Annotated in this window: 130 protein-coding genes, 1 tRNA gene and 2 pseudogenes (2 of these 133 only partly in view); 47 read left to right on the forward strand and 86 right to left on the reverse strand. The window is 36.6% G+C overall.

Going from position 1 to position 112,399, the window contains the following annotated elements; all coding sequences use genetic code 11:
* The 12 genes and pseudogenes from glyS to CDOM16190_RS00335 form a co-directional block, all read right to left on the reverse strand.
* A protein-coding gene (gene glyS, locus CDOM16190_RS00285) for a glycine--tRNA ligase subunit beta (protein ID WP_170018390.1) crosses the window boundary here: on the reverse strand, window positions 1–304 show its beginning. The gene continues 1,724 nt to the left of window position 1, outside the view; the window shows 304 of its 2,028 coding nt (coding positions 1–304); the start codon lies at window positions 302–304; the stop codon falls past the left edge of the window.
* Window positions 305–334: 30 nt separating this feature from the next.
* Window positions 335–457, reverse strand: coding sequence for a hypothetical protein (locus tag CDOM16190_RS10790; protein WP_257792998.1), 123 nt, complete (start codon window positions 455–457; stop codon window positions 335–337).
* The gene (locus tag CDOM16190_RS00290) at window positions 454–1,758 is read right to left on the reverse strand and encodes an endonuclease/exonuclease/phosphatase family protein (RefSeq protein WP_170018391.1); all 1,305 of its coding nucleotides are present in this window, start codon (window positions 1,756–1,758) and stop codon (window positions 454–456) included. Before CDOM16190_RS00290 ends, CDOM16190_RS10790 begins: the two co-directional genes overlap by 4 nt.
* A 9-nt stretch (window positions 1,759–1,767) precedes the next feature.
* On the reverse strand, window positions 1,768–2,235 hold the full coding sequence (locus tag CDOM16190_RS00295) for a tRNA (cytidine(34)-2'-O)-methyltransferase (RefSeq protein ID WP_170018392.1): 468 nt from the start codon (window positions 2,233–2,235) through the stop codon (window positions 1,768–1,770).
* Complete coding sequence (gene purU / locus CDOM16190_RS00300) at window positions 2,235–3,068, reverse strand: formyltetrahydrofolate deformylase (protein WP_170018393.1); 834 nt, start codon at window positions 3,066–3,068, stop codon at window positions 2,235–2,237. Before purU ends, CDOM16190_RS00295 begins: the two co-directional genes overlap by 1 nt.
* Before the next feature lie 61 nt (window positions 3,069–3,129).
* Window positions 3,130–4,242: a tRNA nucleotidyltransferase/poly(A) polymerase-related protein gene (locus CDOM16190_RS00305; protein ID WP_170018394.1), complete on the reverse strand. Its 1,113-nt coding sequence runs from the start codon at window positions 4,240–4,242 to the stop codon at window positions 3,130–3,132.
* Window positions 4,205–4,372: pseudogene (locus tag CDOM16190_RS10930) on the reverse strand (CiaD-like domain-containing protein); the annotation flags it as partial. The pseudogene CDOM16190_RS10930 and the gene CDOM16190_RS00305, both read right to left, overlap by 38 nt.
* A 137-nt stretch (window positions 4,373–4,509) precedes the next feature.
* Complete coding sequence (locus CDOM16190_RS00315; RefSeq protein WP_169974993.1) at window positions 4,510–4,755, reverse strand: hypothetical protein; 246 nt, start codon at window positions 4,753–4,755, stop codon at window positions 4,510–4,512.
* Window positions 4,752–5,825: a 3-isopropylmalate dehydrogenase gene (leuB, locus tag CDOM16190_RS00320; protein WP_170018396.1), complete on the reverse strand. Its 1,074-nt coding sequence runs from the start codon at window positions 5,823–5,825 to the stop codon at window positions 4,752–4,754. The genes CDOM16190_RS00315 and leuB overlap by 4 nt, the downstream gene beginning before the upstream one ends.
* Window position 5,826: 1 nt before the next feature.
* Window positions 5,827–6,303: a 3-isopropylmalate dehydratase small subunit gene (locus tag CDOM16190_RS00325; protein ID WP_170018397.1), complete on the reverse strand. Its 477-nt coding sequence runs from the start codon at window positions 6,301–6,303 to the stop codon at window positions 5,827–5,829.
* A 127-nt stretch (window positions 6,304–6,430) separates the two neighbouring features.
* Window positions 6,431–6,607 carry a YgaP family membrane protein gene (locus CDOM16190_RS00330; protein WP_211437371.1) on the reverse strand — a complete coding sequence of 59 codons (177 nt, stop codon included), beginning with the start codon at window positions 6,605–6,607 and terminating at the stop codon, window positions 6,431–6,433.
* Window positions 6,608–6,699: 92 nt separating this feature from the next.
* Window positions 6,700–7,347: a Crp/Fnr family transcriptional regulator gene (locus CDOM16190_RS00335; RefSeq protein WP_170018399.1), complete on the reverse strand. Its 648-nt coding sequence runs from the start codon at window positions 7,345–7,347 to the stop codon at window positions 6,700–6,702.
* A 167-nt stretch (window positions 7,348–7,514) separates the two neighbouring features.
* Here CDOM16190_RS00335 and CDOM16190_RS00340 point away from each other — a divergent pair, with 167 nt between their 5' ends.
* Entirely contained in the window at window positions 7,515–8,480 is a 966-nt protein-coding gene (locus CDOM16190_RS00340; protein ID WP_170018400.1) for an SLAC1 anion channel family protein, read from the forward strand.
* 1 nt (window position 8,481) lies between these two features.
* On the opposite strand, the gene CDOM16190_RS00345 is transcribed toward CDOM16190_RS00340, so the two are convergent.
* The 6 genes from CDOM16190_RS00345 to CDOM16190_RS00370 form a co-directional block, all read right to left on the reverse strand.
* Window positions 8,482–9,078, reverse strand: a complete 597-nt coding sequence (locus CDOM16190_RS00345; protein ID WP_170018401.1) for a LysE family translocator — start codon at window positions 9,076–9,078, stop codon at window positions 8,482–8,484.
* A 106-nt stretch (window positions 9,079–9,184) separates the two neighbouring features.
* A complete protein-coding gene (locus CDOM16190_RS00350; RefSeq protein WP_170018402.1) occupies window positions 9,185–10,231 on the reverse strand; it encodes a type II asparaginase in 1,047 nt (348 codons plus the stop codon).
* A 127-nt stretch (window positions 10,232–10,358) separates the two neighbouring features.
* Window positions 10,359–10,715 (reverse strand): branched-chain amino acid transporter permease, encoded by a 357-nt coding sequence (locus tag CDOM16190_RS00355; RefSeq protein WP_170018403.1) that lies wholly within the window; start codon window positions 10,713–10,715, stop codon window positions 10,359–10,361.
* Window positions 10,712–11,374 carry an AzlC family ABC transporter permease gene (locus CDOM16190_RS00360; protein WP_170018404.1) on the reverse strand — a complete coding sequence of 221 codons (663 nt, stop codon included), beginning with the start codon at window positions 11,372–11,374 and terminating at the stop codon, window positions 10,712–10,714. Before CDOM16190_RS00360 ends, CDOM16190_RS00355 begins: the two co-directional genes overlap by 4 nt.
* A 148-nt stretch (window positions 11,375–11,522) precedes the next feature.
* Window positions 11,523–12,311: a flagellar basal-body rod protein FlgG gene (gene flgG / locus CDOM16190_RS00365; protein WP_170018405.1), complete on the reverse strand. Its 789-nt coding sequence runs from the start codon at window positions 12,309–12,311 to the stop codon at window positions 11,523–11,525.
* 82 nt (window positions 12,312–12,393) lie between these two features.
* Entirely contained in the window at window positions 12,394–13,206 is an 813-nt protein-coding gene (locus CDOM16190_RS00370; protein ID WP_170018406.1) for a flagellar hook-basal body protein, read from the reverse strand.
* Window positions 13,207–13,345: 139 nt separating this feature from the next.
* On the opposite strand from CDOM16190_RS00370, the gene rpoD reads away from it, so the two are divergent.
* The 6 genes and pseudogenes from rpoD (at window position 13,346) to CDOM16190_RS00395 (ending at window position 18,943) form a co-directional block, all read left to right on the forward strand.
* A complete protein-coding gene (gene rpoD / locus CDOM16190_RS00375) occupies window positions 13,346–15,202 on the forward strand; it encodes an RNA polymerase sigma factor RpoD (protein ID WP_170018407.1) in 1,857 nt (618 codons plus the stop codon).
* A 259-nt stretch (window positions 15,203–15,461) separates the two neighbouring features.
* On the forward strand, window positions 15,462–16,499 hold the full coding sequence (locus tag CDOM16190_RS00380; protein WP_170018408.1) for an ABC transporter substrate-binding protein: 1,038 nt from the start codon (window positions 15,462–15,464) through the stop codon (window positions 16,497–16,499).
* Window positions 16,500–16,588: 89 nt separating this feature from the next.
* Window positions 16,589–17,476: pseudogene (locus CDOM16190_RS00385) on the forward strand (FecCD family ABC transporter permease); the annotation flags it as partial.
* On the forward strand, window positions 17,460–17,810 hold the full coding sequence (locus CDOM16190_RS10615) for an ATP-binding cassette domain-containing protein (RefSeq protein ID WP_249934078.1): 351 nt from the start codon (window positions 17,460–17,462) through the stop codon (window positions 17,808–17,810). The pseudogene CDOM16190_RS00385 and the gene CDOM16190_RS10615, both read left to right, overlap by 17 nt.
* Entirely contained in the window at window positions 17,811–18,221 is a 411-nt protein-coding gene (locus CDOM16190_RS10620) for an AAA family ATPase (RefSeq protein ID WP_349644368.1), read from the forward strand.
* Window positions 18,222–18,346: 125 nt separating this feature from the next.
* Window positions 18,347–18,943, forward strand: a complete 597-nt coding sequence (locus CDOM16190_RS00395) for a hypothetical protein (RefSeq protein WP_170018409.1) — start codon at window positions 18,347–18,349, stop codon at window positions 18,941–18,943.
* Window positions 18,944–18,960: 17 nt separating this feature from the next.
* Here the strand turns inward: CDOM16190_RS00395 and ppk2 are convergent, their stop codons facing one another.
* A complete protein-coding gene (gene ppk2, locus CDOM16190_RS00400) occupies window positions 18,961–19,782 on the reverse strand; it encodes a polyphosphate kinase 2 (protein ID WP_170018410.1) in 822 nt (273 codons plus the stop codon).
* 143 nt (window positions 19,783–19,925) lie between these two features.
* On the opposite strand from ppk2, the gene dsbD reads away from it, so the two are divergent.
* Together dsbD and CDOM16190_RS00410 are read left to right on the forward strand one after the other, a co-directional pair.
* Window positions 19,926–21,698: a protein-disulfide reductase DsbD gene (dsbD, locus tag CDOM16190_RS00405; RefSeq protein WP_170018411.1), complete on the forward strand. Its 1,773-nt coding sequence runs from the start codon at window positions 19,926–19,928 to the stop codon at window positions 21,696–21,698.
* A gap of 47 nt (window positions 21,699–21,745) precedes the next feature.
* A tRNA-Gln gene (locus CDOM16190_RS00410) sits at window positions 21,746–21,819 on the forward strand.
* 23 nt (window positions 21,820–21,842) lie between these two features.
* Here the strand turns inward: CDOM16190_RS00410 and CDOM16190_RS00415 are convergent.
* The 8 genes from CDOM16190_RS00415 to CDOM16190_RS00450 all read right to left on the reverse strand — a co-directional run bounded on the left by CDOM16190_RS00415 (window position 21,843) and on the right by CDOM16190_RS00450 (window position 28,428).
* Window positions 21,843–22,193, reverse strand: a complete 351-nt coding sequence (locus tag CDOM16190_RS00415) for a nitrous oxide-stimulated promoter family protein (protein ID WP_170018412.1) — start codon at window positions 22,191–22,193, stop codon at window positions 21,843–21,845.
* A 68-nt stretch (window positions 22,194–22,261) separates the two neighbouring features.
* Window positions 22,262–22,972, reverse strand: coding sequence for a 3-deoxy-manno-octulosonate cytidylyltransferase (gene kdsB / locus CDOM16190_RS00420; protein WP_170018413.1), 711 nt, complete (start codon window positions 22,970–22,972; stop codon window positions 22,262–22,264).
* Complete coding sequence (gene thrC, locus CDOM16190_RS00425) at window positions 22,969–24,435, reverse strand: threonine synthase (RefSeq protein ID WP_170018414.1); 1,467 nt, start codon at window positions 24,433–24,435, stop codon at window positions 22,969–22,971. Before thrC ends, kdsB begins: the two co-directional genes overlap by 4 nt.
* The gene (gene cutA, locus CDOM16190_RS00430; RefSeq protein WP_170018415.1) at window positions 24,432–24,740 is read right to left on the reverse strand and encodes a divalent-cation tolerance protein CutA; all 309 of its coding nucleotides are present in this window, start codon (window positions 24,738–24,740) and stop codon (window positions 24,432–24,434) included. The genes thrC and cutA overlap by 4 nt, the downstream gene beginning before the upstream one ends.
* The gene (gene argB / locus CDOM16190_RS00435) at window positions 24,737–25,579 is read right to left on the reverse strand and encodes an acetylglutamate kinase (protein ID WP_170018416.1); all 843 of its coding nucleotides are present in this window, start codon (window positions 25,577–25,579) and stop codon (window positions 24,737–24,739) included. Before argB ends, cutA begins: the two co-directional genes overlap by 4 nt.
* A 36-nt stretch (window positions 25,580–25,615) precedes the next feature.
* Window positions 25,616–26,527 (reverse strand): tetraacyldisaccharide 4'-kinase, encoded by a 912-nt coding sequence (locus tag CDOM16190_RS00440; protein WP_170018417.1) that lies wholly within the window; start codon window positions 26,525–26,527, stop codon window positions 25,616–25,618.
* A complete protein-coding gene (locus tag CDOM16190_RS00445; RefSeq protein WP_170018418.1) occupies window positions 26,520–27,653 on the reverse strand; it encodes a DegT/DnrJ/EryC1/StrS family aminotransferase in 1,134 nt (377 codons plus the stop codon). The genes CDOM16190_RS00440 and CDOM16190_RS00445 overlap by 8 nt, the downstream gene beginning before the upstream one ends.
* Window positions 27,654–27,663: 10 nt before the next feature.
* Entirely contained in the window at window positions 27,664–28,428 is a 765-nt protein-coding gene (locus tag CDOM16190_RS00450; protein WP_170018419.1) for an NAD+ synthase, read from the reverse strand.
* A gap of 124 nt (window positions 28,429–28,552) precedes the next feature.
* Here CDOM16190_RS00450 and CDOM16190_RS00455 point away from each other — a divergent pair, with 124 nt between their 5' ends.
* Window positions 28,553–29,173, forward strand: a complete 621-nt coding sequence (locus tag CDOM16190_RS00455; protein ID WP_169974945.1) for an MBL fold metallo-hydrolase — start codon at window positions 28,553–28,555, stop codon at window positions 29,171–29,173.
* A 46-nt stretch (window positions 29,174–29,219) separates the two neighbouring features.
* On the opposite strand, the gene CDOM16190_RS00460 is transcribed toward CDOM16190_RS00455, so the two are convergent.
* The 7 genes from CDOM16190_RS00460 to CDOM16190_RS00490 are packed head-to-tail and all read right to left on the reverse strand — an operon-like array spanning window position 29,220 to window position 34,692.
* Window positions 29,220–29,753, reverse strand: coding sequence for a PaaI family thioesterase (locus tag CDOM16190_RS00460; RefSeq protein WP_170018420.1), 534 nt, complete (start codon window positions 29,751–29,753; stop codon window positions 29,220–29,222).
* A gap of 8 nt (window positions 29,754–29,761) precedes the next feature.
* Window positions 29,762–30,658, reverse strand: coding sequence for a tRNA 5-methoxyuridine(34)/uridine 5-oxyacetic acid(34) synthase CmoB (cmoB, locus tag CDOM16190_RS00465; protein ID WP_170018421.1), 897 nt, complete (start codon window positions 30,656–30,658; stop codon window positions 29,762–29,764).
* Complete coding sequence (locus tag CDOM16190_RS00470; protein WP_170018422.1) at window positions 30,659–30,829, reverse strand: hypothetical protein; 171 nt, start codon at window positions 30,827–30,829, stop codon at window positions 30,659–30,661.
* Window positions 30,830–30,857: 28 nt separating this feature from the next.
* The gene (locus CDOM16190_RS00475; protein ID WP_170018658.1) at window positions 30,858–31,085 is read right to left on the reverse strand and encodes a hypothetical protein; all 228 of its coding nucleotides are present in this window, start codon (window positions 31,083–31,085) and stop codon (window positions 30,858–30,860) included.
* A gap of 2 nt (window positions 31,086–31,087) precedes the next feature.
* A complete protein-coding gene (locus tag CDOM16190_RS00480; RefSeq protein ID WP_170018423.1) occupies window positions 31,088–32,116 on the reverse strand; it encodes a DHH family phosphoesterase in 1,029 nt (342 codons plus the stop codon).
* A gap of 9 nt (window positions 32,117–32,125) precedes the next feature.
* A complete protein-coding gene (gene flhA, locus CDOM16190_RS00485; RefSeq protein ID WP_170018424.1) occupies window positions 32,126–34,285 on the reverse strand; it encodes a flagellar biosynthesis protein FlhA in 2,160 nt (719 codons plus the stop codon).
* Between the two features lie 2 nt (window positions 34,286–34,287).
* Window positions 34,288–34,692 carry an Rrf2 family transcriptional regulator gene (locus tag CDOM16190_RS00490; protein WP_170018425.1) on the reverse strand — a complete coding sequence of 135 codons (405 nt, stop codon included), beginning with the start codon at window positions 34,690–34,692 and terminating at the stop codon, window positions 34,288–34,290.
* Window positions 34,693–34,835: 143 nt separating this feature from the next.
* Between CDOM16190_RS00490 and rpsO the strand changes: the two genes are divergently transcribed.
* Window positions 34,836–35,108, forward strand: a complete 273-nt coding sequence (gene rpsO / locus CDOM16190_RS00495; RefSeq protein WP_170018426.1) for a 30S ribosomal protein S15 — start codon at window positions 34,836–34,838, stop codon at window positions 35,106–35,108.
* 43 nt (window positions 35,109–35,151) lie between these two features.
* On the opposite strand, the gene CDOM16190_RS00500 is transcribed toward rpsO, so the two are convergent.
* Entirely contained in the window at window positions 35,152–35,346 is a 195-nt protein-coding gene (locus CDOM16190_RS00500) for a hypothetical protein (RefSeq protein WP_170018427.1), read from the reverse strand.
* Window positions 35,339–35,593, reverse strand: coding sequence for a helix-turn-helix domain-containing protein (locus CDOM16190_RS00505; protein ID WP_169974929.1), 255 nt, complete (start codon window positions 35,591–35,593; stop codon window positions 35,339–35,341). The genes CDOM16190_RS00500 and CDOM16190_RS00505 overlap by 8 nt, the downstream gene beginning before the upstream one ends.
* A 284-nt stretch (window positions 35,594–35,877) precedes the next feature.
* Between CDOM16190_RS00505 and CDOM16190_RS00510 the strand changes: the two genes are divergently transcribed.
* From CDOM16190_RS00510 to dnaK, 3 genes are read left to right on the forward strand one after another with little or no spacing between them, the layout of a single operon-like run.
* Window positions 35,878–36,666: an HrcA family transcriptional regulator gene (locus tag CDOM16190_RS00510; protein ID WP_170018428.1), complete on the forward strand. Its 789-nt coding sequence runs from the start codon at window positions 35,878–35,880 to the stop codon at window positions 36,664–36,666.
* Complete coding sequence (gene grpE / locus CDOM16190_RS00515; RefSeq protein WP_170018429.1) at window positions 36,663–37,187, forward strand: nucleotide exchange factor GrpE; 525 nt, start codon at window positions 36,663–36,665, stop codon at window positions 37,185–37,187. Before CDOM16190_RS00510 ends, grpE begins: the two co-directional genes overlap by 4 nt.
* A gap of 35 nt (window positions 37,188–37,222) precedes the next feature.
* Entirely contained in the window at window positions 37,223–39,109 is a 1,887-nt protein-coding gene (gene dnaK, locus CDOM16190_RS00520; RefSeq protein WP_170018430.1) for a molecular chaperone DnaK, read from the forward strand.
* A gap of 48 nt (window positions 39,110–39,157) precedes the next feature.
* Here the strand turns inward: dnaK and CDOM16190_RS00525 are convergent, their stop codons facing one another.
* From CDOM16190_RS00525 to CDOM16190_RS00560, 8 genes are all read right to left on the reverse strand, one after another.
* Window positions 39,158–39,559 carry a DUF4156 domain-containing protein gene (locus CDOM16190_RS00525; protein ID WP_170018431.1) on the reverse strand — a complete coding sequence of 134 codons (402 nt, stop codon included), beginning with the start codon at window positions 39,557–39,559 and terminating at the stop codon, window positions 39,158–39,160.
* Between the two features lie 140 nt (window positions 39,560–39,699).
* A complete protein-coding gene (locus CDOM16190_RS00530; RefSeq protein WP_170018432.1) occupies window positions 39,700–40,452 on the reverse strand; it encodes a flagellin in 753 nt (250 codons plus the stop codon).
* Between the two features lie 50 nt (window positions 40,453–40,502).
* Window positions 40,503–41,810: a histidinol dehydrogenase gene (gene hisD / locus CDOM16190_RS00535; RefSeq protein WP_170018433.1), complete on the reverse strand. Its 1,308-nt coding sequence runs from the start codon at window positions 41,808–41,810 to the stop codon at window positions 40,503–40,505.
* Window positions 41,807–42,607, reverse strand: a complete 801-nt coding sequence (locus CDOM16190_RS00540; protein ID WP_170018659.1) for a 1-aminocyclopropane-1-carboxylate deaminase — start codon at window positions 42,605–42,607, stop codon at window positions 41,807–41,809. Before CDOM16190_RS00540 ends, hisD begins: the two co-directional genes overlap by 4 nt.
* 40 nt (window positions 42,608–42,647) lie before the next feature.
* Window positions 42,648–43,715, reverse strand: a complete 1,068-nt coding sequence (locus CDOM16190_RS00545) for an OmpA family protein (RefSeq protein WP_170018434.1) — start codon at window positions 43,713–43,715, stop codon at window positions 42,648–42,650.
* On the reverse strand, window positions 43,699–45,027 hold the full coding sequence (locus CDOM16190_RS00550; protein WP_170018435.1) for a MotA/TolQ/ExbB proton channel family protein: 1,329 nt from the start codon (window positions 45,025–45,027) through the stop codon (window positions 43,699–43,701). The genes CDOM16190_RS00545 and CDOM16190_RS00550 overlap by 17 nt, the downstream gene beginning before the upstream one ends.
* A gap of 8 nt (window positions 45,028–45,035) precedes the next feature.
* Window positions 45,036–46,100: a class II fructose-bisphosphate aldolase gene (fbaA, locus tag CDOM16190_RS00555; protein WP_169974911.1), complete on the reverse strand. Its 1,065-nt coding sequence runs from the start codon at window positions 46,098–46,100 to the stop codon at window positions 45,036–45,038.
* A 17-nt stretch (window positions 46,101–46,117) separates the two neighbouring features.
* Window positions 46,118–46,930: a peptidylprolyl isomerase gene (locus CDOM16190_RS00560; RefSeq protein ID WP_170018660.1), complete on the reverse strand. Its 813-nt coding sequence runs from the start codon at window positions 46,928–46,930 to the stop codon at window positions 46,118–46,120.
* Window positions 46,931–47,036: 106 nt separating this feature from the next.
* On the opposite strand from CDOM16190_RS00560, the gene nth reads away from it, so the two are divergent.
* Window positions 47,037–47,669: an endonuclease III gene (nth, locus tag CDOM16190_RS00565; protein ID WP_170018436.1), complete on the forward strand. Its 633-nt coding sequence runs from the start codon at window positions 47,037–47,039 to the stop codon at window positions 47,667–47,669.
* Window positions 47,670–47,741: 72 nt separating this feature from the next.
* Here nth and CDOM16190_RS00570 read toward each other — a convergent pair whose 3' ends face one another.
* The 14 genes from CDOM16190_RS00570 to CDOM16190_RS00635 all read right to left on the reverse strand — a co-directional run bounded on the left by CDOM16190_RS00570 (window position 47,742) and on the right by CDOM16190_RS00635 (window position 59,418).
* A complete protein-coding gene (locus tag CDOM16190_RS00570; RefSeq protein WP_170018437.1) occupies window positions 47,742–49,019 on the reverse strand; it encodes a M20/M25/M40 family metallo-hydrolase in 1,278 nt (425 codons plus the stop codon).
* Window positions 49,020–49,021: 2 nt separating this feature from the next.
* Complete coding sequence (locus tag CDOM16190_RS00575) at window positions 49,022–49,294, reverse strand: heavy-metal-associated domain-containing protein (protein ID WP_170018438.1); 273 nt, start codon at window positions 49,292–49,294, stop codon at window positions 49,022–49,024.
* Entirely contained in the window at window positions 49,287–49,601 is a 315-nt protein-coding gene (locus tag CDOM16190_RS00580) for an aryl sulfotransferase (protein ID WP_349644364.1), read from the reverse strand. Before CDOM16190_RS00580 ends, CDOM16190_RS00575 begins: the two co-directional genes overlap by 8 nt.
* A gap of 5 nt (window positions 49,602–49,606) precedes the next feature.
* On the reverse strand, window positions 49,607–50,698 hold the full coding sequence (locus CDOM16190_RS00585) for a transglutaminase family protein (RefSeq protein WP_170018440.1): 1,092 nt from the start codon (window positions 50,696–50,698) through the stop codon (window positions 49,607–49,609).
* Between the two features lie 88 nt (window positions 50,699–50,786).
* A complete protein-coding gene (gene cmoA / locus CDOM16190_RS00590) occupies window positions 50,787–51,491 on the reverse strand; it encodes a carboxy-S-adenosyl-L-methionine synthase CmoA (RefSeq protein WP_170018441.1) in 705 nt (234 codons plus the stop codon).
* On the reverse strand, window positions 51,488–52,372 hold the full coding sequence (locus CDOM16190_RS00595; RefSeq protein WP_169942348.1) for a bifunctional riboflavin kinase/FAD synthetase: 885 nt from the start codon (window positions 52,370–52,372) through the stop codon (window positions 51,488–51,490). Before CDOM16190_RS00595 ends, cmoA begins: the two co-directional genes overlap by 4 nt.
* Window positions 52,338–53,063 carry a 23S rRNA (cytidine-2'-O)-methyltransferase TlyA gene (gene tlyA, locus CDOM16190_RS00600; RefSeq protein ID WP_170018442.1) on the reverse strand — a complete coding sequence of 242 codons (726 nt, stop codon included), beginning with the start codon at window positions 53,061–53,063 and terminating at the stop codon, window positions 52,338–52,340. Before tlyA ends, CDOM16190_RS00595 begins: the two co-directional genes overlap by 35 nt.
* Window positions 53,064–53,093: 30 nt before the next feature.
* Window positions 53,094–55,031, reverse strand: coding sequence for an NAD-dependent DNA ligase LigA (gene ligA / locus CDOM16190_RS00605; RefSeq protein WP_170018443.1), 1,938 nt, complete (start codon window positions 55,029–55,031; stop codon window positions 53,094–53,096).
* Window positions 55,024–56,172, reverse strand: coding sequence for a dihydropteroate synthase (folP, locus tag CDOM16190_RS00610; protein ID WP_170018444.1), 1,149 nt, complete (start codon window positions 56,170–56,172; stop codon window positions 55,024–55,026). The genes ligA and folP overlap by 8 nt, the downstream gene beginning before the upstream one ends.
* A complete protein-coding gene (locus tag CDOM16190_RS00615; protein ID WP_170018445.1) occupies window positions 56,169–56,789 on the reverse strand; it encodes a DNA polymerase III subunit delta' in 621 nt (206 codons plus the stop codon). The genes folP and CDOM16190_RS00615 overlap by 4 nt, the downstream gene beginning before the upstream one ends.
* A gap of 5 nt (window positions 56,790–56,794) precedes the next feature.
* A complete protein-coding gene (locus CDOM16190_RS00620) occupies window positions 56,795–57,337 on the reverse strand; it encodes a HobA family DNA replication regulator (RefSeq protein ID WP_169974888.1) in 543 nt (180 codons plus the stop codon).
* On the reverse strand, window positions 57,334–58,533 hold the full coding sequence (locus CDOM16190_RS00625) for an aspartate kinase (RefSeq protein WP_170018446.1): 1,200 nt from the start codon (window positions 58,531–58,533) through the stop codon (window positions 57,334–57,336). The genes CDOM16190_RS00620 and CDOM16190_RS00625 overlap by 4 nt, the downstream gene beginning before the upstream one ends.
* Window positions 58,533–59,000 (reverse strand): RNA pyrophosphohydrolase, encoded by a 468-nt coding sequence (locus CDOM16190_RS00630; protein ID WP_170018447.1) that lies wholly within the window; start codon window positions 58,998–59,000, stop codon window positions 58,533–58,535. The genes CDOM16190_RS00625 and CDOM16190_RS00630 overlap by 1 nt, the downstream gene beginning before the upstream one ends.
* A 235-nt stretch (window positions 59,001–59,235) precedes the next feature.
* Window positions 59,236–59,418, reverse strand: coding sequence for a hypothetical protein (locus CDOM16190_RS00635; RefSeq protein ID WP_170018448.1), 183 nt, complete (start codon window positions 59,416–59,418; stop codon window positions 59,236–59,238).
* A 44-nt stretch (window positions 59,419–59,462) separates the two neighbouring features.
* On the opposite strand from CDOM16190_RS00635, the gene CDOM16190_RS00640 reads away from it, so the two are divergent.
* The 6 genes from CDOM16190_RS00640 (at window position 59,463) to CDOM16190_RS00665 (ending at window position 64,422) form a co-directional block, all read left to right on the forward strand.
* Window positions 59,463–59,660: a hypothetical protein gene (locus CDOM16190_RS00640; protein WP_170018449.1), complete on the forward strand. Its 198-nt coding sequence runs from the start codon at window positions 59,463–59,465 to the stop codon at window positions 59,658–59,660.
* Window positions 59,661–60,038: 378 nt separating this feature from the next.
* Entirely contained in the window at window positions 60,039–61,091 is a 1,053-nt protein-coding gene (gene hemW, locus CDOM16190_RS00645) for a radical SAM family heme chaperone HemW (protein WP_170018450.1), read from the forward strand.
* Between the two features lie 65 nt (window positions 61,092–61,156).
* Entirely contained in the window at window positions 61,157–61,570 is a 414-nt protein-coding gene (gene tatB, locus CDOM16190_RS00650) for a Sec-independent protein translocase protein TatB (RefSeq protein WP_170018451.1), read from the forward strand.
* On the forward strand, window positions 61,570–62,373 hold the full coding sequence (tatC, locus tag CDOM16190_RS00655; protein ID WP_170018452.1) for a twin-arginine translocase subunit TatC: 804 nt from the start codon (window positions 61,570–61,572) through the stop codon (window positions 62,371–62,373). The genes tatB and tatC overlap by 1 nt, the downstream gene beginning before the upstream one ends.
* On the forward strand, window positions 62,363–63,385 hold the full coding sequence (gene queA / locus CDOM16190_RS00660; RefSeq protein ID WP_170018661.1) for a tRNA preQ1(34) S-adenosylmethionine ribosyltransferase-isomerase QueA: 1,023 nt from the start codon (window positions 62,363–62,365) through the stop codon (window positions 63,383–63,385). Before tatC ends, queA begins: the two co-directional genes overlap by 11 nt.
* A gap of 8 nt (window positions 63,386–63,393) precedes the next feature.
* Window positions 63,394–64,422, forward strand: a complete 1,029-nt coding sequence (locus tag CDOM16190_RS00665) for a hypothetical protein (RefSeq protein ID WP_169974876.1) — start codon at window positions 63,394–63,396, stop codon at window positions 64,420–64,422.
* Window positions 64,423–64,429: 7 nt separating this feature from the next.
* Here CDOM16190_RS00665 and ruvX read toward each other — a convergent pair whose 3' ends face one another.
* From ruvX to ilvC, 4 genes are read right to left on the reverse strand one after another with little or no spacing between them, the layout of a single operon-like run.
* Window positions 64,430–64,804, reverse strand: coding sequence for a Holliday junction resolvase RuvX (ruvX, locus tag CDOM16190_RS00670; protein ID WP_170018453.1), 375 nt, complete (start codon window positions 64,802–64,804; stop codon window positions 64,430–64,432).
* Window positions 64,801–65,565 (reverse strand): DNA-processing protein DprA, encoded by a 765-nt coding sequence (locus CDOM16190_RS00675; protein ID WP_169974872.1) that lies wholly within the window; start codon window positions 65,563–65,565, stop codon window positions 64,801–64,803. Before CDOM16190_RS00675 ends, ruvX begins: the two co-directional genes overlap by 4 nt.
* Complete coding sequence (locus CDOM16190_RS00680; RefSeq protein ID WP_349644365.1) at window positions 65,562–66,767, reverse strand: divergent polysaccharide deacetylase family protein; 1,206 nt, start codon at window positions 66,765–66,767, stop codon at window positions 65,562–65,564. The genes CDOM16190_RS00675 and CDOM16190_RS00680 overlap by 4 nt, the downstream gene beginning before the upstream one ends.
* Window positions 66,768–67,790 (reverse strand): ketol-acid reductoisomerase, encoded by a 1,023-nt coding sequence (ilvC, locus tag CDOM16190_RS00685; RefSeq protein WP_170018454.1) that lies wholly within the window; start codon window positions 67,788–67,790, stop codon window positions 66,768–66,770.
* 150 nt (window positions 67,791–67,940) lie between these two features.
* Here ilvC and CDOM16190_RS00690 point away from each other — a divergent pair, with 150 nt between their 5' ends.
* From CDOM16190_RS00690 to rpsR, 6 genes are all read left to right on the forward strand, one after another.
* Window positions 67,941–68,759 (forward strand): HDOD domain-containing protein, encoded by an 819-nt coding sequence (locus CDOM16190_RS00690; RefSeq protein ID WP_169974868.1) that lies wholly within the window; start codon window positions 67,941–67,943, stop codon window positions 68,757–68,759.
* On the forward strand, window positions 68,756–70,678 hold the full coding sequence (locus CDOM16190_RS00695; RefSeq protein ID WP_170018455.1) for an RNB domain-containing ribonuclease: 1,923 nt from the start codon (window positions 68,756–68,758) through the stop codon (window positions 70,676–70,678). The genes CDOM16190_RS00690 and CDOM16190_RS00695 overlap by 4 nt, the downstream gene beginning before the upstream one ends.
* On the forward strand, window positions 70,671–71,657 hold the full coding sequence (holA, locus tag CDOM16190_RS00700) for a DNA polymerase III subunit delta (RefSeq protein WP_170018456.1): 987 nt from the start codon (window positions 70,671–70,673) through the stop codon (window positions 71,655–71,657). The genes CDOM16190_RS00695 and holA overlap by 8 nt, the downstream gene beginning before the upstream one ends.
* 80 nt (window positions 71,658–71,737) lie before the next feature.
* Window positions 71,738–72,124: a 30S ribosomal protein S6 gene (gene rpsF / locus CDOM16190_RS00705; protein WP_170018457.1), complete on the forward strand. Its 387-nt coding sequence runs from the start codon at window positions 71,738–71,740 to the stop codon at window positions 72,122–72,124.
* Between the two features lie 9 nt (window positions 72,125–72,133).
* A complete protein-coding gene (locus CDOM16190_RS00710) occupies window positions 72,134–72,706 on the forward strand; it encodes a single-stranded DNA-binding protein (RefSeq protein ID WP_170018458.1) in 573 nt (190 codons plus the stop codon).
* Window positions 72,707–72,726: 20 nt separating this feature from the next.
* Window positions 72,727–72,987, forward strand: coding sequence for a 30S ribosomal protein S18 (rpsR, locus tag CDOM16190_RS00715; RefSeq protein ID WP_169942306.1), 261 nt, complete (start codon window positions 72,727–72,729; stop codon window positions 72,985–72,987).
* A 103-nt stretch (window positions 72,988–73,090) separates the two neighbouring features.
* On the opposite strand, the gene lon is transcribed toward rpsR, so the two are convergent.
* Complete coding sequence (gene lon, locus CDOM16190_RS00720) at window positions 73,091–75,505, reverse strand: endopeptidase La (RefSeq protein WP_170018459.1); 2,415 nt, start codon at window positions 75,503–75,505, stop codon at window positions 73,091–73,093.
* A gap of 9 nt (window positions 75,506–75,514) precedes the next feature.
* Complete coding sequence (locus CDOM16190_RS00725; RefSeq protein ID WP_169974856.1) at window positions 75,515–76,162, reverse strand: outer membrane protein assembly factor BamD; 648 nt, start codon at window positions 76,160–76,162, stop codon at window positions 75,515–75,517.
* A gap of 156 nt (window positions 76,163–76,318) precedes the next feature.
* Between CDOM16190_RS00725 and fliW the strand changes: the two genes are divergently transcribed.
* Genes fliW through hpf form a run of 6 tightly spaced genes read left to right on the forward strand, consistent with a single transcriptional unit; the run spans window position 76,319 to window position 83,149 of the window.
* Entirely contained in the window at window positions 76,319–76,702 is a 384-nt protein-coding gene (fliW, locus tag CDOM16190_RS00730) for a flagellar assembly protein FliW (protein ID WP_170018460.1), read from the forward strand.
* 30 nt (window positions 76,703–76,732) lie between these two features.
* Entirely contained in the window at window positions 76,733–80,590 is a 3,858-nt protein-coding gene (locus tag CDOM16190_RS00735) for a hypothetical protein (protein ID WP_170018461.1), read from the forward strand.
* 4 nt (window positions 80,591–80,594) lie between these two features.
* Window positions 80,595–81,188, forward strand: coding sequence for a PilW family protein (locus tag CDOM16190_RS00740; RefSeq protein ID WP_170018462.1), 594 nt, complete (start codon window positions 80,595–80,597; stop codon window positions 81,186–81,188).
* The gene (locus CDOM16190_RS00745) at window positions 81,188–82,117 is read left to right on the forward strand and encodes a type II secretion system protein (RefSeq protein WP_170018463.1); all 930 of its coding nucleotides are present in this window, start codon (window positions 81,188–81,190) and stop codon (window positions 82,115–82,117) included. The genes CDOM16190_RS00740 and CDOM16190_RS00745 overlap by 1 nt, the downstream gene beginning before the upstream one ends.
* Window positions 82,117–82,578: a hypothetical protein gene (locus tag CDOM16190_RS00750; protein ID WP_170018464.1), complete on the forward strand. Its 462-nt coding sequence runs from the start codon at window positions 82,117–82,119 to the stop codon at window positions 82,576–82,578. The genes CDOM16190_RS00745 and CDOM16190_RS00750 overlap by 1 nt, the downstream gene beginning before the upstream one ends.
* 43 nt (window positions 82,579–82,621) lie before the next feature.
* Complete coding sequence (gene hpf / locus CDOM16190_RS00755; protein WP_170018465.1) at window positions 82,622–83,149, forward strand: ribosome hibernation-promoting factor, HPF/YfiA family; 528 nt, start codon at window positions 82,622–82,624, stop codon at window positions 83,147–83,149.
* Between the two features lie 42 nt (window positions 83,150–83,191).
* Here hpf and CDOM16190_RS00760 read toward each other — a convergent pair whose 3' ends face one another.
* The 6 genes from CDOM16190_RS00760 to CDOM16190_RS00785 all read right to left on the reverse strand — a co-directional run bounded on the left by CDOM16190_RS00760 (window position 83,192) and on the right by CDOM16190_RS00785 (window position 88,889).
* Complete coding sequence (locus tag CDOM16190_RS00760; RefSeq protein WP_169974841.1) at window positions 83,192–83,407, reverse strand: 2-hydroxymuconate tautomerase family protein; 216 nt, start codon at window positions 83,405–83,407, stop codon at window positions 83,192–83,194.
* Between the two features lie 11 nt (window positions 83,408–83,418).
* On the reverse strand, window positions 83,419–85,233 hold the full coding sequence (gene recG / locus CDOM16190_RS00765) for an ATP-dependent DNA helicase RecG (RefSeq protein WP_170018466.1): 1,815 nt from the start codon (window positions 85,231–85,233) through the stop codon (window positions 83,419–83,421).
* Window positions 85,223–86,449 carry a M16 family metallopeptidase gene (locus CDOM16190_RS00770; protein WP_170018467.1) on the reverse strand — a complete coding sequence of 409 codons (1,227 nt, stop codon included), beginning with the start codon at window positions 86,447–86,449 and terminating at the stop codon, window positions 85,223–85,225. Before CDOM16190_RS00770 ends, recG begins: the two co-directional genes overlap by 11 nt.
* Window positions 86,446–87,498: a dehypoxanthine futalosine cyclase gene (locus tag CDOM16190_RS00775; RefSeq protein WP_170018468.1), complete on the reverse strand. Its 1,053-nt coding sequence runs from the start codon at window positions 87,496–87,498 to the stop codon at window positions 86,446–86,448. The genes CDOM16190_RS00770 and CDOM16190_RS00775 overlap by 4 nt, the downstream gene beginning before the upstream one ends.
* Window positions 87,499–87,565: 67 nt before the next feature.
* Complete coding sequence (locus CDOM16190_RS00780; RefSeq protein WP_170018469.1) at window positions 87,566–87,958, reverse strand: NfeD family protein; 393 nt, start codon at window positions 87,956–87,958, stop codon at window positions 87,566–87,568.
* Between the two features lie 16 nt (window positions 87,959–87,974).
* Window positions 87,975–88,889, reverse strand: coding sequence for an SPFH domain-containing protein (locus CDOM16190_RS00785; RefSeq protein ID WP_170018470.1), 915 nt, complete (start codon window positions 88,887–88,889; stop codon window positions 87,975–87,977).
* Between the two features lie 114 nt (window positions 88,890–89,003).
* On the opposite strand from CDOM16190_RS00785, the gene CDOM16190_RS00790 reads away from it, so the two are divergent.
* Both CDOM16190_RS00790 and CDOM16190_RS00795 read left to right on the forward strand, forming a co-directional pair.
* On the forward strand, window positions 89,004–89,444 hold the full coding sequence (locus CDOM16190_RS00790) for a copper resistance protein NlpE N-terminal domain-containing protein (protein ID WP_170018471.1): 441 nt from the start codon (window positions 89,004–89,006) through the stop codon (window positions 89,442–89,444).
* A 112-nt stretch (window positions 89,445–89,556) separates the two neighbouring features.
* Window positions 89,557–90,759: an MFS transporter gene (locus CDOM16190_RS00795; RefSeq protein WP_170018472.1), complete on the forward strand. Its 1,203-nt coding sequence runs from the start codon at window positions 89,557–89,559 to the stop codon at window positions 90,757–90,759.
* On the opposite strand, the gene CDOM16190_RS00800 is transcribed toward CDOM16190_RS00795, so the two are convergent.
* The 9 genes from CDOM16190_RS00800 to CDOM16190_RS00840 are packed head-to-tail and all read right to left on the reverse strand — an operon-like array spanning window position 90,756 to window position 97,828.
* Window positions 90,756–91,598 carry a CheR family methyltransferase gene (locus CDOM16190_RS00800; RefSeq protein ID WP_170018473.1) on the reverse strand — a complete coding sequence of 281 codons (843 nt, stop codon included), beginning with the start codon at window positions 91,596–91,598 and terminating at the stop codon, window positions 90,756–90,758. The genes CDOM16190_RS00795 and CDOM16190_RS00800 overlap by 4 nt on opposite strands.
* Entirely contained in the window at window positions 91,588–92,154 is a 567-nt protein-coding gene (locus tag CDOM16190_RS00805) for a CheB methylesterase domain-containing protein (protein WP_170018474.1), read from the reverse strand. Before CDOM16190_RS00805 ends, CDOM16190_RS00800 begins: the two co-directional genes overlap by 11 nt.
* 12 nt (window positions 92,155–92,166) lie before the next feature.
* Window positions 92,167–92,433 (reverse strand): FlhB-like flagellar biosynthesis protein, encoded by a 267-nt coding sequence (locus CDOM16190_RS00810; RefSeq protein ID WP_169974077.1) that lies wholly within the window; start codon window positions 92,431–92,433, stop codon window positions 92,167–92,169.
* Window positions 92,434–92,455: 22 nt separating this feature from the next.
* The gene (gene fliK, locus CDOM16190_RS00815; RefSeq protein WP_170018475.1) at window positions 92,456–94,120 is read right to left on the reverse strand and encodes a flagellar hook-length control protein FliK; all 1,665 of its coding nucleotides are present in this window, start codon (window positions 94,118–94,120) and stop codon (window positions 92,456–92,458) included.
* Between the two features lie 16 nt (window positions 94,121–94,136).
* Window positions 94,137–95,336, reverse strand: a complete 1,200-nt coding sequence (locus CDOM16190_RS00820) for an MFS transporter (RefSeq protein ID WP_249934079.1) — start codon at window positions 95,334–95,336, stop codon at window positions 94,137–94,139.
* A gap of 4 nt (window positions 95,337–95,340) precedes the next feature.
* A complete protein-coding gene (locus tag CDOM16190_RS00825; protein ID WP_170018476.1) occupies window positions 95,341–95,901 on the reverse strand; it encodes a hypothetical protein in 561 nt (186 codons plus the stop codon).
* Window positions 95,901–96,188, reverse strand: a complete 288-nt coding sequence (locus CDOM16190_RS00830) for an AtpZ/AtpI family protein (protein ID WP_170018477.1) — start codon at window positions 96,186–96,188, stop codon at window positions 95,901–95,903. The genes CDOM16190_RS00825 and CDOM16190_RS00830 overlap by 1 nt, the downstream gene beginning before the upstream one ends.
* Complete coding sequence (gene hemL, locus CDOM16190_RS00835) at window positions 96,181–97,467, reverse strand: glutamate-1-semialdehyde 2,1-aminomutase (RefSeq protein WP_170018478.1); 1,287 nt, start codon at window positions 97,465–97,467, stop codon at window positions 96,181–96,183. Before hemL ends, CDOM16190_RS00830 begins: the two co-directional genes overlap by 8 nt.
* On the reverse strand, window positions 97,457–97,828 hold the full coding sequence (locus CDOM16190_RS00840) for a c-type cytochrome (protein ID WP_169942476.1): 372 nt from the start codon (window positions 97,826–97,828) through the stop codon (window positions 97,457–97,459). Before CDOM16190_RS00840 ends, hemL begins: the two co-directional genes overlap by 11 nt.
* 84 nt (window positions 97,829–97,912) lie before the next feature.
* Between CDOM16190_RS00840 and folD the strand changes: the two genes are divergently transcribed.
* The 11 genes from folD to CDOM16190_RS00895 all read left to right on the forward strand — a co-directional run bounded on the left by folD (window position 97,913) and on the right by CDOM16190_RS00895 (window position 106,133).
* A complete protein-coding gene (gene folD / locus CDOM16190_RS00845; RefSeq protein WP_170018479.1) occupies window positions 97,913–98,764 on the forward strand; it encodes a bifunctional methylenetetrahydrofolate dehydrogenase/methenyltetrahydrofolate cyclohydrolase FolD in 852 nt (283 codons plus the stop codon).
* Window positions 98,765–98,767: 3 nt separating this feature from the next.
* Window positions 98,768–99,634, forward strand: a complete 867-nt coding sequence (gene lepB / locus CDOM16190_RS00850) for a signal peptidase I (RefSeq protein ID WP_170018480.1) — start codon at window positions 98,768–98,770, stop codon at window positions 99,632–99,634.
* A 6-nt stretch (window positions 99,635–99,640) separates the two neighbouring features.
* A complete protein-coding gene (locus CDOM16190_RS00855; protein WP_170018481.1) occupies window positions 99,641–100,285 on the forward strand; it encodes a site-2 protease family protein in 645 nt (214 codons plus the stop codon).
* 101 nt (window positions 100,286–100,386) lie between these two features.
* On the forward strand, window positions 100,387–100,839 hold the full coding sequence (gene rpiB / locus CDOM16190_RS00860) for a ribose 5-phosphate isomerase B (protein WP_170018482.1): 453 nt from the start codon (window positions 100,387–100,389) through the stop codon (window positions 100,837–100,839).
* On the forward strand, window positions 100,836–101,168 hold the full coding sequence (locus tag CDOM16190_RS00865) for a hypothetical protein (RefSeq protein ID WP_170018483.1): 333 nt from the start codon (window positions 100,836–100,838) through the stop codon (window positions 101,166–101,168). The genes rpiB and CDOM16190_RS00865 overlap by 4 nt, the downstream gene beginning before the upstream one ends.
* Before the next feature lie 16 nt (window positions 101,169–101,184).
* Window positions 101,185–101,733: an adenine phosphoribosyltransferase gene (gene apt / locus CDOM16190_RS00870; RefSeq protein WP_170018484.1), complete on the forward strand. Its 549-nt coding sequence runs from the start codon at window positions 101,185–101,187 to the stop codon at window positions 101,731–101,733.
* A gap of 1 nt (window position 101,734) precedes the next feature.
* Window positions 101,735–102,331 carry a DedA family protein gene (locus tag CDOM16190_RS00875; protein WP_170018485.1) on the forward strand — a complete coding sequence of 199 codons (597 nt, stop codon included), beginning with the start codon at window positions 101,735–101,737 and terminating at the stop codon, window positions 102,329–102,331.
* Window positions 102,321–103,772: a leucyl aminopeptidase gene (locus tag CDOM16190_RS00880; RefSeq protein WP_170018486.1), complete on the forward strand. Its 1,452-nt coding sequence runs from the start codon at window positions 102,321–102,323 to the stop codon at window positions 103,770–103,772. The genes CDOM16190_RS00875 and CDOM16190_RS00880 overlap by 11 nt, the downstream gene beginning before the upstream one ends.
* Entirely contained in the window at window positions 103,772–104,875 is a 1,104-nt protein-coding gene (ychF, locus tag CDOM16190_RS00885; RefSeq protein WP_170018487.1) for a redox-regulated ATPase YchF, read from the forward strand. The genes CDOM16190_RS00880 and ychF overlap by 1 nt, the downstream gene beginning before the upstream one ends.
* Window positions 104,876–104,900: 25 nt before the next feature.
* A complete protein-coding gene (locus CDOM16190_RS00890; RefSeq protein ID WP_170018488.1) occupies window positions 104,901–105,383 on the forward strand; it encodes a DUF6622 family protein in 483 nt (160 codons plus the stop codon).
* Window positions 105,384–105,395: 12 nt separating this feature from the next.
* Window positions 105,396–106,133, forward strand: coding sequence for a DNA alkylation repair protein (locus CDOM16190_RS00895; protein ID WP_170018489.1), 738 nt, complete (start codon window positions 105,396–105,398; stop codon window positions 106,131–106,133).
* Between the two features lie 52 nt (window positions 106,134–106,185).
* On the opposite strand, the gene CDOM16190_RS00900 is transcribed toward CDOM16190_RS00895, so the two are convergent.
* The 7 genes from CDOM16190_RS00900 to mscL form a co-directional block, all read right to left on the reverse strand.
* The gene (locus tag CDOM16190_RS00900; RefSeq protein ID WP_170018490.1) at window positions 106,186–106,533 is read right to left on the reverse strand and encodes a hypothetical protein; all 348 of its coding nucleotides are present in this window, start codon (window positions 106,531–106,533) and stop codon (window positions 106,186–106,188) included.
* 11 nt (window positions 106,534–106,544) lie between these two features.
* Entirely contained in the window at window positions 106,545–107,354 is an 810-nt protein-coding gene (locus CDOM16190_RS00905) for a phosphatidylserine decarboxylase (protein ID WP_170018491.1), read from the reverse strand.
* Window positions 107,355–108,377, reverse strand: a complete 1,023-nt coding sequence (locus CDOM16190_RS00910; RefSeq protein ID WP_502707492.1) for a metallophosphoesterase — start codon at window positions 108,375–108,377, stop codon at window positions 107,355–107,357. It abuts the gene before it with no gap.
* A 212-nt stretch (window positions 108,378–108,589) separates the two neighbouring features.
* Window positions 108,590–109,936: a multiheme c-type cytochrome gene (locus CDOM16190_RS00915; protein ID WP_170018493.1), complete on the reverse strand. Its 1,347-nt coding sequence runs from the start codon at window positions 109,934–109,936 to the stop codon at window positions 108,590–108,592.
* A 19-nt stretch (window positions 109,937–109,955) separates the two neighbouring features.
* The gene (locus tag CDOM16190_RS00920; RefSeq protein ID WP_170018494.1) at window positions 109,956–110,504 is read right to left on the reverse strand and encodes a cytochrome c3 family protein; all 549 of its coding nucleotides are present in this window, start codon (window positions 110,502–110,504) and stop codon (window positions 109,956–109,958) included.
* Between the two features lie 125 nt (window positions 110,505–110,629).
* Window positions 110,630–111,274: a Crp/Fnr family transcriptional regulator gene (locus CDOM16190_RS00925; RefSeq protein WP_170018495.1), complete on the reverse strand. Its 645-nt coding sequence runs from the start codon at window positions 111,272–111,274 to the stop codon at window positions 110,630–110,632.
* A gap of 22 nt (window positions 111,275–111,296) precedes the next feature.
* Window positions 111,297–111,695, reverse strand: a complete 399-nt coding sequence (gene mscL / locus CDOM16190_RS00930) for a large-conductance mechanosensitive channel protein MscL (RefSeq protein WP_169974111.1) — start codon at window positions 111,693–111,695, stop codon at window positions 111,297–111,299.
* 114 nt (window positions 111,696–111,809) lie between these two features.
* Between mscL and gltX the strand changes: the two genes are divergently transcribed.
* Window positions 111,810–112,399: the beginning of a glutamate--tRNA ligase gene (gene gltX / locus CDOM16190_RS00935; protein ID WP_170018496.1), read on the forward strand. It continues 712 nt past the right edge of the window; the window shows 590 of its 1,302 coding nt (coding positions 1–590); its start codon is at window positions 111,810–111,812; its stop codon lies beyond the right edge, outside the window.

Raw genomic sequence — 112,399 nt, forward strand, 5'->3', positions numbered from 1 at the left:
GCTCACTTTCGGTTATCCCGCATTTATTGGCAAAGCTAATCGCAGCCTGAGTAAATTTGCCGTCTTTAATAGCAACTTGTTTAGGAGCACCTATAAACTCACTAAATCCATCATCTTGTTTGATCTTAAAATTAGGATGATAAAAAACTATTCTACGAGGCGTATAGTAAAATTCACACTCGCTAAAAAGGCTGTTTTCTCTAAGAATATCCTGCCACTTTACCTTGATGTTACCAGACTCTTTTAAAAATGGAATAGCCGGTAGCTCCTCAACTCCAATTTCTACTATTAACTCTTTTGTCATAGCCAACTCTTTTTTTGATTTTTTGTTATTTTAACTTTTTTTCTTTGAATTTCTCTCATCATTTCTCTCTTTCATCTGCAAAACAAATCCACGCACTAAAAATATCATAAAAAGCACAAAAGCAGAAAGTATTGCAAAGTCTAATATCTTCATTTCTCTATCCAAATTTGAGGCTCATTGTGATAAAGTACTACTTTAACCGCTTCAAATTTAGCCTCTTTTGCATCTTCCATCTTGCCCTTGGAGCTATAAATCCTAATATCGCCATAGTTGGTATATAGCCTACCCCTTTTAATCTCTCCACTCACACTTCTTATAACGTCTCCCGCTCTAGCCTCTTTTATACGCTCCTCGCCTAGCATTTGAAGCTTAGGATCCATAAGCTTATCATATATCTTTGAGACGTAGAGAGATTTTACCTCAAGCATACCCTTATATTCGCCCACATCATTTATAACCACATCCATTACACTGCCGACTAGATCGTCGTTTTTTGGCTCATATACGTAAATTCCACGCCCGTCTTTAGCTATCACAAAACCTTTTTTATCCTTATAAACCACCGCCACTCCGCTTATAACAAAAGGTGTATTTTTAGGATTTTTAAATATATCGTCTATATTCTTTTCTTGAATTTTGGCCTTAGTAGCGGTGCTTATTTTAAATTTCAAAGGAAAGTGATCCGAATAAACATTTTTGCCCTGTTTATAGACTTCAAAACTTCCATTTACATAGCTTATTCCGCCGCCATTAACCATCCGCTTTGAAATAACTACATGATCAATAGGTCTTAAATTTATATGAGAATACCTCTTATCGCTTGGCATAAACTGCCAAAGATCAACCATATTTCTACTTATCAAAATATCATTTAGCAGTGATTCTTTACCGTAAGGTGTATTAAAATCCCCCAGTAATATTACATTTTCGTCGTTTTGTATAGCGCTTTTTAAAGACCTAAAAGCGCTCTCTCTACTATTTAGGCTATTTCTTTGAGCCGGCATATGATTTACAAATAGACTAAACTCATGTCCATCAAGCTCAAATTTAACTTTTACAATATCTCTTGTCTTTACATTTGGAACTTTAAAAATTTTAGTCTCAACAGGCCTTATTTTAGATATCAATCCAAGTCCGATAGGAGATCTTTTGTCCTTTGAAAAGGCAAAATATTTATATCCCGAAGCTCTCATAAGCTCTTTTAAAATTTCCTCGTTTTCTATCTCTTGAAGCGCGATTATGTCGGCATTAAGCTCTTTGATTATATTTTTTATATTATTAAATTTAACACTGGCGGCCTTTTCGCTCCACTGCGATTTTCCTATCACAAAGTCTTGATATTCAGTGCCGTTATTTTTAGCATCGAATAGATTTTCAACATTAAAAGTAGCTATGCTAAGTTCAGCTGCGATTGCCAAGATAAAGCTAAAGCATAGCAAAATTATTTTTCTCATCAATCCTCTTTAAAACTCAAATTTATCAATATTTTGCCTAATTGCCTCATACGCGATTATGCCTACGCTAGTGGCCAAATTTAGGCTTCTACCCTGCTTTCCCATCGGTATAGTAATGGCATTGGCGAAATTTTTTTGCATAAGCTGCATCGGAAGCCCGGTACTCTCGCCTCCAAAAAACAAAAAATCTCCAGACTGGAATTTAACATCAAAGTAAAATTTTTTAGACTTTGTAGTAGCGTAAAAAAATCTATCCTCAAATTTTGCATTCTCTTCCAAAAATTGATCTAAATTTTCCCAAATTTTAGGGTTTAAAATCTTCCAATAATCAAGCCCTGCACGCCTTACTGCCTTCTCGCTTAAATCAAAAACGGTAGGCTTAATAATATGCAAAGTTAAATTAGCATTTACGCACATCCTGCCTATAGAGCCTGTATTTTGGGGAATTTGAGGGCTAAGCAGAACTATATTAAACATTAAAAGACAACTACTCTGTTTTTATACACAAACAACCTGTCCTCAAGAGCCAGATCAAGTGCTGCCGCAAGAACGCTTTTTTCACAGTTTCTACCGGCTTTTTGCATCTGCTGCCAACTCATCTCATGATTTACGTTTATTACATCTTGAGAGATAATAGGCCCTTCATCCAGATCATCATTTACGAAGTGAGCCGTCGCCCCTATGATTTTTACCCCTCGCTCATAAGCTTGCTTATATGGATTAGCTCCGATAAATGCAGGTAAAAACGAGTGATGTATATTAATAATCTTTTTTGGATAGTGTTTTACAAAATTTGGCGATAGAATTCTCATGTATTTTGCAAGCACTGCGTAATCAAATTTATACTTACTCATTGCTTCAAGCACTCTTTTTTCATGCTCTTGTCTCTCGATGTCATCAGAATTGACGTAGTGAAAAGGGATATTAAATTTTTCAACCAACTCTCTTAAAATTTCACGATTTGCAATAACCGCTAAGATATTGGCATTTAACTCTCCGCTGTGATGCTTTATTAATAAATCTCCAAGACAGTGCGCCTCTTTAGTGGCTAAAATAATAATATCTTTTTTGGCAGCCTCCACACACTCTATAATCGCACCTTTTGGCAAGAAAGCTTCAAGCGTGCCTATAAATTCGGCTGTATTTATATTACCTACAAGCGAGGCTCGCATAAAAAACCTATTATTATCTTCATCTACAAATTCATTATTTGTCTCGATATTTAGATGATATTTAAATACCACATCACAAATTCTATAAATAAGTCCTTTCTCATCCTGGCACTCAATTTTAAGAATATATTTTTTCATTTTCATTGCCTTTTATCTTTTAAAAAGCTTTTATTGTAGCCAATTTGGACTTTTATAATAATTAAAATTTATTTTTCAAAAACTCATCTATAGCTAAATTTTGTCGCCTTAAAATTTCAATCCCTATAGCCTCATTTTTAAAGCCTGCTCTTAATATCTCATCGATATTTATAAGTGGCTCAAACCTGCTATCGTATATTCCAAATTTTTTAGCTCTTCTTACAAGGCTTGCTGAATTTAACCCAAGCCAATCTCTTAAAGGCATCTTAATTGCGATACGTAAAAGATCTTTATCGCTCACTCTTCCTTTAAAAAATGGTTCCCTAAAAACAGAGATAAAGCTATTTGGTAAATTTAGATCCTTCACCACTCTCTCTTGCAACCCAAATTCTCTAAGCAGATATAAAAACTCTTTTTGATCTTTTTTAAATTTGCCAACACTTATAAGCTTTTTTTGAAAATTAATCAGCTTATTTTTACTTAATTTTAGACCAAATAGCTCTTTAAAGAGTCCAAGCTTATAAAGATATTTAGCCCCTGTGCTTTGAAATTTAGCATTAAAAAGCTTTAGCATTTCACCGCTTATCCTATCTTTGCTTAGATCTTTTAGACTTATTGTTTTCATCAAATTTAGTGTTTTTTGTGAGATTTTAAAATCAAATCTGGCGCTAAACTGCACACCTCGTAAAACCCTTAAAGAGTCTTCGCAAAACTTCTCATCATCAATATGTCTTAAAACGCCTTTTTTAATATCGTCCAAGCCGCCCCAAAAATCAAGTATTTTGCCGTCAAATATATTTATCATGATAGAATTTACGGTAAAATCACGTCTCATAGAGGCGCCTTTTTCATCATTGCAGTAGTTTACATCAAAGGCCTTATGACCCTCTCCTACTTTATTTTCAGTTCTTGGCAAGCTAAGATCAAAGCCATTTAGTTTATAGACAAAATAGCTCTTACCAACTCCGCTGGCTCCATGATTTTTCATTATTTGATCAAATTTGCAAGGAGAGATATCGTAAATTTCTATATCAAAATCGGTTATTTTTCTTCCAAGAAAGATATCGCGGACAGAACCGCCCACGACATAAGCGCGTTTAGTATAGGGTCCTAGTAAATTTCTTACCCAGTTTAGCTCATTTAGTTTTGAGATTATCAAGCCTGTTTTCAACATTGGCAAGTACAAATTCTAAAAATTTCAAAGTAAGCTCTAATCTATCCTCTAAATTTTCTCTACTTACGGCATTTAACCCTTCAAAAAGTACCAAGATTCGCTCTTTTAAATTTTTTAAAAATATCTCTTCGCCGTTTATATTAAATTTTTCTGCTTCCGGCTCATCTTTAATCTGCTCATTTTTAGTTGTATGATGTTCGATAGAGCTTATCTCTTTAAGTTCTGCCGCAACCTCATCTATGGCCATTTTTGCAATATCTTCTAATTTCATAATCTTATCAGCCACCTTTTAAATTCTATTATCTCTTCATCGCTTTTCATATTTATAAAGAAATCACGCATCTGCTCGTTTAAATTAGGATCTCGTTTTCTAAGTCCGCTAAGCCTTCTAATCGCACTTACAGCATCTTTGTTGCCGGGCTCATTCTTTAATATATTTCTATAGACTAAAAGCGCATCATCTTGAAGCCCTTGCGCTTCATAAATCAAAGCTTCCGTGATAGTATTTTTCACTGTTTTCCTATAAATTTAGCTATTATTCCGCCCATCTCGCTTGTGGTGCATATCTCTTTAGCACCAAAATCAGCTATATCTTTTGTCCTATAGCCTTCAGCCAAAGCCATTTTAACTGCATTTTCTATACTGTTTGCAGCCTCTTTTTCACACAAAGAGTATCTTAAAAGCATAGCGGCACTTAAAATAGTAGCGATAGGATTAGCAATTCCTTGCCCTGCAATATCAGGAGCGGAACCATGAATAGGCTCGTAAATTCCAACCTTACCACCTATGCTAGCGCTTGGAAGAAGTCCTATAGACCCGCATACCATACTAGCCTCGTCGCTTAAAATATCTCCGAATAAATTTTCAGTCAAAATAACGTCAAATTGGCGCGGATTTCTTACAATCTGCATCGCTGCATTATCTACATACATAAAATCAACTTTTACTTCAGGATAGTTTTGAGCTACTTCATTTACAACTTCGCGCCATAGCTGACTCGTCTCAAGTACATTTGCCTTATCAACCAAACAAACCTGTTTTTTACGTAGCATTGCCGTATCAAAAGCAACCTTAGCTATACGCTCAATCTCAAATTTAGAATACACCATAGTATTAAATGCACTATCGTCTCTTTTTTCTCTAGGTTGACCAAAATATATACCGCCTGTTAACTCACGCACTACAATAAAATCAACATCTTGAAGAACTTGTGGCTTTAACGTGCTAGCATCTACAAGCTCATCAAATATCATTGCGGGGCGTAAATTCGCATAGGCTCCAAGTCCTTTGCGTAATTTAAGCAGACCGCTTTCCGGACGCTTATCTCTAGGAAGATTATCCCACTTTGGACCGCCTATTGCTCCAAAAAGTACCGCATCACTTGATAAAGCTCCATTTAAAGTCTCACTTGGCAGAGGTTCGCCAAATACATCTATAGCAGCCCCACCCATAAGGTAAAAATTGTAATTTAACTCAAATCCATGTTTTACACTAGTAGCGTCTAAAACTTTAAGAGCTTCATCTACTATCTCAGAGCCTATTCCGTCGCCTTTTATTACCGCTATATTATAAATTTTTGCCATTTTATATCCTCGTTTTTGCATATTCTATTAATCCGCCACTTTTTAAAAGCTCTTGCATAAATGGTGGAATCGGGCTAAATTTATACTCTTTTTTTGTAGTTAAATTTAAGATAACGCCATTATCAACATCTATCTTAAGCTCATCACCTTCATTTATCTCATCGGTTTCTTTTATCTCTAGGATTAAAAGACCTGTATTAAAGCTATTTCTATAAAAAATTCTTGCATAAGACTTGGCTATTACGGCACCTATTCCGGCTGCTTTAAGGGCAATAGGAGCATGCTCTCTGGAGCTTCCGCAACCAAAATTTTCACCAGCCACTATAATATCGCCTTTTGAAATTTTTGTGCTAAAACAAGGATCGGCATCTTCCATGATATGTTTTGCTAATTCTTTCTCGTCAGATGTATTTAAATATCTTGCGGCAATAATTATATCCGTATCGATATTGTCACCAAATTTCCAAACTTTATCCATATCTTATCCTATTTAAATTTTATGGATTTTAGCAAAATAAAGCTAAATAATTTATCAAATAAATTTTTAAAAGAGTATGCTTTAGAAATATGAGAATATTAAAATTTAGGCTAAAACTAGCCTAAATTTATCTTTTTAAAGAGCATCTGCCAAGAAGCGAGCAAGCCGGACAAAAACCTGTAATTCCGACTATAATAGGTATCAATCCTATTAAAGCCCAATAACTCTTAAAGAAAAACCAGATGCCGGCCATTAACAAAACGCCCAAAACAATTCTAATAATTCTATTTTTTTTACTTAACATTTTATTCCTTTCAAAGACCAAAAGCATATCACTTTCGGTAAATTTAATATCGAGATTATATCAAAAAATAGATATTTAGAATTGCAACAAAGTTACACTTTAAGTATTTTAAAAGTAATTACGCCTCTTTTTTGAACTATCTCGCCTTCTCTTTCCATCTCTTTTAATACTCTTGATACGGCTTCTCTAGCACTTCCTATATGATTTGCAAGTTGTTCGTGAGTAATTTTTATATTTGAATTCTTGGCATTTTGACTTAAAAAATTTCTAATACGCTCAACCAGAGGAGAAAACAAAGCCTGCTCCATCACATTTATAACACTTGCGAATCTAGTTGACACAAGACTTAAGGTATAGTTCATTACATCTGGATATTTATCTCTTAAAATTTTATAAGCATCTACAGGAATTAAGATGATATCAGTATCCTCATAGGCCTGTAAATTTATCTCTATTTCAAAAGAATCTTTAACACAAGATGAGCACAGTATACAACATTCATTTTCATTTAGGCTAAAAACGGTTATCTCTTTAAAATTACTTGATGCTATATATGCCCTTAGATTTCCGTTTTTTAGCATTATAAAGCCTTTGCATCCATCTTTAGTATATATAATTTCATCTTTTCTAAAGGTTTTTACTATACTTCTTTGAAATATAATCTTTTTGTCATCTTCACAAATTTCAAACTGAGAAAGAAAATTATCATCTAAAAATTTAATATCTTCTTCATTTAGCATATTTTCTCCTTTTTCAGAGTGTAATGTAGTATTGTATATAAAAATATTAAAAAGATTCTTATTTGAAACAGGCTTTATCTATTTAAAAAGATTAAATAGCGTGATATTATCACTGAGAAATAGATTTATTAAGGATAATATTGCAAAAAAAATTAAAGGAATTTTGTATGGATCAAGTAGACATAACAAAAAATCAAATTTCTAAAATATCCAATTTTCCAATTATGCTATATGCCGTTGTAATGGGACTTGGAGGACTTACATTAGCATATGAAAAACTAAATTTAGCAGTTCAAATATCCGATTTTTTATTTGAAATTTTACGCTTAATAACAAGTCTTATATTTGTCATTATCACAATAATTTATAGCATTAAAATAATAAAATATAAAGAAGAGGTCAAGGCTGAAATAAATCATCCCATTAAGATTAATTTCTTTGCCGCATTTGCAATATCACTATTTTTGCTAGCAGCTTTATGGCGAGATATTGGCACTTTACACTCTGTTTTATTCTATATAGCACTGATATTTCAAACATTTTTTACGTTTTACGTGATAGCTTTTTGGATAAACAAAAATATGCTCATCAATCACTCAAACCCGGCTTGGTTTATACCTATAGTAGGAAATTTAATAGTTGTGATAGCAAGCGAAAGTAAAAGCGAATTTTTATGGTATTACTTCTCTATAGGCGTCTTTTTCTGGATAATTTTATTTACCATCATATTTTATAGAATTATCTTTCATGATCAACTAGCTCAGAAATTTATGCCTACACTATTTATATTTATAGCTCCTCCTGCGGTAGCTTTTTTAGGCTATATGAAGCTAACCGGGAGCTTTGATACGTTTGCGCATATACTTTTAAATTTGACACTATTCTTTGTGGGACTTATATTTTTTATGTATAAAAATTTTATGAAGCTTAAATTTTTCCTATCGTGGTGGGCATTTACCTTCCCTACGGCAGCTGCCAGCATAGCATTTATAAGAGCTTATGAGCTAAATAGAGGCGATATTTTCTTATGCTTTGGGATTTTAGCCTTTATATTCTTGTTATTTTTTATAGGAGTAGTTAGCTATTTCACGGTCAAAGCAATCAAAAATAATGAAATTTGCGTAGCTGAATAAATCAGCCTACAATCATCCAAATTCCGATGCTGCACATTAGCAAAGCTGTAAAAATTTCTAAAATTCTAAGATGATTTAAGAGCAGTCTTTTTAGGACTGCTCCACCAAGAGCATATATACTAAGAGATATAAATTCTATAACCAAAAGCAATGCGATAATCAGATAGATTCCGCTTCCAAAGGGATCTTGCCTATCGATAAACGGTGGTAAAATGGCGGCAAAAAATATCCAAGCTTTAGGATTTGATATACTAATAATCATTCCATGTATAAACAAAGAAATCTTACCCATCTCTCCATTATATCGATGTAAAGCCAGCTTGCCTCTACTAAAAAACAGCATTATGCCAAGATATATGATATAAATAGCACCGCAAATTTTTATAACTATAAATATAAATTCATACTTCATCATAAGAGCAGCAGCGCCTAAAATACACAAGAAAGCAACAATACCAACAGATAATAGCTGACCTAAAATCATTGGCAATGCCCTAAAGTAACCTATGCTAATACCTATGCTTAAAGCCAAAGTCATATTGATACCGGGCATAAAGCTGATGGGAAAAAATGTGGCTATAAACAAAAGATAGTTCACAAAGAGCCTTGTAGTTTAAAAATTAGTAAAATTTTAAAAGAAAGTGAATAAATTTAAGATAAAAACTTAAAAGCGGCAAAATAAATTCGCCGCTTTTTTCTAAATTTTAATGAGTATAGAAGAACTCTTGAATTTTTGCTTTATCGTTTGTTTGTGTAAGGGCTAGCATTAACAATACTCTAGCTTTTTGAGCGTTTAGGTTATCACTTGCTAAAAAGCCGTATTTGCCGTCATCAACTTCTCCGTTTAAAGTAGTCTCACCACTTCCTACACGTGAATCACGAACTACAACCACACCTTTTTTAACACCCTCGCCAAGAACTTCAAGAACCGTAGGGAATGGATTTCCGTTACCCATACCAGCGCTGATTATACCTTTTGCTCCATTTTTGATAGAAATGTTAGCAAAGTCAGGATTGTCGTTTGAATGGCTATAGATGATATCTACTCTAGGAAGCTCTTTGATTTTTGTGATATCAAAAGCTGAATTTACAGTATGTTTGCGAACCGGATTCATATAGTATTTTACATTGCCATAAAATACTGTTCCTATTTTACCTGCATTTGGAGATTTAAATGTCTCAACACCTGTAGTATTTGTCTTAGTAACTTCGCGAGCTGCGTGAATTTCATCATTCATAGTTACCACTACGCCTTTACCTGCTGTTTCTTTATTGATAGCAACATTTACAGCATTAAAGATATTAAGAGGACCGTCTGCACTAAGTGAACTACTACTTCTCATAGCACCAACCATTACGATAGGTTTGTCGCTTTTTACGACTAAATTTAAGAAGTATGCAGTCTCTTCCATAGTATCAGTTCCGTGAGTGATAACCACGCCGTCAGCTTTGCCGCTAGTTAGAAGCTCGTTTACTCTATTGGCAAGCTTAAACCAAACCTCATTATTCATCTCTTGAGAGCCGATATTTGAAATTTGCTCGCCTTTAATTGTGGCGATTTTGTTGATCTCAGGCACTGCAGCTATAAGTTTATCAACAGTAACCGTTCCTGAAGTATAGCTCGTATCAAGAGCACCCGAACCGCTTCCGGCTATCGTTCCACCAGTTGCCAGTATATAAATTGTAGGCTTAGCAAAAGCCATCGTAGCACCAAAAATCATCACAATAAGCACCTTTATTGAAAAACGCATATAAATCTCCTTTGAAGTTTAAGTTTCAAACTGTCAAGATCTTGTATTTTGAAATTTCAGCTTGAATTATACACTTTAAACTATATAAAGTCAATTAATATTATTTTTTTATTATTTTTTAATTTTTCTACCAAATTCTCAAAAGAAACATATAAAGAGCCGTTGAAAAAACTATGCTTAAAAGCGCATTTTTAAATTTAAGATGAATTAATATAGCGCAAACAGCAGAAACGATCTCGCGTCCACCAAAAGGAAATTCTTTAAAATTGGTATCCTTAAGGGCGTAAAAGACCAAAATAACCATTATAAAAAGCCCCATATGTCGCTCAACGCTTAAAAGCCACTTGTTTGGCTTGTCTTTTTTAAATATCCAAAACGGCGTAACTCTGGTTAAAAACGTTGCAACCGTAGCGGTTAGCACAACTAAAGACATAACAAGCGGGCTTGAGTTTAAATTTATGCCTGAAGTTAAGATATCGCTCATTTGACCCTATCTGCTACGACAATAACCGTAAATCCAATAAAAAGCGATAACAAAAGCATATATGACGACGGGAAAAATGCGGTTGCAAACACTCCCAGTCCAAGCGAAAAGAAAAGAAGCTTGTAGTTTTTATCATCCTTAAACATCTCGATAGCAAGGACGATAAAAAGCGCCGTTAGACAAAATTCAATCCCGCTATAATCAATCCTAATGCCCTTGCCGACTAAAATTCCAAGCAGAGTGCCGACCGCCCAGTAAGTTTGAGTAAGCAAATTTATAAGCGTGTATGCTTTGTCCTTTTCTTCTTGCGAATTTGTCTTAAGCGTCTTAAATATCGCAAAACTTTCATCGGTTAAGGCAAAGATGTTGTAGTATTTAAATTTAAGCCCCTTAAAGTCCTTTAAAAGGGCGAGCGAATAAAAAGTATGGCGCAAATTTATAACATAACTTGCGATAAAAATTTCAACCAAACCCGTGCCTGCGCTAAGCATCGAAAGCAAGGCAAATTGCCCTGCTCCGGCATATACTATCAAGCTTAAAGCCATGGTCATAAGAGGAGCTACGCCTATATTTTCAGCAAGCAAGCCAAAGGCTATACCAAGCGGGATGAAGCCTAGCATAACGGGGATTGTGATCTTAAAAATAGTATAAAAGCTCAATATTAGCCTTGCGATTTAAAATTTAAGGCGAATATTACTCAAATTTTATTAAATTTTATAGTCCGCTCGAGCTCTCGCCAAAATATATCGCATCAAACACCCAAATTCCAAGGATAAGCGCGATTATCAAGATAAGATATATCATGGCTTATCTCTTAAGATTATTTACGATTTGAAGCATATCATCGCTTGTGGTTATCGCCTTTGAATTTGCCTCATACGCGCGCTGTCCTGTGATAAGATCGGTCATCTCTTCAACTAACTGGACGTTACTCATCTCGACAAATCCTTGCCTTACCGTTCCAAATCCATCAATCCCACCGATTCCGGTTACCACATCACCGCTTGAACCTGTAGGCAGATAGTTATTGTCTCCTAGCGCATGAAGCCCGCTTGGATTTATGAAATTTGCAAGCTCAATTTGACCTATCTGCACCATTTCCGTGTTTCCGGACTGAAGCACAGATACGGTGCCATCAACCCCTACAGAAATTTGAGTTGCATTTGCAGGAACACTCATCTGAGGAAGAAGAATATATCCGTCGGAATTTACTATAGTTCCCTCACTATCAAGCTTAAAAGCCCCATTTCTTGTATAGGCCGTAGTGCCGTCTGGAAGCTGCACTTGAAAAAAACCATTGCCAGCTATTACCATATCTAAGTTGTTGCCAGTCTCTTTAAAATATCCTTGAGAGAAAATTTTAGTTATCGCAGTAGGGCGCACTCCAAGACCGACCTCTATACCAGTTGGACTCTTTGTAGTAGTGCTTGAAGCCGTACCAGCATACTCCATCACTTGATACATAAGATCGGCAAATTCAGCTCTGTTTTTTTTATAACCCATTGTATTTACGTTTGAGATATTGTGTGAAGTTACGTCTATTTGGGTCTGCTGCGCTATCATACCGGTTGCAGCTGAGTAAATTGACCTCATCATAGTCTTAAATTTCCTTTCTTAATTTTCTTATAATTTATAATATAACTAACTAGCAAAATACGTTCCAAAAACCATAAATAAACTAAGCCTTAATATTAGCCAGTTTACTGATGGCATCTTGATTAAGATCGTCCATATGGCTTCTCATCACTTTTTGATACATATCAACTAATCGGTTTGTCTCTATAAGTCCCACCATCTCGGTTACGGCATTTACATTTGAAATTTGAGTGTAACCTTGAGCGACAGCATCCACATCATCGCCAAGATCCCTTAGCTCCTTTAAATCAGGCAAAACGTATAGATTATCGCCCTCTTTTGTGAGGTTTCTCATCTCTTTTGGCTGAGCTAGATAAAATCTTGCGATCTGCTCGTCATTTGCGTAGATATTTCCGTTTTTATCGACACTTAGTCTCTCATCTTGCGGAATCTGTATCCCGTTTGCCCCGCCTTCAAAATGATTGCTCGGAAGCACTCTAAAGCCTTCTTTTGTTACTAAAAAGCCCTCGTTATCAAGGCTAAAAGCGCCGTTTTTAGTAAGCCTAACTTCGCCTGTTTTGGTTTCAACCAAGAAAAAGATATCCTCGCGCTTTATAGCAAAATCAAGCGTATTGCCCGTAAATTTAATGCCGCTATTACTAAAATCAACATATTGTTCTGAAATTTGAGGCACCCTATCAATAGTTCTATTTAAAAATTTAGCAGCTTGCTTTGTGTGATTTTCAAGCGGCAAAACATCTCTAAATTCCTGAAAAATTCTCTCAAAATCACCCACAACCACATCGTCACGCTTAAAGCCGATTGTGTTTATGTTTGCAAGGTTATTTGAGATGACATCAAGGCGGTTAAACTGCGTAACCATCGCGCCGGTAGCTTGATAATATCCGTTTTGCATTATAAAATTTCCTAAATTTTAATATCTCAAAAAATATTAAGCAAGTTGTGTTCCAAACTATATTTTGGCAAAGATTAAGAAAATCTCGGTATAATACATACTTTTTACTTCAAACAACTACGGACGGCAAAGGAAGCTAATGAGCAGCGCAAAAAAAGAAACTTTATCCCTCGTTGAAGAGTTATTTAAAGAGAATTCCAAAGGCTACGTAACATACGAAAAACTTATCAAATTTTTTGAAAAGGCGCCTACAAGTGCGATCGCAAAAAAAGTAGAAGCCCTAGCTAAAACACACAAAATCAAACTGATAACCGCAGCTGAAATAGCCAAGATGAAAAACATCGAGGACGCTAAAAAGCGCAAAGAGGAGCGTGAAAAGCTTCAAGATGAAATCTTGGAAGACGAATTTGACCTTGCTAGCGAAAATGATCTGCTTGAGTGGTCACGCTCAGATAGTCCCGTGCGTATGTATCTACGCGAAATGGGGCAAATTTCGCTACTTACAAAAGACGAAGAGGTAGAAATAAGCAAAAAGATCGAGCTTGGCGAGGATATCATCATCGATGCCTTTTGCTCCGTACCATATCTGATTGATTTCATACTTGATTACAAAGAGCCGCTCATAAACCGTGAAAGAAGAGTCAAAGAGCTATTTAAGAGCTTTGATGATGAAGATAACGGCGAAAACGAAGAAGAAGAGGAATTTGACGAAGAGGCGGAATTTGAAGAGGAAACCTCAAAAAAACCTTCTAAAAAAGAGGATAAAAGAGCCGAAAAGGTTATAGAGAGTTTCAAAGCGCTTGAAAAGGCCAAAAAAGACTGGATGAAAATGGCTAACAAACAAAGCGACGTCGAGCAAGAAGATGAACTTTTAGCAAAGCTAACATTAGCTTTTAAAAAGAAAATTCTAAAAGACAAGCTAATGGATCTAGGACCTACAAGCAAACTTATAAGCGAGATTGTAAAGTCTATGGAAACGGCTCTAAAAAGCGATGATGAGTTTGACAGGGAGCTTAAAAGACTTGAGTATAAACTGCCTATGTTTAGCGACGAACTTAAGAAAAATCACAAAAGCATCCTAAAAGATATCATAAAGCTTAGCAAGGAAGATATCATAGCTCGCGTGCCCGAGGCTACGATGGTTTCAACTTATGTAGAGATTAAAAAGCTATTTCAAACAAAAGAGGCTAGTAAGCAGGGATTTGACCTTGATCCTGTGCAGCTAAAAGAAATTTTAGAGCAGATCAAACGCGGTAAGAAAATTTCAGACGAGGCAAAAACAAGAATGGCTAAGTCAAACCTGCGTCTTGTCGTAAGTATCGCCAAGCGCTACACCAACCGCGGTTTGCCGTTCCTAGACCTTATCCAAGAGGGAAATATCGGTCTTATGAAAGCGGTTGATAAATTTGAGTATAAAAAAGGTTATAAATTTTCAACCTACGCCACATGGTGGATACGCCAAGCTATAAGCCGCGCAATAGCCGATCAAGCACGTACTATACGCATACCTATCCATATGATCGAGACTATAAACAGGATAAACAAGATAAACCGTAAATATCTTCAAGAGGAAGGCAAAGAGCCTGATGTAAGCATCATCGCCAAAGAGGTTGGGCTAAGTGTGGATAAAGTTAAACAGGTTATCAAGATCACAAAAGAGCCGATCAGCCTTGAAGCACCAATCGGTAACGAAGAAGACGGTAAATTTGGCGATTTTGTCGAGGATAGAAGCTCGCTAAGCCCTATGGATCATATACTTAAAAACGACCTTAAAGAGCAGATAGATGAGGTTCTTGATCAGCTTAACGAGCGTGAAAAAGCGGTTATAAGAATGAGATTTGGTCTGCTTGAGGATGAAAGCGATCGTACTCTTGAAGAGATCGGCAAAGAGCTAAACGTGACTCGCGAGCGTGTGCGACAGATAGAAAGTTCGGCGATCAAAAAGCTAAAACATCCAAAAGTAGGACGCAAACTTAAAAACTACATTGAGGGCTAGTTGATACTAGCCTCTCACACTTTATATCTATACAAATTTCACATCAAAATTCGCCACTTTAGCTATCAATAAACTTAAACCAAATCTCATCTGTATACAAATTTCATTCTTGCGCTTTTATCTCAAACTTTCTTAAAATTTTAGCTTTTATATCAAATTTATTCATTATGATTTATAATATATAGTTTTATATTTTTAGTTTTAATTCCTTAAATTTAAAGCTTTATAAAATATATTTAAATAATTTAAAGGAGAAAATATGAGCAAATTTTTAAAGTTTGCATTAAGTCTTGCGCTTTGCGCTTCATCTTTATTTGCAGATCGCATCATCACCGATCAACTGGGCAGAGATGTAACCCTTCCCGACGAAGTTAAGCGAATAATCGTGCTTCAGCACCAAAGCCTAAACGTGCTTAATCAAATAAACGCCATAGATAAGGTTGTGGGCGTGCTTGAAACTTGGGAAAAAGCGCTTGGCAAGAACTATGCCCGCCTTGCTCCAAGCCTTAAAGATATGCCGACCCCGGGCGACTTAAAGGTCATAAACCACGAATCAGTTCTTAAACTAAAACCCGATGTCGTTATCGTAACCAACTACATCCCAAGCGAATATATCGCAAAAATGGAAGAGCTTAAGATACCAGTTGTTGGCATCAGCTTTTCAAAAAGAGAGGATAAAGAAAAAGACAAGCTAAATCCAACGCTTGAAGACGAAGCCAAAGCTTACACAGAGGGCTACTATGAAGGCGTTGAGATACTTGGCAAAGTGGCAAACCGCGAAAAAGAGGCGGCCGAGCTCATTAAATTTGTAAAAGATCAACAAGCTTTCTTAAAAAGCAAAATGGACAATCTAAAGATAGATAAAAAAGTTAGAATTTACATGGCAAATCCCGATCTTACCACCTACGGAAGCGGCAAATACACGGGAGTACTGTTTGCAAGAGCAGGCGGAGAAAACGTGGCTGCAAAAGATATCAAAGGCTATAAGCAAATTTCAGCCGAAAATTTAATCGCTTATAATCCCGACATGATATTTGTCCAAGAGCGCTATCCGCAAGTTCCAAACGAGCTTAAGTCAAATCCTCAGCTTGAAAACGTAGCAGCTATCAAGATGGATAAAATTTACATGATGCCTGAATTTGTCAAAGCTTGGGGCTATCCTACAGCAGAAGCGATGGCGCTTGGCGAAGAGTGGCTGGCTATAAGGCTATATCCTGAGCATTTTAAAGGTGTGGATTTTGATAAGAAAGTTGAGGAGTTTTATCAAAAATTCTACCGCACATCATACTCTAAATGATGCTTCCAGCCCTCATAATCATCTGGGTTATAACCTGCCTTGTCTCGCTTGGGATGGGGCAGTATCACATCTAATTTAGCGAAGTTTTAAGCATTTTAATAGGTAGCAGCGATAACGAAACAGCTAAAAGCGTTATTTGGGGAATTAGAGTGCCTAGAATTTTGCTTTCAAGCCTTTGCGGCGGAGTTTTGGCACTTGCCGGACTTAGCTTGCAAGCCGTTTTTAAAAACCCGCTCGTAGGCCCTCATATCGTAGGAGTTAGCACTGCAGCGGCATTTGGTGGAGCACTTTGCATACTCATAGGTTTTGGCTCGTTTTACATCGTAGGCTTTGCCTTTTTCTTTGGAATTTTAGCTCTTTTGGCGCTATTTTTCCTAGCTAAATTTGTCTCTAAAGCTGACATCTTCTCACTCATCTTAGCAGGCATCGTCATAAACGGCGTATTTGCCGCACTTACAAGCTTGGTGCAGTATCTTGCCGACAACGAAGAGGTATTGCCAAACATCATCTACTGGCTGCTTGGAAGCTTCGTAAGCGCAAACTACGATAAACTCACGCTTTTAGCAGTTATCAGCCTGCCTTGCGCGACACTTTTGATCATGCTTAGATATAGGTTTAACCTGCTTAGCTTAAACGATGATGACCTTAAAGTTTTAGGCGTAAATATCACGCTTCTTCGCTCGTTTATACTGATTCTTTGCACTCTTCTTATCGCCGTGCAGGTAAGTGTAAGCGGAAATATCGGCTGGATCGGGCTTGTCGTGCCTCACATCGCAAGGCTCATATGCGGAAGCGACCACACTCGCTCAATGCCCGCTTGCTTCATCATAGGAGCTATATTTATGCTCTTTGTTGATGATTTGGCAAGAAGCATAAGCAGCGCAGAAGTGCCTCTTAGCATACTTTCAGCACTCATCGGAAGCCCGGTTTTTGCGATACTCTTAAAAAGGAGCGTGTCAAATGCAAAATCTGCTTGAGATAAAAGATGCGGGATTTTACTACGAGGAGCAAAAATTTCTCTTTCGCAGGCTAAATTTCGCCCTTGCCAAAGGCGAAACACTAGCGATACTGGGACTAAACGGGCAAGGCAAAAGTACGCTTATGTTTTGCATGATGGGAGTTTTAAAGCTCAAAGAGGGCGAAGTAAAAACGCAGGCTAAATTTGCTTTTTTACCGCAAAATTTTAGCGTTGCGTTTGACTATAGTGTGCTTGATATAGTTTTGATGGGGCGGATTCGTGAAATTTCGCTTTTTTCAAAGCCGAGCAAAGAGGATATCAAAATTTGCAAAGAAGCACTTCATAGCTTATAAATTTCACATCTTAAAAACAAAAGTTTTAACTCTCTTTCGGGAGGACAAAAGCAGCTTGTACTCTTTGCTAGAGCGATTGCCGGCAGAAGTGAAGTGATGTTTTTAGATGAGCCCGCAAGCGCGCTTGATCTAAAAAATCAAGATAGGGTTTTAACGCTGATTCGTAGCCTAAAAGAGCAAAGCGACTCAAGTATCGTCTTTACCACTCATCAGCCAAACCACGCTCTAGCCGTAGCTGACAGCACCCTCATCCTTAAAAACGACCTTAGCTACGTCTTTGGCAAAAGCAGTGAGGTGCTAAATAAAGAGAATTTAAGCTCGCTTTATGATGTGGATATAAGAGGTGTTAAATTTGATATAGAGAGCAAGCAAATACCAAGCATAACGCAAATTTTTACTACTCAGATATAAAATAATTTAATAAGTATTTAAAGTATGTTTATATAAAATATTATGATCATCTCACAACTAACACTACTATGAATAAATCTTATATTACAATAAGTAAGTGAGATAAATAAAAATAAAGAGTTGTTATGAAAGAAAATTTGACCAACGAAAAATTAAAAAATAATAGCTCTAAAGAGTTGTTTGAAAAAGCAAAGCAAGAAGGTATATTTGGTAGTTCGTTTTTAGGAGTCGGAATTTTAACAAGCAATGCTCCCATGTATTTTGATAATGGGACTATATCTGCTGCAATGTCAATAATGTCAGCAATTTATCTATACAAAGCTCTTAAAAAATTTGAGCAGATATCAAATGTAAGCGTTCATAAATTTTACAAATTAAGCCTTATATTTTCAGTTATTTTTTTGATATCTTATATAGCTACTGAATTTTATTCATTATATTTTGCCATTCCTCTAGCGATATCTGCTGTCTGCATGGCTTATGCCTGGTTTATATCTACTCTTAAACTGGCAAACATCACTAGAATTTCAGATTTTAAATTATATTTAATACTTCTAACTATAGATATAATATTTGCATTATATATAAGATTAGCCAAAATAGATAATGAAATACTAATATATACAGAATTTGGACTGCTTGTCATAATTCAAATTATATATATTAGTGCTTGGGTTAAGATAGAAAACATTAAAAGCGAGCAGCCTTTAGCTTGTATTTAAACTAAAGTTATTCTTGTTTAGCCATTCATTTTTGATAAATTTTCATTCTTTAAATTTACCTCCATCAGCCTTATCTCCTCTTCGCCGCTTCTTACGATATCAGAGTCACATTCAAAATTCTTCGCGCCTATCTTCTTTGGATATTCGACATTTGCCAAAATATGCCTAAATATATTTATCCGCGCGTGCTTTTTGCTATCAGACGCAACTATCGTCCAAGGACAAGCGGGAGTATTTGAAGCAAGTAGCATGGAGTATTTGGCGATGGTGTATTGATCCCAAAGCTCTTGGCTTTTAGCATCCACAGGCGAAATTTTAAACTGCTTAAGCGGATCGGTAAGGCGCTCTTTGAAGCGTTTTTTCTGCTCCTCTTTTGAAACCGACAAGTAAAATTTAAAGAAAATTATGCCTGAGTTTTTTATCATCTCTTCAAATTTTGGCACCTCGCGCAAGAACTCCTTATGTTCTTCTTGCGTGCAAAATCCCATCACAGGCTCAACTCCGGCTCTGTTATACCAAGAGCGGTCAAATATCACGATCTCTCCTGCGCTTGGAAGGTGCGCCACATATCTTTGGAAATACCACTGCGAGCGCTCCACATCGCTTGGTTTTTCAAGTGCGACTATGCGACATCCGCGCGGGTTTAGATGCTCGGTTAGGCGCTTTATGCTTCCGCCTTTGCCTGCCGCGTCACGCCCCTCAACGATGATAAGCACTCTTAAGCCCTGCTCTTTTACATGGTTTTGAAATTTCAAAAGCTCGATCTGAAGCTTTCTAAGCTCGTGTTCGTAGTCGAATTTGTCATGGTTACGCTTATCTTCTTTTTTATGTTTTGACATGAGGCTTCCTTTTAAAAATTTCATATATCAAATGCTACTTTTTAGATTCTTAAATTTAAATTAAGCACGCTGTATTCCTGCGTATTTAACACTGGCTTTATATTATTTTTGTAAAATACGACCAGAAATTTTTAAGGACAATTATGTTTAAAAGAGTGATTTTTTCTATATTTTTATCTATTATCTCAGCTTTTGCCGATCCGCTTTCGGTCGCTGAAGCTTTTGGACTGAGCGCAAAAACCGATAGCCAAAATGTCGAATTTAGATTTGATCTCGCCAAAGATATTTACGTATATAAGGACACTGTAAAGGTTCTTAGCGGTGGTAAACTCCTAAACGATCAGCTAAATTTGCCAAATTTTATAAACGACGGCAGTTTTGACGTATATCCTGAAAAATTTAGCTTATTTGTGCCTATAAATTTGCTTAAAGAGATAAATCAAAGCGATAGCTTTAATATCACGCTTGAGTATCAAGGTTGCGCCAAAAACGGCATTTGCTACCAACCGCAAGTAAATAATTACAACGTATCAAGCGGCTTAAGCGGATACAAGATAGCGTTAATTCCAAAAGATGATGACACACCCTCAGCTTCTAACCTACCTAGCGAAAGCGACCTATCCGAGCAAGACAGTATCGCTAAAAATTTAAGCGACAAAGGGTTTGTTTTATCACTTATTACCTTTTTTGGTTATGGAATTTTGCTTTCGCTTACCCCTTGTATATTTCCTATGATACCGATACTTTCAAGCATTATCGTATCCAAATCAGGAGACAGGCTAAACGCTAAACGCGGATTTTGGCTTTCGTTTATCTATGTCTTTGCCATGGCTTTAGCCTACGCGGTAGCGGGTATAGTAGCAAGTATCTTTGGTGCAGGACTTAGCGGCATGCTGCAAACTCCTGTGGTGCTTATCGGCTTTAGCTTGGTCTTTGTCGCACTTGCTCTATCTATGTTTGGACTTTACGAGCTTCAAATGCCTTTAAAAATCCAAAATTTACTCAACAAAAAAGCAGAAAACAAAGACGGAGTTATAGGAATTTTCATCATGGGATTTTTATCCGCTCTCATTGCAAGTCCATGCGTCGCAGCACCTCTTGCAGGCGTGCTTCTTTATATAGCGCAAAGCGGAAATGTGCTCTTTGGCGGATCGGCTCTATTTATCATGGGGCTTGGCATGGGTGTACCGCTTCTAATCATCGGCGTAAGCTCTGGTAAGCTACTTCCTCGCCCTGGAATTTGGATGGATAATATCAAAAGACTCTTTGGCTTTATAATGATATTTATGGCGATATGGCTTAGCGCTCGCGTGCTTGGTTCAAGAGTTGAGTTTTTGCTATACGGAGTGACGGCTGTTTTTATGAGCGTATTTTTCGGAGCCTTTGATAGCACAAATGAAAATAGCAGTGTCGGTAAAAAAACCATAAAAGCGCTATCTTTGATAGTTTTCATATATGCTTTTATCTTGATCGTCAGCTCTTTTGCCGGAGCGAAATCCCTTCTTAATCCGCTTGAAAACTTAGGAATTTCAAGAAGCGTAGCATCAAAAGAGGCTAAATTTATAAATGTTTCTAGCATAAGCGAGCTTGAAAGAGCGATTGTAAGCTCAAACAAGCCTGTGGTGGTTGATTTTTACGCTACTTGGTGCGTAAGTTGCAACGATCTTGACGCGATAACGTTCAAAGATGAAGCGGTGATTAAAAGACTTGAAAATTTGACTTTAATTAAAATAGACGTTACAAAAAACACTAAAGAAGATGCCCAAATAATGAAACATTTCTCAGTCATAGGACCACCTGCACTACTATTTTTTAATCCAAACAGCACTCTGGAAAACGAGATAAAAAATGCAAGAATTATAGGATTTTATGAGCCAAAGAAATTTATAGGTCACTTGGATAAATTTAAATTTTAAATTTATCCTCAAATTTTATTAATTTTAATGTATAATTTCACCTCCACTACCCTGTAGTTTAGCGGTAGAACTGCTGACTCTGGATCAGCTAACATAGGTTCGAATCCTCTCGGGGTAACCAAATTTTAAAACATATATTTGAAATCATATTCTGAATAAATTTTTTATTCTAATTAATCCCAAATTCATTCCGCTATATCTCATGATTTTTGCCATCTGCTTCCATCTATCCCTCTCGTAACACGGATGTGGGCATTTTCTACAGCTTGGCTTGATCTCGTGCGAACACTCAAGCAGTCTTTGATGAGTGTATCTAAAGAGCTCTTCGCACTCCTTGCAAAGCGTTGTGCTAACCATGAAATTTAAATTTTCGCCCTTATAAAACAGGTCTATACCTATCTCTTTTTTAGCTTCGTCTAAGTGTTTATCATTGCAGTGAGTCTTTAAAAATTTAGCCAAGGTGCTCACCTGCTCTATAAATTTTTCATTTGTCATTAACGATCCTTTTGAAAAATTTAGCAAATTTCATAATAAAAATCGTTAATTCAGATCAACACCAAAGGCTATTTGCAAAATTTATCCAAGGCCCTTTTTAAATCATCCTCGCAATCAATACCTATACTTTCGCTCTCGATCTCAAGCATGGCTATCTTTTTACCATTTTCAAGGGCTCTTAGCTGCTCAAGCTTTTCTACAATCTCCAAAAATGATGTTTCAAACAAACAAAATTCATCAAGAGCCTTAGCGCTATATCCGTAAATTCCAAGATGAGCCTTGTAGCTTTTACAATCCGCTCTATTAAAAGGGATTCTTGAGCGCGAAAAATATAGCGCAAAGCCGCATCTATCGGTTACAACCTTGACTAAATTTTTGTCATCTACCAAACTATCGTCTACTTTTTTATAACATGAAAACATAAAGGCTTTTTGGCTGTTTTCCTGGCAAAATTTCTTAAATTTGGCGATATTTTCAGGCTCTATGAAAGGCTCATCGGCTTGAACGTTTATGATGATCTCATCTTCGCTGAGCTTTAAAATTTTAACCGCTTCGTTTATGCGGTCTGTTCCACTTTGATGATCTTTGCTTGTCATAACCGCCTTAAATCCATGCTTTTTAGCTATCTTAAGCACCTCTTCATCATCGACGGCGATTAAAATTTCATCTACGTTTTGCACTCTTTTTGCAGTCGCGATAAACATCGGCACGCCGTTTATCGGCTCTAAAATTTTGTTATGAAACCTCGTTGAAGCAAGGCGAGCGGGTATAACTATCATCTTTTTATCCAATTTAGAATTTTTTCCTCTATCTCATCTTGTTTTGCGATATCCGTGTGGACGGCTTGTGAGATAAATAGCGATTTTATCGAATCCGGGACGATATCGCTAAACTCTTTTGCCAAGGCTTCAAGTCCTGTTTTTTCGTCTTTTAACTCCTCGTTTTTACAAGCTTTAAACATGCTTGGCGCAAATTTTACCCAGTGAGCGGTAGAGGTTATCACATTTGGACGAGTTAAATTCGAGCTCATCTTAAAGCAAGTGGCTGTGTGAGGATCAATTATGACGCCTTTGCTTGCTTGCTCTTTGATGATCTTTTCACACTCTTCATCATCACAAAAATCAGCTTCAAACTCTTTTTTGATCTCTTCTAGCTCGCTCTCATTTAGTTTATAAAAGCCGTTTTGGGCTAAATTTTGCATAAGTTCTTTTGTTCTAACTGCGCCAAATTTATCAAAGAGTAGCCTTTCAACGTTTGATGAGATAAGGATATCCATCGCAGGACTTATCGTCTTTATAAGCTCTTTTTCGCGCAAGTCGTAAATGCCTGTGATAAAGAATTCGGTTAAGATGTTGTTTGAGTTTGAGACGATTTTTATCTTCTCTATCTTTGCGCCCATTTTTTTAGCGTAATAAGCACCCAAGGCATTGCCGAAATTTCCGCTTGGAACGATGATATCAAAGCTTTCGTTTTCTTTTAGAGAGCCTGTTTTTAGCAGGTATACGTAAGCATAGATGTGATAGATGATCTGAAATAAGATTCGCCCAAAATTCACCGAATTTGCAGCACTTAGCGACACTCCAAGCTCTTTTAACGCGTTTTTAAAAATCTCGCTAGCTAGAAGCGTTTTAAGCGCTCTTTGCGCATCATCAAAGTTACCTTCTATGCCAAGAACCTTTAAATTTTTAGCTCCTGCATTTATCATCTGAAGGCGTTGAACCTCGCTTGTGCCGTCTTTTGGGTAGAGACACACCACTTTGATATTTGGCGCGTCGCTAAAGGTTTCAAGAGTTGCAGGACCGGTATCACCGCTTGTCGCGCACATTATGAGGTAGTTTTCGCCTTTACTTTTAGCAAGCTCGCTTAAAATCACTCCAAACGGCTGAAGCGCCATATCTTTAAAAGCGCGCGTAGGCCCGTGATAAAGCTCGTTTATGTATAAATTTTCACCGATTTTTCTTATCTGCACGGGCTCGTTTGGCTTGTCAAATTTCAGATATCTTTTAAGCGCTTTTTTAAAAACATCATCACTTACGTCAAATTCAAATTTTTTTATAATCTCAAGTGCGAGCTGCTCGTAGCTTAACTCTTGCGCACCGGCAAAAAAATCTTTGCCTAGCTCAGGCAAGCTAAGCGGCGCATAAAGTCCGCCGTAAGCCGAGCTTGGAGCAAGCAGCGCCTCGCTAAAATTTACCGCATTTAAATTTTCATTTTCATTAGCTCTTGTTTGATGAAGTTTCATTTTTTACCTTTTGTTGATTTTATAACCCATTTTGCGTATTTTTTAAGCACCTTATCGGCCTTTATAGAGGCTATTTCAGGAAGCTCGTAGCTATGGTTTTGTTTTATAAATTTGCTTATCTTTTTAAATTTTTTAGCTGTTTTTATGAGTAAAATTATCTCTTTTTCGCAGCAAATTTCGCCGTTCCACACATAAGTGCTTTTAGCCTTTATCACGCTTACGCAAGCTGCAAATTTGCGCTTTATAAGCTTTTTTGAAAGTTTTTTTGCGCCTTTTTTGTCGCAAGAAGTGATCACAAATTTCATCTTATCATCGTTCCTATTCCATCATCGGTAAACAGCTCAAGAAGTATCGAGTGAGGCAATCTGCCGTCTATGATGTGCGAGTTTTTAACGCCACTTTTTACGCATGCAAGCGCTGCATCAACCTTTGGTATCATGCCTCCGCTTATGACGCCTGAGCTTTTTAGCTCGTTTATGCTTGCCTCATCAAGTTTGCTGATGAGATTTTTTTCGCCGTCTAAAATCCCAGCCGTATCGGTTAAAAACATTATCTTTTCGGCTTTTAGCTTGCAAGCTATCGCACTTGCGCAAAGATCGGCATTGATGTTGTAGCTGTTTGCATTCTCATCGGTTGCGATAGGTGCGATAACGGGCACAAAGCCCTCTTTTAGCAAATTTAGCACTATGCTCTCATCAACGTCCGTGATGTCGCCCACAAAGCCGTATTTGCCGCTATCTGTCTTTGCGGCTTTGAGCATATTTGCGTCCTTGCCGCTTATGCCTATAGCCTTTGCGCCGTGCTTGTTTAAAAGTGCCGTTATCTCTTTGTTTATAAGCCCGCTTAGCACCATTTCAACGACTTCCATCGTAGCTTCATCGGTGACTCTAAGCCCATCTACAAATTCGCTTTTGATATCAAGTTTTTCAAGGATGGAGTTTATCTTCTTGCCTCCGCCGTGGACGATCACAACCTTTATGCCTACCAAATGCAGTAAGGCTATATCGCGCGCGAAGTCGTTTTTAAGCCTTTCGTCTATCTGGGCTGCACCGCCGTATTTGATAACAAAAATTTTATCTCTAAATTTTTGTATGTAAGGAAGCGCTGATACGATAATCTCGGCTGTTTTGATATTTCTTTGCAAATTTGATCCTTTTTGGGCGATTATAACAAATTTTGCCTAGAGGCTAGCTTTGATAAGCTCCTTAAAAGAGACTGATAGAGTTGTTTTAAGGCTGATTAAAGAAATCGGCAAGCCAAACTCTTCGATCTTTACGAAATCTTTTTTTGTTACCAGAAGCGAGGTTGCGTTATGACGCTTTAGAATTTCTTCAAGTTCGTCTTTAGTAAAGCTATGATGATCTTCAAAAAACTCGCGTCCTACGCATATATCAAAAAATGCTTTTAGTCTATTAGGATTTGCTATGGCGGTAACCAAAACCATCCTTTTTGTATAGTTTAAAATTTCACTCTCGCGAGTAAAATCAACCCCTTCGCAAGCTACGTGATCGGCAAATTTATAAAAGCTTTTTAGGTATCTGTAAGCTCCACTTGGTATGACAAAATCAAAATAGGGCTCGTGTGATGGCTTAATAAGAATATCAAATTTTTTTATGTGAAATTTAGAAAAGCCGTCATCAAGCAGGATATATCTAGCGCCTAGATTGCGAGCTAAATTTATCGCTTCATCGCGATTTTCGCTTACGATTACGTTTGCGTTTCTAACGCTTTTTGCATACTCCATCGCCTCATCGCCGCTTGTTTTGATATCGGTTAGAATTTCGCCGTTTATGCAAATTTTTATTAGTCCCTTCGAGGCGCGTTTATACCCGCGAAGGATTATAAATCCGCCTTCAAATTCGTTTGCTATAGCCATACAAAGAGGAGTTTTTCCGCTTCCGCCTAGGGTTAAATTTCCGATGCTTATTATCGGTATATGAAAATCTTTCTTGGAAGCAAGCTTAAATTTGAGCCAAACAACGACAAGGTAGAGCAAACTAATAGGCAAAAGCAGTATGGCAACGAGTTTGCAGGGCAAATTCGGGCTATAAAAATACCGCTGCGCAAAACTATGCGCAAACCTCTTAAACACGGTGCTTAGCTATCTCTTTTATAGTCTCGCAAACCCTATAAACCTCTTCGTCCTTTAACGCATTATAAATAGGCAAAGATAGTATCTGCTGATAGGATTTCAAGGCGTTCGGATAGGCATTGACCTTAAGTGCATATTTATTTTTATAGTAGCTTAAAAGGTGTATAGGCACGTAATGAAGTGCTGTATGAATGCCGTTTTCTAGCATCTCCTTGGCAAAACTATCGCGATTTTTATCAACCTTTATTATGTATTGCACATAGACATGATCTCGTTTTTTAATAGGAGTCTTTATGTGTGGGCAATCAGCTAGCTCTTTATCATATATGGCTGCTATCTCCTGGCGTCTTTTTATAAATTTATCGTTTTTGTCAAACTGAGCCATAGAATATGCTGCGCAAAGCGCCGTTATATCATATTTTACACCAATATCTACAACATCATAGATATAGCCTAAATTTCCATCTTTATCTATACCATCTACTATCGCATGATTTCTAAGAAGTCTGGCGCGACTTGCTATATCATCATCGTTTGTCAATAAAAATCCAGCAGTCCCTATAGGATTTACTAGCCTAGAATATATGCAAAAGCAAGATATTGTAGATTTTTCTATAGAACCTATTTTTTGATCATTATATCTTAACCCTGCCCCTTTTCCTACATCATCAAAAACCTTTACATCATACTCCTCGGCGATCTTATATATCTCATCCATATCGGACGCTTGACCCGCCACATGATTGACAAAAATTCCTTTTAATTTTTTATGATGATGAACTTTTAATACTTCTCTTAAAGAATTTGGATTTATATTAAAATCATCCTCGTTAATATCTACGAATATAGGCTCGGCATCAAAGTGTCTAATGGCTTGAGCAACACTTGGTATGGAGTTTACAGAGCATATTACTTTATCCCCTCTTTTTAAATCCATCGAACAAAGGGCGAGATGATGAGCGGCGGCCGAGTTATTTGTAGCGATAGCATGCTTAACGTTAAAATAATTTTTTATTCTATCTTCAAGCTTTTTAACTATAGAAACACCGCTCTCTTTAAAAGCCTCTTTGATAGCCTCTATTTCTTGCTCATCTATTGATGGCTTATAAAAAGTAATATCCTCCATACACGACTCCTTAGTTAATATTCAAATCCGCAATTGGCGGCATCTTAAGTTTAAATTCATTTGCCCTCATTCTAGAAAATACGGTGTCAACCAACTTTTCATCAAAAATTTTACGCAAATCTTCTTTATTTTTATTTAAACATATCTCTTTTAGCACCATATCAATCTGATTATAATCATACCCTATATCAGCTTCGTCGCTTTGATTTTCCCAAAAGTCAGCAGACGGTGCTTTATTTATTATACTATCATCTATGTTTAAAAATCTAGCAAATTCAAAAATCTCGGTCTTAAAAAGCCCGCCGATAGGATTAAGTGCATACGCGATATCTCCATATATTGTGCCATACCCTAACATCCTCTCACTCTTATTACTAGTGCCAACTACCAGCGCATTAAGATCGGCGGAATAATCATAAAGAAGGCACATTCGGATTCTCGCAGCCAAATTTCCCGCTCTTATCCTGGATAAATCCTCTGAAATTTGATCTCTAAAACTCTGAATTATAGGCTCTATATCTATTATTTTATAGTTTATTTCAAGCTTTTTGCAAAGATTTAAAGCATCATTTAGATTGTTTTTACTTGAAAATTTAGTTGGCATTATCAGGGCATGGGTATTTTTTGGCTTAGCTAGTGCACAAAGAGTCAAAACCACAGCGGAATCAAGTCCTCCGCTAACACCCACCAAAAAGTTACTTGCGCCACTTGTCTTTAAATAATTCACTAAAAAGTCTTGTAATTTAATAGTAATTCTGCTATAATCCGCGACCATTTTTATTTTTTAAACACTTTAACTTTAATTTTTCAATTAATATTATACTAAATTTTAAGAAAAAATTTCTTTTAAGGTTAAAAATTATAAAATACGAGTCATAATTTTTTTTAAAGAGAACTATATGAAAATAATATGTAACACTTGTGGCAAATATCAGACAAACTGCTATATAGTGTCAAAAAACGGACTCGATCTGATTATAGATCCGGGTGAATCAGCATACGAATTTGTTATTAAAAATGCAGCTAATCCTGTTGCGATTCTTAACACTCATGGACATTTTGATCATATTTTTTCAAATTTTGGCTTAAAAAAATTTTTTAATATTGATGTATTTATTCATAAAGAAGATAAATTTATGTTAGAAAATGACGTTTTTAGGTATGGATACAAAACGGTAGATGATGCTATAGGTATAGGTGGAGCAAAATTTGAAGATGTGCATTTCAAAATAGGAGATTTTGATGTTACTTTTTTACACTTTCCGGGTCATACTCCGGGAACTTGCATGATAAAAGTAGACGATGCGATCTTTAGTGGCGATTTTATATTTATGGATTCAATAGGAAGATACGATTTTCCTTTTTCAGAAAAACATAGTATGAAGTTAAGCCTTGAAAGATGCATGAAAATAGATGGAGATTTTATTTTATACCCCGGTCATGGTGAGAAAACTACTCTAAAATACGAACAAAAAAATATGGGCTATTGGATTGATATGATTGATGGGGGGGGGTATTAGTGAGTTAAATTATACGACAAAGTTAAATTATTAAGCTATTTATATCTTAATTTTTTAGACTGGTCTCTTTAGCCCTCTCTTCGGCACGTCTTGCTGTAGCTTGTTTTTGTATATTTTCTTTATAAATTTTTAATATATGATCTTCCAAAACAACCACTTGGAAAGTTCCTTCAAAAACCTTTATATCTTTAGTTTTTCCAATAACTCTAACCTCTCGTTTTTTACTCTCTCCAAAATGTGCATGCGCATCAAATTCTATCATCTCATTGACCATAGTCGGAGCATAAAAGTGAATTTTAGCCCCTATCATCACACTATAAGTCTCGTTGATAGAGGCAAGCGCAGCATAACTAGCCGCAGAAAAAACAAATCCTCCATGTATAAGCCCCTGTGCATCACACACCATCTCGCTAGTCGCAAAAAAATTGGTCTTAGCGTGATTTGGACCTAAGGCTACTACACTGCCGCTTAAACTTAAATTGATATGCGGAGATGTTTTAAGCTCGTTACGAAACGGATTTTCATCCTCAGGCAAAATTACACTCTCTTGTACACTATCGTCAAAAATATTATCACTCATATTATCCCTTAAATTTTTAGTTTCAAATAGACACGTCTTGGAGCAGGATAGCCCTCTATGGTTAGTTTTGGATTGCTTGGGTCAAGAAAATTTTCAAGACTTTGTCCCAATATCCACTCTGTCTTTCTTTGTTCATTAAAATCAGTTTCTTTTGTAGCTAAAATTTCAATATCTTTAAATTTTGCGCGCTCACACCAATTTATAAGCGCACTAATTGTAGGAACAAAATAGATATTTGAAATTTTAGAATATGTCCGCTTTGGCGTAAGTGCAAAATCTCCATCCATATCTATATACATCGTATCCAAAAACAGCTCTCCGCTCGGATTTAAAGATAGCTTTAGATCCTTTAGCATTTTTACAGGATCGCTTCTATGATAGATCACACCAAGACAGAATAAGGTATCAAATTTATGCTCATAATATGGCAGATGCTCAACTCCAAGCAACTCATAAGATATATTGGAGCGCACAAAGTGATTTATAAATTTAAACTGTAAAAATGTCATAATGCCAGGATCAAAGCCCACTAGCTTCTTGGTGCCAAATGGCAACATTTTAAAGAGATAATATCCGTTATTGCAGCCTATATCACCTACGACTTTGCCCTCTAAATCAAGATACGGCTTTAAGATATTAAACTTAATAAAGCTTCTCCACTCAGCATCGATAAATGTATCATCTATCCTAAAAGGTCCTTTGCGCCAAGAGCGTAAATTTAAAGCCGTTTGCAGTATCTTTTCTCGCTCTTCTTGGTTTAAATTTGTATCTATTTCAACAGCATCTGCAAATTTTACTACGCTCTCGCAAGGCGCAATATCTGAAATTTCTTTTAAAAGCGGTGCATAAATTTTGCCTTCAAGCTCCTTAAATTTGGCAACTCTAACGCTTTGTAAATCCACCATTTATTTAGACCAGTCAATTATATTTTTCGGACAATCTTTGCGGTAGGTACCGGTGGCGTCATAATACTCTTTACAGTCATTGTAATAATTAGTAGATATTCCACGCTCATTAACAAAAATACATCCGCTTAAAAAAAATAGCATCATTATCAAAAGTAAAATTTGTTTCATAGCCCTGATTTTATCATAATTTAAGACGTTATTTAAAAAATTTAGAGTGTTTTTTCTTCATATACTCTATCACCTCTATCACCTCGTCAACACCCTCTGCATCGCTTCCATCAAGAGCCTCTTCTATGCTCTCTATGTAAGTTTCCGCTGCATCTTGAAGCTTATCTTTTTTAACTCCGGCATAATAAAGCATGCCCTCAAGCATCACAGAAAGCTCATAGCTTAGCTCGTCTATACTTAGCTCTTCTTCCCTCATCATCATATCTCCTTTTGTTCTTTTTCTAAAGTTTTTTTAGTTATCAGATCTACCATCTGAGCCTTAATATTCTCATAATTAAAGCTATCTTTAAAGCCGGCAAACATCCCTCCGCTGGCATTTACATGTCCGCCTCCGCCGACTAAATTCTTAGCCATTTGGCTTACGTCAACCTTTCCGTTTGCACGAAAACTAAGCGTTTTTTTGCTAGTAACATCGATAAAAAAGTCAATATCGTTATTCGCCACCAAAAAGTCGTTTCCGATAACGGACGTATTTCCGATATTATAAGTTAAAATTCCTCTGAATTCATTATATTTTATCTCAAATCTCTCTCTGTTTTTAGTGAGTAGATTTACAACATAATCCGATATTAGGTTACTTAGCGTATCATCTTTTTGGTTTCTAAAAAAATCTTTTTTAAATTTAAAAATAGCCTCATCAAGCCTTATATAGTCGTTTTTATCATTAAAAAACTCGCGCGCCCTTTCAATCAGATAAAACATATATTTGGTGCTCTGTTCCTCAAACATCACCTTGTTTATCTCTTTTGCATTTGCTATAAGCCCCAGACAAACCTTACCCATCTCAAAATCTTTATCGTCTTTTAGCCAAATATCGACAGCATTTACCACATCGCTAAATTTTTTCAGCCTCTCATCCACTCCATAAATGGCTGAGAAAAAATCATGAGTTATCTTTGTGGCACATCTTGAGCTATCTAGGAAATACCAATCAAATTTACTAGCGCACTCCGCACCGCTTTGGTGATGATCAAGCAGTATGAGTTTGGCATTTTTACCTATCAAGGACTTTTCAAACTCTTCGCATTGAGCAAGAGTTAAATTTAGATCCGTTATTAGCACTAGGGATTTTTCATCTCCCAAATTTGATAAAATTTCACTAAATTTTTCATCTATCTCTTTACCATAATTTGAATTATAAAATTTTATATCTTTAAAATAGTGATTTGTTATTGTTTGTGCTCCATATCCGTCTAAATCGGTATGCGACAAGTGGTGAATTTGCATATTTTTCCTTTATAAATTTTCAATTTCAATAGCACCGACAGTTTCAAAAGGTGTGTTTGCAGAAACCTCCGCAAAACTTAATACTACAATATCTATGCCAAAATTTGTGCATATATCTGCTATAAATTTTCTCAAACTTGGCTCTACACAAAGAACCATTGGGCCATATTCTGATATCGGACGCTTGGTTCTTGCATCACGAAGAGCCTGCACTATAGCAGAAGTTTGAGCCACATTTATCATAAGATGATATGCACCATCTTTATACTGCACGGCGTCAAGAAGCTTTTGCTGGGCGGCTGTCTCAAGGATATAAAATCTAAGCTGTCCATTTTCGTCAACATATAAAGATGTAATAACACGCGAGAGGCTTGCTCGAACATGCTCTATTATCATATCCATATTTTTACTCACTTCGGCAATATCGCTAAGCGCCTCTAGGATACTTAGCATATCCTTAATTGGAATGCTATCTTTTAAAAGTGTTTTTAAGACCTTTTGGACTAGCCCTATTGGAGCAATCCTTAAAGTATCTTCAACTATTATAGGATAATCTTTTTTAAGCTTATCAAGTAGATTTTGAACCTCTTGACGAGTTAAAAGCTCAGCTGCATTTTGCTTTATAAGCTCACTCATATGGGTTGAAATCACGCTTGCAGGATCAACTATGGTATACCCGCTTAGTATCGCATCTTCTTTTACATTTGAATCTATCCACAAGGCATCAAGACCAAACGCAGGCTCTTTGGTGGCGATTCCTTGTATACTATCGCTTACAAGTCCGCTGTCCATAGCAAGAAATTTATCCGCATAAATTTCACCCTGCCCTATAACAACACCCTTTAGCTTAAATCTATACTCATTTGGCGGAAGCTGTAGATTATCGCGAATTCTAATCTTTGGCATCAAAAATCCAAGCTGGGTAGCGATATTTCTTCTCATCGCTCTAATTCTCTCTATCAGATCATTATCTGCTAGTTTTAACAATCCATACCCAAGATCAAGCTCCAAAATTTCAAGCTTCAAGATATCATTTATTTTAGCTTCTTCTTCTCTAGCTATCTCTTCGTCACTTTTTTTAGGAACTTTTTGCGCTTGAGCCTTTGCTTCATTTTGAGCTTGCTCTTCGGTTTTTTTGGCCTCGGTTACAAAAAGCTTACCCTCTTTTGTCTCTTTCATTATATAGCCTATTCCTAAGAACAAAAGCCCCATAAATCCGAGAGAAAGAGTAGGAAGTCCAGGCACTAAGGCAAAAACAAAGAGTATAAATCCTACTATCAAAAGGGTTTTATACTCGCTTAGAAGCTGAGTTAGTACCCCTTCTGCGAAATTTTCTTCATCCTTGCTTGCTCTTGTAATGATTATAGCGGTTGCGGTAGAGGTAATAAGTCCGGGAATTTGACTGACTAGACCATCCCCAATAGTCAAAATTGTATATGTCTGAGCCGCACTAGTCATATCAAGGCCATGTTGAAATGAGCCTATCAAAAATCCGCCAACTATATTTATAATAGTGATGATAATGCTGGCTACCGCATCGCCTTTTATAAATTTGGACGAACCATCCATCGCTCCATAAAAATTTGCCTCCGCTATAATGGCTTCGCGCCTCTGTCTCGCAGTTTTTTCATCAATTAATCCCGCATTTAAATCTGCATCTATCGCCATCTGCTTGCCAGGCATGGCATCAAGTGTAAATCTGGCTTGAACTTCTGAAACGCGTGTAGAACCCTTGGTTACAACCATAAAATTTATAATAACCAGGATACAAAATACAATTACTCCGATTACGTAATTTCCACCCACAACAAACTGACCAAAGCTTGATATTATCTCACTTACAGCATCTGGTCCATTGTGCCCCTCACTTAAAATCATACGCGTAGTAGCTATGTTTAACGATAACCTAAAAAGAGTTATTATTAGTATGAGCGTAGGAAAGGTGCTTAAATCGGTAGGCCTTGGGATATAAACTGAAATCAATATAATAAGCACCGAAATAGATATCGAAAGCGCAAGAAAAAAGTCAAGAATGGCTGGCGGAAGAGGTACGATTATAATAGCAAGTATGGCCACTATAACCGCTACTATAGCTAGACCTCTTAGTCTAATAATAGGTTCTAAAAAAGGTGCCACCAGTGTTAAAATATTACGCTTTTGTTTAGCCAATACTATTTCTTAATAATATCTGATAATCTTATAGTGTCTAAAAAATCGTCAAGCTGAATCTGCAAAGCATTGAAAGTAGACCAAATTTGACATATGGCGCCCTTATTCGTAGGGCAATCATCATGAGATATAGAGCATTCAAATACCGCCGTCTTTCTCTTCTCGGCACTCTCAATAATCTTTTTTATACTAATATTCTCAGGCACATCAGCTAATAAAAATCCACCATTTGCACCTTTAAAAGAGATTAAAATTCCCTCTCTTGCAAGATTTTGTAAAATTTTCGCTAAAAAGCTTTTTGAAATTCCAAGCTCATTTGACATCGTATCCACATCCACAGGAGAGCTTTTTTGTGAAATATAGATAAGTGATAGCAGAGCGTATTCGCTGGCCTTTGTAAAAAGCAAAAGTTCTCCTTATACAGTTTTCTTGATATTTTATAAAATTTTATCTGCGAATTTGATTAAAGTTAAAATTTAAATAATTTTGATTAAATTTCTAAATTTTATGATATAATCGGGTTTTTAATTTCACCAATCAGGAGGTCATCATGGCTTTGGATTCGGCTAAAAAAGCAGAAATTGTTGCGAAATTCGCTAGAAAAGAGAATGATACAGGTTCGCCTGAGGTTCAAATAGCTCTTCTTACTGCAAGAGTTGCAGAGCTTACAGAGCACTTAAAAATTTATAAAAAAGACTTCTCTTCACGCCTTGGTTTACTTAAACTAGTAGGTCGCAGAAAACGTCTTTTAAAATATCTTAAAGAAAAAGATTATACAGCATACTCAAAACTAATAGCTGAGCTAAATCTAAGAGATAAGTAATCACGAGCCCTTTTAAACAGGGCTCTTTATTTTTTTCCTAAAACTACTTTCTTTTTAAACTTATATTTTTAAATTTCAAAACTTTATAATTTATCTTAGAAGTAAAATTTTTAGTATTTAGGATTATCTTTTTATAAAAAACTCTATAAAAACTACTAATTTTAGACTCTCTATCTGCATAAATAGCTGTAAAAACATCTTCAAGCGCTGCTCGCTCTTTTTGTGTTAATCTATCCATCAGTTCTTCCTATAAGTTTTTTTATCTTTTTTATCGTATATAGCAAATCTTCATCATCAAGCTCGCATAAAAGTTGACATACTGCAATAGCAGCTTGAGGTTTAGATACTCCAAGTCTCCAATCTTGATATGTTCTCATGGATATTCCAAGATTTTTAGCCATCTGAGCTTGAGAAATCTTCTTGCCCATATTTTTTGATTCAACAGCATTATGCAATAAATTAAAAATATCGCTTATCTCTACCATTTAATAATTATACGATATTTATTATTAAATATACATAAAATATTGTTTAAATAGCATTAATATAGATAAAATATAATTTTAATAGTAGTATTTATACTTTTAATAAATTATTTTATACGTAATTACGTATATATTTATATAAAATTTGTATTAAAACCACAAAATATAGCTTAGTCTATTAGACTAAGATTATCTAAATAATTTTCTTTAATTTTATCACTTGACATTTATACACTCAATGTTGTATAATGCACTTAGCAATTAAAATAAAAGAGTGCTAATATATGAAAATAAGCAAAAGAGATTTAATACTTGAATCAATCATTCAAGCCTATTTGAGCGATAACTCTCCGATAGGTTCTAGCGAGCTTGGTTCTCGTATGTCAGTATCAATTCCTGCTTCTACGATCAGAGTATATTTTAAAAAACTATCTGACGAAGGTGCAATAACACAATTTCACATCAGTGGAGGCAGAATTCCTACGACATCGACAATGAATGCTTACTGGCAGAGTCACTTAAATTTCAAAGATGAATTTTTGATACATAATGAGAGATTTTTAAAGATGCTTGTTGACAGCATGGAAATTTATTGCATGATTTATGGCGATAGAGAGCAAAATTTAGAAGAAATTTTGAGAGTAAACGACAAATTTTTAATTTTAAATTTTAACTATGACGAGATTGTCTTAAAATTTGATCCAAGGGTTGAAAAATTTCTAAACAATCTAATTGGAGTAAGCCTAAACAAACTTGAGCAGATCTCTATGCAAGTTGGTTTAAATGAGCTTAAAAATAAGATAAAGGAGTTAAAGAGAACGAAAATTTACTTTCAGGAGAATGAGGGTGTAGCCTTTAATATGTTTAAGGACGAGAGATTTAGGATGATTTTAGATCCCAGCTTTGAACATCTGATGGCTTCAAATTTGACATTTTCTCCACTTTTTGAAGAAAGTTTTATAGGCATAAAATGCAAGGTTAATTATCTTGATAAAGAAGCCAAGATGATATGCGCAGGCAGTGTTTATGCAGATTATGAAAAATTTTTTAACCAAATAAAGGATGTGGCATGAATGAAGAGATAAAAGCGGAAGATCTAATACCTGCCGAAGGAAGCGACGAGAGTATTAGCTTCGGCAGTGATAGCTTAAAAAATCTTGAACTGCAAAAACAGATTGATGAGCTAACAGATAAGTATTATAGGGCCAATGCGGATTTTGAAAATATAAAAAAACGCTTTGAAAAAGAGAAAATAGACCTAGCAAACTACGCTAATGAGAAATTTGCCAGAGATCTCTTGCCTGTAATTGATGCGTTGGAGATGGCTGTAAATTTTGATCCGGAAGGAGATGAATTTGCACAAAAAATAAAAGATGGAATAAATATAACAATAGATCAGTTTAGAAAATCTTTCGAGAAAAACGGGATAACAGCCATTAGTACGGATTGCGAATTTGATCCAAATGTACATAATGCGATGCTTCAAGTAGAAAGCGATGGACATAAAAGTGGTGCGATAGTGCAAGTGATACAAAAGGGCTATATGATAAACGGCAGAGTATTGCGCCCTGCTATGGTTACGATAGCTAAATAAATTTAAGAAATAAAATTTAAACAAAAGGATAGAAAATGGGAAAAGTTATAGGAATCGACCTTGGTACAACAAACTCTTGTGTGAGTGTTTACGAGCGCGGAGAGAGTAAGGTAATACAAAACAAAGAGGGCAAAAACACAACTCCTTCTGTTGTCGCTTTTACCGATAAAGGTGAAGTTTTAGTAGGCGATAGCGCTAAACGTCAAGCGGTTACAAACCCTGAGAAAACAATTTATTCTATAAAAAGAATAATGGGCTTAATGAGTAATGAAGATGCTGCAAAAGAGGCTAAAACAAGGCTTCCTTATCATGTGGTGGATAGAAATGGTGCCTGCGCTATCGAAATAGCCGGCAAGGTATATACTCCTCAAGAAATTTCGGCTAAAGTTTTGATGAAGTTAAAAGAGGATGCCGAAGCTTACCTTGGCGAAAAGGTTATAGATGCGGTTATTACAGTGCCTGCGTACTTTAACGATAGCCAAAGAAAGGCTACCAAAGAGGCTGGAACCATAGCCGGTTTAAACGTGCTACGTATCATAAACGAGCCGACAGCGGCTGCACTTGCTTACGGTCTTGATAAAAAAGAAGCAGAAAAGATAGTAGTATATGACCTTGGTGGTGGTACTTTTGACGTAACCGTTCTTGAAACTGGAGATAACGTAGTAGAGGTTCTTTCAACAGGCGGTAACGCGTTTTTAGGTGGTGATGACTTTGATAACCGCTTGATAGACTGGCTCGCAAATGAATTTAAAAACGAGCAAGGAATAGACCTTAAAAAAGACGTTATGGCGCTTCAAAGGTTAAAAGAGGCTGCAGAAAATGCTAAAAAAGAGCTAAGCTCTGCACAAGAGACAGAGATAAATTTACCATTTATTACAGCTGATGCGACAGGCCCAAAACACCTTGTTAAAAAGCTAACTCGTGCAAAATTTGAGTCTATGATAGAAGATTTGGTAGGAGAGACCATATCTAAAATAAACGAGGTTGTAAAAGAGGCAGGGCTAGATAAATCTGAGGTAAAAGAGATAGTAATGGTGGGTGGATCTACTCGTGTGCCACTTGTTCAAGAAGAGGTAAAAAAGGCTTTCGGAAAAGAGCTAAACAAGAGCGTAAATCCTGATGAAGTCGTCGCTATAGGCGCCGCAATACAAGGTGCGGTTATAAAAGGCGATGTAAAAGACGTGCTTTTACTTGACGTTACTCCGCTAAGCCTTGGCATTGAGACACTTGGCGGCGTTATGACTAAGATAATAGAAAAAGGCACAACCATACCTGTTAAGAAAAACCAAGTATTCTCAACTGCAGAAGATAATCAAAGCGCGGTTACAATACATGTATTACAAGGCGAAAGAGACTTCGCTAGAGACAATAAATCACTGGGTCAATTTAATCTAGAGGGCATCCCACCAGCACCTCGCGGAGTACCTCAAATAGAAGTTGAGTTTGATATAGACGCAAACGGAATTTTAACTGTTTCAGCTAAAGACAAAGCAACAGGAAAAGCGCAAAACATCACTATTTCAGGCTCAAGCGGACTAAGCGATGACGAGATAAACAAGATGGTAAAAGACGCTGAGCTTCATAAAGAAGATGATAAAAAACGTAAAGAAGCTGTGGAAGCTAGAAATCAAGCGGACAGCTTGGCACATCAAACAGAAAAGAGCCTAAGTGAGCTAGGGGACAAGATTCCTGCTGACGATAAGGCTAATATAGAAAAAGCTCTAAACGAGCTAAAAGAGACTTTAAAAGATGAGAGTGCTTCAAAAGAACAGATAGATGCAAAAGTAAAAGCTCTAAGCGAAGCAAGTCATAAGCTAGCGGAGGCTATGTATAAAAAAGATGATAACACCAATGCAAATGCCGATGCAGCTTCTAAAAATAAAAAGAAAGATGACGACGTAATAGACGCCGAAGTCGAATAAAGCTCAAAAGGGATGGCGATTAAAATAATCTTCCATCCCTATTATATTTTACTTCTCTCCGCACTCAAAAATTTGTGCTTTAATTCTAAAACTATGTATTGGTAAATTTGCCTTATCACAATAATAAAGACTATTCCCGTATCCACAAATTGCGACCTCATTCAAAATTCTAAGTGTTATTCGCTTGCCATTACCAGCAACTGCAACTGCTTCATTTCTAAGATCGTTATAGGCACCTTTTCTTAAAGTATTATAAGTTGCACCAACTCGTCCTGCAACTTCATCACTACCTTCTATTTCGCCAAGCGTCTTGCAATTATACGGAGTACCATCCACAAGCGCAATACCTCTTGCATCTTGCGCCAATGGCTTTGGTAAAAATGCTACACCACCACAACCTGCCAATAAAATAGTTAAACATACAGTAAAAGTATATTTAAATTTTGCCATTCATTATTCCTTAAAAAATATTACTAAATTATAATTAAAAAAAGATTATATTCATTTAAAATTAAAAAATTGTTTAATTTTAATATTTTAAGAATAAAAAATTAAGAAAGGAGAGTGTATCTCTCCATAAAAATTTAATTCTATCCAAGCAGTCTAGTGACTTGATTTTGTAAATTTACGTTGTTATGCGCTTGAGCCATAATGGACGCATTTAGTTTTAAATTATTGCTATTTAGATCAGTTATATTTTTAGCCATATCATTATTTAGCATATTATTTTCACTTGATTTAAGTGCTACATTTTTAGTCAAGCTAGAATTTATGCCAGAAATCATTGCGTTTTGAGTTGATCCGATCTCTGAACGAAGTGAATTTACATTGGATATAAATTTATGTATGCTATCTTGATTAGCCACATCAATATCAGATGAGTTAATGGATGATAAATTTAGCCCTTGCATGCCGTTTCCGGTTAAGAAGTTCATCTCACCGCTAAAGATATTTTTGCCGTTAAAGCTTGCTTGAGAAAGACTATCGTCCATGGATTTTACTAAAGCTGTAGCTTCATTTCTTATCATCCTTCTTTGATCACTATTTAAAGCGACATTATTAAAAGACACGGATAGCTCGTTTATCCTATCGGCACTCTTTGTGATATTTGCAAGAGTGCTATCCGCGATTTGAAGCATCGCTATAGCGTCATTTGCATTTGCAATACCCTGCTCTAGCACAGAGCTTTGAGCTTTTAAATTATCGGCTATTATTAAATTAGCACTATCGATGCCGCTTATAGCGCGCTCGGCAGCTATATTCTTTAACGCCTTATCGCTATTGTTTTTAGCCTGTTCGAGATAGTGATTGTTTAAATTTGCACTGTATCCTGCTAGTTTCATATCAAATTCCTTTAAATTTTGCACATTATACAAATTATCTTATAAATTTCTTATAAACAAGAACCTTTTATCTCATTATACCTTACTTCCACAGAGCGCTTATGAGCTGTTAGTCCTTCTGCTTCCGCAAGCCTCATGCAGGCAAGCCCTAATTCACTTATGCCTTTAGATCCAACAGAGATAATAGAAGTTTTTTTCATAAAATTTTCAACCCCAAGAGGAGAGTAAAATCTAGCACTTCCACCTGTAGGAAGAGTATGGTTTGGTCCAGCCAGATAATCGCCCATAGCTTCAGGAGTAAAGTGCCCTGAAAATATTGCTCCCGCATGTGTGATATTCTCCATGATCTCAAAAGCATTATTTGTAGCAATTTCCAAGTGCTCTACCGCAAGCTCATTCATAAGAGACACACACTCGTTTATATCTTTTGCTACTATTATTGCACTTTTATTTTTTATACTTGCCCCAGCTATTTCGCGCCTTTCAAGACTCTTTAATTCCTCATTTATATGCTCTTGAACCTTGGTTGCAAAAGCTTGATTTGGAGTGATTAAAAATGCACTGGCAAGCTCATCATGTTCGGCCTGAGAGAGCATGTCTATAGCTATATGGCGAGCATTTGCGCTCTCATCTGCTATTACGCCTATCTCGCTTGGTCCTGCTATCATATCTATATTGACATCTCCATATGCAAGCTTTTTAGCAGTTGCCACATAGATATTGCCAGGGCCTGTGATTACATCTACTTTTTTAATTAAATTTGTACCGTACGCCATAGCCGCCACAGCACTCGCACCACCTACTTTAAATGCCTCTTTTATACCGCATACGTGCATAGCTGCTAAAAGTAGCTTGTTTACTTTTCCTTCAACTGCAGGAGTGCAAACAACTATCTCTTTTACGCCGGCTACTATAGCAGGAATTGCATTCATAAGAAGCGAGCTAGGATATGCTGCCTTGCCACCAGGGATGTAGAGCCCAGCCCTATCAATAGGGGTGTATTTTGCGCCAAGAAGCACATCGACACTATCTCTTTGAGTCCAAGTCGTAGGTATGCTTTTTTCATGATAAGCTTTAATGCGCTCATAGGCCAAATTTAACGCCGCTCTTAGCGAATCGTCAATATCATCATAAGCATTTTGCATATCCATTGGATTTATTTTAAAGTTACTCTCGTCAGGATTCCAGCGATCAAATTTAGAAATCTGCTCAAAAAGTGCCCTATCCCCTTCTTTTTTAACATCATTTAAAATTCCAGAAACCACTGGCATAACATGACTCATATCCATATCAGACCTATTTACTAGTTTATCAAATTTCTCTCTAAAATCAGTATCTGTTGTAAGTAAAAATTTCATCTCATCTCCCTCATTTTTATCTTTCTTTCGTATCTTATTTTTTGACTAATATTACCTAAAATTCCACCTTGATGGATATATAAAATTTCATTTTTAAATCTATCCAAATTTGCAAAAAGTGTTAAAAGCCCTACAGGATCATAGATTAGATCAAACTCTATGCCTGTTTCTTTTAAAATTTCTTGCCAAATTTCATAAAGCTCAAATTTTAAATCCCCATAGTGATATTTTTTAGGAGGATTTAAAATTTGAACCTTTGAATTAGGATCTAGAGCCAAAATCTCGCTTTTTAGGTATTTTGCGTCTCCTACACAAGGACAAGTAAATACATCAAATTTAGTATGTTTAGCTAAAAATGCTGCACTAGTTCCGGTGCCAGATGGCAAAAAAATATCAAAGGTTTTAGAGTGTTTATTGGCCAAAGACTCAATCTCTTTGGCTTGAGAGATAAAGCCCATTTCGGCCTCTTTTTGCCATACTCCTTCGTTTATAAGCAAAGAGTCCTTGCTACTTGCTAGCTCTCTTGCCTTTTGTTCTCGATCTTTATCTATAAAAATTTGCATTCCGTTTTCAAGTGCGAATTTAAAATTTCCAATCGGATTATCGGCTAAATTTGAATTTAAGCTTGAAACCACATAATAAAACTCAAGCCCTTTTATTTTAGCAAATAAACTTATGCTATACATCGCATTTGATTGGCTAGAACCATAGCTCACGACTCTCTTGATGCCTCTTAAGTCGGCTTTTAAAAAATACTCAAGTTTTCTGGCCTTATTTCCATTAAATTCTCCGCCTATCAGATCATCGCGAAGCAGATAAAAATTAAGTCCCTTAAAGCTAATTTTGTGAATATTTTCTATTTTGTTGCTCCAAAAACTTCTCTATCTCTTGCATAGCCTCTTTGTCCGAAAATGAAATTTTAATCTCAATTCTCTTTGAAGCCTCCGCGTCCTCGACTCCATCTTTCATCACAAGATCGCTAAAACTACGCCCGCTTGCCATCAGATACTCTTCAAGTCTCTTATCTTTATTCCAAGAATAGATAAACTGAAGCACCTCATAAGCTCTTTTTTGAGATAGATCAAGGTTGTATAAATAGCTGCCTATAGAATTTGTATGTCCCTCTATAACGATTTTATCTATATGTTTTAATATCTCTTCACTATTTAAAATAGCTTCAAAATAGTTCTGCAATATCTCTTTTAGATGCTCTTTAGAACTCTCTTTTAGCTTATATGAACCGGTGTCAAAAAGTATTGAATCAGGCAGTGCTACTACACCGGAGGCAGGATCTATATTTACTTTTTTCCCGAGCTTGTTTTTTAAATTTGATATTACATTTGAGCGAAGCAGGCTGATATTTTTTATCTTGTTTTTGGTATCGTTGTAATCGGATTCCAAAGCAGAGTATCTGGAGTTTTCAAACTTTAAATTTGATATCAACTCATTTATCTGCATCTCTTTTTGATTTAGAGTTTGCAAGGTTTTAGAAAGTTCTAGACTTAGATCCAAGATAGTCTTATTTGCATCATCAAGTCTGTTTTCATAGGCAGAGGTTATACTTTCAAGCCTATCTTTTTGCGCCTTTGTGGCTTCTAGCTGCTCTTTTACTATCTGATTTATATCCACAAGTTCTCTATTTTCACTCTTTGCGGCATTTAAATTTATGAAAATCTCTTGTATTATCTTCTCTTGTTTTTTAAGTTCGTTTTGAGATATTGTTATATTTCTCTCTTGCTCTTTTAAATTTGACTGAAGTTTTACTAGATCGCTTTGAGTTAAGACATATTTAACGACAACCGCACCGATTATGAGCATAAAGACAAACATAAGCCCAGCCATCAAATCGGCATAAGACACCCAAAAGGTCTGATCTCCGTTTTGTTCGCTATTTCTTATCTTCATCTAACATGCTTGCTTTTTCTATAGTTTGCAAGATCTCACTTGCTTCTTTATCAAGCTCGTCAATATCCTGTTTTAGCTCATTAATCAGAGTTGTATTGTCATCATAGACCACATTAACTTCTTCATTAAAAGCCTCTTTAAAAGCACTCATTCCTTCTATTAGGCTAGTCTTAAATCCATCCATAGCCTGCTTTTGCTTTTCCAATATCTCATCGCTAAAAGTATTAAGTGAGATGTTGAAATTTTTAATATTATTTTCTAAATCTATGACGCTTTTTTCAAGCTTTAATATGCGCTCATTTCCTACGTCATAAAGCTTATTATACTGCTCTGAAAATTTTATCTGCATATCTTTAATATTGATATTAAATTTATTGATAACATTTAAAATTTCAGCATGAATTTTAACTAGATCCCTTTGATCTTTTGAGGATTTTAAAAGGGCTGTCATGGTCTGTTTTATATGTTCGCTACTAAGTTTTACAGCATCTCCCTCTGTTTTTACAATATCGCTAAATACCTTAAATTTGTTATCTATAGTCCTGTTAAGCTCTGCAAAAAACTCCTGATTGCTTACATGCTCAAATATCACACCTATCTTTTCAAAATGGCTTAAATTTTCTTGTAGAAATCTTCTATCAATCTCCTCTTTGGTCCAAAAAAACGAACTTGTAGAATTTTTTTGTCTCCTAACTAAAATTTCAAAACGACTCATTCCGTATTTTTCAAAAAATATCCACCAAAGCGCTAAGAATATTCCGTAAATTGAGACATAAAATGCGGTAGCAACGCCACTTAAAAGCATTGATATCTCTTTTTCAAGCCCAATAGTATTTGACGAGTTAAATTCAGGCATAGATAAAGCTATACTTATAAATGTTCCCAAAATTCCAAGCATAGGAAAGATGCCAGCACCCACTGAAGCAAAATTTTCATTTCTTAAATTTCTAGTATAATACTCTACAAAATCATCGAAACTAGCGTTTGACTTCGTATCTTTTCCGATCACCAAGAGATGTTTGATAATATACTCTTTTAAATTTCTCTTAAAATCAGCTCCACTTTGCTCAAAGTGACAATAGGCAAGCTCGGCGCTGTTTTTAGCAAAAATCAAAGCAATAAAAAGTATTATACCCATCATTATGACAGTATGAAGACCAACTTTAAAATCTATAACTTTAAAATAACCAAGAAGAACAATAACATATATAGCAATCGGCAAAAATACTATTTTTAAATATACCAGAGCCGACTTTCTATTCTGCGCTTCAGGCAGAGCAAGTTCGGCTAAGGTATCGTTTTTTAAACCCATATACAACCTTAATTTCTATTCAAGCAGTTTAAATCCTCAAATGCTGTAAGTAGGCGTTTCACCATAGACTCTTCTCCGCCTCTTAGCCATTTTCTAGGATCATAATATTTTTTATTAGGTTTATCATCACCTTCAGGATTTCCTATTTGACCTTGCAAATAGGCTCTATTTTTTAGTTCATATTCCCTCACTCCATCCCAAAACGCCCACTGAGTATCGGTATCTATGTTCATCTTAATTACACCGTAGCTAACAGCATCTTTAATATCTTTTAACTCACTTCCACTTCCACCGTGAAATACGAAATTTACAGGTTTTTTGCAAGTTGTGTTAAATTTTTTACTAACAAATTCCTGAGAATTTTTTAATATTTCAGGTCTTAACACCACATTTCCTGGCTTATAAACTCCATGAACATTACCAAAGCTGGCCGCAATGCTAAATTTATCGCTTATCTTGCCAAGTCTTTCGTAAGCAAGAGCCACATCTTCAGGTTGTGTGTATAAAAGAGCATTATCTACGCCAGTATTATCGACACCGTCTTCTTCCCCGCCGGTTACTCCAAGCTCGATTTCTAGACTAATTCCTAGTTCGCTAAGCTCTTTTAAGTATTTTTCGCAAATTGAGATATTTTCTTCTAAACTCTCTTCGCTAAGATCAAGCATATGAGAGCTAAAAAGTGGTTTGCCGTGAAATTTCTTATATTCACGGCTAAATTTAATAAGTTCATCTATCCATGGGAGCAATTTTTTTGCGGCATGATCAGTATGAAGGATTACAGGCACACCGTAATGCTTAGCCAATAAATGCACATGTTGCGCTCCTGCAACCGCTCCAAGAACGGCTGCATTTTCACAGGCCTTACCGGCATAAAATCCGGCTCCACCGTTTGAAAACTGAATAATAACAGGTGCTTTAGCTGTCTTTGCGGCTTCTAATACTGCATTTACCGAATTACTTCCTACAACATTTACCGCAGGGATCGCAAACCCTTCGCTTTTAGCATATTCATAAAGTTTATTAACATCATCTCCTACCAAAACTCCTGGCTTTACGATATCCAAAACACCCATTTTGCACCTCTTTTTAATTATTTATATTCAACTTTTGCTTTAGCGCGAAGATCATCGCCACGTTTTTTCATCTCGTCTCTAAATTTTTCCATTTTTAAATTACCCTCGATGTGGCCTTTAACCTCATTAAGAGTAGCTGTTCCTGCATTTTTAGAGTCCTCTTTAAATATTACGTGATAACCAAACTGTGTTTGAACAGGTTTTGTTGTAATTTCACCTTTCTTAAGTGCAAAAGCAGCATCTGCGAATGGTTTTACCATTTGAGATTGACCAAACCAGCCTAGCTCACCGCCGTTAGCGCCTGAACCGGGATCTATTGATTTAGCTTTGGCTATCTCTTCAAATTTTTTTAGTAAAGCATCTCCTTTTAGACCTTTTAGCTGATTTATTATATCAACTGCATCTTTTTCAGCAGATACTAAAATATGTTTAGCTTTAGCTTGTGCAGGCTCTGCAAATTGATCTTTATTTTTATCGTAAAAATCCTTAACATCTTTTTCGCTTACTTTAATATCGTTAAAAATTTTTCTCATCCAAACATCTAGCGCTACATTGTCTTTTAAAGTTTCTATAGCATTTTTATATTCGCTATCTTTCTCTATGCCACTTTTTTTGGCCTCTTTAATAAGAAGTTTTCTAGCTATAGTCTCGTCTATCACCTTCTTTTGAGTATCTTTAGGAAGTTGTTCAATAGTTACTCCAGGCATAGCACCAAGTGTAAGTTGCACATCTTTATCTTCTATATTCATACCATCAACAGTTGCATAAACAGCTGCATTTAGGCTCATAGCAGCCGCTAAACTCAAAGCTCCAAACAAAACCTTATTCATCATGCGAATCCTTTTAAAAAAATTTACGCTCGATTATACCAAGAAAGTTGTTAAGAATAGGTTATAATTCATTGAAATTTTAAACTAAAAAGGCTGAATTATATCCTTGAGAACGAAAAAAGACATACAAAATATAAAAAATCAATTTTTAGCAAATTTTGAAAATGCAAGAAGCGAACTTCAATTTAGAAATCTATACGAACTATTAGTATGTGTAATGCTATCTGCACAATGCACTGATAAAAGAGTCAATCTGATAACGCCTGAGCTTTTTAAAGCATATCCTGATATAAAATCAATGGCAAATGCAAATTTAGCTAGCGTAAAGATGCTTATACAAAGCTGTAGTTTTTTCAACAATAAGGCTCAAAATTTGATCAAAATGGCAAAAAGTGTTATGGAAAATTTCGGCGGAGAGATTCCATTAAACGAAAAAGATCTGGTAAGTCTTGCCGGAGTCGGACAAAAGACCGCTCATGTAGTACTTATAGAGCATAACGGCGAAAATTTAATGGCTGTGGACACCCATGTATTTAGAGTCTCTCATAGACTTGATTTAAGCAGCGCTAAGACTCCTGAAGCCGTAGAAATAGATCTAACCAAGGCTTTTAAAACCGATCTAAACATCCTCCATCAGGCGATGGTACTCTTTGGCCGATACACCTGTAAGGCTGTTAAACCAAAGTGTGAAGAGTGCTTTATGAGTGAGCTTTGTAAAAGCAAGGATAAGAGAATTTAAAATTTAAGGAGTGCAAATCAAACCATATCATGACTGATTTGCACTTAAAATTATTAATTAATATGCAAAAATCTACTGCATACGTGCAACTATATTTCTAACGACCTTATCCATCATCTCAACCGACTCTATCTCGCAGTGCTCGTTTACCGAGTGAGGCGAGTGGATGTTTGGTCCGATAGAGCAAGCTTCAAGGCTCGGTTGCTTGCTTACTAAAATTCCGCATTCAAGTCCGGCATGAACGGCTGAAAATTTAGCTTCAGGCTTAAATTTCTTAAGCTCTTCAAGCACTACTTCGCTAAACTCGCTAATCGACGGACTCCAGTTAGCCGAACGATCTCTTACGCTAACGTCAAATCCAAGAGCATCAGCTAAAGTCTTAGTCTCAAAGCCCACGATATCAAGCCCTTCTCTAGTCATAGCTCTTCCGAAGAAGTCAAATTCCACCAAGCCGTCTTTTTGCTTGACGGTTGAGAGATTTATGCTGTTATTTACCATATTTAGTTCGACATTATAGCTTCTTACACCTTGCGGGAATGAGTTGATAAGGGCTAAAATTTTACCGCTGTGAGCCAGCACCTCGGCACTATCTTCATTAAGAGCAACTACTTCTACAAGGCTGTCTGATTTTAGCTCTTGCGCGCAAAGCACCTTGCATCTTGCATTTGCAGGGATAGAGTTGCTTCTTTCGCCAAAGTCAAGATTGATCAGCTCACAACCGTTTTCGGCTAAAAATTTGCCGATTACTTTTATAGAGCTTGGGATGTTTTTATGAATTTCATTACCCGAGTGACCACCCGGAAGTCCGGTAACGCTTACTTCATAAACTTTTCCGCTTTTTTTAACTTTTTCATCGCTTACCTTTGCGCTTACGTTTATACCGCCAGCACAACCTAATGTCACACGATCATCCTCTTCGCTGTCTAAATTTAACAAATTTGGAGAAATAATCTTACTTTTAAATCCGTTTGCGCCTACAAGTCCAACTTCTTCGTCGTTTGTAAATAGACACTCCAAATTTGCAAACTCTCTCATTGCACCCATCATCATGGCTACGCCTATGCCGTTATCTGCACCTAAAGTTGAGTTTTTAGCTCTTAAAATCCCGTTTTCTTCGATAAGTTCCAGCTTTGGAGCAGCACCTACGCAAACCATATCATAGTGGCTTTGAAGGCAAATTTTAGGATTTCCCTTGTGGGCGTGTATATTTCCAAGCTCGTCCACATCTACATTAAAGCCTTGAGATTTGGCAAATTCGACCAAGAATTCTCTCATCTTTTCTGTCTCATAGCTACAGTGAGGAATTTCGCAAAGCTTTTTAAAGTCGCTCATAACGTCATTCTTTTGCATTTCTACTCCTTTAAGTTATTTATTATCTTACCTTTATAGCCTGTTGTTGCTACCGCGTCTAAGAGTTGTTGCTCACTTATATCTTTAAGCGTCTTAACAACTGCCGTCTTATCGCGCAAACTAGCCTTTACTTCTTTTACGCCATCTACTTTTAATAGCGCTTTTCTAACCATAGCCGTACAAAGCGGACAGTGCATCTCCTCAACCAAAATAACAACTTTTTGATCGGCAAACGCAAAAGCGCAAAGCAAGATAAGAGCGATAAATTTACGCATAGATAGCTCCCAAAACTTCAGGATATGATAGCAAAATAAACACAAAAACAGCTAAAAAAACATATATCAAAAGCCATTTTTTGCCAGTTTTTTTAAGTGAGCAACTTCTATCTTTTTTAAAAAAATAAAATATAGAAAAAGCCAAGCAAACAAGGGCAAGAATACTTAAAACCTCTCTAAATTCGCTTAGCTGCTCGGTAAAACCAAAAAGAGTAAATGTAGATCCGAATATCAAAAAAACAAGTGCCGGCAAGCAACAAAGTGTAGCCGCAAAAGCACTTATTATCGAAGCGATGGCTAAAAACACACTTCTCAAGCTTTTAACTCTTGTGCGGTATAGTCGTAGCTAAATTCTTTTGGCGAATAATAATTTGCCGTATTTCCGTCGGTTTCCGCATACGGATAGCCGAAGTTGTTTAGCGGGATTTGCTCAGGCTCTGGCTTTAAGATGAAGTCGCGTCCGTAGTTAAAGCCTACCCAGCACATCTCCCAGTTACCAAAGAGATATTCGCGAATTTTGCTTAGCTTCTCATCGCTATTGCTTAGCTTTTCGCCTAGACGCACTTTAGTAACATCGGCAGGATCTACGGGTATCCAGCCATATCCCTTAAGATAAAATTCCGCTCTACAATGCTGTCCGCCTGAAATTTTAGCAAGTCCGTTTGTATCGGCTTTACCCATCTCGTTTGAAAATCTGCTTTGCCCGACTCTTATGCCAAACAGCTCTCTAGCAGGTATGCCAACTGCTCTACAAAGCCCTACAAAAACGGAGTTTATATCAGTGCATTTGCCCACGAGCTTTCCGCTTTCAAGTATCGCTTTTACATCTCCTAGACCGCATCCTATGACGCTGTTATCGCGCTCCATAGTATTTGCCACCCAAGCGTATATGGCTTTTGCCTTTTCAAGATCGCCCTTTATGCCTTTTACGATCTCTTCGGCTTTTTGCTTTACTACGCCCGTATTTGGGATTTGTTTGGTAGGTTTTAAGAAAAACTCAACTTCAGGACTAAGTTTTTCGTTTTCGTTGAAATTTACCTTGCTAAAATCAGTGTTTCTCTCCTGTGTTTGCACACGAAATTTAAGCTCTAAATTCGCATCTTTTTCATCTTCGCCAAATCCCGCATAAAGCGTAGGTATCACAAGATCTGAGATATAGTGTTCTTTTGCGTTTGTCGATATATCATAGTTGCTTACAAGTTGCTGATATTCGTTACCGACAAGAAGCGGAACCCAAAGCCTGCTAAGCTTACCCTGCTCTTTTAAACTATGCTTTAAGCTAACGTCAAAAATTCTATTTTTGTTAGGCGTCTTAATCGCCTCACTATTAGCTAAAACAACATTAGGCGAAAAACTAGCCGCACCGACAACCGCACTAAATTTGAAAAAATCACGTCTTTGCATGAAAATGCCTTGTATAAATATAGTTGCACCGCAACTCTTAAGAGGTATTTTACTTGCTAATTACTAAAATTTGTTTGAAAATTTTATACTACTTAAAAGCTATAAATGTGGCGAAATTTGCCCACCTAAACAAGCACTCCACACTCTTAAATCCCGCATTTAAAGCAAGCTCTCTATTTTCGGCTTCAGTATATGGTATCAGCACGTTTTCAAGAGCTTCTCGCTTTTGAGCGATTTCGAATTTAGAATACCCTTGATTTAGCTTGTAGTTTTCGTAAATTTCGATGATATTTTTACTTAATGTCTTATCTTCAAATATCATCTTTTCGCTAAAGACGAAAATTCCGTTTTCATTTAGGCTCTCGTAAATTTTGCCTACGAATTCCTGTCTTTTTATAGGGCGGATAAACTGCAAAGTATAGTTCATCAGCACCGCATCTTGCACACCTAAATCACACTCCAAGATATCGGCGAGCTCAAGAGTTATATTTGCGCCATAAGCTCTTATCTTGGCGTTTGCATTTTCAAGCATGGCGGCTGCGTTATCTATACCGCGCAAATTCAGATCATTTCTCGCCTCATAAAGCCTTAGCAAAGTAGAAGCCGTAGAGCAGCCAAGATCAAGCACAAAAGCTTCTTTTTTTAAAGTTTTTACAAGAAATTCGACAATGAGGCTTTGGGCTATATCATAGTGCGGAACCGAGCGATTTATCATATCGTCAAACACGCTAGCGACCGCAGCGTCAAATTCAAACTGCTTTTTTATCGGCTCTTTAAAAATTTCATCTCTCATCTTTGCGCCACGCCCCCTCTTATCATCTTGTCGTCTATATACAGATCACAGGTTCCTACGAATTTAGAAGCCTCGCTTATATCGAATTTAATCTGCGCTTTTAAACTGCTTAAATCGGCAAATTTCATATTTCCGCGAAGTCGCTTTATAAAGCATACTGCCACGTGGCTTGCGTTTGATATATTTTCGTTTATGACGTGAGTTTCTACGCTAAATTTGCCGTCCGTGCTTAAGCGATTTCCGATAAAAGTTACCGAACCGTAAGTCTTATAGCCGATTCTGGTTCTGGTTGCATAAACGCCCTCGATAGGCAAAAGATAGTTTTTCACGTCCAAATTTAGAGTCGGCACAAGCTCTTTTTGCCCTATTCCTTGACCTTTGATCACATCGCCTTCGATTGAGTATTCGCGCCCTATTAAGAGATTTGCCTCGTAAATTTGCCCCTGCTTTATAAACTCTCGAATCGCAGAGCTATGCACGCCCATACCCTCAAAGCAAACTTCCTCTACGATATCGACTTCGCCGTCAAAAATTCGCCTCAAATCATATTTATCCCACGCCCTGTTTCGACCAAATCTAAAATCAAATCCCACGACTATCTTTTTTAAATTTTTAAAATCTCTTTTCAAAAGAGCTATAAATTCATCTCCGCTAAGCCCTTTTATAGCGTTAAAATCATACAAAAAACACGGATATCTCGAGTATTCGGCGCGCTTAAGCTTTGGAGTGATGTTTGCCTTGTTTTTATCGATGACAACAAGCCCGCCAAATTCGCCTAAACGATTTAAAAGTTCCCTGTGCCCGCGATGCACCCCGTCAAAATGCCCGATAGCAACGGCGGTGATATTATCCTTTGTTAAAAGCGTAGAAAAATTCGGCATTTCCTTCCTTTCCTCTTACTTCGCACTGCCGACACTCCCGTAATACCAAGCCCAAATTTGCAGCCGCAAGCTCAAATTTCGCTCTTGCTCGCGATAAAGCCTTGGCATCGGTTACGACTCCTTTTTTATTGCGCTTAGCTTCACGCCCCACCTCAAACTGGGGCTTAAAGAGTATTATTATATCCCTTTTGGCAACTTTTAAAATGTCAGGCAAAATTTGCACTACCGAGATGAAGCTCACATCGCAAGTTACTACGTCAAATTTCATATTTTCATCTTCAAATTTAGCCTCGCGGGCAAATTCTCTTATGTCGGTATCTTCTTTTACCTCAACTCTGCTATCGTTTTTTAAGCTCTCATCAAGCTGGCTATTGCCAACATCAAGCGCGGTTACTCTACCGGCTAGATTTTGAAGCAAAATTTGCACGAAGCCTCCCGTACTGCTACCGATATCAAGAGCGGTTTTTCCATTTAAATCAAGCTTATAATACTCTAAAAAGCTCTTTAGCTTAAGCGCTCCTCGCCCGACATAAATCTCTTCAAGCAAATTTATACTATCCTCGTTGTTAACTTGCGAATTCGGCTTGGTTTGAGTCTTGTTATTTAATAAAATTTTGCCCGATTTTATGAGCTCGCTAGCTTTATTTCTGCTGATATTTAGCTTTTGCGCCGCAAACAGATCAAACCTCATCACAACCCCTAAAACCGGCTAAATTTAACCTCAAAGCATCTCCATAAGCTCTTCTTCGCTTATCACTCTAACGCCAAGCTCAAGCGCCTTATCAAGCTTACTTCCGGCCTCGCTTCCTGCTAAAACAAAATCGGTCTTTTTGGAAACCGAGCCTGAAACCTTAGCGCCGTGAGCTTCCAAAATAGCCTTAAATTCATCTCTACCCTTACTAAGCGTGCCTGTTATCACAAATGTTTTACCGCTTATATCGCTTTGTTTAACTTCAAATTTCTCAAATTTCGGAGTTACAAAGCTTAAAAGTTCTGTTAAATTTGATCTATTTACCTGCATAAACTCTACATAGCTCTCAGCCATCGCATCACCAAAACCGTCAATGCTCATAAGCTCCTCATAGCTAAGTTCTAGCCACTTGTCGCCAAACTGCCTTGCTATCTTCTTAGCCGCAACCTCTCCGATATGTTCTATTCCAAGACCGGTTATGAAGTTATGCAGATTCGGAGTGCGCGCGATATCAATAGCATTTAGCAAATTTGAAATTTTCTTATCCTTAAAGCCCTCAAGACTTGATAAATGATTTGCGCCAAGCCTATATATATCGGCTATTTTATTTACAAATCCCGCCTCAAAAAGCTGATTTACGATAGCTTCGCCAAGCCCGTCGATATTTAGACATCGCTTTGAAGCGTAGTGAATGAGTGAGTTTATGACGCGTGCTTTGCACTCTAAGTTTTGACACTTTATAAAAACCCCTTCATCAAGCAGCATAGTGCCGCAAACCGGGCAGTTATGCGGACGCTCTATCGGCGCTTCAGAGCCGTTTCTGCGCTCTTTAAAGACTCCCGTTATCTTTGGTATCACATCGCCAGAGCGGATTATGCTTATAAAATCGCCTTTCATAACGCCAAGGCGCTTAATCTCATCGAAGTTATGAAGAGTGGCTGATTTAACCTTAACGCCGTCTATATTTACCTCATCAAGCACGCCTACGGGAGTTACAACACCGCTTCTTCCAACCTGAAGCGCCACATCAACAAGCCTTGTCGTCTTTTCAATCGCAGGAAATTTGTAAGCGACCATAAATTTCGGGAATTTTTCTGTGTATCCAAGCTCGTTTGAAAACGCCACGTTATCAACTCTTACGACCATTCCATCCATCATAAATGGCTTATCTTCGCGCAAATTTAGAAGTTCGCCGTAAGCGGTTTTTATCTCTTCAAGATTAAGGCAAATTTTAAAAAACTCCTCGCGCTCAAAGCCAAGCGAATAGATAAACTCCATGATCTCAGAGTAGTTTTTAAGCCCTAAATTTTGAGCCCCATACCCCCACGGACGAAACTGAAGCCGTCTGCTTGCAGTTATCTTGCTATCAAGCTGCCTAAGACTACCGGAGGCTGCGTTTCTAGGGTTTGCAAGCTGGGTTTCGCCTCTTTGCATGCGAGCCAAATTTATCTCGTCAAAATCACTCTTTGATATCACAACCTCACCGCGAATTTCGATCTTGCCGCTATAAGCGATAGTTGTCGGGATATTTTTAATCACTCTTGCATTAGTCGTTACATCCTCGCCAGTTATGCCGTTACCGCGAGTTATGGCGCGTTTTAGCTCGCCGTTTTCGTAAAGAAGATTAAGGCTGGCTCCGTCAAATTTAGGCTGGATAACAAATTTTTGACCGAGCTTATCGCCACGATTTAGCCAAGCTACCAGCTCTGCTTCGTCAAATATATCCTCCATGCTCCACATGCGCTCGATGTGATCAGCCTTTATAAAGCCCTCGCTTACCTCGCCGCCGACTCGATTAGTCGGTGAAAACATCGAAATTTCACTAGGATTTGCACGCTCAAATTCAAGAACTCTATGATAAAGCTCGTCATACTCCTCATCAGTCGCGATCGGAGCGTCATCTTCATAATACGCCTTCGCCCACAAATTTAGCATATCAACGCTTTTTAGATACTCTTTTTTATCCATTTTGGCTCCAAAGGCTTAAATTTCTCATCGCTTCATCCATCTTAAACATCTGCACATGTTCGCTCACATCGTGTGTTCTGATTATGCTTGCGCCGTTTTCAAAGGCTTTTTGATGTAGATACAAACTTCCCGGAAGTCGCTTGCTAACATCGCTTGGACTATAAAAATTTATGACGGACTTTCTGCTTGCACCGACCAAAAGAGGCAAGCCAAAGTGCAAAAAATGCTCCAAATGTTTTATCAAAAGCAAATTATCCTGCGGCGTTTTTCCAAAGCCGATACCGACATCAAGCACGATATCTTCACATCCCAGCTCGCGCACTTTAGCGATTTTATCCGCAAAAAAGCTATCTATCTCACCGAGTAGATCATCATAATGCGGATCTTCTTGCATATTTTCGGGACTGTTTTGCATATGCATGAGGCAGTACTGCACGCTGTACTTAACGGCAAGGCTAGCTAAATTTGTATCTGCCGTGATATCATTTATCATCTTAAATCCGTGATTTAGCGCGTATTCAAGGCAGTACTCATCAAAGCTATCAAGGCTAAATTTCACTTTTTCATGCAAATTTAGGCGGTAAATTTCAGCTACGATACCTTTAAGTCGCTCAAACTCGACTTTAGCGCCTACATATTTACTACCCGGACGCGAGCTAACCGCACCCACATCGATATACTCAGCACCCTCTTCTATCATCGCTTCTATCTTTTTTATACCGCTTTTCGTATCTACTCTGCTTTGGGCGTTAAAGCTATCTTCATTTATATTTACAACTCCCATTATTTGGGGCTTAATTGGCTTTTTAAAGTTTGATTTTAAAAATTTAGCCAAATTTTTAAGTCCAAAATCCTGCGCAGCTTCTTTTTTTGCAAGCTCTTTTATCTGTGTGTCGGTTGCGATTAAAAGCGCGGTTGAGTTCTCGCCGTTTAAAATCGTATTTTTGTGAGTGACAAGCTCGGCTCCTATGCTAAGCGCGTCTTGTTTTAGTATGTTTGCAGCAGGCGAGCGGATATCTTTTAAAAGGAAAAAATTTAGATTCGCCTTTTTTTTCATTATCGCCTGACCTTCTTTGCTTGGGCTTATAAATTTGCAAATTTCATCGAAATTCGTGTCTTGATTTATCTTAAAAATTTTCACCTTCGACTCTTTTCATATATCATCAGCAAAATCGGCGTTAAAAGCGAGTGTGATTTTGTATTTAGCTCAGCAAGTTTAACCGCCTTGTAAAAATAGCTTAGCTCGTCTTGGCTAAACTTAACTCCCGCTTCGCTAGCCTCTAGAGCAATTGAGGAAATTAGTTCGTTTAGCTCGTTTTTACCGAGCTTATCGGCTCTTTCAAGTTCGATTTGTTCATCTATAAAGCGATAAATTTCTTTTAACTCAAGGCGAGTGAAATTTAACCCGCTTTTTATGCGCTCTTTTTTTATAAGCCTGTTTTCGGTGATTAGACGCGAGCGAATCGTTTGAAGCAGCATATTTTTAGACTCGCAAGCGATGATAAATTTGATATTTCTAGGAGGCTCTTCTATGATCTTAAGGAGTGAATTTTGCGCTTCTATGCGAAAATTTTTAGCCATCACGACAAGTAATTTCTCGCTATTTTCTGCGATATAAGCCTCGGCTATGACCTCTTTTGCATTTTCAAGCAAGAAATCTTCGGTTATAAAAAATCTTAAAAAATTTGGATCATAAAGCCTTAAAAGCTCCTCTTTTAAAGCTTCAAAATCACTCGTGATAACGATCTTGCTATGCATGAGATCTAAAGCATCACTTTAGCAAAGAGCGCAGCATCAATGCTTTTATCAAAAAGTTTATAAAGCGATAAAAGCTTGATATCCAAAAGCTCGTCGCTTGAGCTTAGATAAAAGCTGTTTTGCGCCTGCTCGTCAAACAGCCACATGTAGCTATCATCCTTACCTTTGGCTATCTGCGCGCTTTTGTCGTTGCTTTTTCCGACGTAAAAGAAGACATAGCCGTTTGGAAAAGCAAGGCTTAGCATATCCTGCAAAAGAGAAATTTCTTCTTTTGAAGATATTGAGTCAAAAGACGGATAAAGAGCTCTAAGTGAGAAAAATGGCAAGACAGGACGCGAATTTGTGGGTTTATTTATATTTTTTAAAAAATATTTCTCAAACCAAAACCTTTCGCTATCGGTTATCAGGATAAAAGCGCGCCCTTCGAGTAAAAATTTTAGCTTTGATGCAAGCAAAGGCGTCCACTCTGTGCGCCTTTCTTCCATCCAGCTCATTAGCGAGCCTTCGTCTCTAATAGCCTCCAAAGTCCATTTTATAAAATCACTCATTGATCTAGCTTATATGCCTGATGTAGCGCTCTTACTGCGAGCTCTCCGTATTTTTGATCTACTATGACTGAAATTTTAATCTCGCTGGTTGATATCATCTGTATATTGATGCCTTCTTTCGCAAGGGTTTTAAACGCCAAAGACGCCACTCCGCTATGGCTCTTCATTCCAACACCGACCACAGAAACTTTCACTATATCTTCGCTATATTCTACATGTTTTGCGGCAGCAAGCTTATCCATACACTCTTTTGCTATGGCAAGTTCGTTTTGAGGAACGGTAAAGCCCAAATTTGTAGTGCCATCTTGCCCTACGTTTTGAATTATCATATCAACATTTATGTTTTTTTCTGCCAAGACCGAAAAGATCTCGGCTGCGATTCCAGGCTTGTCCACCACTCCTCTTAATGTTACTCTCGCTTGGTTTCTATCAAGTGCTATTCCGCTTACTAAAACTGCTTCCATATTCTCTTCCTTTGTTATCAATGTTCCTTCATTATGATTAAAACTACTTCTTGTGACTAAATTTACATTTAATTTTTTAGCCAGCTCAACAGAGCGATTTTGCAATACTTTTGCCCCCAAGCTTGCAAGCTCAAGCATCTCATCATAGCTTATCTTATCAAGCTTTTTAGCTCTGCTTTCTATTCTAGGATCTGTTGTATAAACCCCGTCCACATCGGTATAAATTTCACACAAATCAGCATTCAAAGCTCCTGCAATGGCAACAGCGCTCAGATCACTTCCCCCACGTCCTAAAGTAGTGACATTTCCATCCTGATCTATTCCTTGAAAGCCTGCTACAACCACTATCTTGCCATCATCAAGCTCGCTTCTCATGCGCTTTGTATCTATCATCTCTATTCTTGCTCTTGTGTGAACACTATCCGTTATGATTCCAGCCTGCCTTCCAGTAAGTGCTACAGCCTTATAACCCATATTATTAAGAGCTATTGTAAGAAGTGCACAAGTAACTCGCTCGCCAGAACTTAAAAGCATATCCATGGCTATAGTATCGGCATTTTTAGTAAAATAATCGGCATACTCTATAAGCTGATTTGTAACTCCGCTCATAGCTGAAACAACTACTACTAAATCGTTGCCCGCTTTTTTATTTTCAATCACTCTTTTGGCAACATTTTCTATTCTATCAAGCGTTCCTACGCTTGTTCCGCCGTATTTTTGAATGATTAGCATTAGATAAATCCTTTCTCTTTAAAGTATCCCATAACTTTAGTGTAAATCGGTTTTTTAAAATGATTAATGTCATTTAACGCCTCATCGGTAGGGACAAATTTATACTCATCAAATTCAGGGGTCTTAGTCTTAATATCTATCCTAGCGCCGGCTTTTAGCCTTACTAAAAAATATTTTTGAGTTTGACCGTCATATGGGTATTTTTTAGCCTTTAAGACATTTGGCGGGAAGTCATAACTAAGCCAATCAGGATACTCACACAAAATTTCAACCTCATCTGTGCCAATCTCCTCTTTAAGCTCCCTTAAAAGAGCCTCTCTTGGCTTTTCTCCCTCATCAATTCCTCCTTGAGGGAACTGCCAAACACCTTGCAAATCACATCTTTGAGCTATAAAAACCCTACAATCAAAAGGGTATGTGGCAGCCAAAACAACGGCGGCAACGTTTGATCTGTAGCTTTTTTGCATAGATTAAAACCTAAATGTAAAATTTGATAGATTTTAACTTAAAAGAGTTTATATCAAGCTTTAAATCGAGCTTTTAAAAAGATAAAGAGCAACTTGATTTTACATTTTCACACGTTTTTATACATTTTAAAAAAGATAAAGTTAAAGCGTAAAACCACATATGTCCGGACAAATAAAATGAGAATTCATATCCCAATTTTTATATCATTAAATACCAATACCATCTATTCTCCGTTTAAATTTTGTTATAATTAAATAAAAATATAGGAGCGATTATTAAACTGATTAATGTTTTATATAAAATAATCATAATCTGCACTGTTTGCATTTGCGCTTTTGGATTGATCATTATGGCTTCTTTCACTCCGCAATTGGCTATATTTTTAGTTACAATCGCTTTTATTATAGTTGCGCCCATATTTTTTGGCCTTATCAAGGTTATCTTTTTTTAAGTAGTTAAAAATGTTTTTTATTCGCCCATTTTTAGTTTTATTATTCATATTCTTAATATCTTTTGCCACTCTTGCTGATCCGGTAGGGATGTGGTATGTTTTTAAAACTATTGCCGTAGGTGCTTTGACGGCTATTTGCGCAGGTGTAGTCATTGGTGTAATCATTGGATTGCAAGAATATAATAAGGATAAATATCTATACAAATAAACACCAACACTATACACCATCAATTCCTTTTATCTATCATCCTTATAAGTCTTTTTAAAATTTCGACTATTTATATAAAATCTCCTTTAACTCAAGAGGTCAGCAAGAGCAAGATTGTTATTGTAAAGCCTTAGTAAAAATCTGTATCGACAAATAAGAGAATTAGACCAACACCCCACACATTTTTCTAACAAATATGGTCAAAAACATCTCTCGAACACTTTATAAGTCTCGTTAAAATGATAATTTTTAATCCAAAGAACCATAAAATCAAATATTATCTTGATGATAAATTCTTATTTCATACAATCATTGCACAATACGAAATGTATATTTTTTTATACTATAATTAAGCTACATTTTAAATCCAAGGTAAAGATGCTTTTATACATACACATTCCATTTTGCGAGAGTAAATGCCCTTACTGCGCGTTTGGCTCACTTGTAGGCAAGGAAAATTTAGCAACCGATTATTTTAAGGCGCTGATAATTGATTTTAAAGCTCAAGCAGCCAAATTTAATATCGCAAAAGAGAGCATTAGTAGCCTATTTATCGGAGGCGGCACACCAAGTGCGGTAAATGCTAATCTATATGAAAATTTATTTAGCGAAATTTCGCCATATCTAGCCAAAGACTGCGAGATAACAAGCGAAGCAAATCCGAACTCGGCAAATTTAACTTGGCTTAAAAAAATGCGAAATTTAGGCGTAAACCGCATGAGTTTTGGCGCTCAAAGCTTCTTTGAAGATAAGCTTAAATTTCTTGGTCGCACGCATAGTGCCGCTCAAATTTACGAAACGGTCAAAAACGCTAAAATTGCCGGATTTACAAACATAAACGTAGATCTCATCTACGGCACAAAATTTGACACTAAAAAACGCCTTGCCATAGAGGTTCAAAACATTAAAAATTTAGGCGTTTCACACACTAGCGCGTACTCGCTAACACTTGAAGAAAATACTCCTTTTGAAGGCAAAATAAGCTATAAAAAAGATAGCCCGCTACTAGCTAAATTTCTCATAAACGAGATAGAAAAAACAGATCTAAAACAATACGAGATATCAAATTTCGGTCAAATTTGCAGGCATAACCTTGGATACTGGAGCGGGCAAGAATATCTAGGAGTAGGAGTTTATGCAGTTGGTTTTATGCAAGGCGAAAGATATACAAACACTAAAAATTTAAGCGCATATATCAAAAATCCGCACGAAAAAGAGGCTGAAATTTTAAGCCGAAAGGATCTAAATGTGGAGCATATATTTTTAGGAGCAAGAAGCATAGTCGGCATAGAGGCTTCAAAACTTGGCAAAGAACAGCTTCAAAGAGCTGAAATTTTAAGAGCTCATAAAAAGCTTGAGCTAAGGCAAGACAGGTATCTTGTGAAGAACTTTTTGCTTGCTGATGAAATTTCTTTGTTTATAGTTGGTTGATTTATAGAAAATTGAGCAAAAAGCTGATAAAATATTTAGTTTAAAATGTAAATTTAGGATATTAAATGTTTGGTATGAGTTTTCCTGAAATAATCATCATAGCAATCATAGCCGTTTTGTTTCTAGGTCCAGATAAGCTTCCTAGCGCAATGGTTGAGATAGCTAGATTTTTTAAAACTGTTAAAAAAACGGTCAATGACGCAAAGGCCAATTTTGATCAAGAGATTAAAATCGCAGAGCTGAAAGAGGACGCAAAAAAATATAAAGAGAACATAGCAAAAACAACCGAAGGTGTCCGCAAAAAGCTTACTTTTGAAGAGCTTGATGAGCTAAAAAAAGGCATTAATGACGTTACCGGCGGACTTAACAAGAATATATCCGACATAAAAAGCAGTATTGATAATATAAAAAATCCACAAAACATAATAAAAGATGCGGTTTTGGATGATAAGAAGAACGAAGAGAAGAAAGAGGCGTAATGTTTGAAGAGTTAAAACCGCATTTAGTAGAGCTTAGAAAGAGACTTTTTATAAGCGTTTCTGTCGTATTGGTAATGTTTATAGTATGCTTTAGCTTCTGGAATCCAATTCTAGCCATTATGACCGCCCCTCTTAAAAACGCTCTTCCAGCAGGAAGCAATATCATCTTCACTCAGGTTCAAGAGCCATTTTTTACTGCAATGAAAGTAGCGTTTTTTGCAGGATTTATGTTTTCACTCCCTGTAATATTCTGGCAGTTTTGGCTCTTTGTAGCTCCGGGGCTTTATGAAAATGAGAAAAAATATGTAATCCCTTTTGTATTAGCAGCTACATTTATGTTTTTAGTTGGCGCTGCGTTTTGTTACTATGTAGTAATTCCTATCGGCTTTGTATTTCTTATAAATTTCGGAGGCGAATTATTTACGGCGCTTCCTAGCATAGGGCAATATGTAGGATTTTTTACCAAGCTTTTAATAGCTTTCGGTATAGCATTTGAGCTTCCTGTACTTACATTTTTTCTAGCCAAACTAGGCCTCATAACCGATGCAACACTTAGAAATTCATTTAGATATGCAGTAGTAATTATATTTATATTTTCTGCAGCCATGACTCCTCCTGACATTATAAGTCAGTTTTTAATGGCAATTCCTCTAATAGGACTTTACGGACTATCGATATTTATAGCTAAACAGGTAAATCCTGCTCCAAAAGAAGAGATTCAAGAGGAAAAAGAGGAGTCTAGGAAACAGCAACAAGACAGCAACGATGACGACGATGATGAAATATACTACAATGGCGACTGATACAGATCTGTTATCGAGTTACGACTACTATCTTCCTCCAAATTTAATAGCCTCCACTCCAACCCTTCCAAAAGAGGAAGCAAGACTACTTGTATATGAACGCGGCAAGGATAAAATACACCATCTTAAATTTAAAAATCTACACGAAATTTTACCGGATTGTTCCATTATTTTTAACGATACAAGAGTAGTCAAGGCTAGAATTTTAGGATATAAAGACAGCGGAGGGGCAAGCGAGATACTACTAAACACTCCCCTTAATGATAATAAATTTAGTGTTTATATAAAAGGTAAGGTAAGAATAGGAAGCATTATAAAATTTAGTAAAAATTTGATTGCAAAGGTTTGCGAGATTTATGAAAATGGCACAAGAGCTGTTGAATTTACTCAAAACGGCCAAATTTTAGATGCCGCCAGTCTATTTGACCTACTTGAAGAGATAGGGCATGTGCCGCTTCCTCCGTATATAAAAAGAGCTGATAACAAAGATGATGAGAGCTGGTATCAAAGCATATTTGCAAAATATCACGGCGCAGTAGCAGCTCCTACGGCAAGCCTTCACTTTAATGACGAGATGATAAAAACACTAAAAAAAGATCATGATATAAATTTTCTCACACTTCATGTCGGAGCTGGGACATTTAAAAGTGTAGAGTCTGAAATCATAAGGGATCATCTTATGCATGGCGAGTTTTATCAAATCCCTAAAGATACTCAAGAGCTAATAAATTCAAATAAGCCGATTTTAGGCATTGGAACAACAGTAACAAGGTGCGTAGAGGAATTTGCAAGAAGCAAAATATCAAGCGGCGAGTGTAAGCTATTTTTGAATTTATACAATAGACCCATTCGTCAAAACTATCTTCTAACAAATTTTCATCTTCCCAAGTCAACCCTCATAATGCTAGTAACAAGCTTTATAGGACTCGATAAGACAATGGAAATTTATAAAACGGCAATTGAAAAAGAGTATAAATTCTACTCTTATGGTGACGGAATGCTGATTATTTAGGATAAGCAATGGAATTTAGCGCAATACTTTTCATAATTCTTTTTCTATATCTAATGCTACTTGTAGCATACTATATACATTCTAAAAATTTAAATGAAAAATTTACCAACAAAAGAGTTAGGCTGCTTAGAAAAAACCCTGAGTTTCAATCCGGTAATACAAGAAGAAAAATAGCACAAATGGATATATTAGAAAGCATGTTCTTTCTAATGAATTCATTAAACGAAGATTCAAAAAAAAATAATAACACAGTACTGCTTGATTACAACATGAACTATCCAAGGACATTTGATGCGGATTTTTCCAATGTCGTTAAACTAACAGATGCGCTAACTCAAATAATGCTCTTAAATTTGTCAAATTCAACAATAATTATTAAATTTTTATTAAGCAATTACAGTAAAAGGCAGATCAAATTTACAATCTCAGTATGGGCCAATAATAGTTTTTACACAGATTCCATAAATAAAAGTATGATACATACGACTATGACACCGAAAAGTAGAAAGTTTTTTCGTTTAGCCCAAGAAATATCGAATAAAAATGGTTCCGCAGTATCGTTTCAATATGAGTCAAAAGGATATTTAAAAGCATCTGCCGACATATCCCTTGATCTTTCAGACGCTAAAACGGATACGCTTGAAGGATTAAAAATAGAGTATCCAAAAAACTTTACTGTATTAATAGCCGAAAAAAATCAATATTCGTTTGATATTTTAAAGAAAGAACTTGAATTTATGAATATTGACGTTAAACCAACTTCTGATCTAAACATAATCAAAAGACATATAGAAGATAATATTTTTAGACCGGATATGGTGTTTATGCAAGCAGATATTATAGATGATACAAACTTAAAAGATATAGAGAGTTATCTAATAAATAAAAAAATATGCTTGGTTATAATCAAAAACAATCATGATGGTTTAAAAATAAATCCGAATATATACGTGCAATACTTATCTCAGCCCTACACTCCAGACACTCTAATTTGTATTATTAACAATGCCTACAAACACCGTTATCATAGAGTATAAAATATAACTATACTTTAATATATCTCTTTAAAATAATCATCGCAGCTATGCTATCTAGCTTGCCGTCTCGTTTCGTGTCCGTATAAATTTCACTTGCCTCAAAGCTACTCATCGCCTCATCGACATAGACTATCTCGCCACCAAAATTTAGAAGCGATACAAAGTGGCTTATGCGCCTTCTCATCTCATCTTCACTACTTCCGCCAAGTGGGATTCCTACGACTAAAGTCTTTGCGTTTAGCTCTGATAAAACGGTGCTCACGTCGCGAGCTGCTTGGTTGCGATTTTTTCTAAGAACTGGTTTTTGAGGCATCACTACGCTACCTACTGCCAGAGCCACTCCAATTCTTTTTAGCCCCACATCTATAGCCACTATGCTCATGCCAGATTAACCCTTAAACCTGAAATTTTCAGCCTGCCAAGAAGCTCGTATTCGTAAATTTGACTACCGAATTTTGCCAAGGCATCATCTAAATCTACTCCATTTTTGCAAAATTCTAAAATTTCATCTTTTGTGACATTTGCTACTTCGCCAAATCGCGTAGCAAATTTATCAAAATCATTTATTAGTTCGGCTTTTTTAAGAGCCAAAAGCTCATTTGTTCCTCTACTATCATTAATCCTTTGAGGCAAAACGTAAATTTTAATACCAAGTTCATATGCCATTCTTGCACTCTGCATTGAACCACTTAAAAGATCGGCTTGAGCCACGATAAGAGCTTGAGATAGGGCCACCACTATACGATTTCTCTGCAAAAACTGATAGCCTCTAGGCGTAACATCCGGAGCATATTCGGTTATAGCAAGAGAATTTCGATAGATCTCATCTATCATTTTAGCATTTGATTGAGGATAAATTCTATCAAGTCCATTTCCAAAAACGGCTATAGTATTAGGAAAGGCTCCTTTATGGGCCGCTATATCCACACCAATAGCAGCTCCACTAACCACACAAACTCCAGAATATGATAGGATTTTAGCCAGATTAAAAACACAATCCTTGGTGTATGCGCTAGCCTTTCTAGAGCCTACTATAGAGACCAAAGGCATATTTAAAAGCTCTAAATTTCCTTTGTAGTATAGCTGATCGGGAGGATTTTTAAGCCTATTTAGCTGTGACGGAATTTTACTTAAAGTATTCACAGGGCATCTTTTAGATAGACTACTTCAACGTCTTTTAAAATATCGCCGCTCTGCCTTAAAACTTCAAGTGTATTTTTATAAGGATGTCCTATAGCTATGGCCTTTGAGTTCTTTTTAGCTAATTCGATAGCATATTTGAGCTGTTTTCTAATAGTATTCTTATCATCCTGATGATCTAAAAAAACATCCCTTACAATATATGGCATAGAATGATTTCTAGCAGCTTCTTCAACCTTGCTATTTGATATGGTCTTGCTATCTATAAAAATAAGATTTTCATTTTTTACAGCCCTCATCATCCTATTCATAGCATCAAGATCACTCGTAAATTTACTTCCGGTATGATTATTTATATACATTAGTTCCGGAAAATCTCTTTTGATATCACGTAATCTTTTTAAAATTTTATCATAGCTATCGTTGGTATGCAGGGTATTTATCTCCTCTTTTTTAAATCCATGAGCCTGCATTGGTAGATGAATCATATAGAATTTAAACCTTTTTGCAAGCTTTGGGGTATCAGGATGATGCTTTGTCGGAGGAAAAATAGACGGAGTGAGCTTTAAATTTATAGCCTTTACGGCATCCACCTGATGTTTATGGGCTATATCGTCGATTATAATTACTAATTTTGGTTTAGAAGAAGATGATCCCTTACTACCTAGTGTAAATTTTTGATTTTTATCTACATCATTTTTTTTATCTTTTTTGGTTGCATTTCTCTCTACAATCTCTATATGGATTTTATTTCCGGACTCACTTATTTTTCGCTCTTTTGGTTTTATTAACTCTTTTTGTATAGATAAATTCGTATCGTTTTTCTCCATGCTATTTATTATATTTTTTATAGCACGGCTTTCTTTTTCAGTTAAATTTAGATCCTTTATTGATCTCTTTTGTTCTAAATTTGACTCTTTGGTTTTTGTTTTTTCTTGTGGTTTTGACTCAGATTTTAGAGCAGGCTCTTTTTTAGCACTATCTCTTTTTATCTCTTGTTTTTGACTATCTAAGTATTTTTCTATCTTATTTATAATTTGTATATTATTATCGCTTTTGCTATATAGATAGTTAAGTAAAAAATATGTAACAGCACCTACGCCTAAAGCTATAAGCAGGATTATAAAATAGCTCCAAAAGGAGCGTGTTTTAGCACTATGCTTTACACGCCTTTTGGTAGTTTTTCTCTTTGTTCTTGGGCTCAATTAATTCTTACTTTGATCTACGATTTTACCTGCGCTTATCCAAGGCATCATAGCTCTTAGCTTTTTGCCGGTTTGATTTAGTAGGCTTCTTTCGGCAATTCCTCTTTCGGCATTCATCCTTACATATCCTGCTTTGCGCTCAAGGATAAAGTCTTTTGCAAATTTACCGTTTTGAATCTCTTTTAAAATTTCCTTCATAGCCTTCTTGCTATCTTCATTTACCACTCTTGTTCCGCTTACGTAGTCGCCATATTCAGCTGTGTTTGAGATAGAGTAGCGCATATCTGCCATTCCACCTTGATACATCAGATCAACTATAAGTTTTAGCTCATGTAAGCACTCAAAATACGCCATTTCAGGCTCATAGCCCGCTTCAACCAGTGTTTCAAAGCCCGCATTTACCAAAGCGCAAAGTCCGCCGCAAAGCACTGCTTGCTCACCAAAGAGATCGGTTTCAGTTTCATCTTTAAACGTAGTTTCGATAATGCCTGTTCTTCCACCACCTATCGCACTTGCATAACTAAGGGCAAGCTCTTTTGCCTGACCTGAGGCATTTTGCTCAACTGCGATTAGATCGGGGATGCCGCCGCCTTTTACAAATTCGCTTCTTACGGTATGACCAGGCGCTTTTGGAGCTATCATTATCACATCGATTCCTTCAGGAGCTTTGATCTGTCCAAAATGCACGTTAAATCCATGCCCGAAAGCTATCGCATTGCCCTCGCTTAAATTTGGCTTGATCTCGTTATAAAAAATTTCAGCTTGGATCTCATCCGGAGTTAAAATCATAATCACATCGGCCATTTTTGAAGCCTCGCTAACAGTTTTTACTTCAAAGCCTTTGGCTTCTGCTTTAGCCCAGCTTTTTCCGCCCTTTGCAAGACCTATTATTACTTTTACACCGCTATCTCTTAAATTTTCAGCGTGTGCGTGTCCTTGTGACCCAAAGCCGATAACAGCGACTGTCTTACTTCTAATAAGACTTAAATCGCAATCTTTGTCATAATAAATATTTACTGCCATGTTTTCCCCTTTTTTGCCATAAATTTTGCAGATTATACACTCATACAACTCAAATATCACTGAAATAAAATAATTTTTATCATTTAAGTTTTTTAACAAGCCATTTAGTGTAAAATGCCGAAAATTAATTTAAATTTAAAGCGTGAAAATATGAATCAATCAATATATAAACACATTAAGACACTTCCACCGCTTGATGATACGGTTATTAAAATTCAAGCTATTTGTGCAGACGAGAATAGCTCTTTAGGAGAACTTGCCCAGATCATAGAAAAAGACCCGATGCTTACGGCAAACATCCTCCGTTCCGCAAACTCTCCGCTTTATGGTTTTAGCCGCGAGATAACTACTATCTCAAGAGCCGTTTCACTCTTTGGAATGGCTACAATTCGCGGTTTTGCGCTGTCAAGTGCTGTAAAAAAGAGCTTTAGAATAGATCTTGATCCATACGATATCACAAGTCAGGATTTTTTAAATATATCAATAATGCAAAACGCCCTAATGTACAACTGGTATAATAAGATAAACCCTGGCGCTTTGGCTATCTTATCTCCAGCTTCATTCATGCTTGAAGTTGGTAAAATAGTACTTTCTCACGAGCTGATCGAGACCGGAAAAGCAAATGAGTTTAAACATAAACTAAAAGATATATCAAACCCATTTGATCTTGCCGAGCTTGAAAATGAAGTGCTTGACATATCAAACGAGATTGTAACTGCTAAAATTTTTGAACAGTGGAATTTGGAATCAGAGCTCGTTGATTCTATATTTTTCTCAAATTCTCCAGAAGATGCGCCTGAACATATAAAAATGTATTCAGTAGCCCTTAGAATCGTAAAAAATGCGGTAAATATCTTCCATCAGCTTGATGATGAAAGTATCCAAAATACACTTCCGTTCCTTGACGAATATGGCTTTGCTCACGATAAATTCCTAGAAGCAGTGGCTAAAGTAAAAGCTAATTTGTGAAAGAATTTTTAACCAGACTACTTGAAGGATTAAGCGAAAAAGAGATTTCAAGCGATCACAAAGAGACGCTTAGAAATCTCCTAAATTTAGGCGCTATCACCTCTCACAATAACAAATTTTACCTAAACAACGGCTTTGTATGCGGTAAGCTTGATATAAGCTCAAACGGCACAGGATTTTTGATGCCCTTTGACAAGCGATTTAAGCAAGATATCCTCATAGAAAACAAAAATTTAAACAACTCTCACTACGGCGATATCGTCTTAACCAAGCTACTTCCACTTAAGAAAAAACGCCAAAGTGCCAAAGTAGTGCTCACGCTTAAATTAGCAAACGAAACAAGCGTAGTTTACACCAAGCACTTTGGACAGGCGATCCTAGGAGTAAATTTAAAAACAGGGCTTAGCATAGCGCTAAAAGCCACTCAAAAATCGCTAAAAGCTCTGCCTATAGGCACACTGCTAAAAATCAACAACCTAAACAACGAGATAACCGAAGTCATAGGCAACATCAACGATCCTTTTTCGGATGAGAAAATTTCACTTGCGATATATAATAAAAACGATAAATTTAGCGAAGCGAGCGAACTCGAAGCCAAGGCTTGGGGAGATAGCGTTGATGCAAGCATGTATCCAAACAGAGTTAATCTGCGCGAACTTGAGTTTTGCACTATCGATCCCATTGATGCCAAAGACTTTGACGACGCGATATATTTTGATGAGAAAAATTTAGAAATTTACGTCGCGATCGCCGATGTAAGCGAATACGTAAGCAGCTACGGAGCAATTGACAAAGAGGCTAAATCACGTGGATTTTCGATATATTTTCCACACATCGCCATACCCATGTTGCCAAGAAGCCTAAGTGAAAACATCTGCTCGCTTAAACCGAACGTAACAAGGCTTGCGTTTTGTTTCAAGATCAAACTTAATAAAAATTTAGATGTTGTTAGTGAAGAGCTCCTTGAAGCTATTATAAATTCTAAAAAGAGATTCAATTACGACGAAATCGATGAAATTTTAGAAGACAAAAGGATAAGCGAGATATCTTGGATAAAGCCGCTTTTTGAACTAACGTCAAATTTACGTGCAAAAAGGCTTAAAAACGCATTTGATTTTAGAACGCAGGAGCTTAGAATGAGCCTTGATGATGAAGACAAGCTTCTTTCAACTCGTTTTGAAACCGACTCAAACTCCCATAGGCTTGTTGAAGACTGCATGCTTTTAGCCAACAAAGCCGCGGCAAAACTGATAGATGGCGTAGGAGTTTTTAGAAATCACGGAGCGCCGGATATCAGAAAGATAGAAAATTTACTTCAGGATTTAGCCGCTCTTGGATTTGATTTCACATACGAAAGCGATTTATCCAATCTAATACGCAAAATTCAAGCCCAAGCAGATGCTATGGGCAACCGCGAAGAGATAGATAAACTGATCATAAAAGCTCAAAAAAAGGCCGAATACTCAGCTCAGAATTTAGGACACTTCGGGCTTGGGTTTGATCGCTATACTCACTTTACAAGCCCGATTCGCCGCTACTCGGATCTTACTTTGCACCGCTTGCTTAAAGCGAAAATGAAAGATGACAAAAAGCTTTTTAACTACCTGCTTTTAAATATCGAAAGTACTTGTGCGAATTTAAGCGAACTTGAGCGAGAAGCCGATAAAGTGGCATACGACTTTATGGATAGGAAATTTGCCAGATGGGCAAAAGAACGTATCGGACAGAGGTTTAAGGCTTATGTAAGCGAAAATCAAAATATGCTTGTCGCAAAGCTTGATGATGAGATAAAAGGCGCAAGAATATTTTTAAACTCATATTCTGCCGAGCTGCTTCAAAAACTTATCATAGAAATTACCGATGCAGACATCGCAAGCGGTGAAATTTTTGGTAGGGTAATTAAAAAAATCGATGTATAGAAGAGAGCTTGAAGGACTACTGCAAAGTCCAAAATTTCCAAATACATTTCTGCTTTTTGGAGCGGATGAGTATCAAATAGAGCTCTTTGCCAAAGAAATTTTGGCTAAATTTGAAGGGCTAAATTTACTTAGTCTATACTACGATGAGTATGATTTTAACCTTGCTAAATCACATCTTTGCGAGCCTTCGCTATTTGGCGACGAGCCACTGCTTCATATAAAAAGCGATAAAAAAATCCCATCAAAAGAGCTAAAAGTGCTAATTGAGGCTTGCAAAAACGGTGGCGCTTTTATCTATGAATTTTACGAAGCGGATGCAAAGACGACCTTTGATACACAAAAGGCTTTCGGCGTAAATTTTGCCAGATTTTTTAAGCCAAATTCTCCCGATGAAGCAGTAAATTTGCTAAGCAGACAAGCAGGCAAAATAAATTTAAACATAACTAAAAACGCTCTTTTTGAGCTTTACAGGATCCACAACGAAAATTTATACCTAGCCGCAAGCGAACTCAACAAGCTTGCAAGCCTAAATGAGCCGATAAACGAAAATATAGTTAGAAATTTAGTATTTTCGCTTTCAAGCATAAGTTTTGATGATTTTTTCGACAAATTTATAAATCTAAAAGATATCAGGCAGAATTTTTTCTCTTGCGCGGACGATGGAAATTTTAGTGAAATTTTATTTATAAACTCACTTTACAGAGCATTTTTTAGGCTTTTTAAGCTCCACAGCTTTGTCAAGATAGAGGGCAAATTTGACATCAAGGAAACTCTTGGCTACACACCGCCTCCAAATATCGCAAATGAGCTTAAAAGGCAGTGCCTAAGCATAAATTTAAATAGCTATAAAGAAATTTTTATAGCCTTAAATTTGATGGAATTTGAGATAAAGACAAACACAAAGCTTGATAAAACGCATTTCTTGCTATCCTCACTCATCTCTATGCAAAATTTAATCCATAAAAACAGCAAATATTAAGTAAAAAAAAGATAAAATCAGTCCTTGTCTTTATAGGCATCCTTGCTCGCACGCGAGCTTAATATCCACAAGGAGAATTAATGAAGCATTACGAACTTTTATTCGTATTTAAGCCTACTTTGACTGAAGAAGAAGTAGGCGCAAAAGTTGATTTCATAAAAGAAATCCTTACAAAAAATGGTGCAGAGATAGCATCTTTATTGCCACTTGGTACAAGAAAACTTGCTTATACCGTTAAAAAATATGAGCGTGGTATATTCTTTGTAGTATATTTTACATCGCCTACTGCCGCTATCGCAGAAGTTGAGCGTATCATAAGAATCAATGAGGAGATCATTAAATTCTTAACTGTAAAATTCGAAAATAAAAAAGAGATAGCAGCTTGGGAAAGGCTAAGCAAAGGTATCAAACAAGGCAAAAAAGAGTCAAAAGCTAAAGCCCAAGAAGTTCCGGCAGAGGAAGCTTAAGGATAAAAAATGTTTAATAAAGTGGTTTTAGTAGGAAATCTTACAAGAGATATCGAACTTAGATACACAACATCAGGAGTTGCGATAGGAAACAGCTCTATAGCCGTTACAAGAAAATTTACAGCAAACGGTGAAAAGCGCGAAGAGACCTGCTTCATCGATATTACATTTTTTGGAAAGCAAGCCGAAATAGCAAACCAATATCTAAACAAAGGCTCAAAGCTTCTAGTAGAAGGTCGTTTGAAATTCGACCAGTGGACCGATAATAACGGACAAACAAGAAGCAAACATAGCGTAAGTGTAGAGAATATGGAGATGCTTGGCTCAGCTCAAGGACAAGGCGGATTTAATCAAAATAGTAATCAACAAGGCGGATACAGCCAAAGCGGCAGCTACGGTAATCAAAACTATGGCAACCAGGGCTATGGTCAAAACACAAATAGTTATGCAAGCAGCGGTGCAAAAACACCAAATCAGCAAAGCTACAACAGACAGTCTAGACAAGATGATTACAACGATAAAATTCAAGATATAGATGTAGACGCTGACAAGTACGACAGCGACGAGACAATACCATTTTAATTAAGGATTAGGATTTAAAGATGGCAGAGAAAAGAAAATATTCAAGAAAATATTGCAAATATTGCGAAGCAAAAGTTGATTTTATAGACTACAAAGACACAACTCTTTTAAAATACTCTCTTTCAGAGCGTTTTAAAATAATGCCAAGACGTTTAACAGGCAACTGCAAAAAACACCAAGAGATGGTTGAGCAAGCTATCAAAAGAGCTAGGCACGCAGCATTTATCCCATATATCGTAGATCGCGATAACGTAGTAACAAATCCTTTCGAGGGACTATAATCTTAAAGCCCTTAATTGGGCTTTAAACCAAAAATTCATCAAAAAAACTTTTAAGCATATTGGAGCTTTTATAAGAGATTTCTCTCTTATAAAAGCAAAATTATTATTTTAACACAAGAGCGTTCTTGAGCACATCCTCTATCGTATCAACCGCTAAAATTTTAACATCTCTTTTTACGTCTTCAGGTATTTCATTGAGATCACGTTCATAGTTTTTGCGCGGTATTAAAGCAGTTTTTATGCCGGCCTTATGAGCCGCTATCAGCTTTTCTTTGAGCCCGCCTATAGGTAAAACTCTACCACTTAAAGTTATCTCTCCTGTCATAGCCACATCAGCCCTAACCTTTGTATCGGTAAGTATCGAAGCTATTGCGGTTACCATCGTGATTCCAGCACTTGGACCATCTTTGGGAGTCGCACCTTCTGGCACGTGTATATGCAGATCAAATCTACGGTATACATCGCTTGGTTCAACCTTCTTTTTATCATCCGCGAAAACAGGTATGATCTTAGTCGGTACCTTTATCTTTTTATTATCGATCAATACCTTAACGAGACTAAAAGCGATATAGGCGCTCTCTTTCATTACATCACCCAAGGATCCAGTTATCTGCATAGAGCCTTTGCCTTGAATGCGAATAGCCTCTATTTTTAGAACATCTCCGCCTACGCTTGTCCAAGCAAGACCATTAACCTGCCCTACTTGATCTATCTTATCCGCAGGCTCTATCTCGTATACTTTTTTCTCTAAAAACTCACTCAAATTTTTAGTAGTGATATTCACTTTTTTAATACTCATATCACTTAAAAGTTTTTTTGCAACTTTTCTAAATATATCCGCTATACGTCTGCGTAAATTTCTTACTCCGCTCTCTCTTGTGTAATCAGATATAATTAAATTTAAGACATCTTTGCCAAAACTTACCTCACTTGATTTTAATCCATGTTTTTTAAGTTCTTGAGGTATCAAATATTTCCTGGCTATCTCAAATTTCTCTTGCGGAGTATATGAACTAAGCTGGATAAACTCCATCCTGTCGCGTAGTGCAGGTGGGATAGAGCCAACATCGTTTGCAGTAGCCACAAATACCACCTTACTTAGATCTATATTAAAATTTAGATAGTAATCTCTAAATTTATTGTTTTGTTCCGGATCTAAAATTTCAAGTAAAACAGCCGTAGGATCACCACGAAAACTTCTGCCGACCTTATCTATCTCATCAAGCACTACGACAGGATTCATCTGCTTAGCTTCAATTAAACCCTGCACTATGCGCCCCGGCATCGCTCCTATATAGGTTCTTCTATGACCTCTAAGCTCATTTACATCTTCAAGCCCACCAAGTGCTACTCGCACAAGCTCTCTTTTAAGCGCCTTTGCGATAGAGTTTGCAAGGCTTGTTTTTCCAACACCTGGAGGTCCTGCAAAGCATAAAATCGCTCCGTTGTTTACCTTATCGGCAATTCCTCTAAGCTCTAAAAGCTCTCTTAGAGAGAAGTATTCCTCTATCCTCTCTTTAGGTCTGACGAGTCCGTAATGATCGGTATTTAGGTGCCTGCTAACCTCGGCTACGCTTAGCTTTTTGTTTGCAATATTTTCAAAAGGCACCTCAATAACCCAGTCAAGATAGCTCTGGATAGTATTCGCATCAGCAGAATCTGGATGCATGCGACTTAGTTTATCAATCTGCTTTTTAATCTCTTTATAAGCATCATCAGCCATGAATTTTTTCTTTTTCTCAAGTTTCTTGCGATACTCTTCTATCTCATTTTCACGGGTAGTATCGGTACCAAGCTCTTGTTGAATCTGTTTTAACTGCTCTTTTAAAAAATACTCCTTATTGACCTTGTCTATGCGAGAATGAACCTTGTTTTTTATCTCGCGCTGAAGCTTATTAGCCTCAATCTCCTCGATAATATAGTCAATCAATTTTAAGAGTTTTTGCTCTAAATTTTCCTCTATAAAAAACTCATAAGCGATCTGTTTTTTTAATCTAAGCGAACTAAGCACAAGGTCACAAACCCTACTTACCTCGACACTTTCTTCTATGGTTTTTAATAGATCAGGCGGGAAAAAATGGCTAAGAGCGGCTAAATCCCTAACTTTCTCTCTAAGAACGGTTACCAAAGCATCACTTTTAACAGCCGTAGGGTGCTTTTCATGGACAACTTCCACAATAGCCCTTAAAGGCTTGACACCAATTTTATTGATTATTCGGCCCTTGCTTGAGCCTTGAAATAAAATTTTCACTCTGCCGTCAGGAAGCGGAACTTTTCTCATAATCGTGCCTATAACTCCTGCATCATAAATACCTTCAAAATCCCTCATTCCTTCATTTTGTGGCTTTGTCGGAACTACTAAAATTTGACTTTGATTTTCTATAGCCAAATTTAGGGCGGCTAAATTTTCATCATCATTTAAAAATAGCGGAGTTATCATAAAAGGATATAAAAATAGCTCGTCTTCAACTATTATAGGAAGCTCAGCCGGAAAAGCTTTTGATTCATTTATTTGCAACTTTTTCTCCTATTCAAATATTTTTCTATACCAAGGAAGCTTTGGCGGTATCAAATTCGCATCCATTAGAGGCGATTCTTCGACTTTTTGTCTATAAATTTCAGCCGATTGCTCTCTTCCTGTTCTCTTATACAGATCAGCTATCTGCTCATCCAGATAAAATATGGCAAGCTGAAATTTAGTAAGCATAGTTTCAATTAGAGGTCTATACTTGGTATTTGGATATATATATAGAAATTTTTCAATCTCCGCCACGCTATCTTGCATTAGTTTTTGATTACGGTTCGGTTGCGAAAACGAGTCGAAATTCGCCTTTATCTTAAGATATTGAGCAAATTCGCTCTTAGGTCCATTATCACCATATCTTTTAATATACTCATCGAGATAAAAATTAGCTAGCAAATACTCCTCTTCGTTTGCATGAGCTTGCGACAATATTAGTAAAATTTGCTCAAGCATCGGACTTGCGACATGCTCGCTTGACATAGATGTATAATGTTTATCGGCACTTTCCAAGTCTCTATCATTAATGTCTGATATTATTTGTGTATACCACTCATCGGGTGTTAAGTTATAAAGTTCGCTGTATTTTTCAGCGCAACCGCTTAAAAATACGATCAAAATAAAAAAACTCAAAATTTTAACAAACGAGCTCATGCTATTCCTTATTTTAAGATTTAAAAAACTGTATATTTTACTACTGATTCGGTTATTTTTCGATAAATTTAAATATTTTTATATTTTATTATCCATATATTGAAATTTTTGATATAATCATTGTAAAATATTTTTGGAAATTATAGGAGATATTTTATGGTATTTGAGGTAAAAAGCCCAATTTTAGGATTTGAGCATATAAAAACTATGGATCTTATAGAGCTTGATAAATTTTTTGTAAAGCTTCAAAGCAAAGACGATAATACGTCTTTTACCATGATCAATCCTTACGCTTTAAGAAATTATGAATTTGAAATACCTACATATTACCAAGAACTTATGGATATAAACGACAATAGTAAATTAAGAGTATATAACATCATGGTTGTAAGCACCCCGATAGAGACATCTACCGTAAATTTTATGGCTCCTATCGTATGCAATATGACCAATATGACGTTATCCCAGGTGGTTTTAGATGTATATAGCTATCCATACTATAAACAAGCCGAGAAAATTTCAGATTTTATACAAAAGTAAAATTCTGCCTTTTCCTAAAAAGGATATAAAATGAAAAATTTAAAAGTTATTTTGATAGTGCTATTTATATTAAATAGCCCTTTGTTTGCCGAGTCAGACCTTAACGGATTACAGCATAATATAGAAAAAGTACCTCCTGCAGCAGCAACTACTAATCGGGATATGGCTTACATAGATTCTGCATACAAAGATATAAAAGAAGATCAAAAATTATCACTTAGAAAACTTCAAGCAAAAAAGATTTATGGAGATGTTGAAACTATAGGCGCTACTGTTTTAATACAGCAACCGGATGGTTTTAATTTTAATCCTACTTTTCAAAACGGAGGATCGGTTATTCAAAATTTCAAATTTATTAGAGAAGATCTTCGTATATCAAAAAACTCCTCTAAAGCATCATTTAATTTTCCTGAAAAAACATCTTTTGAAAAAGAAAATATAGATGGTAGCAAGGTAATCTTTGCTAGACTTTATTGGGCTGGAGGAATATCAACATTCTGGAATCATAGTGATCCAACAGATGCAAAAGAAGCTTATTTTAAAGAGATAAAAGACTTTAACACCATAACCTTTGGCACGCATGACAATACATATCCTCTAATCGCCGAAGAAAACGATACAAAATGGTATGGCTCATACCATAGTCGTGGTATGCAATTTATGTATCAAGCAAGCGTTGATGTAACAGAGATAGTAAAAAACTCTTTAGGCAAAAATATTAATTCAAGGACATTTAGTGCCGGAAATATTAAAGCAAAAGACCAACACCCTTATCCTACGGCAGGATATAGAGATGACTATTGGATTTATCCATTATCTGGAGCCCATTATGGAGGATGGGCTTTGGTTATAGTATATGACTTTGAAACTGACAAAAAGCCAGACAATACACCTAATGGCGTAAAACCAAAAGGAGTATATATATTTGATGGGCTGCAAATATTAGCTCCTATAAAGCCTGATGAAGGCGAAACAGAAAAAACAAAGACAGCAATATTTCCTATTGAAGGCTTTTTTACCCCTGCAAGTGGAGATATAAAATCTAGCCTTACAGTCTTGTCGTTTGGCGGAAAGGTAGAAACCGATGCAGAAAACATAGAGATAAAAAGAGCTTCTGATGGAACATATCATTCCGTAACATCAAACTACAATAGCCAAGGGCAACAATTTAATAGTAGTATAACAAATTTTGGTAAGCATATGAATCCAAACAAACAATATAACAACCAAATGGATCTTGATATATATAACCTAAAAGATCATATTTCTCACAAACAAACAAAAACCGAAATTAAATTAACAGCCAAAGTAAAACGCAAGGGAGGCTATACACTAGGAGAAAGAGCAAACGTTGGACTAGTAATATTTGCCACCGAATTTTATGAGCCTGAAGTATGCTATATAGAAAATCTTCAGTTTAGAGGCAGAAACAAAACTGAAGATAGTGATTTTGTAGATGTAAGCACAGATTCCTCAGATAAAACCATAGCAAAAAACGGAGATACATTAAGAGTAAAACTTAGAGTAATAAATAGAGGAGAAGAGGAAGCTTACAAAACAGGTCTCAAATCTATTCTAAACGAAAAAGGTATTAAGTATATAGAGAATACTACACATATAAATCCTAGCGCTCCAAGAGATTCCAATACATTCAGTCCTAGCCACAACAAAGATAATGAAGGATTGCAAAAAGTCAATAATAATGTTTTAGATTTTTCTATAGGGCAAGACGCACAATCTAACGAGGGTGGAATTCTTCATAAAAGAAATGAGGCCCATATCCAATTTGACACAACACTTGGAAAAGACTTTAAGTATGATGACTATGTAATTCATGAGGCGATCTTTAGAAATGATAAAATTGGATTTTCTTATAAAGGCAAGATAAAAAAATGCGAGAAAAAGGATTACTATATAGAAGTAGCTGGGATATCCAATATAGTAGTAAATGATAAATTTAACAAAATAGATGACTCCAGAAGGTTTTTCACTCAATTGGCGGGCAGGAAATTTAATGCCAAACTATTAAATATATTGACCAAAAAAAATGGGCAGGTTCTTGAAAATTTTGATATATCCGATAAAGAAAAAATAGTAGTGGATATAATAGATTCAGGAGATTGTCTAAACGGACAAAATATAATGACAAATCCACCATTTGTATATTTAAGAAAAGATATTGCTGATAAAAAGATTATAGATATAAAAAATATTTTGATAAACAAAGCTTACACCAGTCTATTTTTCAGGATTACTTACCTTGACGAAAATAATAAGATAATTGGAATTCCATCTTGTAGCTCCGATCCTTTTAGCGTAAGACCTAAAGAATTAAAATTTTATAACAATGATAACAAAACAGATAGTTTTGGAAATCTTATAGGAGGCAAAAGGTATAAAAACATATGGCTTCAAGCAATTGATGCAAATAATGCCATATCAGAAAACTATACAACTACTGTAAAACCGATAAATTTTCAAATTTCTTCTTCAATTCCTGCGACTTGCAATGTCACAAATTTTAATTTTCTTTCCAGTTACACACTAAAAGCAGATTTTAAAAATGGAAAGGGAGAGGTGCAAAGACTGGTAACAGGTCTAGTAGGTACAGAAACAACGGAAGATTTCATCTATCCTAACGTAGGTGATGTAGAAATATCCGCAAAAGACTCAACATGGACTATGGTTGATCAGCATAGTCCCGAAAGTCCGGACTCCAATGACTGTATTGTAGGAAGTAGCTCTATACAAATTGACTCAAAAGGCAAAATAGGTTGCGATATAAAATCGGCAAATGATTTAAATTTAAAATTTATTCCAAACGATATATTAGTAGATGATCTTAAAATTTCAAATTTTAATAATGGAACGATGACATACATGTCAAATGACGAAAATATGATAGCATCCGCAAACTTTAATATATCTGCAAGACTTCATCCGGATTCCGGTAGTATACCTGCAACTCTATATACTAACAAATGCTACTCAAGAAATGTAAATCTGTCTATAAGTATGGATTCTATAATAGAAGATATAACAGACAAAGATGGCAATGCCTTAAGTAACGACACGGAAAAAGTAAAACAGGCAAACAAAGATATAATATACTTTAAATCTAATAATACAAATTTTGTAAAGAAAAATAATACTCCGGACAATAATTCTCAATACACAGCTAAAGCGGAAGGCTTTAATAACGGAGTAGCAACCGTATCCATACCTTTTAATTTTGGTAAAAATATTACTGCTCCTAAAAACCCTTTTGCTGTAAATAGTAAAATTTTTCAATTTAAAGATATAAGCGATACAGACTCGGTAGCGGGAGCAACCTACGAAAAACCCGATGCCGCAAATGAAACAAAAGCTGATTTTTATTACGGAAGAGTATATGCTCCTAAAAAATCAGGTCCTAAAAAAGGATTTGATCACAATGTATACTTTGGCGTATACTGCAATCTTTGCGATACAGATAAATATACCATAGCAAAAAATGCCGAATTATTTCCGGATCAAACCAATTGGTTTGTCAATAAAGAACACGATGATATAAACATGGGAGAAGTCAAAAACTATAAACCAAATTCTCCTTCTACGAATGTATCCGTAACAAAATCTGTGCAAGATGGTATTGAAAAAATATTTTTATCAAGCTCTATTCCGGGTTCTGATACTATAAAGATGGAAGCCTCATCTTGGCTTTTATTTAATCAAGTAGATAAAAACGCAAAGACAAATGATTTTATAGTAGAATTTACGGATGGTACCGTATGGGGAGGACAATCTCTAAATAAAAAAGGCGAAAATAAAGCTGGCGTAGGTTCTGTAATAGGCGGAAGCAAATTAGAGGACATACCAAGCCAAACAAATAGAAGGCTGGAATGGTAATAATATGAGACGCGGGTTTTCTTTGCTTGAGCTTGTAATTTCTATCGTAGTAATGGGAATAGTTTTTTTATCTATTCCCACTATAGTAATGCAAAATGCAAAAAACAATACATCAGCCATAATCCAACAAAGTGTAATGGATACTAAAACACGTATGGCTCTTATACTTAAAGCACCGTGGGGATGCGAGAATAACACTTCTCTTATAGGCAAACCTACTCCTATTTTTAATGGCAATCCTGCAGATAATTTTTACACAAAAAATTCAATTTCAACAAGCAATAGAAGAACTTTTTCAAATAAATCAGGAGATGATTGCTTGGCTTTGGTAGAAAAAAGTATAAGTTCGTTTGATAGTAATAAATCATTGGATTTTAATGTAAGTTCAAAAACCACAACATACAACAGGGATAATGTAGTAAGTGCAACAATGAAAACAAAGGTTGATAAAAAAGACATGACAGGAGCGACAAATAATAACATCAAAGTCATAGAAATAAACACAACCGCACACACTATCCCGGATACAAACATAGTGCTTAGGGCATATTCGGCGAACATAGGCGATAGCCCTAAAATACAGACAAGATCATGGTAATGAAAAAAGCTTTTACACTTCTTGAACTGATAGTGGTTTTAGTTATTACAGGTATTATTTCAGTTCTAAGCACAGATATAATACTAAATATATATAAAGGCTATTTACAAAGCAGAGCAATAAACACTCTTGAGGCTCAAACTGAGATAGTATTAGAACAAATTTCCAAAAGACTTATGTTTAGAGTTAAAGGATCAACTATAGGCAGAAAGCCTACGGGAGAATTTGTATCTACTTCTGATGCAGGACTTAATCAAGACTACACTATCTTAGAGTGGATAAGCTACAGCTATGAAAGCTTTCAAGATGGAGGATGGAGTGGTTTTATAGACCTAAATCATCCCAATACAACTAAAACAGGAACTGGCACAGGTACAGGAACACTAGAAACCCCGGGGAGCGATCTTACATCCGCTAATCAAACAATATCCGATCTTACTAGAGTTGATGCCACTACAAGCAAAGCCAATTTAAGCAATAATACAGTCGGAATTTTCTTTAGAGGCCTAGGAGCCAAGATTGATACATCTTTTGGCTATAACAAGACAGATGCGAATTCAATAGGGATAGTCAATACTACAACAGGTAGCACTACAAATTTGACTATGTCCACATACAAAGGAACTGATATATCAGAGTATTATTACTTACTCCATACTGCTTATGCTATTGTTCCAGGAGCTCCTTCTGCCAACGGCGACTCTGATTTGATATTACATTACAACTATCGTCCATGGTTATTAGGAGCGGACAATCAATATAATGGTAAAAATTCAAACAGCGCTATAATTGCAACAAATGTCACTAGATTTAATTTTACAGAAGTAAATGGCATGATAGTGCTTAAACTATGTATAAGAGATTCTGGCAGGTCACTTGGTAATGGCGAAGAGGAATCCACCGTATGCAAGACAAAGGCGATATACTAATGAGACACGGATTTACAATGGTTATGGCGATATTTTTCATGGTTTTAGTAGCCACCCTTGGTACATTTGCACTTAGTCTATCTTCGGCCACGGCAAAGCATACTACAGATATATTTTTAAGAGAGCAAGCAGAGCTTTTAGCGCAAGGTGCGACAGAGATAGCTGTAATGAACTTGCTCGAACGCAAATTTGACTCTACAACAGCCAATTGTCCTACGGCAACAGGTGGAGATAGGCGTATTTTTACACCAAATCCTTTAAATTTTCCAGACAACACCAATCCACTATTTACTATCCAGGTTGAAGTAGTTGAAATTTTTGGTGATATTAATGGTTGCGGCACAGCTATATCCACAGATGCGTCCAAAGGCACTGTAATACTTGATGTTACAGTAACAGCAAATCAAGCTATCACAAATACCCCTATTAGATTCCATAGACGTACTATTCAAAAGCTCTAATATGTGCTATAATATGGCACATTTCTAATAAAGGAGCCATATAATGAACACAAGCATTGTAGGTAAACAATTTGAACTAACAGACTCTATAAAAGGTTATGTAGAGAATGCGTTTGACGCTCTTGGCAAATATAATCTCGACATCATTTCAGGGCGTTGTGTCATATCAGCGGATGAAAAAAATGGCAAAAAAGGCTTTTCAGTCGAATTTGCGATAAATTTAGCAAGAAAAGACACTATAGTAATACGCCAAAAAGATAAAGATTTATACGCAGCGGTTGATTTGGCAGTAGATCGCGCTTCAAAGGTTCTAAGAAGAGAGCATGATAAGATGACAACGGTAAAAAACAAAGATGAAGGCAAAGAGATACGAGCCAGAATCGCCGATGAGCCTGTAGAGGGTGTAGATGAGATAATCCCTATGGAGCTAGAGCTTTATAAGCCGCTTGAGATAGAAGATGCTTTAGAAAAGTTGAAAAGTAGCGAAATGCAATTTTATGTATTTAACGATATAGATGCAAGAATGCGCGTAATATATAAGCGCACCGATGGCAAATTCGGACTTTATTAAAATTTAGAGCGGAGAGATCCGCTCTTCTATCTTAACCTACTCTTAATTTATCCTGCTTTTAGCTCTTAAATTTGTGATTGCTTCACCGCCGAGTCCGTAGTTGTCACTATCAACCTCATCTATTATCACAACTGTCGAAGCCTTACTCCTACCTAAAATTTCCGCCACTAGCTGAGTTACACCGGCAATCAGTTTTTGCTTTTGCTCTGTCGTAGGCTCGTTATTTTCTTTGGTTACTCTAATATTTATAAATGGCATCATCATCCCCTTTAAATCATTTTTGTTTGCATACGTAGGCGTTTTTTTGCACTTTGAGTAATATGCTCTTCAAAATCATAGTATTCAAAAGTAGCTCCATGTTGAAAAGCTCCGCCTAAAATATCACCGCTTTGACGATTTTTAAGATCTATTTCAGCAATTTTAAAACCGTCAAGAGTAGTACAAAACTCCTTTAGTCTCTCGGGCGGATTTTTAAGCTTAGTAAATAAAAAACAAAAGCCCTCTCCACCCTGCCTACCTACTCTGCCTCGAAGCTGATGAAGCGTGGCAAGTCCAAGTCTCTCAGCCCCTACTACCACGATAGTGCTAAGTCTTGGCAAAGATATACCAACCTCCACAACCGTGGTAGAGAGCAAGATATCGCCATTAGCCCTAAATTCACGTAAAATTTGCTCTTTCTCCCTATCTTTTCCATGAGTTATAAAGACATTTTTAAAATTTTTAAGCCAAAATCCTTGGGCTTCGCTTAAACTCTGATAGTTTGAGCTCTCACTGCTCTCTACCAAAGGATAGACTATTATGACCTGTTTTTGATTTGCAATTTCTCTTCTAATATGTTTTATAAGCGTTTCAAAATCGCCACTTTGCAAAATTTGCGAATGTATGTTTTTTTTAAAAGGCATCTGCTTTAAAAAACTAAATTCCACAAACGAGCTTTGTATCATGCTAAGCGTGCGCGGTATTGGCGTAGCGGAAAACTGTATCACATGAGCGTAATTTTGCCCGTCTTTAACGAGCTGATTGATCTTCTCACGCTGGTTTGAGCCGAAGCGATGCTGCTCATCTATCATAACGACTGCCGCCTTTGGAAGCTCGTTATAAAGCAGTACATGAGTGCCTATTATTAAATTTACACCATCAAATTTAGGCTCTTTTTCGCCGCTTTTTACAAGTTTTATCTTCATAAAATTTGGCAAAAGCCTAACAGCTTCATCATAAATTTGCTCGGCTAAGATAGACGTAGGTGCCATCACAACGGCAGTTTTTGGATAAACCATCAAAGCAGACGCAAGGATGACAACCGTCTTGCCGCTTCCTACATCACCCATAACAACGCGTCTTTTAGCCTCAAAGCCACTAAAATCAGCCCTTATATCAGCTATAGCCTTTTCTTGATCGCTTGTAAGGCTAAAGGGCAAAGAGCTTATCCATCCCACAATATCAAAAATTTCTATATCGTTTGCTTTAAAATTTCTCTTTTTAGCGCTTAGTTTTTTTAGATAGTTATAGATTTCTACAAATTTTAAAATCTCAGCTCCATAGCCATTTTTATTTAATTCATCTATTAAAATCACGCTATTTTCATCATTTTTGTGAATTTTGGTTAAAAACTCGGCTTCGTTTTGACTTAGCCCATCAGATATCAAATTTTCAAATTTGATATATTTATCGATCAAAGAGCGAAATCTATCGTCACGCAAATTCAGTTTGTATTTGGGTAATATTTCATTTATTTTAGTGATAATCTTGGGATTTGTTATCTGCCATCCGCCAAAAGCATAGGAACACTTGCCGTTAATATATATTTTCTTATGGAGCTTAAAAGCTCCAAAGTGCCAGGCTTTCGCATTAAAAATCACTATCTTTATATTTGTAGACCAGCTTTCGCACCAGCTTACAATATGCAAAATCCCATTTTGTCTATATGAGTTTTTTATCTCCACTTCCACGCTCACACTACCATCTTTAGGAGTATTTGTAAGCGTGGTATCGTCGTAGTTTTTCGGGATTTTTAGAGCCAGATCAAGCAGAGTAAAAATCCCGATTTTATTTAAGTCTTCTTTATCTTTTGCGTCAAATTTCATTATACAGCACAGCAAAACTTAGCTTGGTTATCTCCGTATGCTCGGCAATAAATTCATTTAATTCGCTAAGTTTTAGTTTTGAAATTTTATTAAGCTCCTCTTTAAAATACCCAAGCTTAAATCCATTGTAAAATTCGTTTTGAGCGATGTTTAATCTATTGAGCAAAGTCTCTTGCATGAGAGGTTCTGAGCCTAGTAAAAATTTCTTAGCCTGAGTCAACTCATAGGCGCTTACACCGTTTTTAACAAATCTTTCAAATTCGCTTCTGACTACGCTCATAGCCTCATTTTTATTTTCGTTTTTAGTTTGCAGATACCCTGCTATTTGAGAATGGCTAGGGGCAAAACCCGATCTGGCATAAGCCGAATATGCAAGTCCTCTCTTGACACGAATCTCCTCCATTAACCTAGAGCCAAATCCTCCCTCTCCCAAAATAAATGTAGCCACTCTAGCCTTAAATCTATCTTCTATATTCACCCTAAAAGGAGCACCAAAATATACGTATGCTTGCTCGCTTGGCTTAATGATAAGCTTTTCGCTCATTTTTTCACTTGTTTCTATTCTCTCTTGAACCCTTTTCTTTCCGCTTTCCAAACTTGACAAAATATGGCTTAAATTTAGCTCATCCATAGCCACATCTCCACCAAACACCACAAATAGATTTGCTAAATCAAGATGAGCTTTTAGGAAGTTTTTGACATCATCAATAGTTATTTTTTCTATACTCTCTTTAGTGCCTGTTGTCTGATTTGCTAAAGCTGTATTAGGATACAAAAGCTCATTTAAAGCCGATTTGGCTACATAGTCATAGTTGTTTTCATTGCTTAAAATTTCGCCAAGTGTAAGTTTTTTCAGCTTATTTAAAATTTCATCGGTTAAATTCGGCTCTATCAACAGTTCTTGAAGTTTTTTAAGGGCGAAGCCAAAATACTCTTTTAAACAATTCAGCTCTATAATTATTGTCTCAAATCCGGCGCTTGCATGCATATTGATAGCTCTTATTTCAAGCTCTTTAGCAAATCCACTCGTGCCTTCGCTAAGGGTGCCTTCATTTAAAATTTTAGACGCCAAATTTGCAAGACCGTTATTTTGTGAGTCCTCGCAACTTCCGGCAACTTTAAAAATAAGCTTAAGATAAACTACAGGCAAAACCTTTGAACTTTCAAAGATAACGGGAATTTGAGTGTTTTTAACTTTTAAATTTACAGCTTTCATTCGTAGAATTTCTCCAATATGTCGTAGTTTGTATTGCGTTTTGCAGGCTTTTCGCCAACATCGCGTATTAGATTTATCATCTCGTCTTGATTCATCCTGTATGCAGCACCTGCTGCCTTTACGACGTTTTCTTCCATCATGGTTGAGCCTAGATCGTTTGCACCAAAAAGTAGCGCAAGCTGACCGATGTAGCTTCCTTGCGTGACCCAGCTGCTTTGAATATTTTGAAAATTATCCAAAAATAGCCTTGAAACCGCAAGCAGCCTTAAATAGCGATTTGATGACTGTTTTTCGATTTGCGGCTGCTCGGCGATTAGCTTGGTATTTAGCCCTTGAAAGCTCCACAGGATAAATGCTCTAAAGCCGCCTGTGAGGTCTTGCAGATCTCTGATGTGCTGCCAGTGCTCAACTATCTCGCGAGTCGTCTCAACCGTGCCAAACATCATCGTTGCCGTTGATTTCACCCCAAGCTCGTGGGCTTCTTTATGAATTTTTAGCCAAGTTGCGGTGTCGCATTTCTTAGGAGCTATGATGTCTCTAACTCTGTCGCTTAGCACTTCAGCGCCTGCCCCAGGGATCGAATAGAGTCCTTTATGCTTTAAGCGGGCTAGAACTTCGCGAGTTGAAATTTTAGAAACTCTTGCGATGTAATCAATCTCAATCGCCGAAAAACCGTGGATAGTTATCTGCGGATAGGTCTTGCTAATCCACTCGACCAAATTTTCATACCAATCAATCTTGAGTTTAGGATGAACTCCACCTTGAAAAAGAATTTGCGTTCCGCCGATGGCGATTAACTCCTCGATCTTTTGCCCGATTTCTTCAAAGCTTAGCACGTAAGCATCTTCTTCTTTTGCGTGGCGATAAAATGCACAAAATTTGCAATCGACCCAGCATACGTTTGTATAATTTATGTTTCTATCGACGATAAAAGTTGTGATTTTTTCAGGATGAAGCTCTCGCTTTTTGGCTAGCGCCATAGCTCCAAGCTCGTTAAGCTCGGCATTTTCTATCAAATTTATAGCTTCATCTACACTAAGTCTTGCCAAAATTTTCCTTTGTTTAAATTTGCAAAAGTGTAGCTAAAAATGGTTTTAAATATGATAAAGTAGCAAATTATTTCAATATAACCTTATTTCCTTTAGTTCCAATTACCTGAACCTTTTCTCCATCTTTTAGCTCCCTATCATAGCTCCAAAGGGTTCCTTTGAAATAAATCTTACCCTCTTTTACTTCTCCCATTCCACTTTCGTTTAAAAAATCATCTTTAACTTCGTTTTTAGAGTTATAAAATCGATTTTTTATAGGCTTTTTGAGAGTAAAAAGCAAGACAACAGAGATAATAGCTGCAAATAAAATTTGATGATACCAAAATATCTCGATAAAAAATCCAAAAACTCCTACTATCAAAAATCCTAGGCCAAAAAACATTATAAAAAATGATCCTATAAGTAGTTCGGCTACTATCAAAAATACACCTAAAGCTAAGACTAAAAACGGAGATATCATTTTATTTTCCTAAATTTCAACTTTTCTTAGTGCTTATAAAGTTCTTTAAAACACTAATAGCTCCGATTAGCTCAGTTGCCTCATAAGGCACTAAAATTTTATCCTTGCTACTATTTTTTGCAAGCTCACTAAAAGCACCTACTCGGTCTCTGGCCAATAAAAACTCTGCTGCATTGGCATTTTTTTCCATACTCTCATTTATCATATCCATCGCGTCTTTTTGACCTTGAGCGATGGCTATTTGCTCGTATTTTTTAGCATCTGCCATTCTTTCGATAGCTTCAGCTTGAAGCACTTTTTCTTGTTTTAAAGCCTCTGCATTTCGTATCAAAGCCTCTTTTTCAGCTTGGGCCTTAAGCTCGATGGCGCGCTTTTCGCGCTCGGCTTTCATCTGCATATTCATAGCCGCTTCAATACCAGCAGGAACTGAAATTTCGGAGATCTCAACGCGCATGATCTTTACTCCCCAGTTGCTAGCCGCATCACCAAGAGCTGTTTGAAGCGCAGCGTTTAGTCTATCTCGAGAGCTTAGCGTATCATCAAGATTCATAGCGCCTATCTCGCCTCTTAGGGTTGTCATGGCCAAATTTGCGATAGCTTTTTTATAGCTATCTACATTATAAAGAGCCATCCTTCCATCGGTTACTTTTAGAAACACTATGCCGTCAACAGAGATATTTACGTTATCTTTTGTAATAACCTGCTGTTTTAAAATATCCACAAGTTGCTCCCTAACTGTTATTTCGGCTCTAATCCTATCTATAAAAGGAATAATCAAATGAAATCCACCGTCTAAAACCTTATGGAATTTTCCTAAACGCTCAATTATCATGATATCCGATTGAGATACGATTTTAATACCAGCTTTTAAAAATAAAAAAACTAAAATGGCTACAATAACTACAAAAACGATAAATGCTTCGCTATACATTTTTTATCCTTTATATATTTTAAACAATTATAACACATATGGATTTAAAAGATTTAAACTTATCTAACTATAATTTAAATTAGTTATAATCACAAAAAATTTAAAGGATAGCCGATGAAAAAGATAGTATTTTTTATAGTTAGTATAGTGATTTTTTCGGGCTGTGCTTCACAAAATTTAAATAAACCTAAAGTAGAGTGCGAAAACACAGCAAGCACAACTGCCTGTAAAATTCAAAACATAAAAATCCCTAGCACATTTTTGGCAAACCTAATATGCAAAGAGTGCGAAACCGCTACAAGCACACTTACATTAAATAAAAATAAAAGCTTTGAAATCGAGACCATACTTAACAAAAAAAATGTTCAAAAAATCCTTGAAGTTGGTCTTTACTCGATAGATGGAGACACTGTAACTCTTATAAATCAATATAGAGAGAAAAGCAAATATAGATTTGACGGAGTCAATTTAATCAGAATCGAGTCAAAAGATATTTTTGTCAAAGAGCCGATTTGGCAAAAGGTAATATACAGGCCTTTGGAAACTATAAATTAAAACCAAATAAATAAATTTTCTAGTTTAACTTGCCTCTTTTTTAGGAAAAATTATGAGAAATTTGATAAATTTACGTTTTTAGATATGAATTGGAGCAAGTAAAAAATCATAAATGAATAGATTTATCACTTTACTAAAAAAGGATCAAATCCTTACTCGCCTTTCACTTATTCAACTGATATGTTACTTTGGAATTTGGTTTTCGCACACCGGAGTTTTTACACTGTTAATAGAGCTTAAAGCCCCTGTATGGGCTATAACTACGGCTGCCGCTTTGGCCTTTTTACCGGGAGTTATTTTGGCACCCTTTAGCGGGATTTTAGTCGATAAATTTAGTCCAAAACCGATGCTTGTAGTGCTTACTATAGTAGAGGCTGTGACGGTGTTTATGCTCATTTTTATAGATTCCTTGGATATGATTTGGCTACTTTTCGCAATCATTTTCATAAGAGCAGGCGCAGGAGGAACATATTTTCAAGTAGAAATGAGCCTTTTCCCTAAAATTTTAAACAAAGACGACTTAAAGCTTGCCAACGAAATTCACTCTTTAATATGGGCATTTTCATATACGGCCGGAATGGGGCTGGCGGGTATTTATATACATTTTTTTGGCATTAAAAGCGCATTTTTACTTGACTGTATCTTATATATAGCGGCTCTTCTTATCCTATTAAAAATCAATATCAAAGCAGAGTTTACAAAAACTTCAGCCTCTACTATGCAGATGCTAAAAAGCGGACTTTCATACATGAAACAAACCCCTATCATAATACACCTGATTTTGCTTCACGGAATAGTAGGGGTAACATCTTACGACGCTCTTGTAGCACTTTTAGCCGATTATCAGTATAAAGAAATTTTGTCGGCCTCTCTTGTAATAGGTTTTATAAATGCCTGTAGAGCGATAGCCCTTATTAGCGGTCCTATCCTTATGAGTAAAATTATAAATAATCAAAATTTAGTCTATATCTATATAGGTCACGGGGTGGGGGTCTGCCTATGGGGGATTTTACAGTTTAACTTCTATCTTGGATTTTTAGGCACTATGGCGGCAGGATTTTTTACTTCGACACTTTGGAGTTATACATATACCTTGCTTCAGCGCAAATGCGATGAGAGGTATCATGGACGCATAATAGCATATAACGATATGATTTATCTTGGAATAGGGGCCATAACATCAGCCAGTATAGGAATGCTATTTAAGCTTGGATTTACACTTTGGGGTATTACGATACTAATGGGATGTATGTTTTTTTTAGGGGCGATATATTGGAGTATAGTTTATAAAAAATACAAAGATACCCTAGACTAGACCTTTGTGTAATAAGTCACATTTGGCGATGTTAGCTTCTTATATATATTGGTATAAGGCACCAAGTCAGCGTGTCCCATATAAAGCCTTCCGCCGTCGTTTAAAATTTTATGAAATCTCTCGACGGTCTTTAGCTTATACTCTTCGTTAAAATATATAATCATATTCCTAGAAAATATAATATCAAATTTGCCAAATCTAAAAATAGAATCATCAAAGATATTTACTAAGCTAAATTCACACCTTGGCAAAAGCTCTTTTTTTATCCTAAATTTATCATCCACTCTATCAAAATAGAGCTTCTTTTGCGTATCGTTTAAACGGTGCAATGATCGCTCAGAATACAGCCCCTCAAAGCACTTATCTATAGCTTCTGAGTTTATATCTATGCCGGTAATTGAAATTTCAGAGGTGTTAAGTAAATTTGAATGAGCTAAAATCCCTAGAGAATATACCTCCTCTCCGCTAGAACAAGGGGCGCAAAGTATGCGCACCATGCCTAAATTTTTAGCATGATAGATTGCTGCTTGAAGCTGAGTAAGCTCTCTAAAAAAATATGTCTCGTTTATTGTGATGAGGTTTAGTATATCTTGTCTAAGGGATCTATCGACACTAATCTTTAGGCTTAAATTTTCAAATGTGGCAATACTGTTGGCTTGGCAAAAATTTGCCAAACGATGCCTTACGATATCTTTTTTTGATTCAAGATCTACCCCGCAAATACTCTTAATATTATCTATCAGCCTATCAAGCCCCGAGCTATCGCTAGGCAAAGGAGGTATTTTTGTGTCTTTTACACCTGATGTAATACTATCTTTCTTAAATTTATCAAAAAACATTTATAAACCTTTCAAGCTCAGCTCTTATTTGATAAATAGACATGGACTTAAGATTTGGATTTATCTCTTTTGCACGCTTTGGCATACCATATACTATCGCACTCTCTTTACTTTCCGCTATACAGTTTGCTCCGGCCTTATAAAGCTCATTTAGGCCTCTTGCCCCATCGTCTCCGATACCGGTAAGAAGTATTGCCATAACATCACAAAATTTACAAGCTTCAACAGCAGAGCTAAACAAAATATCTACATTGGGATTATATGTAGTCTCTTTAATAAGATCACATACTTTTGCGCTAAGTGGCCTGCATGTAGTTATTTCGGAATTCTTTTCGCATATATATATAGCATCCTTAAGCTCTGTTTTGCCTTCCAGCCTTACCACGTCCACACAACACTCTTTGCCAAATTGATCTACAAAACTCGGTATAAACATCAAGCTCATATGCTGGGCTATAACAACACTCGTATTATGTATTTTTAAATTTCTAAAAAGCTTCTTTAAATGTCCCGGACCTCCGGTAGAAGCTCCTACTAATACTAATTTTCTCTTCAAATTTTATCCGATCTATTTTTTATTTGTCATTCTATAAAGAAATCCGAAAACCTCGGCAACTGCCTTATAAAGATTAGGCGGAATCTCGTGATTTATATCCACCTTGCTTAATAGTTCTACCAAATCCGCATCCTCTTTTATAGGGATATCGTTAGATCTTGCTAAATTTATTATATTTTTGGCCACTTCGCCAGATCCGCTGGCTAAAACTTTGGGTGCATTATCTTTTGAACGATTATATCCTAAAGCTACTGCTTTTTTAGTCTTTACCTTCGCCAAAACAAAATCCTTAAATCACAACTCATATTATCCTGTCAAATCCCATATTAAGTCTATCAAAATCATTATAAAGCGTATTTAACGAGAGCTTTGGCATTGTTTTTAAACTAAAATTAGAAAGTATTAGACCTTGATCGTTTATGACCCTTTTTAGCTCTTTGGCGCCGCTTAAAATCAGCTGCTTAAACTCCTCTTTTTGAGTTGCTATGGATATATCTATATATCTATTTTCACTTAGTCCTAAAACTATATTAATACTGCCTAGCTTCTGGAAATTTAAATCTATCTGCGCATAGTGCTTTTGCTTTTTACCGCGTTTAAAGGCGATTTTAGCTCCGTCAACATCATCCCAAACATAAGGAAGATAGGTCTCAATGCCCCCTGCCATACTTGATACGAGCTGATGCATCTCTATTTGAGCTATCAGTTTTGAGCTCAGCTGATTTATTTGAGAATTTGGGTCGGAAACGCTCTTTGTCTGTATATTTAAAAGCACGCTTTTAACATCGTTTTGAAGTGCTTTTATGCTCTCTTCTGTGATCTTTGGCTGAATGTTTTTAATATCTTTTTGAGCCAAATTTTGCTGCTTTGAAAGTCTATTTATCTCATCCATATTTGTCTTTGCTTCAAATCCTATTTTATCAGCTAAATTTAGCGCCTGATTTAGCTTATTTGCGACCGCTTTTAATCTATCTTGCAAACTCAAATTTTCTACACTAAATCCTTTATTTAAAATTTGCTCGACAAATGAATTTATCACATTTGGTTGATTTACCGTATTTTCTATAGCTTTTTCAACCTCGTTTATAAGGTTTGAAAGCTCTTTTAAATTTGAGCTATAGGCTCTATTTTGACTTAGTTTTTCTGTTGAAATTTCTGGAATTTTAGTCTTTAAATTTGCTATCAGTTCATTTATTTTATTAATCTCATTTTTTACTGCTTTTTCACTTAAAATAAGCCCTTTTTCGCTCATTGCATTAGCCTGCTTATCTAGAAATTTAACTATATTTTCAAGCTTTGCACTATTTTCCAAAAGCGACTTTATAGAGGAGTTATTTAAAATTTCTTTGTTTTGAATTTTTGCGTTTTTTAAAATTTCACTTAGTTTTTCAAAGCTCTCGTTAGTGTTTAAACTATTATCTTTGGCTAGAGTTAAAATTTGATTTAAAAGCTTGGAATTATATAAGTTTTTAATATCGTCAAAAAGTTTATTTATTGAAGCCGGAAGGATATTTTTATTTACTATAACGTCTTTTAAATTGGCCTCAAGCATTATTCCGGAATTTTTTATCTGCTCATTTAAGGCGCTTGCCTTAAGTTCTGCAACAGGTTTTAAAAAGCTCTTTAATTTATCAACAAATGGCTTTAAGTCAGGATTTTGATCTGCTAATTTTATTAAAGATTTCAGATCTTTTACTAAATTTGGCGAAACCTGCAAATCTTTAGCTTGATTTGCGATTTCAGCCATCTTTGCACTGCTAGAGCTTGTCTTAAGCTCGTCTAAAAGCCTATTTACAAGTTTATTGATATCGCCTATATCGTTAATAGAAACTTCTGAATCTATTTGAGTCGGTAAATTTTGAGGCTGATTTTTAAATAGAGTTTTACCCTCTTTGGTCTCGGAGCCTTTTAATTGATTTGGGTCTAGACCTATCTTAGCAGAGGTTAAATTTCTTAAAATTTCCATACTATAAAATCGCTATTTATCGCTTGTGCTTCGTGCTTACAGTGACATTGGCTATAGTTCCAGGGCTATGTTCAAAGCTCTTTCTACTCTCAATCGGAATAGTTTTTTGAGTAAGTGCAAAAATAATCAAAGATATTAAAAGCACTACATAGACCCAAATAAAACCTTGAGGACCAAAAAAATACATAGTAGCGCCCATTATTATAGGAGAAAATAATGAGCCTAGAGAGTAGCTAAATAGTATAGCCCGTCCTATCTCTATGGATTTTGATTTATACTCAAGCATATCATTTGCCCTTGCAAGAGCCAAAGCGTATAAGCAAAAAACTCCAGACCCTAAGAAAAACGATAATATGTATTGTAAATTTATGCCCGCATCAAATAATATAAATATAATCGCCGCAATTAAAGATATAACAGAGCAGCCGATTATCACAGGTCTTCTACCAAAACGATCAGAAAGCGAACCTATAACACAATGGCCTATAAATCCCCCCACCATCGCAATAGTCATAAAAAACGAAACCTCTTTAGCATCATATCCTTGAAGTAGTATATATATGCTAGCCATAGAAAAAAAGCCGTTTACCAAAACTCCGGCAACTATGCTTGTAATAAGAGCTAGCGGAACTAAGCTAAATATACTAGGTATGCTTATATTTCTTTTTTCAGGGATTGGCGGCTCTTTGATGCGGTTTAAATTAAGCGGAATGCTTGATAAAAGAATAAAGGCGGCGCTTATTAAAAATACTTGAGAGCTGGTTAGATCAAATCCTAAGATCAAAATTCCAAGACCAAAACATGAGTAGAAAACAACTTCGTAAAAGGCTAAAATACGAGATCTTATCTGATCCCTTGCCCTAGTATTTAGCCAACTCTCAGCTATCATCAAAATAGAGTAGTAACAAAATCCAAGACCACCTCTAAGAATTGCCCATAGGTACAAATTCTGACTTAGCTCATGAAACATCGCACAGACGCCAAATATCGACGAAAATATGGCAAAACTTCTAATATGACCAACTTTTGATACGATCTTATGCGATATTATCGTGCTAAGCATAGCCCCTATAAAAAAGACGGATATTACAAGACCTATTTCAAGCTCACCCGCTCCCATCTTTTTCAGTTCAATTCCTGCCGAACTTACCACAAGTCCGTTTCCTACAAAAAGAAGCGCTATCCCGAAAAATAGCGGGATCATTGTCTTTATCATTCTTCTACTGCTTGTCTGCACGACTCATTACTCCATAAACCAAAGCTCCTATCGGCATAATGCCAAGAGCGATTAAAAATCCTATGATATTTAAATTTCCATGTCTATTTAAAGCCAAAAATCCAAGCACCAAAACAGCGTAGGCAATGAGTCTAAAAGGCACAAGAGCGGTATGCAAATTTGCAAATTTAGGCATATTTTTCATAGCCTCTTTCTCTTTTTTTAAAATTTCCTTAGGATCAAGCTCTTGCTCTAAAATCTCTTCTGCTTTCTCGCCTTTTTTTAGGATTTTTTTACCATCATCTGTATATTCGGTAAAATTTTCACCCCATTCACTACCCTCATCCTCATCATAATAGTCATCGTCTAAGATAAATTTCTCGTTTTCAACCCTTGAAAGAACACGTCTTTGATAAGATTTAAATGTCGCAAACAAGATTAAAAGAGAGCCAAAAAACGCTACTTGAGTACTATAAAACCAGCTTTTGCCCATAAAAAAAGAACTTATTAAAAGCAAAATTTCAAAAATACCGTAAATAGCTAAAAGCCTTCTAGCTACAGACACTATTTGTCTTCCTCTTCATCATCCTCATCATATGGCGCAGGCTTAAATTTTGTCTCGTCTTTAAGCTCGTCCATACTCTTTTTAACTCTATTATAAGCCTTTTTGACATTTAAAATGGCTGCTGCGATACCAAAAGCCATACCAACAAACAATGTCCAAGTCCAGCCTGTCTGCTTCATGACCCAAAATCCAAGTCCTGTTCCTATGGCAACTGCAACTACCATAGATATGCCAAGGCTTAGCTGCTCTGCACCTTTTACGATCTCGCCAAAATTTAGTTTAGCCATTGTTTTTTATCTCGCGCAAAGATTCCTCTGCGGCTTTTACGGCAAATTTAATATCTTCCTCACTCATTACACTGCATATAAAGCCTGTCTCAAACTGACTTGGAGCCAAATAAACCCCTTTTTTAAGCATTTTTTTATGAAATTTGGCATAAAGGGCTGTATCGCTCTTTAAAGCATCATCATAGTTTTTTACCTCAGATGAATTAAAAAAGAATCCAAACATAGAGCCTCGAACACAAATTTGCATTTTAAACCCGTTATCATCGGCAGCTTTTTTAAATCCTGTCATAAGCATATTGGCTAAATTTTCAAGTTTTTCATACATGGTAAAATTGTTATATATCTTACTAACAGATGCTATACCAGCAGCCATAGCTACCGGATTTCCACTTAGCGTGCCCGCTTGATAAACGCTTCCATCAGGGCTTAAGCAGTCCATTATCTTAGCCTTTCCGCCAAATGCAGCAGCACTCATTCCTCCGCCTATAACCTTGCCGAAAGTTACCATGTCAGCTAAAATATGATTAAATTCAAAAGAGCCTTTTTTGCTCGCTCTAAAACCGCTCATTACCTCATCAAAGATTAAAACTGCTTTATACTCATCGCAAAGCCTTCTAAGCCCTTTTAAAAACTCGTTGCAAGCAGGCACAAGCCCCATGTTTCCGGCAATCGGCTCGATTATCACCGCGCCTATTTGTGCACCGCTTTTAAATATCGCTTCAACACTTGCTAAATCATTATATTTAGCTAAATATGTGTTTTTTACGACATCTTCAGGCACTCCGGAACTTGAAGCGTTACCGTAAGTCGTAGCACCACTTCCCGCCTTAACCAAAAGCGCATCGCTATGACCGTGATAGCAGCCTTCAAATTTGATAAGTCCGTCTTTTTTACTGTATCCTCTTGCAACTCTTATTGCGCTCATCGTAGCTTCCGTGCCCGAGCTTACGAAACGAATTTTTTCTACATTTTCAAACTCATCGCAAATAAGCTTGGCAAGCTTCGTCTCAAGCTCACAAGGCGCGCCAAAGCTAAGTCCTCTTTTAGCAGTTTCTATGACAGCATTTTCTATATCCTTATCACAGTGTCCAAATATAAGCGGTCCCCAGCTTTGAATAAAGTCAAGATAGCGATTTCCCTCTACATCCACAAGATAAGCTCCCTTGCCGTAACTTACCATAAATGGCTCGCCGCCAACGCTACCGAATGCTCGAACAGGCGAATTTACGCCACCTGGAATATAGCTCTTTGCCTCTTTGAAAGCCTCTTTATTTGTCATCTTTTTTGTCCTTATCATCATTGAAATTTTTTACGTATTCGTATAACAAAAGCGTCTCTTCATCTGTTAAAAAATAGCTTGGCATAACGTCCTTTGGGCGCTTTAAAGCTTCGCTAAATTTCCAAAAATCAAGGTTGTTGATACGAGGAGCTTTTAGTTCTGCATCAACCATTTCATTTTTCTTTTTGTCAAAGTGCTTAAATTTAGCTATGAGCGCACCTTCGCCTTTTTTGCCGTGGCACTTATCGCATCCTATGCCGCGCGGGTTTGAGTAAAGCATCTTGGCGTATTCGTTTTTGGTTATAAAATCGCTTGCAAAAACGCAGTTAAAAAGCAAGATCGGCAGAATAAATTTTCTCATACGCCCTTTTCGTTTTTTGTAAAATTTAATATAAAATTAGCTATGATACAATCTTTGTGATTAAAACAGCATAAAGGATTGGTTATGATTTTGCTAGACGGAAAAGCCGTAAGCGCAAAGATGAAAGAAAGAGTTAAAAACGAAGCCGTGAAGCTTAAAAATTCAGGCGTTGAGCCTGCTCTTGCGGTGATACTAGTCGGCGAGGACAAGGCAAGCCAAACATACGTCGCCTCAAAAGAAAAAGCCTGCCACGCTTGCGATATCAAATCCATCATGCACAGGCTACCCGAACAAACAACCCAAAGCGAGCTTTTAGCACTAATAGATCTTTTAAATTTAGACGATAGCATAGACGGGATTTTAGTCCAGCTTCCGCTTCCAAAGCACATCAACACGGATAAAATTTTAGAAAGCATAAGCCCAAACAAAGACGTAGACGGCTTTCACGCGATAAACGTCGGCAAACTTTCAAGCGGACTTGACGGATTTGTGCCTTGCACACCGCTTGGCATAATGGAAATTTTAAAAGAGTACGACATAGACGTAAGCGGCAAAAACGCATGCGTAATCGGAAGAAGCAACATCGTAGGCAAACCTATGGCAAATTTACTCCTAAACGCAAGCGCAACGGTTACCGTAACTCATAGCAAAACCAAAAATTTAAAAGAAATTTGCAAAAACTCAGACATCCTCGTAGCTGCGATAGGAAAGCCGTTTTTTGTAACCGAAGATATGGTAAAAGATGGCGCTATCGTGATAGACGTGGGCATAAACCGACTTGATGACGGAAGACTTGTAGGTGATGTGGATTTTGACTCTGTAGCGCCAAAATGCTCTTATATCACGCCGGTTCCCGGCGGAGTGGGTCCGATGACGATTGCCATGCTGCTTTCAAACACCATAAAATCAGCCAAAAACAGAGTAAAAAAGGCGTAAATTTTGAAAAAAGCATTTAATAAATTTTTAGACTTCTCAAACAGCTGGACAGGCACTGTAGTAATTGTCCTGCTTGTTATATTTTTTATAGCTCAAGCATTTGTAATTCCGTCAGGTTCCATGAAAAATTCACTCCTAATAGGCGATCATCTCTTTGTTAAAAAATTTAGCTACGGAATCCCTACCCCTAGAATTCCATGGATAGAACTTAAAGTTTTACCAGATTTTAGAGGCAACGGACACCTTATAAACGGAGATGGACCAAAGCGAGGTGATATAGTTGTTTTTAGATATCCTCACGATGAGAAAATTCACTATGTAAAGAGAAATTTTGCAACCGGAGGAGATGAGGTAATATTTACAGAAAAAGCCCTATTTTTACACCCTAAAGAGGGAGAGGAATTTATCAAAGAAAATTATCCAAAAGAGAGCTTGATAACGATAGCGGGCAAGCTATTTGTAAAAGAGCCTTATAAATTTCCAGGAATTTACTATGATGAAAAGGTAAATTTATTTGAACAGGCACTATACTACTTAAATGCAGGTAAATTTGCCATGCAACCAGTTATAGTCAATGAGCTTGACAAGATAAAAGACCTGCCGTTTAATGCATTTTACTTCAAGGTTCCAGATGATGAGTATTTCATGGTAGGAGACAATAGAGATCACTCGAACGATAGCCGCTTTTGGGGAAGCGTTGCATACAAAGATATCGTAGGAAAGCCTTGGTTTGTCTACTTTAGCTGGGATAACGAGTACAAGATAAGATGGAATAGAATCGGCAAATCAATAGAAAGCATCCAAAACGATCCTATATATGCTCAAAATGCCATGAAAGAAGGGCATGATGACGGCACTAAGATAGAGTGATAAAATTTGAGCGGATTTGAAAATATCGATATCCTAGAGATAATTACTCTTGTCATAGCACTTACCATAGCTATCGTAGGACACGAGATAGCTCATGGATGGGTCGCTTATAAATTTAAAGACAATACAGCCAAAAATCTCGGTCGCCTTAGCATAAATCCTATTAAACACATTGATCCTTTCGGAACCATCATAGTTCCAGGACTGCTATATCTTACCGCAGGATTTGTAATAGGATGGGCTAAGCCTGTCCCGATAAACGGATATACTGTTATTAGAAACGGTGGATATAAGGCAATGATATTGGTATCTCTTGCAGGAATTATATATAACTTTATTCTTGCAACCATATCGTTTTTTATGATAAAAACCGGGATTTTTCAAGCGGATTTACAAAAATTTTTAATTATGCTAATGCTCGTAAATTTAATACTAGGACTATTTAATCTATATCCCATTCCTCCGCTTGATGGCTCTCAAGCTGTAGAATACACACTAAGATCCATAAATCTTCATAAAATCGCGAGTTTATTTTCTAGTCTTCAACGTTACGGAATGATAATACTTATTCTCATCATAGCCTCACCGCTTAAAGACTATGTTTTTTATCCTATAAGATATATGCTTGAAATGGTCAAATTTGCGCTTTAATTAAATAAAAAGCGCAAATTTTAGTTGCAAAATTTAGAAAATTTTTCTTTAATAGTAGTTTTGATATAATTGCTGAATTTAATAAACTTATGGACTACTTAATGAAGATCGAGAAAATTTTTATAGCAAGCGATCACGCAGGATTTGAACTAAAAGATGAGATTAAAAAATTTCTACAAACTTTAAATTTAACAGCTATAGACCTTGGTACAAACAGCTCCGAAGCAAGTGTAGATTATCCTGATTTTGCAAATTTAATGGCTGAAAAATTAAAAAACCAAAACGAATATGGAATCTTAATTTGCGGAACGGGTATTGGAATATCAATCGCCGCTAATAGGCACAAGCACATTAGGTGTGCGCTATGTCACGATATATACACAGCCTCCATGGCAAGAGAACATAACGATGCAAATATAATCGCTTTTGGTGCAAGAACCACAAAGCCAGAGGATGCAAAAGAGATGATAAAAAAATTCTTCTCAACCGAATTTGCAGGAGGAAGGCATCTAAGAAGAGTGGACAAACTGGGCTGCTGCAGGGCGCAACTATGATAGCTGATTGGCTCATACTTACATTTTTAATCTGCATTTGCATATATTTGGTTGTGATGGTATTTTACTTCAAAACTCTACTTAAAAAAGAAAGATCTACAAAAGATTTTATGAAAGATAACCTCCAAGATACCGAAGTTGTTATCAGAAAGCTTCAAGTTCAATTACAAAGAAGTCTTGGCAATATCGATATTCTAACCGAGGAACTCGGCAAGGTAAAAAATGATGCAAACGCCCTTCGCACGAGAAATTCTCAATACCGCTTAGAAAATGACAAGCTAAGACAGAGAATTCGTGAGCTAGAGGGCAAAATCGAAGCATTACTATAAATTTTAAGGACAAATCATGAGAGAGTTAAGTCAAAAAGATAAAGAATTTTTATTAGATTCAATACGCTGTATTAAAGATTTTCCAAAGCCTGAAATTGTTTTTCGCGATATAACAACGCTTTTAAACAATGCCGAAGCTTTTAACTTTTTAATGGATCATCTATTTGAGAGATATAAGGATTTTGAGATCGACTTTATTGCAGGTATAGAATCGCGCGGATTTATATTCGGGGCGGCTCTCGCGGCAAGACTTAGGATGCCTTTTGTGCCTATTAGAAAGCCTAAAAAGCTGCCTTATATAACGATTTCGCAAAAATACTCGCTTGAATACGGAGTTGACGAGATAGAAATTCACATAGATGCATTTGGCGATAAAAAGGATGCTAGAGTGCTTTTGGTAGATGATCTCATAGCCACCGGCGGCACGGCCAAAGCTTCGGTTGAGTTAATCAATCAAACCGACGCAAAGTGTGTTGAAGCGTGCTTTTTAATAGATTTAAAAGAGCTTAAAGGAAGCGAGAATCTAAAACCTCTTACAAAAATTTATAGTATTTTGGAGATCTAATATGGAGGCTTTTTTTATAGATCTTCTTACAAAATACGGATATATTATACTTTTTATATGGTGTATGATGGAAGGAGAGATGGCTCTTATAATGGGAGGTATCATGTCTCATACGGGACAGATGGATTTGGGACTTGCTATATTTATAGCAGGACTTGGCGGATTTGCAGGAGATCAAGTCTATTTTTACATAGGGAGATATAATAAAAATTTTATATCCAAAAAACTACGTTCCCAAAGAAGAAAATTCGCAATAGCCCATATGCTTCTTAAGAAAAACGGATGGCCGATCATCTTTATTCAGCGCTATATGTACGGACTTAGGACTGTAATACCTATGAGTATAGGACTTACAAGATATGATGCCAAAAAATTTGCTTTTATAAATTTAATAAGCGCATGGTGTTGGGCTGCGATAACAATCATCCCTGCATATTTTTTAGGAGAGCATATACTAGATATTTTAGATAAGGCAAAAGAGCATTGGTATATAGCAATACCTATCGCTGCAACCTTCCTTGGGGCGCTTTTGTATGGATTTAAAAGGATAGAAAACAAGATATTAAACGAAAGGAAAAATAGACGTAATGCAATTTAGTATAGTCAATAAAAAAATAGATGCCATAAAAGCCGATTTGGAGCTGATCTTCGTCGTGGATAAAAACTTAAAACATAAATTTATAAAAGATGAAAAAAGCTTTAAATTTAGCAACTACAAAGGTGATAGTCCACTACTTCTGATAGAAAACGCAAGGCTTTATATCCCTGTAGCAAAGCTTGAATTTGACGAGCTTAGACTAGCTGCGGCAAAAGCTTATAACGCCATCAAGGGGCTAAACGTCAAAAAACTCAAGCTTGCAAGCTACTTAGCAGAATGTGCCAAAATGAGCTTTCAAAGCTTGGTTGAGGGCTTTGTGCTTGGAGCTTACGAATTTAACAAATATAAAGAGAAAAAAGAAGCTTACGCACTAGATGAGATCATCTTTAGCTCGGAGGAATTTAACGGCAAAGAAGTTGATATATCAAAAGCCCAACTTGGTATCAAGCATGGTGAGATAATGGCAAATGCGGCAAATTTCACCAAAGATATCGTAAATGAAATTCCTGAAATTTATACTCCGGTCAAAATGGCTGAAGACGCGCAAATTCTAGCTAAAAATTTAAAAAACGTAACATGCAAAATTTACGATGAAAAATTCCTAAAAAAAGAGAATATGAACGCATTTTTAGCCGTAAATCGAGCTTCTGTTCATCCGCCTCGCCTAATCCATCTAGTATATAAACCAAAATCTCCTAAAAAGAAGATCGTGTTTGTGGGCAAAGGCTTAACATACGATAGCGGTGGTCTTAGCTTAAAACCTGCTGATTATATGCTTACGATGAAAGCCGATAAAGGCGGAGCGGCTGCGGCGCTTGGTATCATTAAGGGAGCAAGCGAACTTGAGCTGCCTTTTGAAATTCACGCTGTTTGCGGAGCCACTGAAAATATGATAGGAGGAAACGCCTACAAGCCTGATGATGTACTGATCTCACGCTCAGGAGTAAGCATAGAAGTAAGAAACACGGACGCAGAAGGTCGTTTGGTACTTGCTGACTGCCTAAGCTGGGCGCAAGAGCTAAAGCCTGATATCTTAATCGATATGGCGACACTTACGGGCGCTTGCGTAGTGGGTCTTGGAGAATACACCATAGGGCTTATGGGAAATAACGAGGAGCTAAAGAGCCAGCTTAAGGCAAAAAGCGCAAAAAGCGGTGAATTTGCTTCTATCTTAGAATTTAACCGCTTTTTAAAAGAGCTTGTAAAAAGCCAGATAGCAGACGTTAGCAACACCGCTTCAAGTAGATACGGCGGAGCCATCACGGCCGGCATATTCCTTGATAAATTCATAAAAGAAGAGTTTAAAGATAAATGGATTCATCAAGATATCGCAGGTCCTGCATATACCGAAAAAGCGTGGGGATACAACCAATCAGGCGCAACGGGTGCGGGCGTAAGAATGAATCTATACTATCTTAACGCACTTGCAAAGGAGCTGTAATGGGTCTTGGAGTAGGTATAGTAGGACTTCCAAACGTCGGCAAATCAACTACTTTTAACGCTCTTACAAAGGCGCAAAACGCAGAGAGTGCAAACTACCCGTTTTGCACGATCGAGCCAAACAAGGCCGTCGTGCCGGTGCCTGATAAGAGATTAAACGAGCTAGCTAAAATCGTAAATCCAAATAAAATTCAGTATTCTACTATAGATTTTGTCGATATCGCGGGACTTGTTAAAGGTGCAAGCTCGGGAGAAGGACTTGGAAATAAATTTCTTTCAAACATCCGAGAAACCGAGGTCATACTTCATATCGTGCGCTGCTTTGAGGATGAAAACATCACTCACGTAGAAGGCGGCGTAGATCCGGTACGAGATGTAGAAATCATAGAAACCGAGCTCATCCTAGCCGATATCGAGCAGCTAAATAAAAAAATCGAACGCCTGAATAAAGATGCAAAAGCCAATCAAAAAGGTGCAAAAGAGGCGCTTGAAATGGCAAATAGGCTTTTAGCGCACCTAAACGAGGGCAAAAGCGCAAGCAGCTTTGAGGGAAGAGATGAAGAGGCATATATAAGCCTAAACAAAGAGCTAAGACTGCTTAGCGCAAAAGAGGTCATATACGGTGCAAATGTCGATGAAGACGGAATTAGCGAAGATAATAAATTTGTAAAAGAGCTTCGCGAATTTGCGGCTCGTTCGGGTCATGAGGTGATAAAGCTGTGTGCTAAGATAGAAGAGGAGCTTGTGGGTCTAAGCGATGAGGAGGCTCACGAGTTTTTAAGCTCGCTTGGTGCAAACGAAAGCGGCCTTGAAAAGATCATTCGCACCGCTTTTGCTAAACTAAATTTGATAAGCTATTTTACTGCAGGCGTTATTGAAGTGCGAGCATGGACGATCACAAAAGGCTGGAAAGCTCCAAAAGCCGCAAGCGTAATTCACAACGACTTTGAGCGAGGCTTCATTAGAGCAGAGGTAATCAGCTACGATGACTACATAGCTTGCGGCGGAGAAACAGGCGCAAAAGAAGCCGGCAAAATGCGTCTTGAAGGCAAAGAGTATATCGTGCAAGATGGCGATGTGATGCACTTTAGGTTTAATGTTTAATTTAATCAAAGCGATAAAATAAGTCATGAATACTATAACCGAGGCTATTTTACATACGCCTTGGTGGGTTTTTGTGATATTTATCGCTTTGATTTTTCTAGGCTACAAGCAAAGCTTTGATCGCACTCTATGCTTTACAAAAGCGGTTGTTTTTCCTATTTTAATGCTAGTCTTTTCAATTTTTAGCCTTTTATCGTCATTCGGATTTTTATTTTGCTCATCTTTGAGTTGGCTAATAGGTCTTATTTTGGGTATTATTATAGGTTTATACAAATTTAAATCTCAAATCACAAAAATATCTTCGGATTTGTTTTTAATCAAGGGCAATAAAGTCTATATAGTAATCATGATGGCAATTTTTTTTACAAAATATATAGTTGCTTATAGCGAAGCTAGAAATCTTGAAATACTTAAATCAAATTTATTTATAAGCTCAGCAAGCTTTATACTAGGAGTTTTTAGCGGAATATTTACCGCTAGAATTTTAGTAATACTACGTTTAAGATAAAAAAGGAATTTAATGAGCGATTATAGCTTAGCACAACATTTTGGCGTGAATTTAGCAGAGCTTTTATCAAGCAAGATTAAAGCCGTATATCCCAAATTTGACGAACAAAAATATATAAAAAATATAGTAAGCAAGGTTAATGATCTAGCCTATTCAGGTAGGATAGAGCTTCACGCAAGAGAGCTTAACTCCGCGCTAAATTTAGACTACAAAAGCCAAATAGAAATTTTAACAAGCATATTAGGCGAAGAAAATCCAAACGAAACAGGTATGTTTAAAAACTACTATTGGGTGCTTCCTATCGGCAAATTTGTTGAAATTTACGGAATTGACGACTTTGAAACATCCATAAACGCGATTGCCGAGATAACTAAGCGAAACACAGGCGAATACGCGATAAGAGTATTTATAAGAAAATATCCCAACAAAATGCTAGAAGTTATGCGAAACTGGGCAAAGTCTAGCAACTTTCACCTAAGGCGTCTTGCATCTGAGGGCTTGCGTCCGAAGCTTCCGTGGGCTAGTAAGCTTGAAAATTTCATAGATGATCCAAAGCCTGTTTTTGAAATTTTAGAGCTTTTAAAAGAGGATAATGTAAAATTCGTGCAAAGATCGGTGGCAAATCATATGAATGACTATCTAAAGCTAAATTTTGACGCAGCCAAAGAGCTTCTTGGCAAATGGGCGAAATCCAAAAATCAAAACACGCAGTGGATAGTAAAACACGCCACAAGAAAGATTAAAATTTAGAGCAAACGCCAGAGTTTGGGCTTAAGAATTGCCAGGCACTCCAGCGTCAAATTTAGAAAAATAATTTAACTAGTACCGCTCCAACAATAAGTCCTATCGCAAATGCACAGGCGATATTAATTTTTTGCTTTTTGCCAACACTCTCGTGTTGCTTTTCGTAGTGCTTTTTAACGCCTTCGAATGTAAGATTTAAGATCTTTTCATTCATCTGATTTATACCTTGAGCAAATTCCCTAATCTGTTCTTCATTGACATAACGCATAGTCTTAACAGTAGTATTGGCTAGACGCTCGAAATCTTCAGAGTTTTCCCAAAACTCAACTACTGTATTATTCTCTATACGCTCTTTAAATTCGATCATTTCTTTTAGTTCTGTTTGCTCAATCAGCTGAGTTCCCATCTTGTCTCCCTTTAAGCCTTTATAATTCCGACACTGTCGCCGAATTTTAAAACTTTAGAGTTAAAAAGATTAAGCTCTAAGCTATCTTTTTCACCGACTATCACAATCGTGGAGCCTAGCTCAAAATAACCCAAAAGTTCACCTTTTCTGACACTTAAATTTTCATACTCATAGCTTTGGACAAATGAGGCCATCGCATTGGTTTGAATTCTATTATCAAAAATAAATTTCATCTTTCCAACGTTTAAAGCTCCGACAAATACAAGCCAAACTATCTTTTTATTTGAAATTCTACACTTTAAAACAACTCTTTCGTTAAGGGCATATAGATTTTCAACTTTCTCAAGAGCCTTGACGCTTACACTATATAAATCTCCAGGGACATAAAGAGCGCTTAAAATTTCAATATCGCAAGGAGCATGATAGCGGTGATAGTCCCTAGGACTTAGATAGATATTGGCATAGACAAACTCCTCTTGACGACCAGCATCCTCTTCGCTCAAAGCGGAGTCTAAAAGCTCGGTTATGGAGTATTCGTGTCCTTTTATACTAATAGCTTTTCTTAAATTGCTAATACCGCACTCAAGGCAAAGCCCGTCGCTTGGGCTTATAAGCACCTCTTTGGCTTCATCAAATTTTCTAGGTATCATAAGCTCTCTGGTAAAAAGCGCGGTCAAACTCTCGTAATCTTGCGGATTTTTAAACTCGCTCATATCGATTTTAAAGTGTCTGACGTAGTTTGAATTTATAAAATCTTGTATAAATTTCGGAAATTTAGTTCCTGCGATTTTGCCAAAAATTTGAGAAATTTTCTTTCTCATCTACTCTCCTTTAAGCTCCAACAAAGAAATTTCGCTAGGCGCAAGAACTCTCACCGGAGGCCCCCAAAATCCCGCACCTCTGCTTACATACACCTGCATTTTATCATTTACTTGATAAAGTCCCGCTAAATACTTCTGATCAAGCTTTACAAGAAGCGAGAATGGGAAAATTTGTCCGCCGTGAGTGTGCCCGCAAAGCACAAGATCAACGTCTTTGTGCATATATCTAATGAATTTAGGCTGATGAGCCAGCAATACAGTCGGCAAATTTTTATCCGTGTTTTTAAGCGCGGCCTCTAAATCAGGCTCGTAAAACTTATATCTATAACCGATTAGATCGTAAACTCCTGCTAAATTTATACCGCCTACTTGCACGCTTTCGTTGCCTAAAACTTTAATGCCTATCTTTGATATCTCTTTAAGAGCTCCCTCGATACCGTGATAGTATTCGTGATTTCCGGGCACATAAAACGTTCCATATCGCGACTTAAACTCAGCAAAAGGAGCTATATACTCGCCAAGCCTTTTTGGATGAAGATCGGCTATGTCACCTACTATCACAACCGCATCGGCATCAAGCAAATTTATACGCTCAACCAAAGCTTTGGCAAAAGGCACGCCTAAAAAATCGCCCAAATGCACATCCGTTATCATCGCTATCTTAAGAGGCTCTTTGAGTCCTTTTAGTCTTACTTCTTGAGGTTTAACCTGTGGGACGTGCGAGGCGTTATACATGCCTTTAAAAAAGTAGCTAAGAGCAAGGATTAATATAGTGACATCAAGATAAAATCTTAAAAATTTACGTCTGCTTTTGCTAAAAACACGCTTTGTGACGGGTCTAAAAAAGACGATGATCAAATTTGAAACTAGCACAAACGAAAAGAGTATAAAACTAAGCGCAAGCATGAGTGAAAACGCAAGCCTAAACTGGGCATTTAAGAAGTTAAACCTAAGCGAAAAAGCTAGCAGCACGCCGCCAACGGCAAGAGTAGCAAAAAAGACCGCGAGCAAAAATTTATGCAAACTTCGTCCTTCGGTTTTAGCAAACAACCCTCTGTAGCCAACAAAATTCATTAAAATGATAATTAGTGAAGAAACTATATAAAACATATTATAAATTTAGCAAAAATTATTAAACAACTTAGCCAAATCAACTGTTTTGATAGAAAATAATAAAGATAAAATTTAAAAAAGATATAGGGTGAGAAAGCTCTCACCCTATGTTTTAAAAAATATTACTCGATAGTTCCGCTTTTTAATCTCTTGTCATAGATATCTTTAAGCTTTCTAATATCATCTTTAAGCTCAAAAACTCCATGCCAGTGAGCATAGTCAGGTCCGTTCATCATCGCACCTTGTCTCATACGGCGACCTTCATGGTGCCATAGGTGGTAGTAAATTCTTTGGAACTCATCCGCCCATGGATCTTCTTTAAGAAGCTTTTTAGACTTAAGATCATCTAGCATCGCTTTTGCGTCTTTGTGATAATCGTTGTAAAGCATTACGTGCTTATCCGCCATCGCAAAGAAGTTTTCACTATGAAGCGAAGAGTGACACTCTCTACAAACCATCATCATCTCTTTTCTAGCCGCATCGGGACCATCAACGTGACCTGCAAGAGGTGTACCTACGTTTAGCTTGCCTGTTTTTTGATACTCGCTTACCGCAGTATCGTTTCCACCTGTTCTTAGGTTGCTATGTGGCGCCCAAAGGTTCCATTTTAAGCGTCTTGAAACGTTGTGTGTAGTTTGTAGCTCACCTACTCCGCTCATATGGCAAGTCGCACAAGTTGGAGCCCTATAGTCAGGCACAGCCCATGTATCAGGAGCGCTGTCGAAATTCCATGTATGTCCTTCTGAGTTGAAGATATGACCGTGCATAGAGTTGTTGTAAATCTCTATATCCGGATGGTCAGGTCCAAGGTGACAAGATGCACAAGCAGCCGGTTTTCTAGCTTCGCTTACAGCAAATTTGTGTCCGCTATGACATGCTTTACATCCGCCGATTCCACCATCTGGATATAGGTTGCCTATACCGTAGTTTGGCCAAGTCTCTTTTGTAGGACGATTATCAGCATCCATTTTAATCACAGAGCCGTGGCATTGCATACAACCTGTTGAATCAGGAGAAATTTGTAGATCAGGATGACCTCTACCTTCAAAATGATACATCAAATCAAGCATACCTTTTTTAGCATACACTTGGATACCGCCTCTTGCGTGACCACTCTCGTTAAACTCTTTAACTTCGTTAGCATGGCACTTTTCGCAAGTTTTTGGGCTTACTAAAGCAGACACGTGATTGTTACTATCCTTTGGATGTGCTTGTTTCATTGCCATAGGACTATCCGCAGGGTGCGAGTGGCAATCCGTACAACTTACTCCAACATGTGCGTGACGGCTATTTTTCCAATCCGCCACAATACCCGGTGTCTCTTTTGCGTGGCACTCAACGCAGCTTTTAGCAAGTGGGGTCAAATTGCGATCAACTTTTAAGTTTTTCACAAGATTTGCATCCGAAATGCTTTCAGCAAATGCGAACGAAAAAAGACAGGCTATTAATGCAATAACTTTTTTCAACATTATTCCTCCTTTATAGGTTTTATTTATTGTTTGCATTTATATTCTCCCAATGTTTTGTAATCTCTATGCCCAAATTTTTATGCCCTACATTATTGTGACACTCGACACAGGTTTTTTTAATGTGTCCTGCGAAATAATCCCTGTGGGCAAGCCAAGCCTTATCGACTTGATTGTTCATATCTTGCAAATTCGAGTGACAGGTCATGCAACCGCTATCATACGTAAATTTGTGAGCGTTTTTACGCTTCGCATGCCAATCAATCTTGCTTACATCGGTAAATAAAGTCTTATAACCGTCGTTTAGAGACACTTTTGTCTTTGTCCATAGGTACATTAAAGTATTATCGTGAGAAAGGTGACAGGTAGAGCACTGCACTTTTACTCCAAGCTTGTTATTGCCACCATGTACGTCATTGTGATAAGATTTCACCATAGGCTCCATAGTATGGCACATAGTACAAAATTTATCACTTCCAGTATAATGGATCAGATCAGCAATTCCGATCGATGATATAAGTCCTATAAATATACCAAGCACAACCGACCAAACAAAAAACTTTCTTTTCATGCGGATCCTTCTTGTAATATTTTATTTTATTTAAATGTTATTAATAAAATATTTAAGTTATTATAACTAAGGTAGAAGTGAAAATTCTTGACGTTTATCAATTAATCTTAATTTGAAATTAAATATCAGTTATCAAATAATTCTTTAAGCTTTTCTTCTGAAATAGTGATGATTTTGTTGTTTTGATCTAAATCGATAAGCTCTTGTGTCTTAAATTTGGCAAGTATGCGCGAAAAAGTTTCTGGAGTCATATTTAATATTGAAGCGATTTTTACATGCTTTAAAGTATTAAAAAGATCTTGATGATCCATTAAAAATTTAGCTACTTTTGCTTCCGAGCTTAAAATAAGCTCCTGATGCAAAACCTCACTGGCAATTTTTAGCTTTTGAGATAAAGATTTTATGATAGCTACTGAAATTTTAGGATTTGATAGAAAATCATTATAAAATTTCTCATAATCTATCTTTAAAACCTCTCCCGAATTTATAAATAGTGCGGTAGCTGGAAATTTAATATTTTCAAAATTCGCAAGCTCGGCTACGAAATTCATAGCGTTAAGCTGATGCATGAAAATTTCTTTGCCTTTTGGTGTAGTTTTATAAAGTTTTAATGAGCCTTTTAGAAGGAGATGAAGCCACTTGGAATCCTCTCCTTCCATAAACAAAAATTCGCCTTTTTTGTATTTTTTGATTATGCTGATTTTTTCTAGTTGCTCTAGTTCATTCTCTCTCAGCTCTTTAAAAAATGGAATTTGTCCTAAAACACTCATTTTTTAACAAAATATACGAAATTTACTTTTTAAGAAGATCTCTAATCTCTGTTAGAAGAACGATATCTTCACTTGGCTTGGCAGGCTCTTTAGGAGCTTCGACTTTTGGTTTTTTAAGAGTATTTATAGCCTTAATAACACAAAATATACAAAAAGCAATGATCATAAAATCAACCATTGTCTGTATAAAAGAGCCATAATTAACAGTAACAGCCGGCACATCTCCTACTGCGTCTTTGAGAGTAAATTTAAGATCTGTAAAATTTACTCCTCCAGTTAAAACACCTACTATAGGCATAATCACATCGCCCACAAGAGAGCTTACGATTTTGCCAAAAGCGCCTCCTATAACGACACCCACAGCCATATCTATGACGTTTCCACGCATAGCAAATTCTTTAAATTCCTTAACGAAACTCATGTTTCACCCCTTGTTTGAATGTAATAAATAATATTATATAAGATTTTTCTTAACAAGCGATTTAAATACAAAATGATATAATCACTCTTTAAAAATTAATAAAGGAATATCAAAATGTATCGTTTTGCGCCATCTCCTACAGGAGATATGCATCTTGGAAATTTGCGCGTAGCCATCCTAAACTACCTATGTTCTTTACAGGATAAAAGCGGTTTTGTAATACGCATAGAAGATACCGATAAAGAAAGAAATATACCGGGAAAAGATCAAGAAATTTTAGAAATTTTAACCAAATTTGGCATCAAATGGGATCAGCTTTACTATCAAAGTGAAAATTTAAAATTTCACCGTCAGCTTGCTTCAAAGCTAATGATAGACAAACACGCATTTGCCTGCTTTTGTACTGAAAGCGAGCTGGAAGCCAAAAAAGAAGAGGCTAAAGCAAAAGGTATCGCGTATCGCTATGACGGCACTTGCGAAAAGATGAGTGATGAAGAGGTTTTGGCGTGTGAAAAGCCGTTTGTAATCCGCATGAAAAAGCCAAAAAACACGATGAAATTTACCGACGCCATCAAAGGCGAAGTAAGCTTTGAACCCGAAAACGTCGATAGCTTTGTGATCATGCGCGCGGACAAAACTCCTACTTACAACTTTGCCTGCGCGACAGATGATATGCTTGAGGGCGTTACTTTTGTTATACGCGG

It is taken from the genome of Campylobacter sp. RM16190, from assembly GCF_012978835.1.
Classification (GTDB): Bacteria; Campylobacterota; Campylobacteria; order Campylobacterales; family Campylobacteraceae; genus Campylobacter_A.

Excerpts from the sequence above, each read along its gene's own strand:
- CDOM16190_RS10790 (WP_257792998.1), bottom strand. The coding sequence starts at position 457 with ATGAAGATATTAGACTTTGCAATACTTTCTGCTTTTGTGCTTTTTATG.
- CDOM16190_RS00290 (WP_170018391.1), bottom strand. The coding sequence starts at position 1,758 with ATGAGAAAAATAATTTTGCTATGCTTTAGCTTTATCTTGGCAATCGCA.
- CDOM16190_RS00295 (WP_170018392.1), bottom strand. The coding sequence starts at position 2,235 with ATGTTTAATATAGTTCTGCTTAGCCCTCAAATTCCCCAAAATACAGGC.
- purU (WP_170018393.1), bottom strand. The coding sequence starts at position 3,068 with ATGAAAAAATATATTCTTAAAATTGAGTGCCAGGATGAGAAAGGACTT.
- CDOM16190_RS00305 (WP_170018394.1), bottom strand. The coding sequence starts at position 4,242 with ATGTTGAAAACAGGCTTGATAATCTCAAAACTAAATGAGCTAAACTGG.
- leuB (WP_170018396.1), bottom strand. The coding sequence starts at position 5,825 with ATGGCAAAAATTTATAATATAGCGGTAATAAAAGGCGACGGAATAGGC.
- CDOM16190_RS00325 (WP_170018397.1), bottom strand. The coding sequence starts at position 6,303 with ATGGATAAAGTTTGGAAATTTGGTGACAATATCGATACGGATATAATT.
- CDOM16190_RS00330 (WP_211437371.1), bottom strand. The coding sequence starts at position 6,607 with ATGTTAAGTAAAAAAAATAGAATTATTAGAATTGTTTTGGGCGTTTTG.
- CDOM16190_RS00335 (WP_170018399.1), bottom strand. The coding sequence starts at position 7,347 with ATGCTAAATGAAGAAGATATTAAATTTTTAGATGATAATTTTCTTTCT.
- CDOM16190_RS00340 (WP_170018400.1), top strand. The coding sequence starts at position 7,515 with ATGGATCAAGTAGACATAACAAAAAATCAAATTTCTAAAATATCCAAT.
- CDOM16190_RS00350 (WP_170018402.1), bottom strand. The coding sequence starts at position 10,231 with ATGCGTTTTTCAATAAAGGTGCTTATTGTGATGATTTTTGGTGCTACG.
- CDOM16190_RS00355 (WP_170018403.1), bottom strand. The coding sequence starts at position 10,715 with ATGAGCGATATCTTAACTTCAGGCATAAATTTAAACTCAAGCCCGCTT.
- flgG (WP_170018405.1), bottom strand. The coding sequence starts at position 12,311 with ATGATGAGGTCAATTTACTCAGCTGCAACCGGTATGATAGCGCAGCAG.
- CDOM16190_RS00370 (WP_170018406.1), bottom strand. The coding sequence starts at position 13,206 with ATGCAAAACGGATATTATCAAGCTACCGGCGCGATGGTTACGCAGTTT.
- rpoD (WP_170018407.1), top strand. The coding sequence starts at position 13,346 with ATGAGCAGCGCAAAAAAAGAAACTTTATCCCTCGTTGAAGAGTTATTT.
- CDOM16190_RS00380 (WP_170018408.1), top strand. The coding sequence starts at position 15,462 with ATGAGCAAATTTTTAAAGTTTGCATTAAGTCTTGCGCTTTGCGCTTCA.
- CDOM16190_RS10615 (WP_249934078.1), top strand. The coding sequence starts at position 17,460 with ATGCAAAATCTGCTTGAGATAAAAGATGCGGGATTTTACTACGAGGAG.
- CDOM16190_RS00395 (WP_170018409.1), top strand. The coding sequence starts at position 18,347 with ATGAAAGAAAATTTGACCAACGAAAAATTAAAAAATAATAGCTCTAAA.
- ppk2 (WP_170018410.1), bottom strand. The coding sequence starts at position 19,782 with ATGTCAAAACATAAAAAAGAAGATAAGCGTAACCATGACAAATTCGAC.
- dsbD (WP_170018411.1), top strand. The coding sequence starts at position 19,926 with ATGTTTAAAAGAGTGATTTTTTCTATATTTTTATCTATTATCTCAGCT.
- CDOM16190_RS00415 (WP_170018412.1), bottom strand. The coding sequence starts at position 22,193 with ATGACAAATGAAAAATTTATAGAGCAGGTGAGCACCTTGGCTAAATTT.
- kdsB (WP_170018413.1), bottom strand. The coding sequence starts at position 22,972 with ATGATAGTTATACCCGCTCGCCTTGCTTCAACGAGGTTTCATAACAAA.
- thrC (WP_170018414.1), bottom strand. The coding sequence starts at position 24,435 with ATGAAACTTCATCAAACAAGAGCTAATGAAAATGAAAATTTAAATGCG.
- cutA (WP_170018415.1), bottom strand. The coding sequence starts at position 24,740 with ATGAAATTTGTGATCACTTCTTGCGACAAAAAAGGCGCAAAAAAACTT.
- CDOM16190_RS00445 (WP_170018418.1), bottom strand. The coding sequence starts at position 27,653 with ATGGAGGATATTACTTTTTATAAGCCATCAATAGATGAGCAAGAAATA.
- CDOM16190_RS00450 (WP_170018419.1), bottom strand. The coding sequence starts at position 28,428 with ATGGTCGCGGATTATAGCAGAATTACTATTAAATTACAAGACTTTTTA.
- CDOM16190_RS00455 (WP_169974945.1), top strand. The coding sequence starts at position 28,553 with ATGAAAATAATATGTAACACTTGTGGCAAATATCAGACAAACTGCTAT.
- CDOM16190_RS00460 (WP_170018420.1), bottom strand. The coding sequence starts at position 29,753 with ATGAGTGATAATATTTTTGACGATAGTGTACAAGAGAGTGTAATTTTG.
- cmoB (WP_170018421.1), bottom strand. The coding sequence starts at position 30,658 with ATGGTGGATTTACAAAGCGTTAGAGTTGCCAAATTTAAGGAGCTTGAA.
- CDOM16190_RS00470 (WP_170018422.1), bottom strand. The coding sequence starts at position 30,829 with ATGAAACAAATTTTACTTTTGATAATGATGCTATTTTTTTTAAGCGGA.
- CDOM16190_RS00475 (WP_170018658.1), bottom strand. The coding sequence starts at position 31,085 with ATGAGGGAAGAAGAGCTAAGTATAGACGAGCTAAGCTATGAGCTTTCT.
- CDOM16190_RS00480 (WP_170018423.1), bottom strand. The coding sequence starts at position 32,116 with ATGCAAATTCACCACTTGTCGCATACCGATTTAGACGGATATGGAGCA.
- rpsO (WP_170018426.1), top strand. The coding sequence starts at position 34,836 with ATGGCTTTGGATTCGGCTAAAAAAGCAGAAATTGTTGCGAAATTCGCT.
- CDOM16190_RS00500 (WP_170018427.1), bottom strand. The coding sequence starts at position 35,346 with ATGGATAGATTAACACAAAAAGAGCGAGCAGCGCTTGAAGATGTTTTT.
- CDOM16190_RS00505 (WP_169974929.1), bottom strand. The coding sequence starts at position 35,593 with ATGGTAGAGATAAGCGATATTTTTAATTTATTGCATAATGCTGTTGAA.
- CDOM16190_RS00510 (WP_170018428.1), top strand. The coding sequence starts at position 35,878 with ATGAAAATAAGCAAAAGAGATTTAATACTTGAATCAATCATTCAAGCC.
- grpE (WP_170018429.1), top strand. The coding sequence starts at position 36,663 with ATGAATGAAGAGATAAAAGCGGAAGATCTAATACCTGCCGAAGGAAGC.
- dnaK (WP_170018430.1), top strand. The coding sequence starts at position 37,223 with ATGGGAAAAGTTATAGGAATCGACCTTGGTACAACAAACTCTTGTGTG.
- CDOM16190_RS00525 (WP_170018431.1), bottom strand. The coding sequence starts at position 39,559 with ATGGCAAAATTTAAATATACTTTTACTGTATGTTTAACTATTTTATTG.
- CDOM16190_RS00530 (WP_170018432.1), bottom strand. The coding sequence starts at position 40,452 with ATGAAACTAGCAGGATACAGTGCAAATTTAAACAATCACTATCTCGAA.
- hisD (WP_170018433.1), bottom strand. The coding sequence starts at position 41,810 with ATGAAATTTTTACTTACAACAGATACTGATTTTAGAGAGAAATTTGAT.
- CDOM16190_RS00545 (WP_170018434.1), bottom strand. The coding sequence starts at position 43,715 with ATGAAGATAAGAAATAGCGAACAAAACGGAGATCAGACCTTTTGGGTG.
- CDOM16190_RS00550 (WP_170018435.1), bottom strand. The coding sequence starts at position 45,027 with ATGGGTTTAAAAAACGATACCTTAGCCGAACTTGCTCTGCCTGAAGCG.
- fbaA (WP_169974911.1), bottom strand. The coding sequence starts at position 46,100 with ATGGGTGTTTTGGATATCGTAAAGCCAGGAGTTTTGGTAGGAGATGAT.
- CDOM16190_RS00560 (WP_170018660.1), bottom strand. The coding sequence starts at position 46,930 with ATGAATAAGGTTTTGTTTGGAGCTTTGAGTTTAGCGGCTGCTATGAGC.
- CDOM16190_RS00570 (WP_170018437.1), bottom strand. The coding sequence starts at position 49,019 with ATGCAAAAGAATGACGTTATGAGCGACTTTAAAAAGCTTTGCGAAATT.
- CDOM16190_RS00575 (WP_170018438.1), bottom strand. The coding sequence starts at position 49,294 with ATGCGTAAATTTATCGCTCTTATCTTGCTTTGCGCTTTTGCGTTTGCC.
- CDOM16190_RS00585 (WP_170018440.1), bottom strand. The coding sequence starts at position 50,698 with ATGCAAAGACGTGATTTTTTCAAATTTAGTGCGGTTGTCGGTGCGGCT.
- cmoA (WP_170018441.1), bottom strand. The coding sequence starts at position 51,491 with ATGAGAGATGAAATTTTTAAAGAGCCGATAAAAAAGCAGTTTGAATTT.
- CDOM16190_RS00595 (WP_169942348.1), bottom strand. The coding sequence starts at position 52,372 with ATGCCGAATTTTTCTACGCTTTTAACAAAGGATAATATCACCGCCGTT.
- tlyA (WP_170018442.1), bottom strand. The coding sequence starts at position 53,063 with ATGAGGTTTGATCTGTTTGCGGCGCAAAAGCTAAATATCAGCAGAAAT.
- ligA (WP_170018443.1), bottom strand. The coding sequence starts at position 55,031 with ATGGATAAAAAAGAGTATCTAAAAAGCGTTGATATGCTAAATTTGTGG.
- CDOM16190_RS00615 (WP_170018445.1), bottom strand. The coding sequence starts at position 56,789 with ATGCATAGCAAGATCGTTATCACGAGTGATTTTGAAGCTTTAAAAGAG.
- CDOM16190_RS00620 (WP_169974888.1), bottom strand. The coding sequence starts at position 57,337 with ATGAGTGATTTTATAAAATGGACTTTGGAGGCTATTAGAGACGAAGGC.
- CDOM16190_RS00625 (WP_170018446.1), bottom strand. The coding sequence starts at position 58,533 with ATGCTAATCATTCAAAAATACGGCGGAACAAGCGTAGGAACGCTTGAT.
- CDOM16190_RS00630 (WP_170018447.1), bottom strand. The coding sequence starts at position 59,000 with ATGCAAAAAAGCTACAGATCAAACGTTGCCGCCGTTGTTTTGGCTGCC.
- CDOM16190_RS00635 (WP_170018448.1), bottom strand. The coding sequence starts at position 59,418 with ATGGGCGCAACTATAATAAAAGCGATTGTAACTAAAAATATAGCCAAT.
- CDOM16190_RS00640 (WP_170018449.1), top strand. The coding sequence starts at position 59,463 with ATGTTTTTTATTCGCCCATTTTTAGTTTTATTATTCATATTCTTAATA.
- hemW (WP_170018450.1), top strand. The coding sequence starts at position 60,039 with ATGCTTTTATACATACACATTCCATTTTGCGAGAGTAAATGCCCTTAC.
- tatB (WP_170018451.1), top strand. The coding sequence starts at position 61,157 with ATGTTTGGTATGAGTTTTCCTGAAATAATCATCATAGCAATCATAGCC.
- tatC (WP_170018452.1), top strand. The coding sequence starts at position 61,570 with ATGTTTGAAGAGTTAAAACCGCATTTAGTAGAGCTTAGAAAGAGACTT.
- queA (WP_170018661.1), top strand. The coding sequence starts at position 62,363 with ATGGCGACTGATACAGATCTGTTATCGAGTTACGACTACTATCTTCCT.
- CDOM16190_RS00665 (WP_169974876.1), top strand. The coding sequence starts at position 63,394 with ATGGAATTTAGCGCAATACTTTTCATAATTCTTTTTCTATATCTAATG.
- ruvX (WP_170018453.1), bottom strand. The coding sequence starts at position 64,804 with ATGAGCATAGTGGCTATAGATGTGGGGCTAAAAAGAATTGGAGTGGCT.
- ilvC (WP_170018454.1), bottom strand. The coding sequence starts at position 67,790 with ATGGCAGTAAATATTTATTATGACAAAGATTGCGATTTAAGTCTTATT.
- CDOM16190_RS00690 (WP_169974868.1), top strand. The coding sequence starts at position 67,941 with ATGAATCAATCAATATATAAACACATTAAGACACTTCCACCGCTTGAT.
- holA (WP_170018456.1), top strand. The coding sequence starts at position 70,671 with ATGTATAGAAGAGAGCTTGAAGGACTACTGCAAAGTCCAAAATTTCCA.
- rpsF (WP_170018457.1), top strand. The coding sequence starts at position 71,738 with ATGAAGCATTACGAACTTTTATTCGTATTTAAGCCTACTTTGACTGAA.
- CDOM16190_RS00710 (WP_170018458.1), top strand. The coding sequence starts at position 72,134 with ATGTTTAATAAAGTGGTTTTAGTAGGAAATCTTACAAGAGATATCGAA.
- rpsR (WP_169942306.1), top strand. The coding sequence starts at position 72,727 with ATGGCAGAGAAAAGAAAATATTCAAGAAAATATTGCAAATATTGCGAA.
- CDOM16190_RS00725 (WP_169974856.1), bottom strand. The coding sequence starts at position 76,162 with ATGAGCTCGTTTGTTAAAATTTTGAGTTTTTTTATTTTGATCGTATTT.
- fliW (WP_170018460.1), top strand. The coding sequence starts at position 76,319 with ATGGTATTTGAGGTAAAAAGCCCAATTTTAGGATTTGAGCATATAAAA.
- CDOM16190_RS00735 (WP_170018461.1), top strand. The coding sequence starts at position 76,733 with ATGAAAAATTTAAAAGTTATTTTGATAGTGCTATTTATATTAAATAGC.
- CDOM16190_RS00740 (WP_170018462.1), top strand. The coding sequence starts at position 80,595 with ATGAGACGCGGGTTTTCTTTGCTTGAGCTTGTAATTTCTATCGTAGTA.
- CDOM16190_RS00745 (WP_170018463.1), top strand. The coding sequence starts at position 81,188 with ATGAAAAAAGCTTTTACACTTCTTGAACTGATAGTGGTTTTAGTTATT.
- CDOM16190_RS00750 (WP_170018464.1), top strand. The coding sequence starts at position 82,117 with ATGAGACACGGATTTACAATGGTTATGGCGATATTTTTCATGGTTTTA.
- hpf (WP_170018465.1), top strand. The coding sequence starts at position 82,622 with ATGAACACAAGCATTGTAGGTAAACAATTTGAACTAACAGACTCTATA.
- CDOM16190_RS00760 (WP_169974841.1), bottom strand. The coding sequence starts at position 83,407 with ATGCCATTTATAAATATTAGAGTAACCAAAGAAAATAACGAGCCTACG.
- recG (WP_170018466.1), bottom strand. The coding sequence starts at position 85,233 with ATGAAATTTGACGCAAAAGATAAAGAAGACTTAAATAAAATCGGGATT.
- CDOM16190_RS00770 (WP_170018467.1), bottom strand. The coding sequence starts at position 86,449 with ATGAAAGCTGTAAATTTAAAAGTTAAAAACACTCAAATTCCCGTTATC.
- CDOM16190_RS00780 (WP_170018469.1), bottom strand. The coding sequence starts at position 87,958 with ATGATATCTCCGTTTTTAGTCTTAGCTTTAGGTGTATTTTTGATAGTA.
- CDOM16190_RS00785 (WP_170018470.1), bottom strand. The coding sequence starts at position 88,889 with ATGTATAGCGAAGCATTTATCGTTTTTGTAGTTATTGTAGCCATTTTA.
- CDOM16190_RS00790 (WP_170018471.1), top strand. The coding sequence starts at position 89,004 with ATGAAAAAGATAGTATTTTTTATAGTTAGTATAGTGATTTTTTCGGGC.
- CDOM16190_RS00795 (WP_170018472.1), top strand. The coding sequence starts at position 89,557 with ATGAATAGATTTATCACTTTACTAAAAAAGGATCAAATCCTTACTCGC.
- CDOM16190_RS00800 (WP_170018473.1), bottom strand. The coding sequence starts at position 91,598 with ATGTTTTTTGATAAATTTAAGAAAGATAGTATTACATCAGGTGTAAAA.
- fliK (WP_170018475.1), bottom strand. The coding sequence starts at position 94,120 with ATGGAAATTTTAAGAAATTTAACCTCTGCTAAGATAGGTCTAGACCCA.
- CDOM16190_RS00820 (WP_249934079.1), bottom strand. The coding sequence starts at position 95,336 with ATGATAAAGACAATGATCCCGCTATTTTTCGGGATAGCGCTTCTTTTT.
- CDOM16190_RS00830 (WP_170018477.1), bottom strand. The coding sequence starts at position 96,188 with ATGGCTAAACTAAATTTTGGCGAGATCGTAAAAGGTGCAGAGCAGCTA.
- hemL (WP_170018478.1), bottom strand. The coding sequence starts at position 97,467 with ATGACAAATAAAGAGGCTTTCAAAGAGGCAAAGAGCTATATTCCAGGT.
- CDOM16190_RS00840 (WP_169942476.1), bottom strand. The coding sequence starts at position 97,828 with ATGAGAAAATTTATTCTGCCGATCTTGCTTTTTAACTGCGTTTTTGCA.
- folD (WP_170018479.1), top strand. The coding sequence starts at position 97,913 with ATGATTTTGCTAGACGGAAAAGCCGTAAGCGCAAAGATGAAAGAAAGA.
- rpiB (WP_170018482.1), top strand. The coding sequence starts at position 100,387 with ATGAAGATCGAGAAAATTTTTATAGCAAGCGATCACGCAGGATTTGAA.
- CDOM16190_RS00865 (WP_170018483.1), top strand. The coding sequence starts at position 100,836 with ATGATAGCTGATTGGCTCATACTTACATTTTTAATCTGCATTTGCATA.
- apt (WP_170018484.1), top strand. The coding sequence starts at position 101,185 with ATGAGAGAGTTAAGTCAAAAAGATAAAGAATTTTTATTAGATTCAATA.
- CDOM16190_RS00875 (WP_170018485.1), top strand. The coding sequence starts at position 101,735 with ATGGAGGCTTTTTTTATAGATCTTCTTACAAAATACGGATATATTATA.
- CDOM16190_RS00880 (WP_170018486.1), top strand. The coding sequence starts at position 102,321 with ATGCAATTTAGTATAGTCAATAAAAAAATAGATGCCATAAAAGCCGAT.
- ychF (WP_170018487.1), top strand. The coding sequence starts at position 103,772 with ATGGGTCTTGGAGTAGGTATAGTAGGACTTCCAAACGTCGGCAAATCA.
- CDOM16190_RS00890 (WP_170018488.1), top strand. The coding sequence starts at position 104,901 with ATGAATACTATAACCGAGGCTATTTTACATACGCCTTGGTGGGTTTTT.
- CDOM16190_RS00895 (WP_170018489.1), top strand. The coding sequence starts at position 105,396 with ATGAGCGATTATAGCTTAGCACAACATTTTGGCGTGAATTTAGCAGAG.
- CDOM16190_RS00900 (WP_170018490.1), bottom strand. The coding sequence starts at position 106,533 with ATGGGAACTCAGCTGATTGAGCAAACAGAACTAAAAGAAATGATCGAA.
- CDOM16190_RS00905 (WP_170018491.1), bottom strand. The coding sequence starts at position 107,354 with ATGAGAAAGAAAATTTCTCAAATTTTTGGCAAAATCGCAGGAACTAAA.
- CDOM16190_RS00915 (WP_170018493.1), bottom strand. The coding sequence starts at position 109,936 with ATGTTGAAAAAAGTTATTGCATTAATAGCCTGTCTTTTTTCGTTCGCA.
- CDOM16190_RS00920 (WP_170018494.1), bottom strand. The coding sequence starts at position 110,504 with ATGAAAAGAAAGTTTTTTGTTTGGTCGGTTGTGCTTGGTATATTTATA.
- CDOM16190_RS00925 (WP_170018495.1), bottom strand. The coding sequence starts at position 111,274 with ATGAGTGTTTTAGGACAAATTCCATTTTTTAAAGAGCTGAGAGAGAAT.
- mscL (WP_169974111.1), bottom strand. The coding sequence starts at position 111,695 with ATGAGTTTCGTTAAGGAATTTAAAGAATTTGCTATGCGTGGAAACGTC.